Here is a 108,719-nt window from a genome sequence, read left to right as displayed (position 1 = left end):
AATTGGGGCGCGCCGCCTGCCCAGGTGGGCTGATTTTTGTTTCTGAATCTACCTGTTTTCATGGATATTCCTGCCCTTGGCTGGTAAGCGGGATCATGCTGAGCGCGGCGCAAAATCTTCCCGAAGACCCAGCTTTGCTGAAGGCGATAATCGCCGACTTGCAGGCGGAAAACGCGAAGCTGGCGGCAACGGTCCGTGCACATGATCTGGTGGTTCAGGCCCTGCGTCTGCGCATTGCCAAACTGAAGAAACAGGCCTTCGGCAAATCCTCGGAAAAGATCGAACGCGAGATCGAGCAGCTGGAACTGGCCCTAGAGGACATTCTGGTCGCCGCGGCACAAACCGTCGCGTTACCGAGTGATGTCGAAGAGGATGAGGCCACTGCGCACGTAGACAGTGCACGGGCCATGGCCCGGCGCCCGCGCGTTGCGCCTGACACCCCGCGCGAGCGAAAAGAACTCGACCCGGGCAGCGCTTGTCCCGATTGCGGGGGCGAGTTACGCCTCGTCGGCGAGGACGTGAGCGAAATCATCGAAATGATTACCGCTAAGCTGAAGGTGATCGAGGTCGCGCGGCCGAAGAAGTCCTGCCGCTGCTGTGAGAAAATGGTGCAGGTGCCGGCTCCGAGCCGCCCGATCCCCGGCAGCATGGCCGGAAGCAGCCTGCTTGCCTACGTGCTCGTCTCAAAGTTCGACGATCACTTGCCGCTGTACCGGCAGAACGAAATCCTTGCCCGCATGGGCGCTGACATTCCCCGCAGCACGCTGGCTGACTGGTGCGGCAAGGCGATGCGAAGCCTGCAGCCCTTGATCGAGCGTATTGAGGCATCGGTCCTGGCCAGCACCGTCATCCACGCCGATGATACACCGATCCAGGTGCTGGATCACACAAGGCGGGCCAAGGGGCTCGGTAAGGGCGTGAAGCAAGGCAGGATCTGGGGTTATGTCTGCGATCAGCGCCCGTGGAACGGGCCGGCACCGCCGGGTGTGGTCTATCGCTTTGCCCCCAACTGGAAGGCGGAACACGTGCAAAACCACCTTTGCAATGCGAGCGGCATTCTCCAGGCCGACGCCTACAAGGGATATGCGAAGCTATATGAGCCCGGCGCAGACGGCGAACCGCGCTTCCGGGAAGCTGCCTGCTTCGCCCATTGGCGGCGTGACTTCCACGACATCTGGAAAGCGAACAAATCCCCAATAGCGCGAGAAGCCCTCGATCGCATCGGCCAGTTGTACGACATCGAACGCGAAATCGCCGGGAAACCTGCCGATGTTCGGCGTGCCGTCCGCCAGGAGCATAGCAAACCCAAACTCGAGGCGTTGCGCGCCTGGGCCGAGCAGCAACTCACCCGAATCCCCGTCAAGGGCGACCTAGCCAACGCCATTCGGTATGGCTTGGGGCGCTGGCAAGCCTTCTCATTGTTCACCGAGGATGGGCGTGTCGCCATTGATAACAATGCCGCTGAGCGAGCCGTGAGACCTATTGGTCTGGGAAGACGCAACTGGCTCTTCGCCGGCTCCGAAGCAGGCGCTGAAACCCTGGCACGGGCCATGACGCTTATTGAAAGTGCCAAGATGAACGGTCTGGACCCGCAGGCTTATCTCGCCGACGTGCTCGGCCGTATCCACGATCATAAGATCAACCGGATCGACGAATTGCTGCCTTGGAAATGGGTGCCCTTGGTACCGTTGGCAGAGGTAGCCTGATGGCCACGATCACCCATGTGCACACACTGGCCTATGCTGCCGAAATGCTCGGCGAGGATGTGGAGCTGTTGCAAGCCATCATCTGGAGCGGCGACAATCTGACATACGGCAGCATCATCAGCGTTTACACTGGCCCCGATGAGACCATTACGGCGCTCACCGACGATGGCGTCGACGAATTGTCAGATATGCTTCGAGAAGCACGCCGCACCACCCAGACCTGGCACGGCTTCCTCGATGACTTCGTTGACGATCACGAACTCGCCACTCGCTTCAAGGCCCAACCACCGCGGTAACAATCGGACGGTTACAATGAAACGGCGCAAGCCGTACAAGCTGGACACCTCGAAAAACTCGTGGCGCCTGACGGCCTGAAGTGATTCACTGCCTTTACGCGATAGCGGAGGCGATGATGGCAGGGCAGCCGGGTTTCTTCGATCTTTCGGACCGACATGAGGCGTTGAGCGCGGCGGGCGATCCGCTGGAGCGTCTGGCGGCAGTCGTGGACTTCGAGGTTTTCCGGGGACCGCTGGTAGCGGCGCTGCGCCGTAGTCCTCGCGGCAAGGGTGGCCGTCCGCCGTTTGATGCGGTCCTCATGTTCAAGATCCTCGTGCTCCAGGCGCTCTACTCGCTTTCGGACGAAGCGACCGAGTTCCAGATCAAAGATCGCCTCTCTTTCCAGCGTTTTCTGGGGCTTGGCCTGGATGGCACGGTGCCCGATGCGACGACAGTGTGGCTGTTCCGGGAGCGTCTGGTGAAGGCCAAGGCGATCGACAGGCTATTTGCCTGCTTCGATGCCGCGCTGACCGACCGGGGCTACCTCGCCATGGGCGGGCAGATCATCGACGCCACCGTGGTGCCAGCCCCGAAGCAGCGGAACACCGAGGAGGAGAAGGCGGCCATCAAGGAGGGCCGGATCCCCGAGCGCTGGCAGGATAACCCTGCGAAGATCCGGCAGAAGGATCGCGATGCCCGCTGGAGCGTCAAGTACACCAAGGCCAAGGTCAAGGAAGGCGCGGACCCCAAGGCCTTCAAGCCGGTCGATCTGGCTATCCCGATGTTCGGCTACAAGAACCATATCGGCATCGACCGGGCGCATGGCCTGATCCGCACCTGGGATGCCAGCGCCGCCAATGCCCACGATGGCGCAAGGCTGCCGGCGCTGATCAGTCCGGACAATACGGCCTCGGGAGTATAGGCCGATACGGCCTACCGCTCCAAGAAGAACGAAGCCTTTCTCGCCAAGGCCATGTTCACCAGCCACATCCACCAGCGCAAGCCGCACCGCCGAGCGATGCCTGAGCGTGTTGCACGCGCCAATGCCAAGCGGTCCGCGGTCCGCTCCGCCGTCGAGCACGTCTTTGCCGGGCAAAAGCACCGCATGGGTCTGGTGGTGCGCACCATCGGTATTGCTCCTGCCCGCATCAAGATCGGCATGACCAACCTTGCCTATAACTTCCAGCGCCTGGCCTGGCTCGAGGGGCGAATTGCGCCCGCGTGACGCCAAAGATGGCCTGCACAACCGCCGCTCCAGCAAAAATCAGCAGATCACCCACCGAAACCAAGGCTCATACGCCAATCGTGAGCCTTCATGCCTCCATCATGCCGAAATCAGACGGTTCTTCGAGGTGTCCAACTTGCACTCCATTGAGACTCTTCTGTCTTGGCAAAGATGTTCAGGACAAGCGCGGAGGGAGGCGGAGCCTTAGAGCCTGTCGAACACTGAGCCCATTCGCGGTGAGAATAGCCGCTCGTACGTCTTGAGCAGGTGCATGTCGGTCATGCCTGCGACATAGTCGCAGATAACCCGGAGATCTCCGCCGGAACCTTCGAACTTTGCCAGTTCCTCGCGAGGCAGCAGGCGCTTCGGGTCCGCCTGCATGGCTTCGAATACGGCGATGACCATGCCCTGTCCCTTGAATTCCAGGTGCTGGACGACAGGCGAAGCGATCACTTCGCGCACGACGAAGTCCTGCAAGGCATCGAGCATCTCGCGCTGGGGCGAGGCCACGCGCACACTCCAACGCAGGAAAGGTTCGATAAACTGTGGGCGCTCCACGAACTGTACGGCGGTCAGGAAGTGATGGACCAGCCGGCCGATGAAGCGCTTGCGCGAAGCCGCGTTGTTGAAGAGTCCATCGACCATCTGCGCGAAGACGTCGTTTTCGCTCTCTCCGGGATACTTCGCCTTGAGCGCGTCGAGGAACGAGGGGCACTTGTCCTGAAGTGCGGTCGCGAAGGCATTACGGCTTACGAGGTCGAGGGCGATCGCGTCCTCGAGGTCATGGACGCCATAGGCAATGTCGTCGGCGGCATCCATGATCGAGCAGTCGAGCGCCTTGTGGAGCGGCTTGGCGTGCTTGCCCTCCTGCAGGGCATAGCCCTGGAAGGCCTCGCGGTCGGCCAATGAAAGCGGGTCCAGGATCCAGTCGACCACGTCCTGCTCACTGTCGTGATAACACTTGGGAGGCTTGCACGACCGTCCGTCGAGAACCTTGATCATCGACGGCCCCTCGCAAAGCGCAGGAACGATCGAGAGGTTCGCCAAGGTGCTGTAGGCGACAGGATACTTGAGAACGCCGAGCATCGTGCGGCGTGACAGGTTCGCGCCTGCACCGGCCGAGAAGCTTTCAAGCCGGGCGAGGATGCGCAGTGTCTGTCCGTTACCCTCGAACCCGCCGGCCACGCGCATGCAGTAATTGAGCGCGATTTCGCCGCCATGTCCAAAAGGTGGATGGCCAAAGTCATGCGTGCAGCCGATCGAGTGGATCGTTCCCCGATCCGGCAGAAGCGCGGTTGCCGCATGCTCCGGGAAACTCTTTTCCAACTGACGGGCGATGCCACCGGCGATCTGGGCGACCTCGAGCGAGTGTGTGAGGCGGGTTCGATAGAAGTCGCTGTCGCCCAGGTTCAGGATCTGGGTCTTTCCCTGGAGGCGGCGAAACGAGGCGGAGTGGATGACACGTGCATAGTCGATATCGCCATCGTCACGGGCATCTTCCTGCTGCGGACTCCAGCCTTCACGGCGAGCAAGCCAGCTCATGACGTCACCTGATTAGGGATGCGGTGGTGGTGGCGTCTCCATCGCTCAGGAACGGCCACCGTCCGTCCCAGGAAAGGAAGAAGCGCTTGCGGGAACGGGCTGCAGGTTCGCTTGCCCCTTCTTTCGAGATGACTGTGACTTTCACGGGTATGCCCTTGTTCCAGAAGATGCGGGGTGGCGCGATCGCATCTGACGAGAATGCCCAGCGGAGACTTGATGGCGGAGCTTGCCCTGCTTGTCATGTGGCTGCAGCCCACCCTGCACGGTGCGTACCTTTACGGAATGAATGCGTCAAAGTTCCAAAGACCTGCCCTGTTCGCCGATGATATAGCGAACGGGCGGCCCGCTTCCTGCGGAGAGTTGGCGCGAGATCGTTTCCACGATTTGCGGATCTCCGTCGATCGATGGCTTGATATGTCCGATCACCACTGGAAGCCCTGCCATCTTTCCGGGGCGACCGACCAGATCGGCGAGGCGCGAGAGTTCCTTATGCAGCCAGTTCGGTGTCAGGTGCCCGAAAAGTTCCTCGTCCTTGCGGGGATCGGGATAAGAGGTTTCGATGATGATCCCGCGCAAGCGCCCGGCGCGAATGAGCGGGGCAATGGCCTGCCAAAGGGCATTCAGTCGCGTGGAATGTTCAACCTCGTCCGGCCCGGTATCGCCCATGCAGACTATCGCGTCCTCTCCGGCATGGATCAGGAAGGCCGTCGATAGCGCCCCGCCGTGCGAGAGCGGAAAGGCGGTCACGGTCAGGCCGGAGTCTCCGACGGGCGCGGGGGCTGCTCCGGCGATAAGGTCTTCATAGTGATAGCGCCCGAGCCGTGGTGTCTGGCCGCGATCGCCCATGTTCGGCCAAGCGCTCCAGTTGAAATAGTCGGCCGCGAGCGCGGCGTTCACCTCCGGCAGGGCGAAGATCGGTTTCGGGATGTCGTCCGGTGAGGCCATCACCAGTCCGGCGACATGGTCGAGGTGGGGGTGCGTTATCAGGTAGGCGCCGATCCGGCGATGCAGTATCTCGCTGGCCTGGGACCCGGAAGGAAATCCGCCCTTCGCGATCGCCGCGCGGATGCCCGGAACCAGGGTTCCGGCATCGCAGGCCAGACCTTTTGCCTGCCCGCTTCGGGCAATGTACCAGGCCGAAGTCGATCCCTCGACCACGCCGCCCGCTACGCCCAGCGGCACCACGTCGAAAGCGGCGGGAGCGGCAACGGCCGGCAGCGGAGTGGCAAGGGCGAGACCGGCCAGCCCCATGGCGCCGAACTGTCGCAAAAATGTCAGCATCTCAGTAAACATGCGGCGGCGTTACGATTTCCTGTGGATCGATAAAAGCCGTTTATCGGAAATGTCACAAACCACGGCTAAGCGCCGCGCCTTCGGAACAGATGCCGGTGCAACGCCGACTTCAACCCGTATGTGCGGATGGAGCGGGATTTCACGCATCGGCTGCACGCAAGGGGTGCGATGATGAAGATGAAGACCTGTCTGCTGGCCGGCGTGCCGGCGCTGCTTGCCGGTGCCGCACCGGCTCTGGCCCAGAACACTCCGGCATATGCCGCACCGGAAGCCGGAGACGCTGCCGCCGACATCGTCGTCACCGCCCAGCGCCGCCCCGAGAACATCCGCGACGTACCGATCGCCGTTTCGGTGCTCAGCGGCGACAAGATCGCCGCCGTCTCCGAAGGCGGTGCCGACATTCTCTCGCTGGCCGGTCGCACCCCCAGCCTCTATGTCGAAAGCTCGAACGGCCGCTACGCCCCGCGTCTCTATATCCGCGGCCTCGGCAATGTCGATTTCGACTTCAACGCCTCGCAGCCGGTCTCGGTCGTGCTCGACGACGTGGTACTGGAAAACGTCTACCTCAAGGGCTTCCCGCTCTTCGACCTCGACAGCGTGGAAGTGCTCAAGGGCCCGCAGGGCACCCTGTTCGGCCGCAACACCCCCGCCGGTGTCGTCAAGATGGACACCCGCCGCCCCGGCGACCATGCCGAAGGCCAGGCGCAGTTCACCGTCGGTGAACTCGGCACTGTGCGCGGCGAAGTGGGCGTGACCATTCCCGCCACCGACACGCTTTCGTTCCGCTTCGCGGGTCTCGTCAACCACCGCGAGGACTGGGTGAACAACGCCTACGACGCATCGTTCACCAAGCCCGGTAAGGACCTTGGCGGGTTCGACGACGTGGCCGGTCGCATCCACGCGCTGTGGAAGCCGGACGACCGCCTTTCGGTCCTGCTGACCCTCCAGGCCCGCTCCTATCGCGGCACCGGCACGCTTAACCGCGCCAACGTGCTGACCACCGGATCGAACAAGCTCAACGATCGCTACGACCGCGACACAGTCTACTACGACGGCGGTCGCAACAACCCGCAGGCGCAGGACACGACCTCCGAAGCGCTGCATATCGACTACGATCTGGGCCGCGCGACGCTGACCGCCATCGTTTCGGCCTATCAGGGCAGCAGCTCGGGCCGCGGCGATATCGACGGCGGCGTGCTCGGCACCACCGCAGGCAGCGGCACGATTCCGTTCAACTCGGAAACCGGCACGCTCTCCAGCGACCTCGACCAGCAGACCTACGAAGTCCGTCTCGCCAGCAACGGCGATACCCGCTTCGGCTGGCAGGTCGGCGCGTTCTACTGGCGTGAGAAGTTCGAACTGATCTCGGCCTCGTGGAACGGCACCGGCGGCATCGACCCCACGGTGATTTCCGAACTGCGCCAGAAGAGCGACAGCTGGTCGGTCTTCGGTCAGGTTCACTACGACCTCACCGATCGCCTCCGCCTGACCGGCGGCGCCCGCTGGACCCGCGACCAGCGCGACCTCGATGCCGCCCGCACCAAGGGCGCACCGTTCGCGGATTCGCGCCATGTCGGTGACAAGCAGCCGAGCTGGGACGTCAGCGCGCTCTATAAAGTCAGCCCGCAGGTCAGCCTGTTCGGCCGCATCGCCCACGGCTATCGCGGTCCCTCGATCCAAGGCCGCATCGCCACCTCGAATATCCTGACGACGGCGGATTCGGAAACGATCACCTCCTATGAAGCGGGCATCAAGGCGGCGACGCCGGACAACCGCTTCCGCGTCGACCTGACCGGCTACATCTACGACCTGAAGGACCCCCAGTTCACCGCCATCGGCGGCCAGGGCAACTTCAACCAGCTGATCAACGCCAAGCGCGGCAAGGGTCGCGGCGTCGAGTTCGAGGCCACCGCCATCCCGCTGCGCGGTCTCCAGTTCAACGGCGGCATTTCCTACAACTTCACCAAGATCGACGATCCGGACCTGCTGGTCGCCTTCTGCGGCGCCGCCTGCACCGTGCGCGATCCGATCGTGAACGTGGGCACCACCCGCCGCGCCTCGATCGACGGAAACCCGTTCCCGCAGGCGCCCCGCTGGCTGTTCAACTTCAACGCCTCGTACACCTATGAGCTGGCGAGCGGCAGCAAGCTCTATGCCCAGACGGACTGGGTCGCGCAGAAGGACTTCAACCTGTTCCTCTACGACGCGACCGAATTCCACGTCGGCACCAACTTCGAAGGCGGCGCGCGCATTGGCTGGCGTTCGCCCTCCGACGCGGTGGACGTCTTCGTGTTCGGCCGCAACATCACCAACGAGTCGAACGTGATCGGTGCGATCGACTTCAACAACCTGACCGCTTTCGTGAACGATCCCCGCGTGCTCGGCGCTGGCGTCGCTTTCCGCTTCTGACCGAGACGGGCGGCTTTCCTGTGGGGAGCCGCCCGTTTTCATTACCTCGAGCGCGGCTCCTATCAGCCCGCAAGGACTTGGCGGAACAAGGGACCATCGATGCGCTCGATCACGTCCGAGCGAACGGACAGAAGCTCGATTGCATCAAAAAGCACACCCGCCCGGGAACACGATCATCGGACTCCCAGTAACCCTGCCGATATTTGTGTTGGTAGGCTCTTCGCTCTTACTTCCATTTCGTCGCAAGGCGCATCGGGATCAGATGCGTCGAGGTGGTTACGCATTACTTCGGAGGAGACGCCCGCAGGAGTGCGTTCATCATTGCATGGGACGATGCAACGATCGGCCTGGAGGCCGATGGTGGCGGGGCGCGCTTCGACCCCTCACAGGTCGCGATTTGGACGGAGAGCAGGAGAATTATCTTCCTGACTGCACCGGATGCAGGCGACATTCTTCTAATTCTGTTCAAGCGCTACTTTCGGGACGGCGATGAAACCCACTTTCGCTCACTGTGCCAAAAGGGCCGGTAGGGTCAGTGTCAGCTCATGCACTGGTCGCCAAGGCTGATACGAACTTTGCCAAGGTGACCACCCGATCAAAAGTTGGCGAAAGCGCGGCGGCGGACGGTCTGCAGACGGCCGACCGTTTCCAGCGCCCGGTGGCATATGGATGAGCGACCGGTTTTGCGGAGGTGCTTTGCCGCTTCAATGGCCGCTATGACGGCGACGGAAGCCCGTTAGGTGCTCAACCAACGGTCACGATCGAATATTCAAGCCGCACATCGTCGAGCAGTCGCTCGATTGCAGCGCGCTGCGCATCGGTGCCACTAAGCCTGAGATCCCAATTGCAATGGGCATGGGTCGCAGTGTCGCGCACGATGACCTTGCCAAGCGCCCGCCGCCATGTCTGCGTCGTGCCGCCTCTCTCCCTGATAAGTCGGGCGATAAGAAGGTGTTCGAGATCGGAGGCCGTCATTCGCTCCGCTTAACCGTTGTTGGCGGCTAAGCAAGCAGAGCTTCACTCACAAGATCAACGGCAGGTGCCGACGATCGTATTGATGCTGTTGGTGAGGATGCTCATCGCGGCATGGGCTACGGTTCTGCATCCGAGAGCCCGGTCGAGCAGGGAAGGGCCGCCGCGCCCATGGTCGGCGTTCACATCCAGGGCAAGTGCCAGAATGGCGGCGACGTGCGGATCGGCGGCTTCTCCGGACTGCGCTTTGCTAGAACCTCCTGGAGCATGGCTTTGTCCAGCGACAGGCTCGGCCACAAGCCGCTTCAGCTTCTGGTTCTCCTTCTCCAACTGCCGCATCTTGCGCAGCTCGGATGGCCCCAGGCCGCCATATAGCTGCTTCCAGTGGTAATACGTCGCCTCCGAAACGCCCATCTTCCGACACACCTCGGCGACCGGCGTGCCGACCTCCGCCTGGCGCAGTGCAAACGCGATCTGCTCGCCCGTGAACTTCGACTTCTTCATGCAAAATCTCCAGCTCCACTCAGCTTCGATTTTGCCAGATTCCTCTCATTCTCGCTGGAGGCATTTTCCGGGACAGGGTCAAACACCGCCAACTTGTTGCTCGCTTGAGCTGGCGTTGCACGTATGCATTACCCATGCTTCACGAAACGAATGTCTTCCGAGAGAAGCCAGCAGCCTTTACCTGCCTTGAAGATCAGCCGCCCATCAGGCCCGGAATGCGACTGGTGGCCCGATGGATCGGACTGACGACGCTGCGTGTCGCCGGGCGTGCGGGTCCAATCGATCGTCGAAATGGTGTCGAGATCATCATGGACCTCCACATCGACGGGCGTGGAACCGGCGCTCTTGTCGCCGGCCTCATCCGTTGAATACCATTGCACACCGTCGACCCGGATTGGAAACATGGTGTAATCCTTCGCGCTGATCTTGCGCGTGGACAGAACATGGTGACCTTCGCCCCGGAGGGTATAGGCAATCGTCGGACTGCTGTAGGCTTGTCGGATTTCCGGCGAACTGACGAAGATTTCGACGAAGGAATCGAAATTTTGTGTCGCACACGCCTTGCCGATGTCTTCTCGTGCAGACGAATATGCCTCGGAAGCCGCCGCGTCCTGCGCAGCGATAGGCAAGCCAAGTGCCACAATCCCTGCTAACGTAATCCGAGCGGCGCCTTTGACAAATAACCCCATCATCTCAATCCTTAGGATACTGGCTCCACCTCTGCAGCGGAGCGAACGGAAACGTATTGACCCGTGGCCTGAACTCAAATGAAAGCGCGATCATAACTGGAGGCCGACCTCGCCAGACATTTCCTTCTTCAATGGGCTCTGGGAAAGGGTAGCCACGCAGCGACGCATGCTTCGCTCATTCATGATGCCCTCCACGATCTCGCTTCATTGAACCACGCGATGCTTGCCAGCTCACTTTGCATTGCCGGGTGAGGTCGCACGTTCAGAGTTGCGCGGCAGGCGGCAGCTGCTTTGCCCACAGTCGCCGACAGCAAGTCGAGCGCGATGCCGGCTATCCTCGGTCTGGTCCAGGTTCTTGACGCGATCCCGAGCATAGACGCCTCCTGCATTCTCATCCACTTTATGATCGTCGTTCAATAAGGGGTGTCAAGCCTTCTGAGGAAATATTGACCAATGATCAATTTTTAAATTGAGCATAGGATATTTTCCATTACCCTTTCAGGACGAGGTTTTCCCTGCATCCGCAGGCGGAATGCAGTAAGAAAGGGAACACGATGCGAAGCAGGAGTACTGCGATAGGGACGGTGCTGGCCGGTCTGTTCGGTCTGGGCGCAGCGACCGGTGCGAGTGCGACGGCAAGCTGGGTCATTGCCGGCGGCGGGGACAAGCCCAACCGCGACCTCTGGGTCGTGGACGAGGCCTCGATCAGCGACAGTTCCGATCTCTTCGGCTTCCTCCAGACTTCGACGCAGGAGCAGCAGTCCGCCTACCTCAAGCAGATGCGCCGCAAGGGCAAGCTGAAGGAGGGCGAAGTTCGCGCCGGTCCCGATCCACAGTTCGACATCCGAGTCGACGAAGTGTTCGAAAGCGCCGCGAAGCCGAACCGGATCATGTCCAAGTACCGGGTCAACTGCGCGCGGGGCACCGTGGGAACAGAACACGGGCAGGTCCAGTGGCGCGACCGCAGGCCGGAAGACATGCCGGCCAAGGTCGCGCACGCCCCGGCCAGCTTCGGCGAGGCGCAGCTGGTCAAGTTCGTCTGCAATCGCGGCAAGGACGCGCGCGACCGCAATCCGGCAAAGACCTCGCCGCAGCTCGGCTTCCTATTCATCGGCGAGACCGGGATGTCGCCCACGGATTTCATCTGGCAGCACTTGTGGGATGACGGCAAGCGCCCGGCCTTCACCTACAAGCCCAGCGCGGCCGAACTGGACGCTATCGAGCAGCGTCTGGAAAACAATCTCGCCCGCGGTACGGCCTTGGCGGGGCAAGTGATCGACTCCCACCAGCGCAGCGCCAATCGCGTCGGCCGCAATACCCTGATGGAAACCTGGATCGGCAAGGCAGAGCGTGACTTCACCGGGTCGTGGGGAGCGCCCGACCGTTTCGTGGACGCCCATGGCGGCGGGCGGACGCTCTATTACCGCAAGGGCTACGTCAATCGCGGCACTAACGTCTACGGACAGGTCCTCAGCGAGGACTACCATTGGTGCGATGTGACCGTGGAGGTACAGAACGGCGTGATCCGCGACTATTCCACCAACGGCAACGAGTGCACCAAGCTGATCCGGTGATCGTCATTTGCTTTCGATAGGTGCCGAGGCGGCCCGGTCCATGGCGATGCGCAGGGTTTCTTCTACGCGCGGACTGTCCGACTGGGCCATATTTGAAGTGCATGAGAGGCTGCCGATTGCGGCGCGAGCTAAATCTCCCAGCATCGAGCTAGGCGTTTGGTCCCAGCATGTGATGGTGTAAATTTATCGCCATCGCAACGGAGGGAGCCATGGGCCAGGTTCTTCACGGGAGCGCCAAGACCACGCACGCTATTCGAAGCGCGCTACAACGATTGCAAGATTCGGTCGCGAGCCTCGCGCGGCAGTACGGGATCAACGGAAAGACCGTCCTGAAGTGGCGCCATCGGTAGTCGGTGGAAGACTTGCCGATGGGGCCGAAGGAGCAGTGCAGCACGGTGCTTTCCCCGATGGAGGAAGCTGCCATCGTCGCACTGTGCGTCCAGGCGCGTCTGCCATTGGATGACGTCTTCGTGGCGCTGAAGGACGTGATCTCGCAGTCGACCCGCTCATCGTTGCACCGTTGCCTGCAACGCCACGGCATCAGCCGACTGCCCAAAGCTGAGCGCAAAAAGCCAACGGAGTTCAAAGGCTAAGAGATCGGCTAATTCCACATCGACATCACCGAACTGCGGTACGAAGGTGGGAAGGGCTTACCGTTCGTCGCGGTCGATCACACGTCACAGCTGGTCTTCGCCTGCATCTGTCGCCGAGCAACCAAGTTGGCAGCAGCCGCCTTCCTCAAGGTGCTGATCAAGGCGGTGCCCTACCCGATCCACACCATCTTGACCGACAACGGGGTACAGTTCGTCGATGGATACCAAGGCGTCTCGCACACAGGGATCGGCCACATCTTCGGTCGCACCTGCCAGAACAACGGCTAAGTGCATTTTCGCCAGTTCATCCGAAGAAAACGATCGTCGGTTGTTCGCCTTTTGCATTTAAAACGATGCGGGCGTGCCCTGCATTGTCTGATCCCTTGGCAGGTGAACGTTGTGCGCCGGTCCGCAGCTAACCGAAAGTTTCAGACATCCGGTGCGGCGGCGTTGGCAGCGCGTCAAAAACTTGAGGCACTGCCGATGAGTTCATGCCGTCCGAAGCAAGTATGTGTGCTCGCCAGAAAGGACGAGGTCGCCGTTCTGGTTATGGACGGTCACGCTTGTTGTGACTTCACCGGTGTCGCCGTTCGGCGTCAACGAGATAATCTCAAGTGCGGGATAGAGGGTGTCACCCGAATGGACCTCCTTGAGGAATTTCACAGAGAGGCCTGTGAATGCGATGAAGATCGACCCGAAGTTGTGGGGCAGCAGCGTGGCGCCGGGTGCGGTAAAGGCCAGAACCTGCAGGCCGTGAACCACCGGGGCAGGGTGACCGAAACGCTGAGCATACTCCACGTCGTAATGAATGGGGTGATTGTCACAGGAGACGGTCTGGAATGCCGAAGCGTGCGCATCAGTGAGAGTTCGGCTTGGGGCTCGGAAGACCTCGCCAACCTTCAACTGATCAAAAGGGCGTTCCGGGACGATATGCCAATCGGCGGCATTGAAGTTGAAGGTCATTGAACCCGTCCTTACGCTGGGTGGATCATGTCGCGGGCATAATCGAGCCCGATTCCGTATCCGCCGCCGTGATCTACAACGATGGAGCGTGCGGCTTCGTAGGTGTCATGTCGCGTCCAGTCGCGCTGTAATTCGAGCAGAAACTGGAGCCAGGAGGTCATGACGGCTCCAGCTTGTTCCATTCGGCGAAGTGCAGCATCATGGCTTTCTCGGGTCAGGCCTCCGCATGCATCGACAACCACACGAACGTCATAGCCCTCTGCCAGCGCTGAAAGCACAGGGAAACTGATGCAGGCTTCTGTGAGAAGTCCGGCGAAAACCAGTGTCCGTCGCCCTTTGGTAACGATAGCGTTTTTTGCTGCTTCGTCTTCCCAGAGATTCATGTTGCGCCGCTCGATCGGTTCGACGCCGTCCAGAATGGCGCGCAAAGGAGGCATGAGAGGGCCACTGTAGACCTTCGACGCAGAGGTGCTGACGACAGTTGGAATATCAAATGCGCGCGCTGTACGAGCCAAGGCTATCGCAGCACTTCGCAGTCCTTGTCGATCAGAGGATCCGGCTGCAAATGCAAGGCCAGCCTGTTCGTCAACGAGAATGACGGTGCAATCCGCCGGGGTTAGAAGAGGAGTGCTGGTCATATGAACTCGCATTTGTTGATGGGGTAGCGTGGCATGCTTCATCGACTGCCGATTGTAGATTTCGGATCAGTCTTGGATGTTCGCAGCGGGAAAAGTTCACGAAACTGCTTCGCCTTCTCTCGATCCGAGTGAGGCATAAGCGGCTGTAATCTGGTGCATTGGCGCGGTTCCGCGCGCCGAGGAAAATAACGCAGGTCGAATGTCACGGCACTGTTTGGGAGATTGGGGAGCGGACGATTTCCGCCCGCTCCCGTTTCTCACGTTAGGCCCGTTCTTTCTCAGGCAGCGTCGACCAGGACGATCTCGCTGTCCTCGATCGCGGTGACCCGCAGCACGTCGAGATCGCTGATCGCCACGCCGTCACGGGCATTGGCCCGCACGTCCTCGATCTGCACCGCACCGATGGCGGGAACGAGGTAGGCCTTGCGATCCTTGCCCAGCGGGTATTCGGCGGTCTCGCCGGCCTTGAGCGAAGCACCGACCACACGGGCATTGGTGCGGATCGGCAGGGCGTCGTTGTCGTTCTCGTAGCCCGAGGCGAGCGTCACGAACTGGCCCGAACGGTCGCCCTTGGGGAAGGGCTTGGCGCCCCAGCTCGGCTGTTCGCCGCCCTTGGTCGGGATGATCCAGATCTGGAAGATCTTCGTCGTCACGTCCTCGAGGTTGTATTCCGAATGGGTGATGCCGGTGCCGGCGCTCATCACCTGGACGTCGCCCGCCTCGGTGCGGCCCTTGTTGCCCAGGTTGTCCTGGTGGGTGATCGCACCCTCGCGGACATAAGTGATGATTTCCATGTCGCGGTGGGGGTGCGGCGGGAAGCCGGTCTGCGGGGCGATCGTGTCGTCGTTCCAGACGCGCAGGTTGCCCCAGTGGACGCGGGCCGGATTGTGGTAGCCGGCAAACGAGAAGTGATGCTTGGCGTCGAGCCAGCCGTGGTTGGCACCGCCGAGGCTGTCATAAGGGCGAAGTTCGATCATTTTCCGGTCTCCTTGAGAGCCGGCCGCCTATACGATGATACGGTCGTGCTCTGTTGAGAACCCGTATAGACCCCCACCACCATTCAGCTAAGATGGATAAATCATGCCAAATTGTTCGAAGATTTTGAAAAGTCAGTAATCCCGATATTCCGACGTTCGACCGGCTCAGGATTTTTCTATCGATCGTCGATGCGGGCAGTATCGCTGGATCGGGGCGTGAATCTCGTTTGATGCCTATCGAATACGACAAGCGCCGCAGCCGCATCGAGATCATGTTGGGATGGTTGAAGGATCGGCAGATCGAACAAAACGGCAGAAAATCCAGTTAACCGTTGCCCGTCTCCGTTCCTACCGATCCGGCCAGATGTTGAAGCCTATGAAAATTCGCAGTGCGTGAGTGCTGCAACGTTGTTGCCGCAGCACTCACTCTGATCGTCAATGGGCGAGGCTCTGTTTCACCCAGTCGACAGCGCTGGTACGGGTCGGCGCCCAGTCCAGCTCACGCCGCGCCTTGCCTGCGCGGATGCGGCTGTTCGAGCCGAGCGCGAATACGGCGAGTTCGCGTCCCCATTTTGCCACGGCGTCTGCAGCCGGCCAGCTTTGCGCCTCTCCAAGGTCCAGCGCATCGGCAATGGCCTGCACCAGATCGCCGAATGCCGTCTCGCCGTTCTCGACATAGTAGAAGCTGCCGGCCGGGGCCTTTTCCAGCGCCAGCAGATAGAGTTCGGCCATGTCGGCGATATGCACGTTGGACCAGATGTTCAGGCCCCGACCGATATAGCGGGCGATGCCGCTTTCCCGCGCCTGGGCCACCAGCGGCGGGATTTGCACGCTCTGCGCGGGCGCGCCGAGCGTGTCGCCGTAGATCAGGCTGTTGCACAGCACGACCGTGCGCACACCGGGAGCCGCATCGAGGATCAGCTTGTTGAGTGCGACGCGGTGCTCCTTGTCGGGTTCGGGCTTGACCGGGGTATCCTCGGTGAAGATCGCGTCCGAGGGTTCGCCCATCGCCTCATCCCCGACAAGACTGCTGCCGCTGGTATGGATGAAGGGCTTGCCGGTACCCTCCAGACCCGCGAGCAGGGCCTTGACCGCGCCTGCATGATCGCTGTCTGCTGCGTTGATGACGGCATCGGCGGTGCGGGCCTCCGCCGTCAGCAAGGCATCGTCGTCCAGCGTGCCGATGACGGGTTCGATACCCTTGGCGCGCACGCCCGCCACTTTGGCTTCGCTGCGGACGAGACCGCGAACATGATGGCCCTGCTCGGCCAGCAGCGCGGCGACCGAGCCGCCGATGTAGCCGCTGGCGCCGGTAACGAAGATCTTCATGCCTGTACTTCCTGCTGCGAATAGGTGGGATAGTCGGTGTAGCCATGCGCTCCGCCGCCATAATGCAGCGCGCGGTCGGACGTCTCGATCGGCCAGCCATGGCGCAGGCGATCGACCAGATCGGGGTTGGCGATGAACGGCTCGCCAAAGGCGGCGATGTCGATCAGGCCCTCGTCGATCATCTTCCCGGCACGCTCGGCGGTCATGCCGCCCGCCAGGATCAGCGGACCGTCGAAGCGGGCGCGCAGCTTTGCGAGGAAGTCCGCGGGCGTTGCCGTGCTGCCGCGCGTCGACTGGTCCATGATGTGCAGGTAGGCGATGCCGCGCTGCGCAAACTGCTCGGCCAGATAGAGGTAGGTCTCCTCCAGTTCCGGATAGAGCGGCATGTCGTGCAACTGGCCGTAGGGAGACAGTCGCACCGCAGTACGCTCTGCACCGATCGCGGCAATCACCGCATCCAGCGTTTCGAGCAGGAAGCGGGTGCGACCTTCCAGCGTGTCGCCGCGATAGGCATCGGTGCGATCGTTGACATGAGGGTTCAGGAACTGCTCGATCAGGTAGCCGTTGGCGCCGTGCAGTTCGATGCCGTCGAACCCGGCCTCCACCGCATTGTGGGCAGCACGCACGAAGTCTTCGACGACGCCGCGAACTTCATCCGTGGTCAGGGCGCGCGGGGTGGATACATCGACGAGTGCGGCGGTACCGTCGTCGCGCAGGCCGAATGCCTGGGAGTCCGCAGCGATGCGTGCGGTCGGGCTGACCGGGGCTGCGCGGCCCGGCTGGGTCGAGACGTGGCTGACCCGGCCGACATGCCAGAGCTGCGTGAAGATCGTGCCGCCCTTGTCATGGACGGCCTGCGTCACCGGCTTCCAGCCTGCGACCTGATCGGCGTTCCACAGGCCCGGCACATCGAGATAGCCGATCGCGCTCGGCGAGATCGCGGTGCCTTCGCTGACGATCAGGCCCGCTCCGGCGCGCTGGCCGTAGTAAAGCGGTGCAAGTTCGGAAGGCACATTGCCAGGCCGTGCGCGCGAGCGGGTAAGCGGCGCCATGGCGATGCGATTGGCGAGCGTGCGCCCGCCCAAGACGAAGGTTTCGAACAACTTGGACATGACAGTCATCCTTTGCGGAAAAATCGGGTTCAGCGGTCCCATTCGGGGGCAAGACCGGCAGGGCTGACGAGGCGGCCGTCCGGGCGGGCAAGGGCGGTGATTGCGGCCATGTCGTCGGCTTCCAGAGAGAAGTCGAAGATCGCGAAGTTCTCGGCAACGCGCTCGACTTTGGCGGTCTTCGAAAGCGCGATGACGCCTTCGTGCTGCACCAGCCAGCGAAGCACGACCTGAGCCGGGGTCTTGCCGTATTTGGCGGCAACGGCCTGGATCACCGGATCGCCGATTACCTTGCCGTCGGCCATGCCGTAATATGCGGTCAGCGCCAGCCCTGCCTCGCGCGCGGCGGCGAGCAGCTTCGACTGGTCGAGATAGGGGTGCATCTCCACCTGGTTGGTGACGATGGGCGCCTTGGCGAGCCTGACGGATTCGCGCATCTGCGCGATGTTCTGGTTGCTGACGCCTATGTGCCGCGCCTTGCCCGTTGCCGTGACGGCATCGAGCATTTCGATCTGCCGCGCGATCGGAACCGTCTCGCCGGGCCAATGGATCAGCAGCAGGTCGACCTGATCGACCTTCAGCCTGTCGAGGCTTTCATCGACCGATGCGGCAAAGCGTTCGGGCGCATAGTTCTCGACCCAGACCTTGGTGGTCAGGAACAGGTCGTCACGCTTGGCGCCTGCGGTTTCCAGCGCGCGGCCGAGTGCGGCTTCGTTGCCGTAGATTTGCGCGGTGTCGAAGTGGCGAAAGCCGACCGCAAGAGCCTCGGGAACGATCCGCTCGACTTCCTCGTCCGACATGCGGAACACACCGAAACCTAGCGCCGGGATTGAGGCGCCGTGGGCATTGACCTTGAACATCGTCTATTCTCCTGAATGAAAGCGCCGCGATCAGGCTGCGGTGCGGATGGTAGGGTAGGCCTGGAGGCGGGGCAGGACATCGCCCGCAAGCTCGTCCAGAACCTCGTCGATGGGGCGCGAGGAGCGGCGCAGCTGAATGGCCAGGTGATCGATGCCCGCCGCCTGCAAGCGATGGAGGTGGTCGACAAGGCCCTCACGCCCCGACCGGCCGCCGAAGCGGAACGGCTGGAACGGCTCGTTGGGATCGTCAGCCAGATCGAGGTGGAAGGCAGTCGCGAAGAAACCTTCAGCGTTCTTCGCGTTTCGCCAGTCGCGGGACTGGACGGCCAGCCGGTCGAGGGCTCCGGGATAGACGAAGCGCCCGTCCATATGCGCGGCAATCCAAGCATCGCTCTGCTGGGCCTGACCGGCCACGACCATCGGGATATGGCGCTGCGCCGGGCGTGGAAGGAGATCGAGGCTGGGGTCTCGAAGGCCGTCCGCCACCGGCAGGCCGCCGGGCGTCCAGGCCGCGCGCATATAGGCGACCGCTTCGGCGAACCGCTGTCCGCGCGTCTCGAAGTCCAGGCCGAGCAGCGGATATTCGACCGGCCTGTCCCCCGAAGCGACGCCCAGGATCAGGCGTCCGCCGGACAGCGCATCGACGCTGGCGGCAGCCTTGGCGATCATCATCGGATGGCGGATCGGCAGTACGACCGCCGCGGTGCCCAGCGCGACGTTCTTCGTGATCCCGGCCAGAAAGCCCAGATGCGTGAAGACATCATGTACCGAACCGGCATCGCCCATGCGCAGGCTGTCGAATACCGGAACGTCACGCATCCAGATCGCTGCGAAGCCGAGGTCGTCGACCTTGCGGACCAGTTCGGCATGGCGCGACAGGTCGGGAACGCCGCGCGCGCGGCCATCGGCAATGCGCCGCGCCTCGCCCTCGGCGGACCAGTCGTTATCTAGCGGCAGTTCGATGCCGAGCGTGATCCGGCCGGGTACGCGCACTTTGTCGAGCGCGTTGGGGCCATGAGAAGTCTGGAAACCGTTCATCGTCAATCTCCTGACATCGCTGCCGATGTCGTCCTGGGTTCCAGATGGGCCATGCGGGGGCACTTGATAATCGCCTCGCTCTCCACATAATCTTGGAGCTGAATTCACAGATCGCCCCAGCTCGCGTGCAGATGGGCAGGCATCGCAAAGGAACCGTCATGGATAATCGCGCCGGCGAAATGCAGGTCTTCGTCAGGGTCGTGGAGGCCGGGAGCTTCTCGGAAGCCGCGCGCCAGCTGTTGATGACGCCCTCGACGGTCAGCAAGCTGATCGGGCGCATGGAAGACAGGTTGGGAACCCGGCTGGTCGAACGCTCCACCCGCCGCCTGTCGCTGACCGATGAAGGGCGGCTGTTCTACGACCGCAGTCTCGCGCTGCTCGCCGAACTCGACGACATCGAACGGGAGATCGGGAATGGCGGGGGCAGCGCCGGAGGAACGGTGCGGGTCAATGCTTCGGTCGCTTTCGGCACCCTGGGTATCGAGCCTCTGCTACCCAGTTTCTGGCGGGCCTATCCGCATATCGTGATCGACCTGTCGCTGTCCGATGAGATCGTGGACCTTTACCTCGACAGGACCGACGTGGCGTTTCGCGTCGGCGCGCTCAGCGACAGCAGTCTGCTCGCCCGCAAGATCGGCGTGGCCCGGCGCAAGATCGTGGCATCGCCGGACTATTTGGCACAGCATGGAACGCCGCTGACGGTCGATGACCTCGATCGCCACAATTGCCTCGGTTTCAACTTCCGCCGCGCCGCGCCGGTCTGGCCCCTGAAGGAGGGCGGGAAGATCGTCGATCGCATGGTGGGCGGCAATTTGCTCGCCAACAATGGCGAAACCGTGCGCCGCCTGGCACTGGGCGGCATGGGGCTTGCGCGCCTCGGCGATTATCACGTTCGCGACGATCTTGCCGCGGGACGCCTTACAGAAGTGCTGGCCGATGCGGGCCATGGCGACGAGGAGGCGGTTCATGCTCTCTATCTTGGCGGGCAGCGCATGCCGCACCGGATCAGGCTCTTCCTCGATTTCATGGTCCCGCAGCTTCAGGCCTTCATGAAGGCCTGAAGCTGCGGGCCTGTTTCAACTTTCCAGCAACCGTTTCAGACTGGCCAGCCCGTCCTTGTAGATGCCCTCGACATGGGCGACGGCTTCAGCCTCGCTGATCCCTGCGGGAACGAAGCTGGACGCCCAGGTTACCCGGCTGCGCTCCGGGGCAAGGGCCTCTACCTGCATGTGCGCTACATAGTCCGTCAGCGGGTCGGGCGCCTCAAGGTGGCAATAGCTGAAATGACGCCGCTTTTCGTCGAAGCTCAACATCCGCTCCACGATCACGGCGCCGCCTATGGCCGAAAGGCGGCGCACCCGTCCACCGTCCTCCAGGGTGCTCGCCTCGACCAATGTCAGCCACTGGGGCAGGTTGTCGTATCCGCCGACGACGGCCCATGCCTTCTCGGCGGAGACTTCTATGTCGATGCTGATCGATGCCTTGGTCATGTCTTTTCTCCTGGTCAGGCGGGCAGCGGGGCGTCGGGCGATACGAGACCGGCCTGACGCAATTCCTGCCAGAAATCGGCGGGGATCGCCTGTGCCGCCAACCTGATATTTTCCGCACTGCGGCCGGGACGGCTGGCGCCGGGGATCACGGCGGCAACGGCGGGATGGGCAAGGCTGAACTGCAGCGCGGCGGCGCGCAGATCCACGTCGTGGCGCGTTGCGAGGGCCTTCAGTCGGTCGACCCGCGCCTGGATTTCGGGCGTGGCGGCCTGATATTCGTAATGGGCTCCGCCTGCGAGAATACCCGAATTGTAAGGCCCGCCCACGACCATGCCGAGGCCGCGCTCGGCCGCCTGCGGCATGAGCCGGGCCAAGGCTTCCGCATGGTCGAGCAGGGTATAGCGGCCCGCGATCAGGAAGCCGTCGGGATCGCTGCGCTCCATGGCGATCTCGCACGGCTCGACCCGGTTGACGCCCAGGCCCCAGCCCATGATCAACCCTTCCTCGCGCATCCGCGTGAGTTCCACGGCTGCCCCGTCCAGCGCGACATCGAGCACGTCGCGCCAATTGTCACCATGGAAATCCCGCGCCGGATCGTGAATCCAGACATAGTCGAGACGGTCGGTGCCGAGGCGGTCGAGGCTCTGCTCGATGGCGCGGCGGGTGCCTTCGGCGGTGTAGTCGTAGACGATGCGGTAAGGCAGTCCATGCTCGAACAGTCCTCCCTTCTCGCCGAGGTCACGATCGCCGCTTTCGATTTCGTCGGTGACGATACGGCCGACCTTGGCGCTCAGGATGTAAGCGTCGCGCGGCCGCTTGGCCAGTGCCCTGCCCAGACGCAGCTCCGAGAGGCCCGCGCCGTAGAGCGCGGCGGTATCGAAGAAACGCACGCCGGCATCCCAGGCATCATCGACCGAAGCGATGGCCTCGTCTTCGGGAATATTCCGGAACATGTTGCCCAGCGGCGCGCCGCCGAAGCCCTGGCGGGTCGGAAGTTGAATACGCATGAATGCTCTCGCTTGAAGAAATGCTGTAACCGCGCCGGGATCAGCGGATCGCGACCGGATTGATGTTGACCTGTGTCGAACCCTTGTAGAGCGGCTGACCGAGGACGAAGAGGAACTCGAAAGCCTTGTCCTGCACCAGTGCGCGGCTATCGATGAGTTCGAGGTTGTAGATGCCGCGCTCTGCCAGCATGAACTGGTTGACGGGAAACTCCCGGCCGTCCTTGGCGGGATAGATTTCCGAAGCCCAGGTGTCGCCACCGAAGGCGACAATGCCCTGATCGGCCAGCCACTGTGCGGCCTCCATGCCGATGCCTGGCTCCACGCCCAGGAACTTAGCATTGTCCTTGCCGATCAGTTCCAGCCAGCCGGTGTTGAACAGGATCACGTCACCCTTGCGAATGGCGATGCCCTCGCGCTTCAGGGCGGCCTTGATGTCGGCGACGGTGAATTCCGTATTCGCTGGCACCACCGGGCCGCCGTGGATCGCCGTCATGTCCAGCACGATTCCGCGCGCGACGATGGGTGGGACCTTCTCGATCCCGAGTTTCGTCACGCCTTCGACGGTCACGAAGTCGCTAGCCTTGTTCCGGTTGTAGTAGACGTGGTCGATGCCGATATGGCCGATACCGTTCAACTGCGTTCCCACTCCGGTCCAGCCAACGACCAGTTCGTCGTTGAAAGTGAACTTGTTGGGGCCTGTGGTTTTGCCGCCCGCTTCGCCGGGCTGGACATTCGTGAGATGGAAGCTGCGATGGCGGAACTCGGGCAGCGTCTTGTCGATCGGCACGGCCAGCGGATAGGTCTTGCCGGTCCTGACGAGTTTCACGGCCTTGAGGACCGTTTCCGGGGTAATCAGGTTGGCAGCGCCTATCTCATCCTGCGCACCGTATGGCGAAGGCGGGACTTCCTGGGCCAGCGCGGGTCGTGCGGCGCTGAACAGGCCGATGGCGACCAAGAGTGCAGCCTTGTGACGGCGCATGGGATATCTCCTTGAAGATGGAGTGCCTGGCGGCACCGGATCGGCACAGGAGATAGAGGGCATGGCGCGGCCCGATAATCGACCGGATGCTCCCAGCTTCTGAGAAGAGGCTTCACAGATGGAGGACGTTGATCGAGCAGGACGAAGGCTTTTTGCCCTGGTGGGAGGGAGCTATCGAACCACACCTCACGATCCTGCCGGCACCAGCCCGCCGGTCGCCTACACGGGGCGACTGTCCGTTTCGACTGGCCTCTGCGTCACGGCTACGCGGAAAAAGGCTGACCGAATGAAGTAGATTTGCGTGGCGGCGGCAGCCGGATGACGGTTGCCAGTATTTGCCAGACTGCCATTCATGCATCGATACTGGGGCGGATCAATCTTTCGAACCCGCAAGAACATGGGCTTCATGTGGAGAACGTGGGATTGTCTCGCTGTCACCTCATTCTTTCGGATGAGTTCGCTGGGTGTGGAACTGTGCGACAATATGAAGATGCGCCCATTTGCTTCTGCCTTTTCTGCGGCGGTCATTCTTCCGCTTCTGGTTCCGATGCCTTCAATTGCGCAGGCGGTCGGTGCCCAGCGGGTGGTATTACGGCAGAAACCGCTCGGCGCCGCCCTTCAGGAAGTCGCCCGTCGCTTCCGCGTCGAGCTGCTGTTTTCCAACGACCTCGTCGCATCGCTGAAGGCCCCATCGATATCCGGATACTTCACCGTTCAGGAAGCGCTGAACGCGCTGTTGGCCGGGTCGGGATTGCGGCTGAGGGGATCTGCGGCAGCGGGGTTCGTCATCATTTCCGCTCCCGAACCGGATGAGCAGGCACCTCTCGCGCTTCCGGACATCCTCGTCCTCGGGAGCAGAACCCAGAACGCGGATATCGAGCGCCGGGCGAGCGACGTGCAGCCCTATCAGGTGCTCTCGCGGCAGGATGTTCGGTCCGCCCATCTGGCGACGGTCGAGGACTTGCTGAGCAAGCGCTCCTCGCAGAATAACATGGGGCTTTCCTACATGCGGCGCCCCTTATCCGCCGAGGGGGCGGTGCGGTCGAGTTTCGACTTGCGCGGTCTCGGGATGGCGCAAACGCTCGTCCTTGTCGACGGGCGGCCGATGCCGCGCGTGCCGGGCCGTGAGTTCGCCCTCGGCCAGGCCGATGTCAACGCGCTGTCGATCGAGGCAATCGAGAGAGCGGAAGTCATAACTTCGACGGCGGGCGGAATCTATGGGCCGGGCGCCATCGGCGGCGTGGTCAATCTCGTGCTGCGCCGCGATTATCGCGGCGCGGAAGTCACGGCCACGACCGGACTGACCGGGCGAGGAGACGGCGCCTATCGGCGCATCGACGTTCGTTTCGGCTTCACGCCCGACGACGGGGCAACGGACGTGATGTTCGCCTTTAGCCGCACGAGCGGGGACGGCCTGCAGAATGGCGACCGCGATTTCGCCGATCGCGCGCAGGCGCGGCGTTTTGCGAACAGCCAGTCCTATAGCTGGTTGCAACTGCCGGTATCGAATTCCGTCAACATCGCGAGCGAAGACGGGCGGGCGCTGACCTTGAAACCGGCTTACGGGGGCCAGCAGCTGGCCAGCAATGTGACCTATCTGGCGCCGGATGATACGCGCTTGCCGCCGGCTCTCGGTACGGCGCTGCTTGCGCATGCCGGAAGCCTCGACTTTACCCTTGCCGACGGGCGGGGCGGGAAAGCGAGAAGCCTGGTGGCGGGCCAGAGATCGAGCATGGTTCTGGTCAATGCGCGGCACAGGTTCGGCCCCGGTATCGAGGCTTACGTCGATCTGATCGATCTGCGAGATCGGGGCCTTGTCGATTCCTCGCAAGTCACGATCTATCAGCTGCTGAGCGCGGAGGATTCCCGCAATCCCTTCCAGCAGGATATCGGCCTGGTCCGTGCGGCGCCGGGCATCGGGCGAAGCGGCGGAACGATGATACATTCCTGGCGCATGGGCGGCGGTTTTATCTTCGATCTTCCCGGAGGGTGGAAATCCAATCTCGACTATAGCTTGGGCTCTGTGCGCGAGCGGACGCGCTTTCGTGGCACGACATATGGGACGAACCTGCTCTATGCGCTCTACGGCAGTCCGCTGCCCGGTTATCCGGCGCTCGATTTCCTGGCGAGCGATGCCGACTTCAACGCTGCCATTTCCGCTTATGCGGTGCCGTCCAGTCGGCGCTTCGATCTGATCAACCGCATGAAGGACGGCGCGGCCAGATTCGCCGGGCCGCTTGGCGATCTGGGTGCCGGCCCGGTGACCGCGACCGTGCTGCTGGAGCAGAGAAAGGAGCGTGTGGCGCAAGGCCGCGACGATGATGGGGTTACGCTGAACGGGATTCCCATCAGCTGGACGGTGCCTGGACATTCCGAGCGGGTCCGGTCGGCCTATGCGGAACTGCGGGCGCCGATCCTGGGGGACATGACCGATATCGCGCCGCGCCGGGGACTGGAGTTCCAGCTTGCCGTGCGCCGCGACGCTACGCAAGTCAGGTTGCAACCTGGATATCTCCGTAACGAGACGGGCGCCAGCGACGGTTTCGACAAGGCCCATCATGCCGCGCTCACTTATACCGCAGGCATGAAGGCCATGCTGGTCCCCGGTCTGATCGCGCGCGCCAGCATCGCGACGGGGGAGCAGACGCCTCCGGTCAGCGAACTCGCCAATGCGCAAGTTATCAGAGGGAATGGTCCGGACCCCCGGCGCGGCAATACGGCCATCGAGGCGCCTTACGAACTGGTCATGTTCGAGAACGGCAAGATCAGGCCGGAACGGGCACGCGCGCTCTCGGCCGGCCTGGTCTTTGCGCCCCGGTACTCGGAGGGACCCTCGCTGAGCCTGGATTACACCCATATCCGTCGCAGTCGCGAAGTGGACGGCCGCTCGATCGGCAGTGTGCTCTATTTCCTCACCAACGAGGCTTTCTATCCCGACCGGGTGACCCGCCTGCCCCTGACCGCCGAGGATGCCGCGCGAGGCTATACCGGCGGCGTGATCACGCGGATCGATACCTCGTTTCTCGATCTCGGGTGGACCGTCATCGATGCCGTCGACATGCAGGCGAGATGGCCGGTCCGCACCGCGGCATGCGGGGATTTCATCTTTCGCGGCAATCTTACCTGGCAGCCGCGTTTCGATCGGCGCCTGAGGGCCGAGGACCCGGTCGCGAGTTTCGTGGACTACATGGATGGTGCGCTGCAATGGCGCGGCAACGGCGGGGTCGACTGGGTAAAGGGGCCGCTGAGCGCATCCCTGAATGGTCAGTTCTATGGGCGCTATCATGTAACGAGTGCGATGGGAGAGCCTTCGACGGAGGCTTCCAACGTGGCTATCCAGGGCGGCGAATGGATCGGTGCCCAGGCGACTTTCGATCTGGCCGTGTCCTACCGGCTGGAAATGCGCCGTCGGGGCGAGGGAGCGCGGGCGATGGACTTGCGGCTCGGGGTTCTCGATATCTTCGACCACCGTCCCGCAACGGTCGTTTCCGCCGAGGGGGGCTACAGCCAATATGCCGATCCGCTCGGGCGACGCTTCGAGATTTCGGTCGCGGTTGGAATGTAGAGCACTCGATCCGGCTCAACCGCCCTTCGCCGTGCCGCGATCGGCGCATGAGGAGGAACAGGCGCATGCCGCGCTGTTCCTCCTGGCCATGTCAATGTTACCGGCAGAATCCTGCTCTGCGACGGTGGCGGCCTATGCTTCCGAGAGTTGCAGGCGATCCGCTGCCTCGGCCTCCAGCTTCTGTTCGGATTTCGCGATCACCGCCGTCGCAATGGCATTGCCGAGGACGTTGGTGGCGGTGCGGCCCATGTCCATGAAGTGATCGACCGCGAGAATGAAGGCGATGCCTTCCACGGGCAGGTCGAACTGCCCGAGCGTTGCCGCGACGACGACCAGCGAGGCGCGGGGCACGGCGGCAATGCCCTTGCTGGTCACCATCAGCACCAGCAGGATCGTGATCTGGGTGAGGATCGGCAGGTCGATGCCATAGGCCTGGGCGATGAACAGCGTCGCGAAAGTGGCGTACATCATCGAACCGTCGAGGTTGAAGCTGTAGCCCAGCGGCAGGATGAAGCTGTAGATGCGGCGCGGCACGCCGAAGCGATCGAGCTGCTCCAGCATCTTGGGATAGGCGGCCTCGGACGAAGCGGTGGAGAAGGCGAGCAGGACGGGTTCGCGCACCAGGCGCAGCAGGGTGAGAATCCGCCTGCCGAGGAACAGGGCACCGGCGCAGACCAGCAGCAGCCACAGCGTCCCGAGCGCGAGATAGAACGAGCCGACCAGTCGCCCGAAGGTCGCCAGCACGCCGATGCCCTCGGTCGTCACGGCCGCCGCCAGCGCGCCGAACACCGCCAGCGGCGCCATGCGCATGACATAGCCGGTCACCGTCAGCATCATCTTCACCATCGCCTCGATCAGCGTGACGATGGGCCTGGCCTCTTCCCCGAGCGCGGTGAGCGCCACGCCCACGAAGATCGAGAAGACGACGATCTGCAGGATCGAGTTCTCCGCCATGGCCCCGACCATCGAGGTCGGGAAGACGTGGAGCACGAAGTCGCGGAAGTTGAGCGCTTGCGCATCGACTGCCGAGGCGGCGCCGCTGCGGACGAGGTGCAGTCCCTCGCCGGGTGCCAGCAGGTTCACGAGGACAAGTCCCAGCGCCAGCGACAGCAGGCTGGCGGTGACGAACCAGGCCATCGCCCGCCCGCCGATCCGGCCCAGCGCTTTACTGTCGCCCATATGCGCCATGCCCGCCACCAGCGTGGAGAACACCAGCGGGGCGATGATCATCTTGATGAGATGGAGGAAGACGTCGGCGAGCAGGTGAAAGTAACCCGCCACTTCCCTGGCCGTCTCGGGCGTATCGCCGACGAGCCGGTTGGCGGCGAACCCTGCGCAGACGCCGGAAACCATCCCGGCGACGATGAAAGTCGTCAGGCGACGCGACATAGGAAATTCTCTTTTCGAAGGGAGTGCGTGAAGCCCAAAAAAAGCCCCCGGTTCCGCCGGATTTGCAGCGGCGGAACCGGGGTCAGGATGGGTCCGGTCAATTCTGTAAAAGGCGATCAGTCCTTGGACGAAGCGGCCTTGCGGTAATCGAGCGAGGGCGCCTTGTCGCCGAGCAGCGAGCGGTAGACGAAGTCCGGCCCGCGCCGTTCGTCGAGTTCCTTCTTCGCGGCGGCCAGCGTGTCCGGGCTCTGGAACAGCTGTGCGGCGGTCAGGGCCAGGGTCTTGGCGGCGACTTCCGCGCCCTTGGTGCCGACGCTGTTGCCGCTGGCGGCGACCGCCTGCCAGCTGTGCGGCGGCGTGCCGGGCGCCCAGGTCCCGGCAGACATGCCTGCCGTCGGCGTGGTGTAGCTGACATCGCCCACGTCGGTGGAGGCCGACATGATCTCGCCGCTGGAATAGGGCGCGACGCCGGTCTCGCGCTTGCGGCCGCCCTTGGGCAGGCTGGCGCCGATCTTGTCGAGGAAGGCCTGTTCCTGCGGTGTGTAGGTGGGCAGCGGCACCTGCTTGAGATTGTCGTACATGACATGGCCGAGCGTGTCGTTCGGCAGCAGGTCGAACGTGCCGCCGATCTGATTGTACTCGACCGTGGTGCCGGTGCCGAGCGCGGCGCCTTCGGCGGCCTTCTTCACGCGCTCCATGATCTCGGCCACTTGCTGCTGGTCGGGGTGGCGGACGTAGTAATAGACTTCGGCGGTCTCGGGCACGACGTTGGGCGCCTTGCCGCCGTCGGTGATGATGTAGTGGATGCGGGTTTCCTGCGGGACGTGCTCGCGCATCATGTTGACCATGTTGTCCATGGCCTCGACCGCATCGAGCGCCGAGCGGCCCCGCTCGGGCGCGGCGGCGGCGTGCGAGGCGATGCCGTGGAAGCGGAACTTGGCGCTGACATTGGCCAGTGCATGGCCCTGCATGGCGCTATAGCCGTCGCCCGCGTGCCAGTGCAGCATGGCGGAAACGTCTTTGGTCAGGCCCGAGCGGACGAGGAAGACTTTGCCCGAGCCGCCTTCTTCGGCAGGCGCGCCGTAGACGCGCAGCTCGCCCTTGATGCCGTGGGCGACCATCCAGTTCTTGGTGGCGATGGCGGCGGCGATCGAGGCGGCGCCGAACAGGTTGTGGCCGCAGGCGTGCCCGGCGACGCCGTCGATCACCCGGCGCTCCGGCTCGGCGGCCTGGGCAAGTCCGGGCAGGGCGTCGAATTCGGCGAGGATGCCGATGACGGGGCCGTCGCCGGTCTTGAAGCTGGCGACGAAGGCGGTGGGCATTCCGGCGACGTCTGGCGTCACCTGGAAGCCTGCGGCCTTGAGGTCCTTCTGGAGCAGGCCGGAGCTTTTGGTCTCTTGGAAGCCGACTTCGGCCCAGGACCATATCTGCAGCGCATTGCGCGACATGGCGGCCGCGCCGCGATCGACATTGGCGAGGATTGCGGTGCGGTCGGCCTCGGCAAGCGGGCCTGCGAGTGCGGGCGCGCTGGCCCCTGCGGCGAGAAGGAACAGGGCGGTACGAACGAAGGATTTCATCAGGCTATCCCCATGGAAGGTCGTATCGAAAGGGTGGCCCCGCGCGGGATCGTGTCCGCGCGGGGGCCGGTACTCGGAAATCAGCGCTTCCCGAAGGAGACGCGCAGCTGGGCACCGATCACGCGCGGCTCGTTGTAGACGAGCGTGGTCGAGGTGACGGACGGCGTGACCACACCGCCCGCAGCGGCATAAGTCACATCGAACAGGTTACGCACGAAGAAGCCGAGGTCGATGCCGCGGTTCTCGATATTGTTGAAGTCCAGCTTCAGGTTGACGGTGTCGTAGGCCTTCTGGATGCCGTTGGTGTCCAGCGGACGCTCGACGTACCATACCTTGGTGCTGTGGAACCAGTTGGCGTTGAACACCATTTCGGCAAAGTCGCCAAGATAGGTGGCATAGCGGGCGCCGCCGCCAAGGGTCCACTTGGGGGTGTAGGAGAACTTGTTGTTCACCGGGTTGTTGCCGAGCAGCGGGATGAAGGCGGCGGGGGCGTCGTACTCGTCGTACTTGGCATCGGTATAGGCGCCGAAGCCCGAGAGGGTGAAGCCGCTCGTCGGCGTGACCGAGAAGTCGAACTCGGTGCCCTTGATCGTCGCCTTGGCGGCGTTGATGATCAGGCTGCCGGGGTCGTTGGCCGAATTGCCGTCGCCGTCGAAGTCGGCGCCGGGGAAGATCGAGCGCTGGATGTTGCTGTACTTGCTGGTGTAGGCCGCCACATTGAACCGGCCCTTCACGCCGCCCAGTTCCCAGCTCGACTTGATGCCTGCTTCGTAGTCGGTGACCTTCTCCGGCTTGAAGGTCTCGAAACCGTCGAAGTACGAGGACATGCCGCTCTGGTTGAAGCCTGCCGAGCGGTAGCCGCGGCGGTTGGTCACGTAGAGGAACACGTCCTCGTTGACCTTGTAGTCGAAGCCAAGCGTCCAGGTCGGCGCCTTGGAGCTTTCCGATCCGGTCTTGCCGCCCGAAGTCGCGCAGCCGTCAGGCCCGATGTGGGCGGCGGTGTCGAGCGTCGCCACCGAGCAGCCCGAGGACTTGTCCCAGGTGTAGCGGAAGCCGCCGTTGAAGCGCAGGCCTTCCGCGAAGCCGCCGAAGGCATAGCCGATCTGGCCGAACAGTGCCTTGCTGGTCGAGGTGTTGTAGTTCTCGTTATAGGTGAAGGTCTTGCCGGGGATCACCGCCGAATAAGTGACGCTGCCGTTGACGCCGCTCGGGTCGCTCTTGAGATAGAAGGCGCCGACGATCCAGTCGAGCCGGTCGTTCAGCAGCGAGCCGAGGACCTGGAACTCGTTGGAGACCTGCTTGACGTTGGTGTTGGAAACGCCGTCGTAGAGCGCGAGGTAGGTGCCGTCCATGTCGCGGGCGGCGTCAACCTTGCTGCGGCGGTAGCCGAAGATGTTCTTGAAGGTGACCTTGCCCACTTCCAGTTCGGACGTGTTGGCAATGCCCCAGAACGTGCGGTTCGAGTAAGGATCGATGCTGGTGCTGACGTCGCGCACGCCTGCCGCCTGCTGTTCGGCGAGGGCAATGTCGATGTCGCAGCCGGCGACGCCGCAGTCGAAGTAGGGGCGGTTGGCCGCCGTGCGCGCGGTGCCGCCGCCGCTGACGGCGGGGTTCGGGTAGACGCCGTTCAGCACGGTGCCGGTGCCGTTCTCGCGCGCGCGGTACCAGTCGAACACGGTGGTGTTCTTCAGGCCGTCCACGGGTTCGAGCAGGAGCGAGGCGCGGAAGGCGTCGTTGTGACGGTCGTCGAGATCGCCGCCGTTGCCGTGGTTCTTGGTATAGCCGTCGCGGCGGGCGATCTGGCCCGCAACGCGCAGTGCCACATGGTCATCGACGATCGGCACGTTCACGGCGCCTTCGAACGTGGTCTCGTTGTAGGAGCCGAGCGTGACCTGGCCGTAACCGGTCAGATCGTAGTCGGGCGCGACGGGGTAGAGCAGCAGCGCGCCGCCGGTGGTGTTGCGGCCGAACAGGGTCCCCTGGGGGCCCTTCAGCACCTGGATCGAGCCGACGTCGAAGGTCGGCACGATCGAGCCTTCGTTGGGCAGCGGCACGTCGGCGAAGTAGGTCACGACCGAAGGCGCGGCGGCGCCCGCGGTGGCGCGGCGCTGGCCGCGAATGACGATCGAGGGAGTATCGCGCGAGGTCTGCGGCGCGACATTGAGGCCCGGCGTCGTATAAGTCAGGTCCTGGGTGCTGACGACGGCCTTTTCGCGCAGCATCTCGGCGTTGAAGGCGGTGACCGAGACGGGCACGGTCTGGGCGCTTTCCTCGCGGCGGCGCGCGGTGACGACGATGTCGCCGCCCGGCTGGTCGAGCGACTGGGTTTGACTCTGGGCCTGATTCTGACCTTGGTTTTGGGCCTCTTGCGCCTGGGCGGGCGCGGTGACGGCGAGGATGCTGGACGCGAGAAGCAGAGCCGAAAGGCTGCGACAGGTCATTTTTTATTTCCCCTTTTATCCGGCCTGTCCCTGATCGCAGGCCGATAGTCGCAAGACGCAGCGCATCGCCGATCATTCGCTTTCGATGAAAAAATATTCCGGGTGACGCGCCGGGCCGCCGGAGGCTAAGGAAGCCGGGCATTCTAAACGGAAGGCCGGACTCATTTTCTCGCTGCGCAGGACATCGCCGAACAGGCCGGAATCGGGCCGTCCCGAGGGGCCGGACCTGTCCGCGCACGTCCCCGCCCTGCGCCGCTACATCGCCAAGCGCGCACAGCCGGGCGACGTCGACGATCTGGTGCAGGACGTGCTGGTGCGCATGCATGTGCGCGGGCAGGCCGATCCCATCGCCAATGTCGAGGGCTATCTGTTCCAGGTCGCCGCCAGCGTGCTGACCGACCGTGCCCGGCGCGATACCGTGCGCCATCGCGGCGCGCATCATGAGCTGACCGAGGCTTTCCATCCGGTCGACGAACTGACCCCCGAGCGCGTGCTGCGCGGGCGCGAGGACGTGGACCGGCTGGCCAATGCCCTGGAAGACATGCCCGATCTGACGCGCGACGCCTTCGTGCTCCACCGCTTCGAGGAAATGTCCTACGATGCGATCGGCGAGCATCTGGGCATCTCCAACAGCGCGGTCGGGCGTCATATCATGAAGGCCGTCCGCTTTCTGGCCGCGAGGGATCTGCCATGAGCCGCCCCCTCGACCCGAGACCGTTCGATGCCCATGCGCTGGAGCGGATCGATTCGCCCGAAGCGACGGCGGCGGCCTATTTCAGCATCTTCCGCTCCCCGCGCGCGACCGCGAGGGACTACGAGGATTTCGAAAGCTGGCACGCACGCGACGAGGCCAACCGCATCGCCTGGGCCAGGGTGGAGCGGGCCTGGGAAGGTTCCGGCGCCATGCGCACCGAAGCGCGCATCCTCGAAATCCGTGAACGCGCTTTGGCCAACCGACGCAGGCGCAAGGCCTGGGTGCGCCCGGCCATCGCCGCCTCGATGGCGCTGGCGGTGCTGGGCGGCGTGCTTGGTTTCCAGCAGTACACGTCCGTTTCCCCGGCGACGCCTGCGGTGGCCGACAGCCGCGAGCTGTCCACCGGCGTCGGGCAGCAGGGCACGCTGCGCATGGCCGACGGTTCGGTCATCACCGCCAATACCGCGACCGTGCTGACCGTGGCCGAAAGCGACACCCGGCGCAGCACCGCCCTGCGCGATGGCGAAGCCTTCTTCGAAGTCGCCAAGAACCCGCGCAAGCCTTTCGTGGTGACGGCGGGCCGGATCACGGTGACGGCACTGGGCACCCAGTTCGCGGTGCGCGAAACCGATGGCCGCGTCGACGTGACTCTGGCCGAAGGGCGCGTACGGGTCGATATGCCCGCCGTGGACGGCAGGCCCGCGCAGTCGGCCACTTTGGCGCCGGGGCAGGAACTGGTCTGGAACGGGCGCGGCTATCGCACCGGCGTTGTCGAGGTCGAGCGGCGGCTGGCCTGGCGCAAGGGCGTGATCGATTTCGACCGGGTTCCGCTGGCCGAGGCGGTGGCGGAAATCAATCGCTACAGCCCGCAGGAGATCATCGTCTCCAGCCCGGCGCTCGCGCGCCATCCGATCAGCGGCACATTCCGCATCGGCGTGACGCGCGGCTTCCTGCAAAGCCTGGAAGCAGCAGGCATCGCCCGCGTGGAAAACGAAAGCGCGACAAGGGCCGAACTCGTCGCGCCCTAGGTTTTCCCATCATTCAAACGTGTAGCGCAGCCGCAGGCCGATCGTGCGCGGCGGGCCGGGGATTACCGTCGCCGCCGTGTAGGCCGGGTTGAGCGTTCCCCCGCCGCTCGCATAGAAGCGGTCGGTCAGGTTGCGGCCCCAGAGCTGCAATTCCAGCGGCAGTCCCGCCGGACGCATCCAGTTCAGCGAGGCACCGAGCAGACCGTAGGCGGGTTGCCTCGCAAAGTTTTCGGTGAGGCGCTCGCTGAAGCGCACGCTGCTGACATGGGCGTAGTCGGCCCGCAGTTCCAGCACACCGAGCCGCCCCGGCAAGTCGACTTCGTGCGACAACGTCACGGTGCCGCTGAAGGTGGGCGTATAAGTGAAGCGGTTGTGCAGCGGATCGCTGCCCAGCAGGTCCGTCAGCGCGGCTGGCGCGATGACCTTAGTATAGCGCGCATCGATCCACGAGGCGCTCACCGTCGCATGGGTCCGTGCGCCGAGGTCCAGCGAGAGATCGCCGTCCAGCCCCGCCACCCGCGCGCGGGCGCTGTTGACGTAGAGGGTGATGGGATCGGTCGTCAGGTCGCCGTCGCCGTCGTAGTCGACATCGGGAAACAGCGCCCGCTGCACGTCGGAATAGAGGCCCACATAAGCCGCGACGGCGTAGGAACCCGACAGTCCGCCCATGTCCCAGCGTCCTTTCGCACCGGCTTCGATGTCGGTCAGGGTTTCCGGCCGGAAGGTCTGGTAGGCCTTCAGGCTGCCGCCCAGCGCCGGGGTATTGTATCCGCCTGAGCGGAAGGCCCGGCGGGTGGTGAGGTAGATGTTGTGATCGCCCCATTTCCGCATCAGCGACAGGGTCCAGGTGAGGCGGCCGAAGCGGGAGCGGGCTTGGGTGCCGTCTGCGGCGATGCACTGTCCCTCGCTCTGCGGCATGGCATCGGCCGAGCGCAGCGAGCAGCCGGAGATCGTCTCGCGCGTGTAGCGCAGGCCGAAGTCGGCGACATAGCCGCTACCGAGCGTCGCCGTAACTTGGCCGAATAGCGCGCCGCTGCGGAAGGTCTGGTAACTGGCGATATGTGACGGCGGATTGTCCGGCCGCACGAGGCGCGACACCGTCTGGAGCACCGGCCCGTCGGGCGCGCTGTCGAGATAGAACAGGCCGACGATATAGCGCAGGCTGCCGCTGCGGCCCTGCACCTGAAACTCCTCCGTGATCTGCCGCAAGTGCGACACGGTGACGGAATCGTTGATCGGCAGCGGCGTGCCGTCGCCGTCGAGTTCGTAATGCACCTTTGTCGAGCGCAGCCCGGCGATGTTGCGCAGCAGCAGGTCCTCGTCGCCATATTCGGTGACGTTGCCCAGTCCCTTGAAGTTCCTGTCGAACGACAGGGCCGGGCTCGACTGCGAGGTGCGCCGTCCCAGTCCCTGCTGCGTCTCGAAATAGCTGTCGATGTCGCAGGCGCCCGCGCCGCAATCGAAATAGGGGGCGTTTGCGGCGTTTCGGACAGTGCCCTCGGGATAGATGCCCGCCAGGATCAGCGCGGCGCCTACTTCCTCGGCGCGCAGCATGTCGAAGCTCGTGGTCGACCGCAGCGGGCCGGGCGGATCGAAGCGCAGGATCGCGCGCAGGCTGTCGCTGTGCACGTCGTCGGCGCGGCCGCCCGCCAGCAGCCGGGTATAGCCGCCCCGGCGCATGCGCTGGCCGGAGATTCGCAGCGCAAACGGTCCGCTTGCGGGGAGTTCGACCGCGCCCTCCAGCCGGGAGAGGCCGTAGTTGCCGGTCTCCGCCTCCAGATAGGAGGCCGCGCCCGCGCCGGGCTGGACTGTGCGCAGCAGCACCGCGCCGCTCGTGGCGTTGCGGCCGAATAGCGTGCCTTGCGGGCCGCGCAGCACTTCGACCGAGGCCATGTCGAACAGCGGTGAAAGCGCCGCCTGGTTGGGCAGGGGAATCTCGTCCTGATAGATGACGAGTGGCAGGCGGTTCTCGTCGCTGATCGAGCGCCGCTGGCCGCGCATCACCAGCAGGGGGGTGGCGCTGCTGGTCTGCCCGGTGGCGATGAAGCCGGGGGTAAGGCGGGCCACGTCGGCGATCGTGCGTACCGCCGCCTTGTCGAGCGTGCTGCCGTCGACATGGCTGACCAGCAAGGGCACGTCTTCCTCGCGTTCGGGACGGCGGCGGGCGGAGACGAGGATTTCCAGCGGCTCGGGGCGGGGGGACGGCCTGGCCTGGGCCTTGACGGGGCGTCTGCCCGGAGCGGCGACGATGACATAGACGCCGGGCGAGGCGCGGCGGACGGCGAGGTCCAGCCCGCGGATCATCCTTGCCAGCGCGTCACTTGCGGAAAGGCGCCCGTGGACGGCTCTGGTACGCAGTCGCTCGCGGCCGGGGGCGTTGAGCAGGATCTCGACGCCGGCCTGCCGCCCCAGCACGCCGACCGCAGCGGAGAGGGGCAGGGCGGGAACATCGACTTGCGCGACTTGCGCATGAGCGCAGGTCGCCGCCGCGACCAGACCGGATACCACACCGAAGGAACTTGCAAGGGGGCGACGCAACCAGACTTTCCCGGCGAATGGAGCCTTCCCAAAGCAAGCGGCTCTTGGTGATGGCGGATGCCTATGGGCCTTGGCCGTAAAGTTCAAGCGCCTGCACGGACTTGCGGGGCGGGAGCCGCAGGCTGCTTTGCCACGTCAGGCGGCGATCTCCAGTTCGGCGCCGCTGGAAAAGCGGGTGCGGTACTCGCCGGGCGTCAGGCCGAGGATGCGATGGAACACGCGGCGAAACGCCGTGGCGTCCTCGTAGCCCACGGCCCAGGCGATCTGGTCCACCGAACGGCGGGTGAATTCCAGCAGCTCGCGCGCTTTGCCGACGCGCAGGTTCTGGACATATTCGACCGGCTTCATGCCGGTGGCCGCCTTGAAGCGGCGCAGGAAAGTCCGCTCCTCCAGCCCCGCCGGCCATCTCGGGCACGCTGAGCGGACGCTCGGCGCGGCCCTGGACCCAGTGCTGGACTTTGAGGATCGCCTCGTCGCCGTGGGTCAGGCGCGGGGCGAAGCTGCTGTAGTGGCGCTGCTCGCGCCCGGCGGGATCGACCAGCAGGAACTTGCCGGTCTCGATCATCACCGTCGGGCCCAGCAGGCGGTCGACGATCCGCATGCCGAGATCGGTCCAGGCCATCAGCCCTCCGGCGGTGATGATGTCGCCGTCCTCGATGACCATCTTGTCCGGCTCCATCCGCACGTCCGGAAAGCGGGTGCGGAAGGCCTCTGCGAAAAGCCAGTGGGTGGTGGCGGGGCGGCCGGAAAGCAGCCCGGTCGCCGCCAGCATGAAGGCGCCGCCGCACGTCGAGGCGAGAGTGGCGCCGTGGCCGTGCCGGTCGAGCAGCCAGCGGGCATAGGGCGCGGCCTCCTCGGCATCGGCCGGGCCGGACAGGCGGCCGGGCACGATCAGGAACTCGGGGCTGCCGTCCCCTCCGGGATGGGTGTCGAAGCTGCGCGTGAATTTATCCGCATCGTCCATCGCCCAGTGGCTGACCCGCAGCCCCGGTCCCTCGTGCTGGGCGGAGAAATGCGAGGCGATGGCGAAGAGGTCGGTGATCCCGTGGACCATCGCCGCCTGGCAGTTCGGGTAGAGGACGAGGCCGATCTCGGCCCGGATACGCGGCGGCACGGACATGCCCGAATTCCCTCTTTGTCGGTTTTGGCCTGTTTTATGTCGGAACCGCCGATCCTGCCGGTTCGCGGGGCAGTCTATCCCTCTTCTCACGGGGCGCAACGGCTCCATCGAGAAAGGAAAAGGGACATGACCAGGATCACCACCAGGGACGGAACCGGCATTTTCTACAAGGACTGGGGCGCGAAGGACGCCCAGCCGATCGTCTTCTCGCATGGCTGGCCGCTTTCGGCCGATGCCTGGGACGCGCAGATGGTCTTCTTCGCCAATGAAGGCTTCCGCACCGTGGCGCACGACCGCCGCAGCCATGGCCGCTCCGACCAGGTGTGGAACGCCAATACGATGGACCAGTACGCCGACGACCTTGCCGAACTGATCGAGGCGCTGGACCTGCACGACGCCATCCTGGTCGGCCATTCGACCGGCGGCGGCGAAGTGACCCGCTATATCGGCCGCCACGGCACTGCCCGCGTCGCCAAAGTGGCGCTGATCGGCGCGGTTCCGCCGCTGATGCTCAAGACCGAGGCCAATCCCGGCGGACTGCCGATCGATGCCTTCGACGCCATCCGCAAGGGCACTTTCGACAACCGCAGCCAGTTCTTCCGCGATCTGGCCATCCCGTTCTACGGCTATAACCGCGAAGGCGCGGCGATTTCGGAAGGCATTCGCGAGGAATTCTGGCGCCAGGGCATGATGGGCGGCCTCAAGGGCCAGCTCGACTCCATCCGCGCCTTTTCCGAAAGCGATTTCCACCGCGACCTCACCCGCTTCGACGTGCCCACGCTCGTCCTCCACGGCGACGACGACCAGATCGTGCCGATCGGCGCCTCGGCTCTCGAAACGGTGAAGATCGTGCCGAATGCGGTGCTCAAGGTGTATCAGGGAGCCGACCATGGCCTGACCCAGACGTATCAGGACCGCTTCAACGCCGATCTCCTCGACTTTATCCGCGCCTGAGACCTTCCACGAACCCTATCCACGAAAGGACATGACATGACCAAGGGCACATTCCTCATCACCGGCGCGTCGGACGGTATCGGCGCGGTCTATGCCGACCGCCTTGCCCGCCGCGGCCACGACCTGATCCTCGTCGCCCGCCGGGCGGACCGGCTGGAAGCATTGGCCGCAACCCTCACTGCCGAAACCGGCGTGAAGGTCGAGACGATAAGCGCCGATCTCGCGAAGGCCGAAGACCTCGCCCGCATCGAACGGCGGCTGCGCGAGGACGGCGCGATCACCGGCCTCGTCAACAATGCCGGGATCGCCGGGGAGACCACTTTCGTCGGTTCCGACCCCGCCTACCTCACCGGCATGATCGACCTCAACGTGCTGGCCGTGACCCGGCTTGCCGCCGCCATCGCCCCGCGCCTGGCCGAACGCGGCAGCGGCACGATCGTCAACATGACCTCGGTGACGGCGCTGATGCCCGATGGCTTCACGGCGGTCTATCCCGCGACCAAGGCCTATGTCCTTGCCTTTACCGAGGCGCTGAACGTCGAACTCGGGAGCAAGGGCGTGCAGGTGCAGGCGGTGCTGCCGGGCATCACCCGCACGCCGATCTGGACCGAAGAGCAACTGGCGAACCTGCCCGCCGAAATGGTCATGGACGTGGAAGACATGGTCGACGCGGCGCTGAAGGGGCTGGATCTCGGCGAGACGATCACCATTCCCGCCTTGCCCGATACCGCCGACCTCGACGCCTATCTGGACGCCCGCCGCGCGCTGCGCCCCAACTTGTCTCGCAACCGCCCCGCCGACCGCTACGCCGATCGCTACAGGGCGTGACGGCTGCTGAAGGAGACGCTGCCATGAGCAAGACCATCGTTCTCATCCACGGCGCCTGGCTCAATTCGCGGAGCTGGGAGCATGTGAAGGCCCGCTACGAAGCGCGCGGCCATACCGTCCTCGCGCCTGACTGGCCGCTCGACGAAGGCGATCCCGCTGCCCTGCGAGCCAGGCCGCATCCCGAACTCGGCACGCTGGGCCAGCGCCGGATCGTCGATCACTACGAAGCCTTGATCCGCGCCCTGCCGGAAAAGCCGATCCTGATCGGCCATTCGCTGGGCGGGGTCTTCGTGCAGCACCTGCTCGACCGGGGGCTGGGGCTTGCGGGCGTGGCGATCGACCCCGCGCCGACTCCCGGGGTGCCGATCCATCCCCATGCGCTGGTATCGGCACTGCCGGTGTTCCTCGATCCGTTCAGCCGCGGCAAGGCGAAGCACATGTCGCGCCGTTTCTTCGCCTGGCGCTTTGCCCAGACGCTTCCCGCCGACAAGGCCGAGGCCGCCTACGACCGCTACATCGTGCCGACGCCGGGCAGGGTCTACTGGGACGGCGTGGTCAAGCCGATGACGATCGACTGGAGCAACCCCAAGCGCCCGCCGCTCCTGCTCATCGGCGGCGGCAAGGACCTGATCGCCGATGCCGGAATGACCCGCGCGATCCATCGCAAGCAGAGCCGCGCGCCGACCCGGACCGACTATATCGAATTCCCGGACCGCTCGCACTGGACCCTGCTGGACGAAGGCTGGGAACAAGTCGCCGATGCCGCCATCGACTGGGCCGAACGCGCCTCAGCGTGACAGCAGGGCAGGGGCGTCCACCGTGAACTTGAAACCGAAGATCAGCGCGTCCTTGATGCCGTTCGGGCGGAAGGGCGCGCCGGTCTGGTCGGGGTGGAGGATGTACTGCACATTGGGAGAGAGGCGGATCGCCGGGCCGAGCTGGGCGCCATAGGCCAGTTCCATCATGTACTGGTGGCGGTGGATAGCGCCGTCGCCGCCCGCCGCAATCCGCGCGGCGCGCATGCGCTCCATGGCAAGGTCGCTGAAACGCTGGTCGCTGATCATGAAGCCGATGGTATCGGCATCGCGCCCGGCGAAAGTGCCGGTCTGCACCACGCCGAAGTCGAAGAAGCGGCTTTCCTCGACACGGCCTGAAAGGTTGGTCATCGCCACGCCGAACACGCTGAGGCCGCGTTCGGAATTGGGGTCGGGCCGGGTCAGCCGCTGGTCGAAGCGGAAGTAGATGCCCGAGCGGCCATTGTGGGTCTGTGCGGCGCGCCCGGTAAGGGTGGCGATGCCGCCCTGATCGTCGCGCAGCGGATCGGCATAGTCGCCCCGGTCGAACCAGCCACCGACGATGTAGTGGCCGGGCAGGCGCACGCCCTTGCCTTCCTTGGAGTAGCCCAGTTCCCATGGCACGATCACGCCGGTCGCGTTTTTCGTGCTGAAGTTGAAACCGTGGTCGTTGGCGCGCTTGCGGTCCGGATTGACCTCGTAGGCGCCGACATGGACGGTCACATGGGGCAGGACTTCTGCCTTGGCGCGGATCATCCAGCTCGACGCCGGGAAATAGGTAAAGTTGCTGTTCTTGAATACGAACGTCGGGTTGCCGCAGCCCGAATTGCCCTGGAAATTGCAGTAGATCGGCGAGTTCAGGAAATGGATATTCGCCTGGCTGCGCCCCGCCTCGATCATCAGGCGATCGTTCAGTAGCTTCTGCTCCCAGGTCAGGATCGCGAGGTGGGTGTTCTGGGTGCCCCAGATTTCCTGAACCGAGGTGTTGTTGCCCAGCGCCAGCGCCGAGAGGCTCTCGCCGTGACGGTTGGTGATCGCGGCATTGATGGTGCCGCCGCCGATGCCCGCGATACGGTCCATGTCGAGATCTGCGCCGACGTAGATCTGCCCGGCATAGGCGGCGTCGCGGCGCAGGCCGCCGGTTACGTTCGTCGCCGCCTCTCCGGTGTAGCTGAGCGCGATGGTAATGCCGTCATCGGCCAGCGGCTGCCACGGCTTGGGGGCTTCGGCCTGGACTGTCGTATCTTCGGAAACCGCCTCCTGCGCCATGGCGGCAGACAAGGAAAGGGCGGCGACACCTGCGCAGCAGGCGCCCTTGAGCAGTGCGAACCGCATCGAATGAAATCCTCTCTTGAACCCGGTCTTGCGCCGGGCCGGAACTATGTCAGGCGGCGGCAGCTTCCGCCGCGCTTGGGCGAGGCTTGAGCAGGCCGACGAGGACTCCGCTCACCAGCACGCCCGCCAGAATGGCCAGCCCGTAGACAGCCAGATGCGTGACTGCGCCGGGGATCGGCAGGACGAACACGCCGCCGTGTGGCACCTTGAGTTCTACGCCCGCTGCCATCGAAATGGCCCCGGTAATCGCCGAACCCGCCATCAGCGCCGGGATCACCCGGAACGGATCGCGCGCGGCGAAAGGGATCGCGCCCTCGGTGATGAAGGCGAGGCCCAGCACGGCGGCAGCACCTCCGGCCTCGCGCTCCTCGGTCGTGAAACGATTACGGAACAGGCGGGTGGCAAGTCCCACGGCGAGCGGCGGCACCATGCCCGCCGCCATCGTCGCGGCCATCGGCGTGTAGACCTGGCTGGAAATCAGCCCGACCGAGAAGGCATAGCCCGCCTTGTTGACCGGCCCGCCCATATCGAAGGCCGACATCGCGCCCAGAATAATACCCAGCAGGAGCGCACTCGATCCCTGCATCGAGCGCAGCCATTCGGTCAGGAACGCCAGCGCGGCGGCGACCGGCGTGCCGACCGCGTAGATCATCAGCAGCCCGGTCAGCAGCGTGCCCAGCAGCGGCAGGATCAGCACCGGCTTCAGGCCCGCAAGGTTCTTGGGCAGCTTGATAAGCCGGTTCAGCCATTCAACGCCGTAACCGGCGATGAAGCCCGCAACGATGCCGCCGAGGAAGCCCGCGCCGAGATTGGCGGCGAGCATGCCGCCGATCATGCCCGGCGCGATGCCGGGACGGTCGGCCACCGAATAGGCGATATAGCCTGCCAGCGCCGGTACGATCAGGGCGAAGCCGCCCTGCGCGCCGATGCGGAACAGGGCATTGGCAAGTGTGCCTTCAGCCGCAGCGCTGTTGGCATTGATGCCCCCCAGCGCAAAAGCCATGGCAATCATCAGGCCGCCGGCGACCACGAAGGGCAGCATGAAGGAAACGCCGGTCATCAGGTGCTTGTAGGGACCGGCACGCTCGGTAGCGGCACCGGCAGTCTCCGCCGAAGCTGCTCCGCCTTGCACTTTCGCCTCGGTCAGCGCGCGTTCGATCAGTGCCTTGCCGCCGGAGATGGCAGGCTTGGTGCTCGATGCGAAGACGCGCTTTCCGGCGAAGCGCCCACGGTCGACCTCGCGGTCGGCGGCGATGATGACAACGTCGGCTGCCGCGATCTCTTCCGCCGTCAGCGGCGAACCGGCGCCGACCGAACCCTGCGTTTCCACGCGGATCGGATAGCCCAGTTGCTTTGCGCCTTCCTGAAGGCCTTCGGCCGCCATGAAGGTATGCGCGATGCCGGTGGGGCACGAGGTGATCGCCACCACGCGCGGAGTATCGGTGGCGGCCTGCGGTTCCTGCACCAGCGCCGAAGCCGGATCGGCCAGCACCGCCTCCAGCGTCACCCGGCGGTGCGGGGCGAGCGGGAGCGCAGTTCCGGCCTCGTCATTGGCGGCGACCAGCAGCAGCGTGTCGCCTGCCTGCAATTCCTCGGGCAAAGGGTTGAGCACGCCCTGTCCGGTGCGTACCTCGATCTCGATATCGCGGCCCTTGGCGCGCGCCGCCTTGCGCAGCGCTTCCCCGGCGAGCACGCCCTGTACGGCGGAATCCGCTGCATCGATAACTGCGTAGAGCTTGGCCATTATTCCTCTCCGGCCTTAATTTTCTGCTGCTCCATTCCGCCGCGCGGCATGAACGGGGCGACACTGACTTCTTCGGCAAGCGCGTGGACGGTCGGCAGATCGGAAAGGTTCGGCCCGGCCATGCCCAGCTTGGCGACCGCGAAGGCGGTGGCGAGGCGCGCGGTACGCTCAAGGTCGGCTCCCTCGCCCAGCGCCGCGACGATCCCGGCGACCATCGCGTCCCCGGCGCCGACCGTGCTCGCCACTTGCCCGATGGCGAGGCGCGCGGTGGCCGCGCCCTCTGCGGACAGGAACAACGCACCTTCCTCGCCCATCGACACGACCACCAGCGAAACGCCGCGCGCGTGCAGTTCGGAAGCAGCTTCGGAAAGCGCCGCCAGATCGGGCAGAGGACGGCCCAGCAACTGCGCGAGTTCGTCGCGGTTGGGCTTTACCACATCGGGCAGCACATCGGCAGTCAGAGCGCACTTCAGCGGCAGACCGCTGGTGTCGAGCACCACCCGGCATCCTGCAGCGCGCAAGCGGGCTATCAGCGTCACGTAGCTGTCCGGCGGGCAGCCGGGCGGCAGGCTTCCGGCCAGCACCACCAGATCGCCCTCGCGCGCGGCTTCGCAGATCGTCGCCGCCACCATTTCGGCGCGGCCCGCATCGATGGCGATCCCGTCGAGATTGATATCGGTCGTGCCTGCCGCGTCTACCAGCTTGAGGTTGACCCGCGTGGCTCCGGCGATGCGGATGAAACGGTCCTCAATGGCCTTGGCGGCGAACAGCGCATCGAAAGCGGCGGCATTGTCGCTGCCGAGCAGGCCATAGGCGGAAACCGTCATGCCCCAGTCGGCGAGGCAACTGGCGACATTCACGCCCTTTCCGCCCGCGTTCTGGCGCACCGAGCGGGCGCGGTGGACTTCGCCGACGATCAGCCGGTCGACCGTGACGGTCTGGTCGATGGCCGGATTGAAGGTGACCGTAAGAGTGCGCATCAGCCTTCCCCCTCTTCGATTTCTGGCACGTCCAGAGCGCGGATTTCGCCCGCGCTTTCCATGTCGAGCGCCCTGGCGGCGAGCGTGCGCAAGTTTTCGAGGCTGGCGCCGCGAATGCGCGCCTTCACCGCGGGAATGTCGCGCGGGGTCATCGACAGTTCGCTGACGCCAAGCCCCACCAGCAGAGCCGCGCCGAACGGGTCCCCGGCAATACCGCCGCAGACGCCGACCCAGCGGCCATGCGCCTTCGCGCCCTCCACCGTCGCCGCGATCATGCGCAGGACGGCGGGATGCAGGCTGTCGGCGTCGCCCGCCAGTTCCGGGTTCTGCCGGTCGATGGCGAGGACATATTGGGTGAGATCGTTGGTGCCGATCGAGAAGAAATCGGCATGGGCCGCCAGTGAGCGCGCCTGAATGGCGGCGGCGGGGACCTCGATCATAATGCCGACCGGGATTGTCGGCGCATCGAGTTCCAGCCGGATTTCTTCGCAGCGGGCGCGCAGCGCGATCAGTTCGTGGACCGAAGTTATCATCGGGAACATGATCGCCAGATCGCCGCCAGCTTTCGCCGCACGGTAAAGCGCGCGAAGCTGCGGCTCCAGCAGGTCCGGGCGGCGCAGCAGCAGCCGCGCGCCGCGCACGCCGAGGAAGGGGTTCTCCTCGCGCGGCAGGTCGAGGTGCGGCACCTGCTTGTCGCCGCCGATATCGAGCGCGCGCACGACCAGCGGGCGACCGTCCAGTGCGTCGGCCATGGCGCGGTAGATTTCGGCCTGCTCGTCCTCGCCGGGGCTGTCGCCGCGTTCGAGGAACAGGAATTCGGTGCGCATCAGGCCGACGCCCTCGCCGCCCTGCGCCAGCGCGAAAGCGACCTGATCGGGGCGGTTGACGTTGGCGGCGATCTCCACGCGGTGGCCGTCGCGGGTTTCGGCGGGCTTGCTGCGCTCGGCCTCTTCGGCGGCGCGCTTTTCGGCAAGGTCGGCAATCCACGCACGGGCAGAGGCAAGGTCGGCCTCGGACGGATTTAGCCAGACGCGGCCGCTGTCGCCATCGACGATGGCGGTGGCTCCGGCGGCAAGGCCCAGCAGGTCCGCACCGCCCGCGACGACCGATGGCAGGCCGAGCGTGCGGGCCAGGATCGCGCTATGCGAAGTCGGCCCGCCAAGCGCCGTCGCAATGCCTGCGACGCGCGCGGTATCGAGTGTGGCGGTGTCCGAAGGCGAGAGGTCCGCCGCGACGAGTACGCAAGGCTCCTCGGGCAGATCGGTCAGCGAACCGGCGGCAAGTGCCGGATCGATCTCGGCCAGAACGCGGCGGCCGATGTCGTGGAGGTCGGCGGCGCGGGCGGCGAGCACCGGATTGCCCAGCGCCGAAAGCTGCCCGGCGATGCGGTCGACCGCCCGATGCCACGACCATGCGACCCCGTGCCCCTCGACCATGAGCTGGCAGGTCAGGGTGATGAGGTCGGTATCGTCCAGCAATTCGGCCTGCGCCTTGAAGATCGCCGCATCGCCCGCGCCCAGACGGCGGGTGGTATCGTCGATCAGCGCCTTCATCTGCGCGCGGGTGCGGGTGAGCGCATCGTTGAGCTGGGTGCCGCCGCTGGCCAGATCGGTCGGCCGGTCGGGCACGTCCAGTTCCTGCGCGGAAAGCACATGGACCTTGCCGATGGCGAGGCCCGGACTGGCGGCGACGCCTGCGATCATCTGCGCCTCGCCCACCGGTTTCCAGCCCCGGATCGGCGCAGCGGCCTTCTCGGCGGCGCGCGCGGCGTCTTCCTTTTCGCGCGCGGTCAGGCGGCGGACCACGGCGGAAAAGCTGTCCAGCGCCGCCCGCGCGCCTGCCCCTTCGGCGGAGAGAGTCACCCGATCGCCAGCACGCAGCCCCAGTTGGAGGAGGGAAACGAGGCTGCGAGGATCGGCGCTCTCCCCGCCGTGACGTACGCGCAGGCGCACGCCAGAGGCACGCGCCGCTTCGACCCAGGCCGAAGCGGGGCGGGCATGGAGGCCGGTTGGGTAGTCGACCGTCCATTCGGTGGTTTCAGCATAGTCGGCCGCCGGTTCTGACGGGGCGGAAGCCTCTCCGTCCTCCCACAGGGCGCGGGAAAAAGCAGCCGGATCGTCGGTGGCGACAAGCGCGGCAAGGCGCGGCTCGTCCTGAATCAGGCGGGTCAGACGGCGCAGGATGGCGATGTGGCTGTCCGAATTGGCGGCGATGCCGACCACCAGATGGGCGCGCTGGCCCGGGTTCCATTCCACTCCCTCGCGCAACTGGAGGATCGCCACGCCATCGCGGCGGACCAGCCCCTTGTCCTCGCCGAGGCCATGCGGGATCGCGACGCCCGCACCCAGGAAGGTGTTCGCCACGCCTTCCCGGCGAACCATGCTTTCCTCGTAGCCGGGCGCGACGCAACCGGCGGCGACCAGCAACTGGCCGACCTGGCGAATCGCATCGACCTTGTCTGCCGCGCTGGCATCGATTCGAACGAGATCCTCGACCCCCGAGGCGGGCGCATCTGCGAGCATTTCAGGCCTCTCCTGACCGTTTTGATAACGAGTCCGTGACATGCGTAGAAAACGTTTTCTCACGGCTCTTGTCAAGACAATGCTTGCGATCATGCGATGAGGTGATGCATAGTCTCCCGCAGGAGAGGGGCAAGACGCCCTAATTGGTGAGAACGATTTCTCGGATGGCGCATTGCGGATGGCAGTAGGAATCAAGGACGTGGCGCGGGTTGCCGAAGTTTCGCCCGCCACCGTTTCGCGGGTGCTTTCGGGCCGCAGCGTCGATCCCGCGATGCAGGAGCGGGTGCTCGCGGCGGTCAAGTCCACCGGCTATCGCCCCAACCTCGCCGCGCGGCGCCTGCGTTCGCAGCATACCAACACCATCGGCCTGATCGTCGCCGATATCCGCAACCCGTTCTTCACCGCCGTCTCGCGCGCCATCGAAAGCCTCGCCACCGCGCGCGGGCTGCGGGTGATCCTGTGCAATACCGACGAGGACCCGGCCAAGGAAGCCGCCTACCTCGAACTCATGCACGAGGAACGCGTGACCGGGGTGATCTTCGCGCCCTGCCGCCAATGGGTGGAAAAGGCCGAGCGGCTGGAGCCGGGCTTCCCCGTCGTCCTGATCGACCGCAGCCTGGCCTCTGCCGGGCTGGACAGTGTCCTGCTCGACAACGAGAGCATGGCTGCCGAACTGGTCGCGCACCTCCATGCGCAGGGCCACCGCCGCGTCACCGGGCTGTTTGGTGCGGCCAGCAGCACCGGCGCCGAGCGCCGTGCCGGTTTCGAACAGGCGGCGCGGAGGCTCGGCATGGATGCCTCTACTGTCGAGATGCCCCACGCTGCCGATGCGGCGGAGCGCGTGGTGACCGACCTGCTCTCCGCGCCGGTCCGCCCGGACGCGCTGGTGGCCAGCAACGGCGTCATGCTGCTGACCGTGCTGCGCGCGCTGCGCAACCTGAACCTCGAAGCGCCCGCCGACATCGCGCTGGCCGGATTCGACAACAACGACTGGATGGAATTCGTCGGCGGCGGCCTCAGCGTCATCGAGCAACCGGTCGAGGAAATCGGCCGCAATGCGATGACCATGCTGCTCGACCGGCTCGACCATCCCGACGCCCCGGCACGCAAGGTCGTGCTGGCCGGACGCCTCATCACGCGCGGATCGAGCGGCCCTCGCGCTTCCGCACCTCAGCCCATTGGAGCCTGACCAACCATGACCGATTTCAGCGCCAAACAATCGATCGGCCGCGACACGCGCCTCTGCATGTCGCTCTCCGCTCGTCCCGGTAACGCGGGATCGCGCCTGCACAACACGCTCTACGGGCTGCTGGGGCTGGACTATGTCTACAAGTCCTTCTCCACCACCGACCTGCCTGCCGCGATCGGCGGGCTGAGGGCATTGGATATTCGCGGCTGTGCGATCTCGATGCCGTTCAAGGAAGCGGTGATTCCGCTGCTCGACGGGCTTGAGGATTCGGCCCGCGCCATCGACAGCGTGAACACCATCGTCAACGAGGGCGGCGTGCTGACCGGCTACAACACCGACTACACCGCCGTGCGCGATCTCGTCGCCGGGCGGGGTATCGATCCGGCCACGCCCTTCTTGCTGCGCGGCAGCGGCGGCATGGCCAAGGCGGTGGTCGCAGCCCTGCGCGATCTCGGCTTCCGCGACGGCACGTTGATCGCCCGCAATGCCGAGGCAGGGCAGGCGCTGGCCGCACAATACGGCTTCCGCTGGTTGCCCGAGCTGCCCGAGGAGGGTGCGGCCATGCTGGTCAACGTCACCCCGCTCGGCATGGAAGGCGCGCAGGCGGACGAACTCGCCTTCACGCCCGCCCAGATCGCCGCCTGCGACGTGGCCTTCGACGTTGTGGCCCAGCCTGCCGAGACACCGTTCATCAAGGCCGCGCTGGACGCCGGAAAGACGGTCATCTCCGGCGCGGAAGTGATCGTGCTTCAGGCGATTGCGCAGTTCGTGCTCTATACCGGCGTCCGGCCGAGCGCCGAGGCGGTAATAGCGGCGGCCACCTTCGCCCATGGCCCCGGAATAGCGCCGCGGCTGAACGACCTCGTTTGAGAGGTCGTTCTTCCGGAACCCCTATTCCGGCACGACGGCCATGTCGTAGACGACGACTTTCGCCCAGAGCGGCTCGCAGGCCTTGACGAAGGCGTGGTGGATCGGGTGGTCCTGGTATGACTTCTGATCTTCCACGCTGTCGAAGAACATCAGTTCGGAAACGTCGTAGCTGGCATCGACGACATCGCGCGCCTCGGTGCTGGCCGGGATGCCGATCTCGAGGTTCCGGATCACGGGGATGCCGCGCAGGGTGCGCAGACCGGCGATCAGCCGGTCGCGATCCTCTTGCGAACCGGGCCGTTTGAGCCAGAAGAATACGTGGTGGACGAGCTTGGGGCGCGTGGTCGCCGCCTCGGCCCCCGTCGCCGCGGAAAGGGCGATGCCGGTACCTCCCAGGGCGATCATGGCCGCCAGTTCCCGTCTGCTTGTTTCCATGGTGCCGCTTTCCTTTTGCTGAGAGTGGGGGCGCTGCGGATCATGGCGCAGGCCGCTGCGCGATGGATTGGCGCGTCACGATCGCGTGATCGAAAATCTCGTCGCTCACCCCGGTTTCGGCCTTGCCGAGCGCGGCGATCAGGCACTGGGCGGCACGGAAGGCCATGTCCTCGACCGGCTGCCGCACGACCGTCAGCGGCGGCCAGATGCGCGAGGCCAGAATGGTGTCGTCGAAGCCGGTGACAGTCAGGTCGGCAGGCAATTGCAGACCCAGGCGGTTGGCCTCGGCGACGACACCGGCGGCGAGGTCATCGCTGCTGCAGATGATCGCGGTCGGCCTGTCGGGCAGGGACAGCAGCCTGCGCGCAGCGGCCTGTCCCGCATCGTAGTCGAACTCACCGTGCCGCACGATCAGGTCCGGCGCTTTGGCAACACCGGCTTCGTGCAGGGCCGCGAGAAAACCGTCGAGCCGCGCCGCGACGACGCTGTAGTGATCCGGACCGGCGACATAGGCGATGCGCCGATGCCCTCCCGCGATGACCTCGCCGGTCAGCGCCAGCATGGCGGCGCGGTTGTCGATCCGGACGGTGGTCATGTCGGGCATCGCCGTGCCGGTGGCGATTGCTGCGAGCGGAACGCCCAGTTCGGGCACGATGGCCGATCCGCTGAGCCGCTCGGCAAAGGGCGGGATCAGCAGCAGTGCATCGGCGCCGGAGCGCACGAGGTCCTGCGCCATGCGTTCGGCTTCCTCGCGGCTGACGCCCTCGCCGTCGCGCAGGATCAGTTGCAGGCCTTGGGCATTGGTGGCGCGCAGGGCGCCCACCAGCACGGCATCGAGGAAGGGCGTGCGCCGGTCGCTGTAGAGCAGACCCACGGTCGTTGCGCGCGACTTGGCGAGCCGCCGCGCGGCGAGATTGGGAACATAGCCCAGTTCCGCGATCGCCGCCCGGACCGTCGCTATCGTCGCCGCGCTGGCGCGCCCGGCGCCGTTGATGACGTTGGACACGGTCATGGCGGATACGCCTGCGCGCTGCGCCACCGCGCGGATCGTCACGCCGTTTTCGTTGCGCCTCGCCATCAGATTCGTGTTTCCATATCCTCCGATAGCGGGTTTCCAGCGCCTTCACAGCGTTGAAAACCCGCATTTGCCTGCGTCAGATCGTGCCTGCCTTCAGTCCCTTCACCGCATGATCCACCGCCCGCGCGGTCAGGGCCATGAAGGTCAGTGAGGGATTGACGCAGGAGATCGACGCCATCTGCGCCCCGTCGGTGACGAAGAGGTTGGAGGCGTCGTGGGCCTGGCTCCACTTGTTGAGCACCGAGGCGCGCGGATCGTCGCCCATGCGCGCACCGCCCATCTCGTGGATGGCATCGCCCGGCACGTGCTCCTTGACCTTGCTCTCGACGTTCTTGAGGCCCGCTGCGCGCAGCATCTTCTCGCCCTGTTCGCGGGCATCGGCCATCATGCGCAGTTCGTTGTCGCGGAAGGTGACGTCGAAGCGCATCAGCGGTAGGCCGAAGCGGTCCGCCTTGTTCGGGTTCAGCGAGACGCGGTTGTCCTCATAGGGCAGGCATTCGCCGAAAGCACCCATCTGGAACTTCCAGCCGCTGTAGCGGCGCATGCCTTCCTTCATCGCAGCGCCGAAGCCGACCGGCTTGGACGGTTCGCGATAGGCCCCGCCCTGATAGCCGTAGCCGCGCCGGAAGCCGAGATCCTCGTCCCCGCCGTTGTTGCGGAAGCGCGGCACGTAGATGGCGCCGGGGCGGCGGCCATATTCGATGAATTCCTCCATGCCGGGAATGTCGCCCTTCACGCCGACGCGGAAGATATGGTCCATTACGTAGCGGCCCAAGGTCCCACTAGTGTCGAAATGGCTGCGCTCGCTGCCTTCGGCGCGCGAATTCATGAGGATCTGCACCGAGCCGAGCGTCGAGGCATTCAGGAACACGACCTTGGAGCGCACCACTTCGGCCTGCCCGGTCTTGGCATCGATGAAGCGGACGCCGGTGACTTTTTTCGTGGCCGGATCGTATTCGAGATTGGTGACCACCGCATCGCTGCGCAGCGTCAGGCGCCCGGTCGCGCGGGCGGCGGGCAGGGTGACCGCCTGCGTCGAGAAATAGGCGCCGAACGAGCAGCCGTTGCCGCACTGGTTGCGCAGCTGGCACTTCGAGCGATTCTGCTCGGGCTTGTCCTCGGTCATGTTGGACAGGCGCGCGTTGATCATCTTGCGGCCGGGGAAGGCCGTTTCCAGCCGCTGCTTCATCCACTTTTCGGCGATGTTCATCGGCATCGGCGGCTGGAATTCGCTGTCCGGCAGATAGTCGAGATTCTCGCGCGAGCCGGATACGCCGATGTATTTCTCGACATAGCTGTACCAGGGCACGAGGTCGTCATAGCCGATCGGCCATTCGCCGCCGATGCCGTCGCGCTTGTTCGCCTCGAAATCGGCGGCGCTCCAGCGGAAGCTCCACCGGCCCCAGATCAGCGACTTGCCGCCGACCGCGGCCGGGCGGATCCAGTAGAACTTGCTGCCTTCGCCGTAGTCGTAGGGGTTCAGCCGGTCGTTGTTGTAGAAGGCCTGGTTGCTGGGTGCGACATAGCCGTGCTGGGCGATGAAGTAGTCGCTGTCGCGCAGCGTGTCGGGCATGATGTTGCGCGCGGGCACTTCATAGGCGGGCTTGCCGTCATAAGTATAGTCGTCGACGTGCTCGACCATGTGGCCGCGATCGAGCATCAGCACGCGCAGACCCTTTTCGGTCAATTCCTTGGCGGCCCAGCCTCCGCTGATGCCCGAGCCGATGACGATCGCATCGAACCTGTCCGTAGTAGCCATCGTGATCCTCTCCCGGTCGGTGATCAGAAGCGCAGGGTGCTGAGCGTCTGGAAGCTCTTGGTGATGTCCGGTAGATAGGGCGCAGGCGACTGGTCGTTCTCGACGTAGAAGTGCTGTGCCCCGGCCAGCCCGTTGAGCTTGAAGATGGCGGCGAAGTCGATCGTGCCGAGGCCTACCGAGGTCATGCTGCGATCAGGCCGCATGTCCTTGACGTGATAGGCATAGACGCGGCCCGCTAGGCTGCGGATCAGCGCCTGCGGATCCTGTCCCGCATAGATCGCCCAGTAGAGATCGAGTTCGATCTTCACCAGTGCCGGGTTGCAGGCCTTTACCAGACGGTCGAACAGGCTGACGCCATCCGGCTTCACGGTGAACTCGAAGTCGTGGTTGTGATAGGCGAAGCCGAGGCCGACCGCCTTCAATTGCTCCCCGAAACGGTTGATATTGACCAGCGCGGCGTCCCAGGCTTCCGCATTGCGGTACTTGTCGACCATATAGGGCAGGACGATCGTGTCCGCGCCCAGCGCCTTGGCCATGGCGACGCTGGCGTCGAACTTGTCCAGCAGGGCATCGTAGCCGACATGGATGGAAGGCGCCTTCAGGCCGAGCCGGTCCATGGTCTTGCGCAGCAGCGCATGGTCCATGGTGTCGTAGCCGCCGCCGCCGTATTCGACCTCGCGGTAGCCGATCTTCGCCACCTTTTCGAGCGTGGCGACCGGGTCGGCGGCGAAGAGTTCGCGCACCGTGTAGAGTTGCAGGCCGATGCTGCGAAGCTGCGCGGCGCGGGCGAGACCCGCAACGAGGGGCTGGGCGGCGAGCAGGGCGGCACCGCCGGTGCCCAGCATCATGGAACGACGATTCATGATCATGCCGAATAGACCTTGTTGACCTGAGAATAGGGGAAGGCGCCGTTGTATTCGCCGGGGACGGGCAGGTATTCGCGCTCCTGCGTCATCCCGATCTCGGAGGTGTAGTAGCCGACGATCACCATCTGCCGGAACGCCTTGAAGAACTCCTCGCCGTCAGGAATCTGGTCGTTCATCGCCAGGGTCAACAGAGCGTCCTGCTGCTCCGGCTTGGCCTGGACGGCGGGGATCTTGTAGTCCTGCCAGCTGCGGGCATCGATTTCCGCGAGGCCCGACAGGATCGGCAGGCGGTCTTCGGCCAGGGCCCAGTCGGCCAGCAGCTTCTCGACATAGGCGGGAACGCCCGCGGCGATGGCGCCGGGGGTGTCGGTGGTGGGGATGACCCGCTCGCAAAGCGCGGTCATCAGCGCCCGCTGGTCCGGCGTGAAGACTTGCAGGCGCGGCACGCCCTGATCGATCGCCGGAGGGGCGGCAAGACCCGCCGCGCGGGCGAGCGGGGCGAAAACCTGGGCGCCGAACAGGGCGAGCATGCCGCCAAGTGCGTTTCTGCGATCCATTATCGTTGTACCCCTTTCAGGTCCTGAGAGATGGCCTCTTCCGGGAGGGGCCGGACCCAGATGTTGCGGAAGGAAACCGGGGAATCGTGGTCCTGCAACTGGATCGGCGCCTTGTCTGCGTGCGCCGAATATTGCGCGATCTTGCGCCAGGCGGTCGTGCCCAGCATGGCCTGATGGTTCTGCACCAGCACGCCGTTCAGCAGCACCGTGACATAGGCGGGGCGGAGCAGGGCGCCGCTTGCATCGAAGCGCGGGCGCTCGAAAACGATGTCGTAGCTCTGCCATTCGCCCGGTGGGCGCGAGGGGTTCACCAGCGGCGGCTTCCAGGCATAGACCGCGCCCACGGTACCGTCGGCGTAAGTCGGATTGACGTAACCGTCGAGAATCTGGACTTCGTAGCGCTGCATGAACCAGATGCCGCTGTTGCCCCGGTCCTGCGAGCTTTTCTGCGGCGGGCTGGGCGAGCGGAATTCGAGGTGCAACTGCACGTCGCCGAATTCCTGCTTCGAGATCAGGTTGTTCTCGCCGCCGCTCTTCGCGCGGGAGGGAACGGTCATGACCCCGTTCTCGACCGTCCAGGGGCCGCGCTCGCCGCGCCAGGCGTCGAGCGAGGTGCCGGAAAACAGCACGACGGCATCGGACGGCGCGCCGCCGGGGGCGGCTGCGGGCGTGATGACCCTGGGCGCCGGTCGGTCCGGATCATGGACGTGCCATGGGCCGCCCGGCAGTATCGGCGTGTCCTTGAAACCCGGCTTGTCCTGCGCTTCGACCAATGAGCAGGCGCCGATTGTGACTGCCAGCAATACGCCGATCGGGATGATCTTCATCCTCTCGCTCCCCTTGCTTATGTTTTGTCGATGGCCCGATAGGCGGCGATGAGCCGCTCCTCGCCCTCGCGTCCGGCCAGCGAATTGCCGTGTTCCATGCCGATCACTCCGGCATAGTTACGCCCGCGCAGCCAGCGTACGATATTGGCGTAGTTGATTTCGCCGGTTCCCGGTTCCTTGCGGCCGGGGTTGTCGCCGAACTGGATATAGCCGATCTCCGCCCAGCAGGCGTCGAGCGTCGGGATCAGGTTCCCGGATTGGATCTGCTCGTGATAGAGGTCGGCCAGAATCTTCACGCCGGGACTGTTGGCCCCGCGCGCGACGGCATAGCCCTGCGCGATCGACTGCATGAACACGCCGGGGTGATTGGTCCGGGTGTTTAGCGGCTCCATCACAAGCGTCAGTCCATGCGGTGCGACGATGTCTCCTGCGCGGCGCATGCAGTCGATGATCCGCCCGGTCTGGATCGCTTCGGGCACCTTGCGGTCCATGAAGCCGGTCACGACCGTCATGTGCTTTACGTTCAGGCGCTTGGCGACCTCGATCGAGGTGCGGATATCGGCCAGGAAGGCGTCCCGGTCGCCGTCGTCATTGCCGCCGAGCACGGGCCGGAAATCGGACCACTTCGGCATGCTGGCGACGAAGACGCCCATCGTCATGCCCCGCTGCGACAGGGCGCGGGCCATGGCTTCCTGCTGTTCGACCGGCCGATTGCGCGCCTCGTTGTCCTCCCAGGCGCGGAAGCCCTGGTCTGCGGCGAAGGCGATCTGTTCGAGCAGCCCGCCCCGGCTGGCGAAGCTGCCTTCGTGCGGGGCGTAACCGAGCGAGAAATGCGCGGCATTGGAGCTGCTCTTCCCGGTCGCTGCCGAAAGGGCGGGCGCGGCGGCTGCGACGAGACCGCTGGCGATCACGGAGCGACGGGTCAGGCTCATGCCGCGCCCTCCGCGACGGGAGCGCTCGGGCGGGCGGCGCGCCTTTCGGCCAGCCAGACCGCGCCGAACACGACGAGCAGCGTCAACGGCACGAAGGTCAGCCGCGCGAAGGACTGCGAGGCGGCGGCGTCTTCCACGGCGCGCAGCGCGGCGCCGCTCAGCCGGGTGAAGGCTTCCGGACCGCCCGCGATCTCGACTTTCGCCTGATCGAACATCTCGCCGAGGCGCGGCAATACGAAGAAGCTCGCCAGCGCTCCCGCCGATCCGACCAGACCCAGCGCCCAGGAGTCGCCGCGCGGATAGCGTTCGGCGACGGAGGCCAGCATCGTCGGCCACATGGCGCAGACGCCGAGGCCCCAGACGGTCGATGCGAGGATCGCGGAAACCGGCGACTGCGCCTGCGACAGCAGGAACAGGCCGATCGCGGCCAGCAGGCTCGAAACCCAGAGCAGGCCCGGATTGGACAGGCGACCGGCGATCCGTCCGGCGAAGTGGCGGAACACGAACATCAGCGCGCTGACGTAGACCAGCAGCAGGATGCCGCGCATGCCGACCCGGTTGCTGAGCGCGACGTCGATCCACTGGCCGGGCGCCAGTTCCGAGGAGGCGGTCAGGAACATGGCGCCGAACCACACGAAGAAGCTGGGGCGGCGCACCACTTCCAGCATCATGTCCTTCATGGCCCGGTTTCCGGCAGCGGCGGGAGGCTCGGGGAAGCGGGTCGTCGCGGCGATCAGGATGACGAACACGGCGGGGAGGTACACCAGCGCCATGATCGCCTGCCAGGGCAGCAGCGGCGCCAGGAACACCCCGGCAAGACCGCCGACGATCAGCCCGCCCGGATACCAGGCGTGGAGCACGTTCAGGCGATGGGTGGTGTCCTCGGGATAGAGCCGCGCGGTAAGCGGGTTGATCGAGGCTTCGGCGAAGCCCCAGCCGATGCCGCTCAGCAACATGCCCAGCCAGACCAGATGATAGACGCCCATGCCCTTGGCGAAGAGACCCGCGCCGACGATCAGCGTCGTGCCGATCAGGAAGGCCACGCCGCAGCCGATCAGGACGCGGCGGACGCCGAGCCGGTCCAGCACTGCGCTCACCACGAAGACGGTGATCGAAAAGCCGAGGAACGCCGAACCCAGCGCCGCTCCGATCATTTCCCCCGCTGCGATCGGCGCGACGGGATCGATCCACTCCGCCTTGAGGCTGCTCGCCACCGCGGCGCGCAGCGATGCGCTCATCGATGCAGTAAAGAGCGCCAGCACGCTCAGCCAGAACAGTCTTCGCCGGTTTATGCCCGTCATGCCCGATCCTCTACCCTTTTGCCCCGCGTGTTATCTGTTGTCGGGGTGTTGCATTGCGTCAGGACAGCCCCAACCAGCGGCGGTTGTCGGCGGGATCGCCGCCTCCCGCGAAATCGTCGAACGCCCGTTCCGGGCGGCGGATCATGTGCGCCTCGATGAAGGGCGCGCCTTCACGGGCGCCGTCCTCGGGATGCTTCAGGCAGCATTCCCATTCCAGCACGGCCCAGCCCGCGTATCCGTACTGGGTCAGGCGCGAGAAGATGCCGGTGAAATCGACCTGACCGTCCCCCAACGAGCGGAACCGACCGGGGCGATCGACCCAGTCGGCATAGCCGCCGTAGACGCCCGCCCGCCCGGTGGGATTGAACTCCGCGTCCTTGACGTGGAACATCCTGATGCGGTCGTGATAGATGTCGATGAACTGGAGATAGTCCATTGCCTGCAACACGAAGTGGCTGGGGTCGTAGAGGATATTGGCGCGCCGGTGCCCGCCGACGGCATCGAGGAACCGTTCGAAAGTCAGCCCGTCGTGCAGGTCTTCGCCCGGATGGAGTTCATAGCAGAGGTCGACGCCCTCATCCTCGAAAGCATCGAGAATCGGCCGCCAGCGGCGCCCGAGTTCGGTGAAGGCTTCCTCCACCAGACCCGCCGGACGCTGCGGCCAGGGGTAGATGAAGGGCCAGGCGAGAGCGCCGGAAAAGGTCGCATGTGCAGCCAGCCCCAGACGGCGGCTGGCCCTGGCGGCGAGCTTCAGCTGATCGACCGCCCAGGCCTGCCGCTCGGCAGGCTTGCCGCGCAGTTCGGGCGGCGCGAAATTGTCGAAGGCGGCGTCGTAGGCGGGGTGAACCGCAACCAGCTGGCCCTGAAGATGCGTGGAGAGTTCGGTGATCTCGACGCCCGCCTCGCGGCAGCGCCCGGTCAGTTCGTCGCAATAGTCCTGGCTTTCCGCCGCCAGGGCCAGATCCATGCAGCGGGGGTCGTTGCTGGGCACCTGGATGCCCTTGTAACCGGCCTCCGCCATCCAGCGTGCGGCATTGTCCAGAGTGTCGAACGGAGCCGCGTCACCCATGAACTGCGCCAGGAAGACCGCCGGACCGCGCATGGCCCTGTTTTCCGTCACTTCAGGGTTTTTCGTCATTTCAGGCTCTTGAGATAGGCGATGATCGCCGCGCGCTTGGCCGGGTCCGGCGTGCCGATCGGCATGCGGGTGCCGGGCACCTTCTTCGCGGGCGCCGCCAGGAACGTGTCGAGGCTCTGGTCGTCCCAACGCAGCTTGGCGCCCTTGAGCGCCGGCGAATAGTTGAAACCGGGGGCCGAGGCCGATTGCCTGCCCGCGACGCCGTTCAGGTTGGGGCCGATGCCGTTCTTTCCGCCCTTGTCCACGCTGTGGCAGGCGCGGCAGGCGTTGAAGGCCGAAGGCGCTGCCTGCGCCATGGCAGTCTGTACCGTGAAGGGCACGGCAAACACAGCCGCCGCCGCAGCGATCGGTGTCATGAAGAGGCTTGCTGTCATGCGCATCCTCGACTCTCCGTCTTATTTCTTGTTGCGTTTTCTCGTTGCCTTACGTTTACCGGTAAATCATATCGGATCAAGGCCTGAATTGAGGCTCTTGTCGCAAGCGAAGAAAAGGAGAGGGTGATGCCACGGACTTTGCGTCTCGCCATGGTCGGAGGCGGCGAGGGCGCCTTCATCGGGGCGATCCACCGCGCGGCGGCCGCGCTGGACGGGGACTGGCGGCTGGTGGCCGGGGCCTTCAGCAGCGATGCGGAACGCAATCGCCGCTCGGGCGAGGTGCTGGGTATCGCGCCGGATCGCACTTACGCTTCGCTGGAAGCACTGCTTGCGGCCGAAGCTGCCCTGCCGGAAGGAGAGCGGGTGGACGCGGTGTCGATCGTCACCCCCAACCACCTCCATGCGCCCATGGCGATCGCTGCGCTGGACGCCGGTTTCCATGTCTTCTGCGAAAAGCCGATGGCGCTGAACATGGCAGAGGCTCAGGGAATCGCGCAGGCCGCGGCGCGTTCCGGCCGCCACTTCGCGCTGGCTTTCACCTATAGCGGTTATCCGCTGGTGGAAGAGGCCCGCGCCCGTGTGGCCCGAGGTGATTTCGGCAAAGTCCGGCTGGTCCAGGTCGAATATTCGCAGGGCTGGCTCAGCCAGCCGATCGACCGTGACGGCAACAAGCAGGCGGAATGGCGGACCGATCCCGCCCGCGCCGGGCTGGGCGGTTGCCTCGGCGATATCGGCACCCATGCCTTCCACCTTGCCGAACATGTCTCGGGGCTGCGGGTGCAGGAACTCTGCGCCGATCTGGCGACCCATGTGCCGGGCCGCAGGCTGGACGACGATGTCAGCGTGCTGCTCCGTCTCGATCATGGCGCGCGCGGGGTGCTCAAGGCCACCCAGGTCGCCGCCGGGGACGAGAACGGGCTGAAGCTGCGCATCCACGGTGAGCGCGGCGGGCTGGAATGGTCGCAGATGGAGCCGAACAGTCTGGTGCTGCGCTGGCTGGATCGCCCCACCGAGATCGTCCGCGCGGGCGGGCCGGGCCTCGCCGAGTCCACCTTGCGCCGCCTGCGCACCCCCGCAGGCCATCCGGAAGGCTATATCGAGGCTTTCGCCAACCTCTACCGCGCCTTTGCACAGCGCATCGCGGGTGAGGACGTGGCGGATGCGTTCCCCTCGGTCGGGGACGGGCTGCGCACGATGGCCTTCGTGGAGAGCGTCATCGCCGATGCGGCATCGGACCGGAAGTGGACGCCGCTTACCGGCGACTAGGGCATTTTTCAATCAGGTCGAATCACCCGATGACTCGGATAATGCGGCGCGAAGCAATGGCTTAACCTTTGATACCTAGGGTCTTCCCTGATTGCGGTCAGAGTAGGTCAGGCCATGGGAGTCGGTACCGGTCTTCAATCGGCAGGCGGAGAGGGCGCCGCGGCCAGGTTCGTGGCCTTGGCGGCCTTGCTTGCGGTCGCGGCGCACGGTCTCGTCCTGCTGGCGGGACCGGCGGTGGCCGTTCCATGGAGCTTCGTATTCCTGATCGGCAGCCCGATGCTGGCGGGCATCCTGTGTCTGCTCCGGGCGAGGCGGGACGGATGGGAGGGCTGGTTGCCGCTGGCCGCCGCCATGCTGCTTTGGGCCGCAGGCATGGCTGCCACCACGTTCGGCCTGATGGCGATGGACGTCGAGAGCGAGATGAGCCTGAGCATGCTGCTTTACGTGCTCTACGGCGTGCCGATCATATTCGCACTCGCCAGCCCGGCGGAGGAAGCGTGGTACGTCCGTGTGGTGGACGCGCTGCTGGCCGGGGCGCTGGGCTATGTGTTCTTCCGCTATGTCTCGATCATGTCGACCATGGAGGGGACAGGCGTGGCGGGCGCCGCGGCGCTGCGGCTGATGTTCGATGTCGAGAACGTCTATATCCTCGCTTTCGCGGGCTTGCGCCTTGCCGCTTCCACCGATGCCGGGCAGAGCCGTTTCCTGCGCGTGCTGACGGCTTACGCGGCCCTCTACATGCTGGTCGCGGCCTATATCAACCATGCCGAATGGGACAGCGACTTCGGCCATTGGCCCGACCTCCTGATCGACTTGCCTTTCCTGTTTCTGGCCCTGGCGGCGGCGGGAGCGCCCCGGTTTTCCGTGCCAGAGGTGTCCCGGCGATTTGCCCTGATCGTCAAGGCGGGCAGTCCGCTGATGATCCCGGTCACGCTGCTGACCGTCTCGGCGCTGCTGGTCGGCCATGACGTGACGCTGGTGCTGACCGGCGCCTTCGCCGCGACGGCGGGCTACGGGATCCGCAGCGTACTGGTGCAGCTACGCAGCTACGACGAGCAGGATCGCCTGACCCACCTGTCGCACAACGATGCCTTGACGGGGGTGGCGAACCGGCGGCTGTTCGACGACGTGCTCCGGCGCGAAGTCCTGCGGGCGCAGCGCGACCGGACGCCGCTGGCCCTGCTGATGATCGACATCGACCACTTCAAGTTGCTGAACGACCATCTCGGCCATCCGGTCGGCGATGTGCGGCTGCGCAGCGTCGCCTCGGCGCTCCAGGCCTGCGCGAGGAGCGGCAGCGATCTGGTGGCGCGCTACGGCGGCGAGGAGTTCGCCGTGATCCTGCCCCGGACCGAGGCGAGCCAGTCGCTGCAACTGGCCGAGCGCATGCGCGCGGCGGTGGAGGACATGCACCTTGCGTCCCCCGCGCCGAGCGGGCGGGTGACGGTGAGCATAGGGCTGGCCCATTTCGTGCCTGCAACCGCCGATGCCCAGACCCTGATCGATGGCGCCGACCGCGCGCTTTACGAGGCCAAGCGCGGCGGACGCAATCGCGTCGGCATCGAGCGGGAGCCTGCGTTCGAGCCGGCGTTTACGCCCTAGTCGCCGTTCAGCGCTTCTGCCAGAAACCGCCCGGCGGCTTCGACGCCGACCGCTTCGAGATGATGCCCGCAGCCGGGAATTTTCTTCAGTCCGACAGGAATTCCGGCGGCGGCAAGACGCGCCTGCGCCTCTTCGCTCAGCGCGACCGGCATGACCGGATCGGCGGTTCCGTGGACGAGCAGGACCGGCGTGCCCGGCTTCGGCGTCAGCGGCTCGGGCGATGCGAGGCGCCCGGCGAAAGCGACGACCGCTGCCACCGGCCAGCGCCCCGAGGCCAGCGCATCGAGCGCCATGATCGAGCCTTGCGAGAAACCGACGAGGGCCACTTTCTCCAGCCTGTCCGCAAAGCCGCGCTCGGCGAGGATTCCGGCGATCGTCCGGTCGAATTCGGCGCGTGCGGCTTCCACCCGTGCGGGACGGTCGGCTTCGGTGACGCCGGTCACGCTGAACCATTGCCGCCCGCCGCCGCCGTGATCGAAGGGGAAGGGGGCGTCCGGCGCGGCGAAGGCGGTATCGGGCAGCAATCCGGCCCAGGCCCGCGCAAGGACTTCGAGGTCGTCGCCCCGGCTGCCGACGCCGTGGAGCAGGATGACGAGCGAGGCGCTCATGCCGCGTTCTCCGGCAGGCCGGTCGCGAGGCCGGGAAGGTGGGGACCGATCGGAACGATCCCGGTCGGGTTCAGCGCCAGGATCGAATAGTAGCCGCGCTTGATATGGTCGATGCTGACCGTTTCGCGCACGCCGGGCACGTCCAGCACGCGCATCATGAAGCCGTGAAGCGCTGGATAGTCGGCGATGCGGCGCAAGTTGCACTTGAACAGCCCGTGATAAGCCGCGTCGAAGCGTACCAGCGTCACGAAAAGGCGGATGTCGGTCTCGGTCAGGCGTTCGCCGTGCAGATAGGCGCGGCCGTCGCCGAGGCGGGTTTCGAGGCTGTCCAACATCGCGAACAGTTCGGTGCAGGCCTCGTCGTAGGCCTCCTGGGTGGTCGCGAAGCCCGAGCGGTAGACGCCGTTGTTGACGCTGGGATAGATCGCCTCGTTCAGCGCATCGATGCGGTCCTGCAGCTCTGCCGGATAGAGATCGTGGGCATCGCTTGCCAACGCGCCGAAGCCGGTGTTGAGCATGCGCAGGATATCGGCGGATTCGTTATTGACGATCGTGCCCGTCTGCTTGTCCCACAGCACCGGCACGGTCGCACGGCCGGTGTAGTGTGGGTCTGCCCGCGTATAGATTTCGTGCATCCAGGTCGCGCCGTTGATCGTGTCGCGGTCGGCGCCGGGATAGTCGCCGAAGCGCCAGCCCTGATCGGTCAGCGCCGGTTCGACCACCGAGACGGAAATGACCTGCTCCAGCCCCTTCAGCTTGCGCGCGATCAGCGTGCGCGAGGCCCAGGGGCAGATGAGTGCGACGTAGAGGTGATAGCGCCCGGCTTGCGCCGCGAAGCCACCGGTGCCGGTCGGGCCGGGGCTTCCATCCGGCGTCACCCAGTTGCGGAACCCCGAGACCTGGCGGACGAAGCCGCCTTTTTCGTCCTTGGCCTGCACCGGCTGCCAGTTCTCAACCCATTTGCCGTCCACCAGCATGTCGTATCTCCATTGTCCGGGCGCTGCGCGGCGATGGTAGCACGCGCGAACGCGGACGTTGCCGCCCTGTCGGTCCGTTTATGCGGCTAGGCAGAGAAATTGATAATCCGCCCTCTCGGCGAATATCCTTCAACTCCGGGTGTTGAATGGCGGCTCTGTCAGCGCACGAGGGCCACGCCCAGGCGCAGGCGAGTGACGCGGCGGTTGTAGTCCAGCAGATTCTCGCCATAGCCGGCGAAGCTCTGTGCGAAGAGGTAGAAGTCCGGCCCGCCGCCTAGCAGGCGGCGCAGCGGATAGGACAGATCCGCCGAGATCGAACCCTTGCCGCTGCCGAAATTGAAGCGGCTGGAAGAGGACAGGCGCAGTCCGTCCGCCTCGCCGATCTCCACGAAAAGGCCGGTATTGCCGCGATAGCGGCGGATATCCGGGTTGTCCGAAAGATCTCCGGCATAGAACCACGCGCGCGGCGCGACGGTCAGGCGGAGGTCGCCGCCGAGCGAGAAGGCTGCCGCCGGGGCCAGGTAGACGGTGTTGAGGCTGCGGGAAGAAGTGCCGTCGCGTCCGTTCGATTCGTGCCGCAGGCCCACTTGCGCGCTGACCGTGGTCCGGTCCGACAGCGCCTTGGGCGGGGTGATGTAGAACACCTCGGGTTGGAAATCGATGTTGCGGAACGGCGAGGAATTCGCGCCCAGATCCCAGAACATGCGCTGGGTATAGGCGAAGTAGAGGCCGTCGCCCAGGGCAGGCCGGTCCGCCCGCGCGCGGCTGCCGAACAGCTGGTACTTGAAGCTGAGCTGGATGCGCGCCTCGTCGTTCGTGCCGGGCCCGTAGACAGCGTAGATCGGCTCGTAGGCGCTCATGTTCTCGATGAAGGCATTGCCCACCGTGCGGTCGCTGGGCGGCGGGGTGGCGGGAGCTTGCACTGGGGCGGGATCAGCGGCGGCGATCCTCGTTTCCGCCGCGTTCGGCGATGCCGAAGGTGCAGCGACGGCCAGAGTGACCGACTGGCCGCCCCAGCCCGGGACCGAGAGCAGCGCGCCGTCGGCGATGTCCGGCGCCGCCAGCCGGTAGCGGGCGCTCGAGAAGCTGCCGGGCGCGACAGGGAGCGCGGCGGGGGTGGCGGTGTCGCGGCGCAAGGTGACGGTGCGGCCCCGGCCAAAGGCGCCCGGTCGGGAAAGGGTGGCCTCGACGGTTTCGGGCAGATCGGCGGTGACGGTAGCGGTGCCGGTATTGAGCAGGCGCACGTCCACTTGCGCGCCGCCGTCCTCGGCGGGGGCGACATGGCCGATCAGCCGCTCGACGCTTTCCTGCGCCAAGGCGGAGCCGGGCATTGCCATGAGTGCGGCGCCGAGGGCGGTCAAGGATGCCGATGTGAAACGCTTCATCATGGATGCAGGTGCCGTCCGTTGCCGATTTGGCTCCACCTAGCATGATTTTCTCCATTGCTGGCAAGCCTCTCGCTGCTCCGCTGCGGTCAGTGCGTGCTGGCGGTGGCTGCACCGATCCCCGTTTCGGAACGGACGCGCTGTTCGAGATAGCCCGCGCGATCGACGGCCGCGCGGCCGCTGCGGTCGAGCCGGGACACGATCCAGATCGTGAAGAAGGCCAGCGGCATCGAGAACAGCGTCGGCGAGGTGAAGGGGAAGATCGCCTCGCCGTGTCCCAGCACCGAAACCCAGACCGCGGGGGACAGCACGGTCAGCACCAGCGCCAGTGTCAGCCCGATCGATCCGCCCCAGACGATTCCGCGCGTCGTGCAGCCCTTCCACAGCACCGAGAGCAGCAGCACCGGGAAATTGCCCGATGCGGCCAGCGCAAAGGCGAGGCTGACCATGAAGGCGACGTTCTGGTTCTCGAACAGGACGCCGAGCAGGATCGCGACGACCGCGAGCACCAGCACCGTGCGCCGCGATACCCGCAGTTCGTCCTCGGAACTCGCCTGTCCCTTGCGCAGGACCGAGGCGTAGAGGTCGTGGCTGACGGCGGAGGCGCCGGCCAGGGTCAGTCCGGCGACGACGGCCAGGATCGTCGCGAAGGCGACCGCGCAGACGAAGCCGAGGAACAGGTCTCCCCCGACGGCATCGGCCAGATGGAGCGCGGCCATGTTGCCGCCGCCGCGCAGGGCGCCGGTCGCCGGATCGAGGAAGGCCGGTTCGGTGGCGACCATCACGATCGCACCGAAGCCGATGATGAAGGTCAGGATGTAGAAATAGCCGATCCAGCCGGTGGCCCAGAGCACCGACTTGCGGGCGGCCCTGGCATCGGGAACGGTGAAGAAGCGCATCAGGATATGCGGCAGGCCCGCCGTGCCGAACATCAACGCCATGCCGAAGGAGATCGCCGAGACAGGGTCCTTGATGAAGTTGCCCGGCCCCATGATCGACTGCCCCTTGGCCGCCGCCGCCGTCGGATCGGCCCCGGCCTCGCCCGCCAGCGCCGTCTTCACTTCGACCGCGCGGGCGAAGAGGGCATCGGGCGAGAAGCCGAAACTCGCCAGTACGGCGAAGGCCATCAGCGTGGCGCAGCCGAGCAACAGCACCGCCTTGATGATCTGCACCCAGGTGGTGGCGATCATGCCGCCGAACAGTACATAGAGCGTCATCAGCACGCCGACGATCACAACGGCATAGGAATAGGGCAGCCCGAACAGCAGCTTGATGAGCTGCCCCGCGCCGACCATCTGGGCGATCAGATAGAACAGCACGACGGCCAGCGTGCTGGACGCGGCGAAGAGCCGCACCGGGGTCTGAGCGAAGCGGAACGAGGCGACGTCCGCGAACGTGTAGCGGCCGAGATTGCGCAGGCGCTCGGCCAGCAGGAACAGGATGATCGGCCAGCCGACCAGAAACCCGGTCGAATAGATCAGCCCGTCATAGCCGTCGGCGAAGATCTGCGCGGAAATGCCGAGGAACGAGGCCGCCGACATGTAGTCGCCCGCGATCGCCAGTCCGTTCTGGAAGCCGGTGATGCCGCCGCCCGCGGTGTAGAAGTCCGCGGTGGTGCGGGTCTTGCGCGCGGCCCAGCGGGTGATCCCGAGGGTGGCGAGGACGAAGACCCCGAACATCAGGATCGCGGGCCAGTTCGTGGCCTGCTGCTGCGTCTGTCCGGTCAGGGCATCGGCGAGGGCGGGGAAAGGAAGGCAGCAGGCCAGCGCGAGCGCAGCGGCACCGAGACCGCCCCTCACTGCGCGGCGTCCTTGCGGATGGCCTCTACCATCGGATCGAAATCGCGGTTCGCGCGCAGGACGTAGAGGCCGGTCAGCGCAATCCCGACGAGGATCACGCCGAGGCCGACCGGAATGCCCCAGGTCGTCGTCGCCTCGCCGATGGGGCGGGCCAGCAGGTCCTTGCGGAAGGCGATCACGAGGATGAAGCCGAAGAAGACGGCCAGCATAGCGCCGGTCAGAATCCAGCCGAAGCGGGCGCGGCGGCGGACCAGTTCGCGGTAGCGCGGGTCCGAGGCGATCTCGGCCAACGACATCGCGGTATCGTTTTCGCTCTCCACGTCCTCATGCCCTTTTCATTTCGGCTTTATAGGGGAGACTATGCCTCCAGCCTTCTGAAACGCAATGGTATTGTGGGAGCGCCGGCGCGCGGCGGTTCAGGAGCGGCCGGTGCAGCGGAACTCGGCCAGGGTCTTCACCAGTTGGCCGTCGCCGTCGACAAGGCCGATGCCGATCCCTTCGACTTCGCCGCGTGCCTCGGGCGGGGTGCGCTCCATGTCGGCCATGAAGGCGGCGAGGGCCGGGTCGCTCTCGTTGGCGAGCAGGGTCAGATGCGGCTCGAACTGCATGAAGACATTGGGCGAGCCGTAGCGCTGGAAGGCGGGGAGCTTGGCCGGATAGGCGCTCATCCATGCGGGCGGCGTGACGGTGCGGTCGCGCAGCGGCTCGGCGGCGAGCGTCACGAGGTCCGCCAGCCGTTGCAGCTCGGGGTTGCGCTCGACATGCAGGAACAGCCAGTTGGAAGCCGTGCGTTCGGTGCCTTTTACGGTCAGCGGCACTGCCTTGCAGCCTTTCGCGGCGGCGGCCACGGCGGCTTTCAGCTGGGGGGCGGCGTCCGCCGGATACTGGGTGAGGTAGAGCGTGACATGGGGCGCCTGCCCTTTCGCGTAGAACGTGGTCATGCCGCGCCCGGCCAGGTCGCGGCTGGCCTTCTCCACGGCATCGACGACGGGGCGGGACGGGATCGCGTAGATGTCGATGCTGAGCCGGTCCTCGGCCCGTGCCGGGAGCGCGGCGGCGCAAGTCGCGAGGAGGGCTGGAAGGACGTAACGCAGCATCAGAAGGATTCCTGCCGGAGAAGTGGATGGGTGAAGATCATGCGATCTTGTAGCGATCGTTGGCAGTCACCGGGAAGAACGCCGGGCTGCCATGGCCGGTATAGACCTCGGTGGCCAGCCAGGTAGCTTCGTCCTCGCGCTCGGCTTCGGCGATTTCCTTCGACCAGAACCGCATCGCCGCGTTCCAGCGATAGCCGCGCGCCTTGAGGCGGTCCTTGGCCTCGAACGGCGCGTCCACCGCGTTAACCCGGAAGCTGGGCCGCTCGGAGCGGGCGAGCAGGTCGGCCAGCACGGTGCGGCCGTCGGCAAGATCGTGGGCCAGCAGGTAGAGCAGGGCGAGGATGTCGTTTTCCGCGCGGTGGCCCTCGAAGAACCATCCGCATTGCGAGACGAGATAGCCCAGCGCTCGTCCGTCGAAGCCGAGTTCGAGCCAGTCCGGCTCGGCCATCGAGCAGGCCCAGGCCTTGCCGGAGAGGGCAGGCAGGCGCCGGTCGATGAAAGGCCGGTCGAAAGCGGCATTGTGCGCGACGATCAGGTCCGCCGAGCCGAGAATCTCGACGGCCATTTCCTCGTCGATCGCCTGGCCTTGCAGGATTGCGTCGGTCAGGCCGGTCAGCTGGGTAATGCGCGGATCGAGCGGACGCTCGGGGTCCTCGCGCCAGACGCGGGGCTGGCCGACCTGGACGATCCGCCCGGCTTCGTCGAAGCGGAAGCGCTGGACGGCGAGTTCGATGATCCGGTCGGAGGTGTTGTCCAGCCCGGTCGTCTCGACATCGACCGCCACGCCGACCCGGCACGGCACGCCGGGGCGCGGCGCATGGAACCGCGAGACGGTGCGGAGGCGGCGCAGCAGCCGGTAGTCCGCATCCTCTTCGAGCAGGGCGGCGGCGCGGGACAGGGCGTTGGGCGGCGCTTCATGGGGGGGCATGAACATCGCTGCCTCGATAGCGCCTGCGCGGCGAAGCCGAAACACGAAATCGCGCACCAAAACAAATGCGAAATCTAATGCTGAATCATACGCAAATACTACGCCATCGCAGAACAGCTCGTCTCGAATTTCAACGGCGGATTATCCTAATGGGTCTGCTGCATTCGACTCATGCCGCGCCTCCCGCGACGTGAGCTTGCAGGAGCAATACCCATGCAGGACATCCTCTGGATCGGCCTGACCCTCGCGTTGCTGGCGGCCAGCCTTGGCTACGCCGCGCTGTGCAACAAGGCATGAGGGGCAGCCGCAAATGACCATCGACCTCTGGCTGGCGGGCTTCACCGCACTCGGCCTTCTCGTCTACCTCGTTGCCGTGCTCGCGCGGCCCGAACGCTTCTAGGAGCGCGCCCTTATGACCGTACAGGGATGGCTGCTGATCGCGGCCTTCGTCGGCATCCTGCTGGCGCTTACCAAGCCGATGGGGCTGTGGCTCCACGCGCTCTACGAAGGGCGCCGCACCCCGCTTCATGCGGTGTTCGGGCCGGTCGAGCGCGGGTTCTACCGGCTCTCCGGGATCGATCCCGAAGAGGACCAGTCCTGGCGCCGCTACGCCGTGCACATGCTGATCTTCAACGCCGCGCTGATCCTGCTGACTTACGTGCTGCTGCGCGCGCAGGCGCTGCTGCCGCTGAACCCGCTGGGCTACGGCGCGGTGAGCGAGAACCTCGCCTTCAACACGGCGATCAGCTTCGGCGCCAATACCAACTGGCAGAGCTACGGCGGCGAATCGACGATGTCGAACCTGTCGCAGATGCTGGCGCTGACGATTCACAACTTCCTTTCGGCAGCGACCGGCATCGCGCTGGCCTTTGCGCTGTTTCGCGGCTTCGCGCGGCGGAGCGCGTCGGGCATCGGCAATTTCTGGGCCGACATGACGCGGGTGACGCTCTACCTGCTGCTGCCGCTCTCCATTGTGCTTACCTTGTTCTACATCGCCAGCGGCGTGCCGCAGACCCTGGCCGCTTCGGTGGATGTCTCGACGCTGGAAGGCGTGAAGCAGACGCTGGCGCTCGGTCCCGTCGCCTCGCAGGAGGCGATCAAGATGCTGGGCACCAACGGCGGCGGCTTCTTCAACGCCAACTCGGCACATCCTTTCGAGAACCCGACCGCGCTGACCGACCTCGTGCAGATGCTTTCGATCTTCGCGATCGGCGTCGGGCTGACCTATACGTTCGGCAAGGCCGTTGGCAACACGCGGCAGGGCTGGGCGATCCTGGCAGCGATGATGGCGCTGTTCCTCGCGGGAACCGCCGTGACTTACTGGCAGGAAGCTGCGGGCAATCCCGTGATCCATCACCTCGGCGTGGCCGGGGGCAACATGGAGGGCAAGGAAGTCCGCTTCGGCATTGCCGCATCGTCGCTGTTTTCGGTCGTCACCACGGCGGCGAGCTGCGGCGCGGTCAATGCCATGCATGACAGCTTCACGGCGCTCGGCGGCCTGATCCCGCTGTTCAACATGCAGCTTGGCGAAGTCGTGATCGGCGGCGTCGGTGCGGGTATCTACGGGTTCCTGCTCTTCGCCATCCTCGCCGTCTTCGTGGCGGGGCTGATGGTCGGACGCACACCCGAATATGTCGGCAAGAAGATCGAGAGCCGCGAAGTGAAACTCGCGGTGCTGGCGATTGCGGTGCTGCCGCTGACGATCCTGGGCATGAGCGCGGTTGCCTCGGTGCTGCCTGCGGGTCTGGCAGGACCGCTCAACAAGGGGCCGCACGGCTTCTCCGAAATCCTCTACGCCTTCACCAGCGCCGTCGCCAACAACGGCTCCGCCTTTGCGGGACTGTCCGCCAATACGCCGTTCTACAACGGCATGCTGGGCGTGGCCATGTGGATCGGCCGCTTCTTCATCATCATCCCGATGCTGGCCGTGGCAGGCAGCCTCGCCGCCAAGAAGTACACGCCCGAGACCGCAGGCAGCTTCCCCACGACGGGGCCGCTCTGGACCGGCCTGCTGATCGGCATCGTGCTGATCGTCGGCGGCCTGACTTTCCTGCCCAGCCTCGCGCTCGGTCCCATCGCCGATCATCTCGCGATGATCCGTGGCCAGCTTTTCTAAGGATCACCCAATGGCCCGGTCCTCAAAGACTTCTCTTTTCACGGCAGACCTGCTCGTTCCGGCGATCGGGGATGCCTTCCGCAAACTCGATCCCCGCGAACTGATCCGCAACCCGGTGATGTTCACCACGGCCGTCGTCGCGGTGCTGCTGACCGTGCTGCTGATCGTCGGCCACGACGGTCTCGCCGCGATCTTCAAGCTCCAGCTCGTGGTGTGGCTCTGGCTGACGGTGCTGTTCGGCACTTTCGCCGAGGCCTTGGCCGAAGGGCGCGGCAAGGCGCAGGCGGCCTCGCTGCGCGCCACCAAGGCGGAACTCACCGCCAAGCGTCTCAAGTCTGACGGCGCACGCTTCGACAGCGTGCCCGCCAGCCAGCTCAAGAAGGGCGACGTGGTGCTGGTGCAGACCGGCGACCTGATCCCTTCGGATGGCGAAGTGATCTCCGGCGTCGCCTCGGTCAACGAAGCCGCGATCACCGGCGAATCCGCGCCCGTCATCCGCGAGGCGGGCGGTGACCGCTCTGCCGTCACCGCAGGCACCCGCGTCATCTCCGATGAGATCCGCGTGCGCGTCACCGTCAATCCGGGGCAGGGCTTCCTCGACCGCATGATCGCGCTGGTCGAAGGCGCCGAGCGTCAGAAGACCCCCAACGAGATCGCGCTGACCCTGCTGCTGGTCGGCCTGACGATCATCTTCCTGATCGCGGTGGCGACCATTCCGGGCTTTGCCAGCTATGCGGGCGGTTCGGTGCCGGTCTCGATCCTCGCCGCGCTGCTGATCACGCTGATCCCGACCACCATCGCGGCGCTGCTCTCGGCCATTGGCATTGCCGGGATGGACCGTCTGGTGCGCTTCAACGTGCTGGCAAAGTCTGGCCGCGCGGTGGAAGCAGCGGGCGACGTCGACGTGCTGCTGCTCGACAAGACCGGCACGATCACCATCGGTGATCGTCAGGCGACCGAGTTCCGGCCTGTGGGTGGCGTCAACATCAGCGAACTGGCCGAAGCCGCGCTGATGGCCAGCCTCGCCGATGAGACGCCCGAAGGCCGCTCGATCGTCGTCCTCGCCCGCGACAAGTTCGGGCTGACCACGGCGGTGCTGCCCGAAGGAGCGGAGGTCATTCCCTTCACTGCGCAGACCCGCATCTCCGGCGTGAACACCGGTGGCCGGGTGATCCAGAAGGGCGCGGTGCAGGCGATCCTCCGCGCCAATCCGGAGGCAGGGACGACCGCTGCCGCCACCGAACTGCGCCGCGTGACCGACGAGATCGGCCGCGCGGGCGGCACGCCGCTGGCGGTTGCCGTCGATGGCCGCCTGCTGGGTGCGATCTTCCTCAAGGACATCGTCAAGGCCGGTATCCGCGAGCGCTTCGGAGAGCTTCGGCAGATGGGCATCCGCACGGTGATGATCACCGGCGACAACCCGCTGACCGCTGCCTCCATCGCGGCAGAATCGGGCGTCGACGATTTCCTCGCCGAAGCCACGCCCGAGGACAAGCTGGCGCTGATCCGCAAGGAACAGCAGGGCGGCAAGCTCGTCGCCATGTGCGGAGACGGCACCAACGATGCCCCGGCGCTGGCCCAGGCGGACGTCGGCGTCGCCATGAACACCGGCACGCAGGCCGCGCGCGAGGCCGGCAACATGGTCGATCTCGACAGCGATCCGACCAAGCTGATCGAGGTCGTCGGCCTCGGCAAGCAGCTCCTGATGACGCGCGGGGCGCTGACCACGTTCTCGGTCGCCAACGACGTTGCCAAGTACTTCGCGATCATCCCGGCCATGTTCATCGTGCTCTATCCGGGGCTGGGCGTGCTCAACGTGATGGGCCTTGCGACCCCGCAGAGCGCGATTCTCTCGGCGATCATCTTCAACGCGCTGATCATTCCCTGCCTGGTGCCGCTGGCGCTCAGGGGCGTGACCTACAAGCCGATGGGGGCAGGCCCGCTGCTGGCGCGCAACCTTGCCGTCTACGGCCTTGGCGGCCTGATCGCACCGTTCATCGGCATCAAACTCATCGACCTGGCCGTGAACGGGCTGGGGCTGGCGTAAGGCCCCTGAGCCTGCACCTACCCTCTTCGTCATCCTGAACTTGTTTCAGGATCCATCGCGCCGATCGACCGGCGGTGTGAACGGCGGAATGGACCCTGAAACAAGTTCAGGGTGACGGTTGGGGGGAGCGGTACGAGACAGGGCAAGGATTTTGGCCTCGGCCAAGGAGATACATAATGACCAACGATTTCACTTCATCGCTGCGCCCCGCGATCGTCATGACCGGGCTGTTCGCCGCGCTGCTCGGCCTCGGCTATCCGTTGGCGATGACCGGCGTGGGCCAGCTTCTGTTCCCCAGACAGGCGAACGGCAGTCTCGTGACCGAGAACGGCAAGGTCGTCGGCTCGACCGTGGTCGGTCAGGCCTTCACCTCGGAGCGCTATTTCCAGACGCGCCCATCGGCGGCGGGCAAAGGCTATGACGGACTGGCCTCGTCCGGCTCGAACCTCGGGCCGACCTCGCAGGTCCTGCACGACCGCGTGAAGGAGCAGGTCGCCGCGATGCAGGCGGCCGAACCCGGCAAGCCGATTCCTGCCGATCTCGTGACCACTTCGGGTTCGGGCCTCGACCCCGACATCACGCCCGAAGCCGCCGTATATCAGGCCGACCGCGTGGCACGGGTGCGCGGTCTCGATCCCGCCGCGGTCCGCCGCCTCGTGGACGAGAGCGTCGAACAGCCGCTGCTCGGCTTCATCGGCGAACCGCATGTAAACGTGTTCGAACTCAATCGACGACTGGACGGTATCGGCGCTAAGCAGGGCAAGTGACTGATAACGACAGACCCTCTCCGGAAGCCCTCTTGCGCGCCGCCGCGCAGGAGGGCCGTGGCCGTCTGAAGGTATTCCTCGGCGCCGCGCCCGGCGTCGGCAAGACCTGGGAAATGCTCACTGAGGGCCACCAGCGGCGCGATGCCGGGGTGGACGTGGTGGTGGGCGTCGTCGAGACGCATGGCCGCCGCGAAACCGAGGCGCTGGTGCAAGGACACGAAGTGATCCCCCGCCGCGAGGTCGAGCACAAGGGCCACAGCCTCGGCGAGATGGACATCGACGCCATCCTCGCGCGGGCGCCCGCGCTGGTGCTGGTGGACGAACTGGCCCACACCAATGCACCCGGTAGCCGCCATCCCAAGCGTTATCAGGATGTCGAGGAACTGCTCGATGCCGGGATCGACGTCTATTCCACGATCAATATCCAGCACGTCGAGAGCCTGAACGATGTCGTCGCCTCGTTCACCCGGGTGCGGGTGCGCGAGACGGTGCCCGATTCCATTCTCGAACAGGCGGAGATCGAAGTCGTCGACATTCCGCCCGACGAACTGATCGAGCGGCTGAAGGACGGCAAGGTCTATATCCCGCACGAGGCGACGCGGGCGCTCGGCCATTTCTTTTCCAAGACCAACCTCACCGCCCTGCGCGAACTGGCCCTGCGCCGCGCGGCGCAGGCGGTCGATGCGCAGATGCTGGAGCATGTCCGCGCCAATGCGCTGGCGGGCAGTTTTGCGGTCGGGGAACGCATCGTCGTCGCCGTCAGCGAACTGCCGCATGCCGCCGGGCTGGTCCGTGCGGGCAAGCGCATGGCGGACGCGCTGCGGGCGCCGTGGACCGCCGTGCATATCGAAACCCAGCGCCACCGCCAGTTCAGCGACGAAGAGCGCCGCCAGCTTGCGGACACGCTGGCGCTCGCCACCCGGCTGGGCGCCTCGACCGCCAGCATTCCGGCGACCGACGTGGTGGACGGCCTGCGCCAGTTTGCGCGTGAGGCGCGGGCGACGCAGATCGTCATCGGCAAGTCGAGCCGCACCTGGTGGTTCGAGATGCGTCACGGTTCGGTAGTGGACCGGCTGGTGCGCTCGGTGGGCGATGTCGCGGTCCATGTCCTGCCCTCGGGCGAGGAAGCCGTGCCCGGTAGCAAGGCGCGGCACCGGCGGCGCGGGCGTTGGGGAAATCCCGCCGACTACCTCTGGTCGCTGCTAATGGTGGCGGCGATGGCGGTGATCGGGCGGCTGCTGCTGGAAGCGCTCGATCTCGGCAATATCGCGCTGCTGTTCCTGGTCCCGGTGATGTTCGCGGCGGCGACGTTCGGCCTGCGCGCAGGCCTGTTCGCAGGCCTTGCCTCCAGCCTTGCCTACAACTTCTTCTTCCTGCCGCCCACCGGCACGCTGACCGTCAGCAATCCCGAGAACGTGATCTCGATCCTCGTGCTGCTGGGCGTCGCGGTCGTCACCAGCCAGTTCGCCGCACGGGTCCGCGCCCAGGCCGATCTGGCGGGATCGAGCGCGCGCCAGAACGCCGCGCTCGCCAGCTTCTCGCGCCAGCTTACCGCCGCCGTCACCCGCGAGGAACTGATGCAGGCGATCTGTGCCGAAGTCTCCCGCCTGCTCGATGTGCGCGCGGTGCTGCTGCTGCCTTCCGCCGACGGCCCGGTGCTTGCCGCCGCGCTGCCGCCGGAAGACCGGCTGGAGCAGATCGAGCGCGCCGCCGCGCAGTGGGCGATGGAGAACGACCAGCCCGCCGGGCGCGGTTCGGCCACGCTCACCGCCTCCGACTGGCTGTTCAATCCCCTACGGACGACACGCGGCGTCCTCGGCGTGCTCGGTATCGCCCGCACCGATGCCGCCGATCCCTTGCGCTCCGACCAGCTGCCGCTGCTGATGAGCCTGCTCGACCAGGCCTCGATCGCCTTCGACCGCCTGACGCTGGAGGAGGAGAACCTCAAGGCGCAGGCGGTGGGAGAGCGCGACCGTCTGCGCTCGGCGCTGCTGTCCTCGGTCAGCCATGACTTGCGCACCCCGCTCACCACGATCCTGACGGCGGCGAAGGAGATGCGCCAGCACCCCTCCGGCGAACTGGCCGAGGCCATCGAGACCGAGGCGCTGCGTCTCAACCGCTTCGTCGCCAACCTGCTCGACATGGCCCGCGTCGAGGCCGGTGCGCTGCCGATGAAACCGGAGCCGACCGACCTGTTCGACGCGGTGGCCGGGGCCGCTCACGATACCCGCGCCGCCCTACACGGGCATGCGGTGCAGCTCGACATTCCGCCCGACGTGCCGCTGGTGCGCGTCGATCCGGTCCTGCTGCACCATTGCCTCATCAACCTGCTCGACAATGCGGGGCGCTATGCCGATCCCGGCACGCCGATCCTGATCCGCTGCCGCCGGGCGCCGGACATGTTGCAGCTTTCGGTGATCGACGAAGGGCCGGGCATTCCCCTCGGCCAGGAAAAGCGCGTGTTCGAGACGTTCACCCGCCTCGAAGGATCGGACCGGGTGCGCCACGGCACCGGCCTCGGCCTCGCCATCGTCAAGGGCTTTGCGGAGGCCATGGGGCTTTCGGTCGAGGCGTCCAACAACGAGGAGCCGCTGGGCGCCTGCTTCACCATCCGCATTCCCAATGCGCTGATCCTCAAGAGTTTCGAAGATAGGGACGTTCCATGACCATCCGCCACAAGGTCCTCATCGTCGATGACGAACCGCAGATCCGCCGCCTCATCCTCGCCGCGCTGGGCCGCGCCGACTACCATGTCATCGAGGCAGTGAATGGGCGCGAGGCGCTTGACCGGCTGCGGCAGGAGCGGCCCGATATCGTGCTGCTCGACCTCGGCCTGCCGGACCGCGATGGGCTGGAACTCGTGCCGATCATCAAGCAGCAGAGCGACACCACGCTCATCATCGTCTCCGCCCGCGAGGCGACCGAGGAAAAGGTGGCCGCGCTCGATCTCGGCGCCGACGATTACCTGACCAAGCCGTTCGACACCGATGAATTGCTGGCCCGCGTCCGTGTGGCCCTGCGCAACCGCATGACGCGCGGCGGCGGGGTTCCGGCGGTTACGGCCGGGGACCTCTCCATCGACCTGATGAACCGCCGGATCACCAAGGCGGGCAAGGAAGTGCACCTCACGCCCAAGGAATATGCGGTGCTGGCGCAGCTCGCGAAGTTCCCGGGGCGCGTCATCACCCACGACCAGATCATGGTGAACGTCTGGCCGAACGAATCCGAGCGCCATGTCGAATACTTGCGCGTGCTGGTGCGGTCGCTGCGGCAAAAGCTGGAAACCGATCCGCAGCGCCCGCAGATCATCAGTAACGAGGTGGGCATCGGCTACCGCCTGCGCCTGCCCGAAGATGCGACCTGATAGCGGTCTCGCAGTATTGTGAAATCTCTATGCCGCGGGCAGTTTGCCGCTCTCGAATTGCTATGCGCACGCCTATAGATGGTGTGCCTCCCGAAGGAGGTGCACGATGGCCGCATGGCATGAAACTCTCGCAGCCCGGCTCTTGCTGCGGCTCGGCGGCGGCGCTCTGCTGAGCGGGGGCTGGTTCGTCGGTTCGCTGCTGTACCGAAGCGTTCATGTGCATCCGCCGAGGGCGGCGACGCCCGCCGAGCTTGGCCTTTGTGCGCTGCTGCTCTTGTTGCTGGTGACGGGCAATGCGCTGGTCTTTGTCGGCGCAGGACTTTGGAAGCAGGTGTCGGTGCCGGGACGCTGGAGCGCCGGGCTGATCGAGCCGCGCCTGTTCGAGCTGTTCCGACAGGATGAGCCTCTGCAAGCCGGGGAAAGCATGGTCGTGGCTGCGGACACCCCTCCTACCAGACGCGCCGGACTGCGTTCGACCAGCTGACGGGGGCCGCAATGGGCGTGCGGGCAACCGAGGGCCACTACAAATTCGTCATCCCCGCGAAGGCGGGGATCCCGCTTCTCTTGAGGTGCGGCGCAAGTGTCGCAAAAGGCAGCGGGGCCCCCGCCTTCGCGGGGGCGACGGGGTATGCTTCTCGGGATAAAGTTCTGGGAAGTAATGAAAACACTATGCGGACGTACTTGTCCCGCTCTCGATATAAAATGCGAACCTGCTCTACCTGGGCGTCCTCGAATCGCTCCGCCGCTCCGGCGGAGAACGCAAGAGGACATCATGAAATCCATCGTATCTCTCGCCGCTCTCTTCGTCGGCTTTGCTCCGCTGGCGGCTCAGGCCCAGGACGAAGCGGCCCCCAGCGCCGTGACCGTTTCCGGCTCCGCCACGCTAACCTCGGACTACCGTTTCCGCGGCGTCTCGCAGTCGGACGAGGCGATGGCGGTGCAGGGCGGCCTCACCATCGCCCATGAGAGCGGCCTCTACGTCGGAACCTGGGCGTCGAACCTTTCGGGCTGGGGCACCTTCGGCGGCGCCAACATGGAGCTGGACCTGATCGGCGGCTATAAGGCGAAGCTGAGCGACCATGCCGCGCTCGATGTCGGCCTGACCTGGTACATGTATCCGGGCGGGGCGGACGATACCGATTTCGCCGAGCCTTACGTCAAGCTCTCCGGCACCGCCGGCCCGGCCACACTGACGGCGGGCGCGGCCTATGCGCCGAAGCAATATGCGCTCGCCAATGTCTCCAATGCCCCGAACAGCCGGGGGCAGAAGCAGGACAACCTCTACCTCTGGGGGGACGGCGCCCTTGCCATTGCCGGGACGCCGCTGACGGCCAAGGCGCATATCGGCCATTCCGATGGCAATCCCGGCCTCGGTCCCAACGGCACCAGCGTCGCGCCCACCGGCAGCTATTGGGACTGGTCGCTCGGGCTGGACGCCGCCTGGCGCAACCTGACTTTCAACCTATCCTACGTCGATACCGATATCGGCGATGCCGCGCGGCTCCAGCCGAACTTCAGCAAGGGGCAGGACGGCACCGGCTCGATTGCCGATGCTGCGGTCGTCGCCTCGGTTACGGCGGCATTCTGAAGGAATGAAAAGCCCGGCATCGGGGGATGCCGGGCTTTTTCGATGGAGCGATCAGTCCCGCGGCCGACGGCGCCTCAGGCGCCGTTCGTGCAGCAGCGCGGGCAACATCCGATGCGGGCTGTTCTCGACGCGCAGGGCCAGCGCGACTTTACGGCCCCGTATCAGCAGGACAAGGCCCAGCAGCGTCGCCACGAGGCACAGCATGGTGACGATGCCATGCGGCCCGGTGGCCTGGCCCGGCGTCAGCAGCGCCAGACAAGGCCCGCCGACGAAGAGCACCGCGCCGAGGACGCGCCAGCGAAAGTCCCGGCGCGTCATGCGTAGAGCCTCGCACGCAGGACAAGATCACCGGCGCGCGCCGCTGCCTCGAGAAGCGCTTTCGGAGCGTCTGCCGTTGCTTCGTAAAGCACGATATCAGCTGGAAACTCCGCCTCCGCCTCCAGCCTTGCCAGCGGCTGCGCCACCTCGAAGGCGAAGCCGATGGCGGAATCCGCGTGAAGGCACGCATGGCGGCGTGCGCGTTCGATGCGCTCGGGATCGATATCCGCGCCGAGGACCTCGATCGAGAGAAAGCCGAGGGACCTTGCCCGTCTTGCCGCTGCGATGAGCAGGGAACCGTCGCCGCACGGGACGTGGACGATGCGCAGGGCGCGTCGGCCGCGTTCGCGCAGCTCTTCGAGCCGGGCCGAAAGCGCGGGCCAGCGGGGATCATCGCACGGCGCGGGAGCGAGTTTCAGGGGCCGTAGCGCCGCCGTGACCGACACGGCGGGCCAGGGCGAGGCACCCTTCAGCGAAAGCGCGTAAGGCATGGTTGATGCTCCCGTCAGGCGGCGCGTTCGAGCACCGGCTCGAACGGGATAGCGGGCACGAGCCATTCCGTCGCCAAGGCGATCACCGCGCCCGGAAAGCCATGGACTTCGCTGCGCGCGAAACGCCAGGCGGCGTCGCGGGAAATGAACCGGCCTTCCAGAAGGCCGTGGTTTTCCTGGACCAGCCAGTGCCCGGCCCGGTCCTGGCCGACATAGAGCACGGACCCGTTTTGGTCCGGCTCCGTAGTGCCGAAGGATTCGATCACGATACGCTCCTCAAAGCTACGTAGACAATCGGCCTCGGAACGACCGGGCCGATGCCTCGAAAATTAAAAGGAGGCGCGTGTGAATTCCAGACGAGGTCAGGCGGCGGCCCGTTGAGATTTCATAATGCGGGCGGTCTTGAAGGAAGGCCTTACTTTTCTTCGGTGCGGCGTTCGAGGAACAGGATCGAGAGGTCCTTTTCCGGTCGCCAGTTGGTTTTCGTCATTTCGAAGCGGGTCGGGGCGATCTTGCGGACGCCGTCGCCGCAGAAGCTGACGAAGTCCTGCGGGCGTTCCTTGTCGACGACGAGGCGGAACTTGCCGATCGGCTTTTTCCAGTTGCCGCCGGTGACGAGGATGTAGTCCAGCCAGCCTTCCGAATAATGGATGTCTCGGGCGGCGGCGCGGTTCATGGCCGAGAGCAGGGCGCTATCGACGCAGTAGCTGCGCACGGTCTCGGGCGCCGGCTCCCGGCCGAGCAGGGTTACGACCGTGCGGCCGACCGAAGGTTGGTAGCGGTGCTCGACCACGACCGGAACACCCGCCGGGAATCTCTGGAGCCAGTGATAGGTCGTCTCCAGCTTCCAAGCCGGATAGCCGTCCTCGTCGATCAGCCCGAGACGCTGGGCTTCGGCGTTGTCGGCCGGGGTCAGGCGCTCCAGCGCTTCCTGCGCGGGGCCGAGGTGCGGGGCCAGCGGAATCCCGTGCGTGCGCAGCCAGGCGGCGTGGTTCACGGTGCCGACCATGGCCTTCTGCTCCATGTCCATGGCGACCGGCCTGCCGTCCACGCGGGTCGTGAAGCCGAGGAAATTGTCGGGAGAATCGATGGGAATCGAGACATCCATCTCGAACATTTCCCGCCCGCCGACCGGCGGCAGCGGGAAGGCGACGCGGCTGACCATATCCTTGCCGCTGGTGTTGAGGAAGGTGTAGCGCACCTTGACCGCCGAGCGGGAGATTTCGAGATCCTCGGTCTGCATCTCGATGGCATCGCTGCGGGTCAGGACGAGTCCGCCTGCGGCCAGTTGCGCCGAGGAATCGTTGGCGAGGGCCATGCCCGAGAGACACGAGGAAAGCGCCGCGAGGGCCAGGGTCAGATATCTCCGCATGGCATTGTGGTAGCGCGGAGAGCGGCCGGGTTTCAATCGCTTCCGGCGGCTTACCCTTGGCGCGGCGCCGAAGGAGAGTTAACGCTTCCTTCGCCAAACCTGCCTAGACGCCTTGCCTGCGTCCGGCGCGGGCGTGCAAGTTGCGGGGCCTGTCGTTGATCCGTTCGTTCAGCCGGTATCTGGTTTTCGCCACGCTGTTCCTGCTCGGCTGCGCGCTGGTCTGGACCTGCCTTCAGCGCGGGCCGTGGTACGACGAATTCTACACCCAGTTCGTGACCCGTCCCGGCGTGCCCTGGTCGGCAGCGTTGCGCGAAAGCTGGCTCGCGGACAACCATCCGCCGCTCTATTACGTGTTGGCGCGCATGACCGCGTGGCTCGGCTCGATCGCGCATCATCGCCTGCTCAATGTGGCGCTCGGCGGTGCGGCGCTGGCGGGCGGCGCGATTATCGTGCGCGAGGTGCCGCGCCTCGCGCCTGCCGCGGCGGTGCTGGTGCTGGAACTGGCTGCCAATCCCTGGTCGTTGATCGCCGGAAGCGAGCTGCGGTCCTACTATCTCTCGCTCTGCGCGGTAACCGTGCTGGCACTCGGGCTTTGCGCGATCCGGCTGACCGGAGAGGCGGGTTCGACGCGGCGCCAGGCGGTGTTCTGGATCGCTGCGCTCACGGCCTTCAATACGCATATCATCACTTCGCTCGCCTGCGCGGCACTGGTTCTGCCGTTCCTCATGGCTGCCGCCGTGCGCCGCGACTGGCGGGAGGTGCACGCGATCGGCGTACCGGTCGTCGTCGCCGGGTTGGTCTTCTCGGCGATCACCGCGTTCCAGCTTCCGATCTGGCTGAGCAATACCAGTGTGTTCTGGATCGAGCCGGGGTTCGATTCCGCCCGCTGGTCGGTGGAATGGGCGCTGCTGCGCACGCTGGAGGCCAACCTGCCGGTGCTGGCGGGGGCCTTGGCGGGAGCGGTGCTGCTGGGCCGTGACGTGCTGCTAGACAGGAAGTCGAGCGGCGAGGCCGGAGCGCTGGCGCTGCTGGTGGTCGGTGTCGTGCTGGCGGCGGGCGGTCTCATTGTGCTGCATATGCTGAGGCCGATCCTGATCGAGAAGTATCTGATGGCGCTGGTCGCGGCGGTTTCGGTGGGTGTCGGGCTGGCCGGGGGGCGGCTGCTCGAGAGCCTGTTGCCGCGCTGGCGGTTGCTCGCGCTGCTGGCCGGGTTTGCGGCGACGCTGCTGGCGCTTGTCCAGAACGTGCCGCTGGCAGTGAACCGGGTGAGCTGGTTCACCACGGGCCGGGCGATCGCGCAGGAAGTCGCGCGCTGTCAGGGGACGGTGGTCCATACCGACCCGTTCTGGAATGCCGAAGTCATGGCCATGCTGCCGCGCGACAATGCCCGGGTCGTGCCTTTCGCCTATCGATACGTGGCGCGCTCTTTCGGTTTTTCCGTTGCTCCGGCGGGATCGCGGGAGATGGGGCAAGGCTGTCCGACGGTGTTCTGGGGCGAGCATGACAGCAAGCAACAGTTCGATGCCGGGGCGGTCTCGGCCCATCTGCGCGCCTCCGGCTTTCCGGTCGGGAACATGGACTTCCGGCGCATCGGCGACGGTTGGATCGCCGTGGTCCCGCCGCAGCTGGAGCGCTGAACCATGAGCGGGTCGCGCACGCCGAAGCTCCGGAGCATCCAGGCCCTGCGCGGGATCGCGGCGCTGGCGGTTGTTGCCTATCATGCCGCGCGGCACCTCGGGCAGGCGGTGGACGCATCGGCGATCACTCGGCTGACCCAGCCCGGCCATGCGGGGGTGGACCTGTTCTTCGTGCTGTCCGGTTTCATCATCCTCCACGTCCACCGGCAGGACATCGGCCATCCGCAGGCGCTCGGGCGCTATGCCTGGCAGCGGTTTGCGCGGCTCATGCCGATCTACTGGGTGGCGCTGGCGGCGACGATCGCGCTGATGCTGCCGCATCACGGCGACGAAGTGACGCTCTCCCGCGTCGCGCTTTCGGCCAGCCTGCTGCCGGAGACGCAGGACCCGCTGCTCGGCGTCGCCTGGACCTTGCAGCACGAGATGCTGTTCTACGCCGCCTTTGCGCTGCTGATAGTGAGCCGGAGGCTCGGGCTGGCCTGTCTGTTGCTCTGGCTGCTCTGGGGCCTTGCGCAAGGGCTAGGACTGCTGCCGGGCTACGGCCTGCCGCGCTTCGCCAGCCTGTTCAACCTCCAGTTCCTGTTCGGCATGGGTGCGGCGCTGGCGGTCGCTCGGGGGTGGATCGGGCGCGGAGGCCTGCTCGCGCTGGTCGCCGCCGGACTGCTGGTGCTGGTTGGGACGATGGAGGCCTTGGGCCGGATCGACGGTTACGGCAATTTCGCTCGGCTGGCCTATGGCGTGCCTTGCGCGCTGCTGATCGCGGGGCTTGCGGTCTGGGAGGGCCAAGCGCTTCGCCGTGTTCCCGCTCTGCCGGTCGCCTTGGGCGAGGCGTCCTACAGCCTCTATCTCTTCCACCTGCTGGGCATCGGCGTGGCCTGGCAGGTCTGGCTGCGTAGCGGGATCGATAGCGCCGCCCATCTCGCGTCCTGCTACACCTTCCTGCTGGCAGGCGCGCTCGCTTGCGGCCTTTTCGTGCACCACCTGATCGAGGTGCCCCTGCTGCGGCGTCTGCGATCGAAGTCGCTGGGTCAGGACGATCAGAACGCCACGTCGATCCGCACGGTGTCGGTATAGGTCCCGCCGGGCGGGGTGACTTGTCCGGGCAGGATCGCCGCACGGTAGGTGTAGCCCTGCGTGGTCACGGAATCGTAGATATTGGGATTGGTTTCCGCCGTGCCGCTGCCCCGCCTTGCGGTGCCGACCGCACCCCAGCGCTCGGTGGAGGAGGTCGTCTTGTAGATTTCGTAGTTGAGATAGCTGGAGGTCGAGCCGGAGGTATAGCGCATCCGCCGCACGGTGCCGCTGGCATTGGCGCCGTCATCGAGGCCTACCGTATAGGAGGTTCCCGCGCTGCACCGGATCTGGATCGTGCGGGTAATGGCACTGAAGCTGCTGGCCAGCGGCGCCGAACCGAACCCGGCGGCGGGCGCATTGATGATGCAGTCGTTCTGGACGGTGAGCGTCACCGTCACCTGGACGGGGACGCCGGTGCCCCAGTTGGTCGGCGCGCCTACCAGGGGGCGCACGAGGCTGGGGCTGTTGTCGTAGCTGAGGCAAAGGGCAACGCCCACGTTGCAGACCGAATAGTACCAGCGGAAGTTGAGCGTACCGGTATAGGTCCCAGCGCGCAGTGCCGTCGTCGCTGTCGTGCGGATGTAGATCGGCACCGCGCTGTTCGTGCCCGAGAACAGCGTCAGCAGCGCGGTCGAGGACAGGTTCTGGAAGGTATTGACCGGAATGGCGGTGCCGTTCTGGGTGAACGAGGCGATGAACGGGATCGTCAGACTGTTCGGGCCGGTCATCAGGAAAGTCGAGGATTCCAGAGTCACGCCGACATAGTGCGTGGCCAGCAGCGCCAGCGTGGTATCGCACTGCAATCCTGCGGAGCCGCTGCCGGTCTGCGACGTGGTCCCGACCGTGTAGGAACTGACACCCGTGCCGAGATTGATGGTCGAGGCCGAGACCGTGCAGGCCTCGGCGCGGCCCGTAGCCACGGAAAACGCCAGCAGCACGGCGAGCAGGGTGAAGAGGCGGCTCATGGGCGGCATGTCACGGTGCCGATGTCGAGGATATCCTCGGCGGGGAGGCTTGCGGTAAACCGGGCGCGGCAGGTTCCGCCTTCGGGGAAGGTCGCAACCAGTGCGTTTTCGGCGGCCACGCCTTCGAGGAAGATCATCCCGTCCCATCCTGCGTAAGTCCGCGTCTTCTCGTTGAGCAGCAGGACCGAACCGGCCGGAACCGGCTTGCCCGCCGTATCTACGAGTACGCCGCGCGCGACGGTCGTGCGATCGAGCGGGAAGCGCACCACGTAGCCGCTGCCTGCCGCCACTGCCACGCGGCGGCTGACGACGTCGGCCTGCACGCTGGGGGGCAGCGACAGGGTGTCGATGTCGTAATGGGCCGGATACCAGGCGCTGGCCGAGGGGATGAGCAGGCGGCCATCGCGGTTGGTCTCGCCGATGAGCTGGTTCTCGTAGCGCACCGGCACGCCCGCCTCGCCGTTGGTGGTGACGAGCGCGAAGGCGTCGGTCACGCGGTTTGCCGCGAAAAGGGCGCCGTCCATGAAGACCAGCGATCCGCTCGCCCCCAGCCATCCGGTATAGTCGCCCTGGCCATAGGCCCCGGCGCGAAGCTGGATCGGCTGGGTGCGCCAGGCGAGGTCGCCGCGCAAGTAGGGTTGGTCGCCGGGTTCGCCGTAGACGCTGGCGTTCCAGCCGAAGCCGCCCTCGGTGGGGATCGGCCGCGAGTAGTCCGCCGTCAGCCCGGTCCGCCCGTCCTGATCGCGCGCCACCCCGGCGCTGGCATAGCCGGTGCCGAGCGGCACGGTGAGCGTCAGCGCGCCGGACCAGCTCTTGCTGGAGAAGTCGCGCGAAACGCCCGCATAGAGGCGGCTTTCGCGCCAGAGCGGCACCGTCCACGAGAGGTTGGCGAGCTTGCCGCTATCGGCACCTTGCCGTGCAAGGTCGAAATAGCCGAGGCCGAGCGTCCCGCCGCCGCCCAGCGAGAAACTGGCGGTGGCGGAAGTCTGGCGTTCCCAGCCGCGGCGGTAGGGCTGGTCGAGCAGGGCGAGGTCCACGTAATCGGCGTCATGCCGGATGTGCCGCACCCCCAAGGAGAACCGCCGCGCCTGATATTCGTAGCCGACCGTCAGTTCGCCCCCGGAAGTCTGCCCGAGATTGCGGCTGTAGGAGGCATTGACCACGCCCAGTTCGCCCACCCGGAATACCGCCCCGGCGCCGAGCAGGCTCATGTCCTCGGCCGCTTCGCCGCGCAGTTCCAGGGTGAGCGCGCTGGTCAATCCGTGCCGGGCGAAGGCGCTGACGGCGAGGCCCTGGTAGTCGAAATTGCGGATGCCGTAGTTCCGGCGGAACGAACCCGCGGCCAGCGCATATTCGGTCAGCCCCGGACGCAGCAGGGCGCTGCTGACGTAGAAGGGCATCGAAGTGGCGATGCTGCGCCCGAGCATGTCGGTGACGATCAGGTTGGCCTGTCCATAGCCGTTGATCGGCGGCAGGGTGCCGAGCGAGAAGGGGCCGGGATTGACCTGACTCCCCGCGATCCTCTGGCCGTTGACGACGAGATCGACGGTGGAAGGCAGCGCGGCGCTCCCCGCGAATTCGGGCAGCGGATACGTCACGATATCCGGCCGCACCGAGAAATCGCGGGAGATTTGCGCGCCCCCCAGCCGGATCGCGGGTGCCCAGGGCAGGGTGCGTGTGATGATGTCGCCCGCTTCGACGGTCGTCATGCTGCGCTCGTCCGACCAGCGCCAGGTGGTGTCGTAGCGGATGTAGGGGGCGTGGCGACGGTCGTCGGAGGTATTGCCCGGCGAGGTGCTGACGACGCCGGTGGTCGAGACCATGCCGAAGTGCCCGAACACCCGCGCCTCGTGCCAGAGCGAGGCTTGCAGCGGAAGGCCGCCGCCGCCGGTCAGGAAAGCGTCGTAGTTGAGCAGGGCGCCGGTGTCCCGCTTCGCCCGTTCGTAGGGGCGGCCGTGCGGGCCGATCTGCTGGGTCGGGAGATAGTCTGGCAGGACGGTGAGATGCAGTTGCTGGCGCGCGGAATCGTAGTCGGCGCTTACCCCGTCCAGCGTATCGAGGAAGACCTTCTCATCGGTCGTGTGCAGCACCATTCCGGCGCGGCGCAAGTCCGCCGTGCGGAGCTGGAAGCGGTCGTCGCGCTTGAGTACGGAGGCTAGCACGCCGCTGGCCATGCCGTTGACGTAGATTTCGAGTTGCAGCGTCTGGTCGGCGTCGAAATCGGCCCGGTCGACGGGAGGCGGAAGGTCGGAGAAGAAGTCGGCGCGCGGGGCGGCATCGGGTGCGTCCGGTGCGTCGGGCGCGGCGAGGCAGTCTGTCGCCAGCAGCAGCGCGATGACGCCGGAGGCGATCCCGGTCGGGACTCGCTTCTGGCGTCTCCGCGATGGCTCGGCTCCGGGCATCTGCGGATCATTCCGGCAGGTGCTCGATACGGGCCATCGCCCTGCCGTTGAGCGTCGCCGTCAGGTCTCCCTGTGCTTCCGTGCCATCGGGGAGCGGCCAGCGCATCGTCGCGCCGGGCAGGACGTAGCCGAACAGGCCCTCGCCCAGACCGGAGCGCTTGCCCGTTCCCGAAAACGCGACGTCGCTGAGCCGTGCGTGCCCCGCGCCGCTGTTGCGGATCTCGATATAGCGCCCCTGGCCGTCGGTCCCGGTCCTCCAGCCGAGCTGCGGCGGCGGGGAGACGGCCTTCTTTCCCCCATCCGCATTTTTGGCGAGCGAGAACAGCGGCAGCGAATAGCGCATGCGGAAGGTCACAGCCGCGCCTTGGCTGCCCGTCGCGGTGGTGGGGTCTGTGGTAGGAATCTGGTCGACGATGACGCGGTAGGGCTTTTCCGGAACGCCGGGCGGAGGCACCAGCCGGGTCAGGCGGATCAGCTGGCGCTGGCCCGGCTCGATGCTGAGGATCGGCGGCGTGCCGAGTATATCCTTCTGCTCGCCATAGAGGTCCTCGCCGTTCTGCTGGGTCCAGGCGAAGATGCGGATCTGGAGCGTGATCGGCGCCTTGCCGGGGTTCTCCAGCCAGAGCGCCGCTGCCGGGGCGTCGCCCTCGATCACCGGGCTGATCGGCCAGATCAGCAGCGATCCGGGCGACTGCGCGGCGACCGGGGCGGGCGTCAAACCTAGCACAAAGAAAAAGATCGCCGCGCCGAGGAAACGGAAGAAAGCGGGCATCGGCGGGCTCCTGGAGGCATGGCGGGTTACCATGTGAGAGTGACGGTCAGCGTGTCGGTATAAGTGCCCGGGGGCAGTGTGCCGGGCAGGGTCAGCCTGCCGTAGATCGGCAGGCGCACGTCCTCGCTGTTGGTCGTGGTGATCGTGGTGGTGAAGGCTGTGCCGATGGCAATGGGCAGGGTGCAGGCGGCATCGCGGCACAGCGAATAGGGAATGCGCGAGGTGGTGGCCGCGCGCTGGAGATTGCGCTGACCGGCGCTGGCATGGGTTCCGCCGTCAACGCTCATCGACAGGGTGACGCCTTGCGTGCAGCGCAGGCGCATGGACTGACCCGTCGTGGAGGTCGCGGTGCGCAGCTGGGTGGAGAAAGTGGAGGCGGTGCCGAAATCGAGTGTGCCGATCTGTCCCGCATTGCCGCTGGCGCCCAATCCGTCGACCAGGCAACCGGGCGTGACCGTTGCCGTGACGTCGAACTGGGCGGTTGTGGCGGCATCGACACCCAACGGGAACAGCGCCGCGACGACAGCGCCGAAGACGGTCAGGCGGGCGAGGGGCAATGGCGAACCAGACCTCCTCGCCCGGAAAGGGCGGACAGCGGCCATGACGGGCGGCGAAATTCGCCTAGAGGACGAGAACGACCGTAACGATATCCGTGTAAGTGCCCGGCGAAAGCCCCGCCGCTCCAAAGGCGCGGCCGTAGACATTCACCGTCTGCGCCGCCCCGGTGCTGGACAGGGGGATCGTGCCGCCGATCGGGATCACGGTGGTGCGCCCGGCGTCGCTGTAGAGATTGTAGGTGACGAACTGCCCGGCGGTCGTGGTGTTCAACATGGCGCGGACGCCCGTTCCCGTGCCCGAGCCGTCATGCTGGCCTGCGCGGAACGAGAGCGAGGGGGTGACGCCGTTGCTGCACTGGATCGTGAAGCCGGTCGCGCCGCTCAGTACCTGGGCGTCTACCTGGGTGAAGAGGGTATTCTGCGTCCCGAAGTTCAGCGTGCCGAACGTGACGTTGGCCGAGCCGTTGTCATAGTTCTGGCCGTTGATGATGCACCCTGCCTGAAGTGTCAGGGTGGCATTGATGGTTCCGGTTATGTCGGCCTGGGCCGGTGCGGCGATCATCAGGGCGGCCGACAGGCCCGTTGCGGCGAGAATAGTCCTCAACACCTCTGCACCTCTTTTGCTACCGGCCCGCAGTCGCGGGAAATTCGCTTGGGTTCTGCAATCCTAATCTGAGTGTCGCTTACGGAGTTCCTTTCGTCTTCGCGGAATTGTCTCCGGAATGAACCCTTTAGCGTGGACCCGGCAGCGCGGTTATTCGCGAATTTACGGATTTTTCCGTGATATCAAATGGATGATGATGGTTTGATATATCTTCAAATAGCGCCGTATTATACTGCCAAAGCGGATAAGCTTCTTTCGATGCTGCCGTGCGGTCTCGAATTTCCAATGTGAAAATCACAGGTTAGCGGAAATTTGGCGCTTTCGGGGGCTTGCCGGTCGCGGAGTCGCGCCTGCGGATGCCATTTTTGGACTTTCCGGCAACAATGTTGCAAAACATTAAAAATCGCCGGTTTTCCGAGGGTTTCGCCCGCGAGGCATCTATAACGATTGCAACCGCATTCGGCACGGGAGGATCAGCCCCGGCGCCGGGCGATGCGGTGCCTTTCTCTCGCCTCCCCCAATCGAGAACCGCCATGACACGACTTCGTGCCTTCCTTGATAGACAGAATCTTTCGACCAAAGTGACTCTCATGGCCGTCGGTGCACTGGTCATGCTTTCGGCCGTGCTCTTCATCGGCACCCGCCTGCTGCTCGTCCAGGACGCCCGCGCGCAGGGTGAGGAGCGGCTTGATACCAACATGCGCGTGGCGTGGTCCGTGCTCCAGCAGAGCGGCCTCGACTATGCGGTGCGGGGCGACAGGCTCTACGTCGGTGAAACGCCGCTCAACGACAACAATGCCGCGGTGGACCGCATGAAGGAACTGGTCGGCGGCACCGCCACGATCTTCATGGGCGACATGCGCGTGGCCACCAATGTCCTCAAGGAGGACGGCAGCCGCGCGATCGGCACACGGCTCGCGGACGGGCCGGTCAAGGATACCGTGCTCGGCAAGGGCCAGCCCTATCGCGGCGAGGCCGATATCCTGGGTACTCGTTATTTCACCGCCTACGACCCGATCAAGGACCGGAGCGGACAGGTGATCGGAGTACTCTTCGTGGGCGTTTCCGCCGAGGAATTCTATCGCAATGTCGACAATCTGGGCTGGCACATCCTGCTGCTCGCCGTCGTCGTCGCGGTGATCGCGGCCGCGCTCTGCATGCGCGGCGCCCGCAAGCTCTTTGCACCGCTGGAGACCGCGAGCGCGACGATGATGCGGCTGGCCGAAGGCAACAACCACACCGAGATCGCCGATACCGAGAGACCGGACGAGATCGGCGGTATTGCCCGCGCGCTGCTGGTGTTCCGCGATGCTGCCGTCGCCAAGGAAGCAGCCGACCTGGAGCAGCGTCAGGTGGTCGAACGTCTGGCCGGCAGCCTCGCGCAGCTTTCCGCCGGAGACCTCACGGCCGAGATCGTCCATGCCTTCCCCGGCACTTATGAGAGCCTGAGGACGAACTACAATTCGGCCCTGACCGAACTGCGCGGCCTGATCGGTTCGGCGGGCGAGAGCACGACGGCGATCCGTGGCAGCTCGTTCGAGATCGCCCAGGCCTCGGAAGACCTGGCGCGCCGCACCGAAGCGAGCGCGGCCAGCCTGGAGCAGAGTTCGGCGGCGCTGCTGGAAATCGACAATGGCCTCAAGGCCGGTGCGGCGGCGGCGGCGGAAACCGTCACTCGCGCCGACGAAGCGATCGCCACGGTCGGCGGTGGGCGTGTGGTGGCCGCCGAAGCGGTCGATGCCATGCGCCGGGTCTCGGAGAGTGCGACCAATATCGACGGCGTGATCGAGGGACTCGACAAGATCGCGTTCCAGACCCGCGTGCTCGCCATGAACGCCGCCGTCGAGGCGGGCCGGGCGGGCGAAGCCGGGCGCGGCTTCGCGGTCGTGGCCGATCTCGTCTCGGCGCTGGCCAAGCGCTCGGAAGACGAAGCCCGCAGTGCCCGCGAGCAGCTTACCGTCACCCAGTCGGAAATCGTCGCCGCGCTCGGCGCGGTCGAGCGCGTGGACGGTGCTTTCGAGGGAATCGCCGGGGACGTGGCGCAAGTCCATGTCCTGCTGGGCGGAATGGCTCGCAACAATCGCGCCTCGGCCACTTCGGTCAGCGAGATCACGGCGGCGATCGGGGCGATGAATATCGCGACGCAGCAGAATGCCGCGATGGTGGAGCAGGCTTCCGCCGCTGCGCGCGGATTGACCGAGGAAGTGGACCGGCTGGCCGCGCAGGCCTCGCTGTTCAAGGTCGCCTGAGAAAATCAGTGACGGGCCGGGTGCTGCGGTACCCGGCCCCTTTCCCGTTCAGGATGCCGCGAGGATCGCCATTTCGGGGCGGGAGCGGCCGATCGTGCAGAGCTTGAGAGCGCCTTCCCAGAGTTCCGCGCTGCGCTTGGCGGCTTCGCGCTGGGCGATGGCGACGGCTCCGGCAATATCCGGTGCCTTGAATTCCAGTCTCCTGGCGAGACCGTGTTCGTCCTCGAAGAACCTCAGGGTGTAGACTTTCATGTCATTCCTCCAGAGGTGCGCGCCGTGTCCGGCCTTCGCACTTGCGGTATAATGGCTAACCCAATTCTCTCCGCTTCGGAGTGATTTGCGTCAAATCGTTGCTGCGAAACGCCGTGTGGATGGCGATTGGGAGTCGTGAGGTGGGTCATCAGGCTGCGACCGAGAGACTCGCTGCGGCGCCGCGAAGGTCGGCGACGTAGCGGGCGAACTCCGCTTCGGCGTCCGCTTCGGGCGACAGGCGCAGCAGGTAACTGGGATGGACCGTTACCCAGCACGGCGTGCCGTCGGGCAGGGGGACGGCTCGGCCCCGTTCCTGCCCGATGGCCACGGTGCGGCCGGTCAGCGAGCGGGCTGCCGTGGTGCCCATGGCAATGACGAGGCGTGGGCGGACGATGGCGCGTTCCTGATCGACCCACCAGCGGCAGGCCTCGATCTCCCCGACATTCGGGCGGGCGTGGAGGCGGCGTTTTCCTTGCGGCTCGAACTTGAAGTGTTTCACCGCATTGGTCACGTAAGTCCGAGCGCGGTCGATCCCGGCTTCGGTCATGGCGCGGTCGAACAGGGCACCGGCGGGGCCGACAAAAGGCCTTCCGGCCAGGTCCTCCTGGTCGCCGGGCTGTTCGCCGACGATCATGATTTCGGCATCGTGAGGACCTTCGCCGAAGACGGTCCGGGTGGCGGGCTGCCACAGCGGGCAGCGTCGGCAACCTGCCGCTTCCTCGGCCAGCAGTTCGAGGGACTCGGGATTTCTTCCGCGAACAGGTGTGCTGCGCGCCTGCTCGATCATCCCGAGTTCGCGCTTGCGGGCGCCGGCGATAAGCTGTGGGACCAGCGCGGTTTCCGGCATGTTCCTCCAATACTTGCGCGGCATTTCCTTGAGCATGGCGCGGGGCATCAGGCGTGCCGGGTTGAAGATCGCGCTGTAATAGGCCTTCCATATGCCCTCGACCGGATCGTCACCGGGGGCATCGGCGCGAGTGGCGGGCGGGCCTTCGTTCAGCACTGCGCCGTCCCAGTGCAGCGATCCGCGCGGGGTGAGGATCGACCAGCGCATATTGGTGAAGCGGTCGACGAAGAACCGGGCATTGGCGCGAAGGATGTGATGTTCCGGTTCGAACCACGCGACGAAGCGCGAACCGTCCCCATCGGCAAGTTCGCGGAAGCGGACGAAGGCGTGCATCTTGTGACTGTCGCGCCGGACGTTGCGGGCGAGCCCTTCCAGTCGGCGGACAAGCGGGTCGGCGCGATCCTCCAGTCCTTGGGGTCTAACCAGCAGGCTGATAAGCATGGTGTAGAGCAGGGAAAACCGCTCGGGATCGTTATGGAGCGCGGCATCGCGCGCCAGTTCGAGGAATTGCTTCGATACCCGCAGCGGCGTTTCGGTGGGTAGGGCAACGGCCATGTCGTTGCCGTCATCGACAAACAGGTCGGTCGCGCGGTCGCCAACTTGCCAGATGACATGTTCCGGCGCCACGCCCTCGATTGCCAGAGCGCGGGCGGCGGAGCGCCAGCCGTCGAAATCGTCCTCGGTTTCGAGGCGGACCGCGCGCATGGTCAGGCCGCGAAGAGTTCCAGTTGGCGCGCGGGCGGCGTCAACAGTGGGCGCAAGTCGGCGCGGTCGAGCAGGGTGGTGGGCCGCCAGTCGGCAGTGACGATGAAGGGCCGCAGCTTCTTCACCGAGACGGTCATGCGCGCCACATCGTCCAGCCGCAGCGTGCGCCAACGGCGGGCGGCGACGATGGCGTCCACCGCCTTGATGCCGAGGCCGGGAATGCGCAGCAGCATCTCGCGTGGGGCACGGTTGACATCGACCGGGAAACGGTCGCGGAACCGCAGCGCCCAGGCGAGCTTGGGATCGATGTCGAGCGGCAGCATCCCGGTCGCCGGATCGGCGGCGGCGCTCACTTCCTGCGGCGAGTAGTGGTAGAAGCGCATGAGCCAGTCGGACTGGTAAAGCCGGTGTTCGCGCATCAGCGGCGGGCGGCGCAAGGGCAACACGGTGCTGGCGTCGGGGATCGGGCTGAATGCCGAATAATAGACGCGCTTGAGATCAAACCGGTCATAGAGCGTGGCTGCGCGCGAGACGATATCGCGGTCGGTGGCGGCATCGGCGCCGACGATCATCTGCGTCGATTGCCCGGCGGGCGCGAACACGGGCGCGGAGCGGAAGCGCTTTCTGGCATCGGCGCCGTCCTCGATGGCCGCGCGCATCGTGCCCATCGCGCCCTCGATCCGCGCCTGCGACTTTTCGGGCGCGAGGCGCTGGAGGCCGCTCACGGTCGGCAGTTCGACATTGATCGAGACACGGTCGGCATGGCGGCCCGCCGCTTCGACCAGCACCGGATCGGCATCGGGGATCGTCTTCAGGTGGATATAGCCGCGAAAGTCGTGATCCTCGCGCAGCGAGCGGGCCACTTCGACGATCTGCTCCATCGTATAGTCGGGCGTGCGGATGATACCGGAGGAGAGGAACAGCCCCTCGATATAATTGCGGCGGTAGAAGTCGAGCGTCAGGTCCACGACTTCCTTCGCGGTGAAGCGCGCGCGCCGCACGTTCGAGGACTTGCGGTTGATGCAGTAGTGGCAATCGAAGATGCAGCTGTTGGTCAGCAGCACCTTGAGCAGGCTGATGCAGCGTCCGTCCGGCGCATAGGCATGGCAGATACCGCCACTGCCGAGCGTCGAGCCGATACCTTTGCCGTCCTTGGAATCGCGCTTCTTCACCCCGGACGAGGAGCACGAGGCATCGTACTTGGCGGCATCCGCCAGAATCGACAGCTTTTCGGCCACTTCGAGCGCGGGCATTCGCGAAAACCTTGTTCTTCCGAGTCAGCGTTGAACCGTCAGACTGACCGAAGGTGCGCGCCGATGCAATCAAAATGTTCTGCAAATGTTCTTTTCGTTGGTGGTCGCGGTGACAGGCCGTGCCTGCTACATCGCGGGCCATGAAACTTCCGGATTCGAATCCGCTTCCCGCTCTGGACTCTGCTTTCCCCTCCGAAGAACCCGACTTCGTGGTGGTCGATGTCGAGACTGCCTGCGCGCGTGTAAGCAGCATCTGCCAGATCGGCATCGTCGGTTTCCGGCAGGGGTGCGAGGTCTTCGCTTATGAGACGCTCGTCGATCCCTGCGACGAATTTTCCACTTTCAACATCCGCATTCACGGCATCTCGCCCGAACATGTCGCGGGCAAGCCGACCTTCGGCGAAATTCACGGCGCGATTGCCGGGCACCTGACCGGGCGCATCACCGTGGCGCATTCGGGCTTCGACAAGGGCGCGCTTGCGGCGGCCTGCCGGATCGGCGGACTGGCGCCGATCGAGACGTCCTGGCTTGACAGCGTCCGCGTCGCCAAGCGGGCCTGGCCGCAGCTTTCCAGTCACCGGCTCAACGTGCTTTCGCGGCACCTTGGCTTGCGGCACCGGCACCACGACGCGCTTAGCGATGCGCGCGCGGCGGGCATGGTGATCGTGCGTGCCATGGAGGAGACCGGGATCGATCTCTCGGGCTGGATGGCGAAGCCCGACAAGTCCCGCAAGGCGCCTACCGCTGCCGCAGGAGGGCCGCTCAAGGGCGAGCGCGTGGCCATTCTCGGCGAGGCCCGCGACGGCATTCTTGCGCAGTTTCTGGCGGGCGAGGGGGCGCGCGTGGTCTCTGGCGTCGGCACCACCACGACGCTGCTGGTCGTCAGCGCACGGCATAGTCTCGGGCGCTGGGTGACGGCCGAGGCGCAGTATCGCAAGGCCGAGGAACTGCGCCAGGCGGGCGGACGGATCGAGATCCTTACCGAGTCGGAATTGCGGGCGCGGCTGTTGAGCGCGGCGGTTCCAGGCTGAGGCGCAGGGCGTCCATCTCCGCGAAGAACAGGCTGCGGGCCTCTGCGGAGAAAGGGTTGCTCTCGATCGCATGGCTGACGCCGGGAGCATCGTGGCGCACCATCTCCACCGCCTGTCGCAGCAGGTCGAAGCTGCGTGTGGTCACGCGCTCGGGCAAGGGATCCATGCGCAGCAGGGCCTTGGCGATGAGGTGGGTGAGGCCCTGGGTGAAGGCCGCTTCCCGGTCATGCTCTTCGGGCGAAGTCAGCACGATCGACAGCACGAAGCGCTTGCGCAGGAAGGCGGCGATGCGCCCGGCCGAGCGTCCGCGCAGCGGGCAGATCACCATCTTCAGGCCTTTCGTGCCCGCGCGGATGCTCTGCGGGCCGAACATCGGGTGGGTCGCGACGAGGTCGACATGGGGTGGCAGTTCGCGCAGCAGGATTTCGGCGGGCCGCACCTTGATCGAGCAGACGTCCATGACGATCGTGCCGGGCCGCAGCAGCGGCGCGATCTCGCGGCAGACCTCGGTCAGCGCAGTCATCGGCACCGCGATCACCACCAGATCGCAGCGGCAGACCGCGCGGAGATCGGCCATCGCCGTGCCCTCCACCGGCGACTCGGCAATGTCCGGATCGGCGGCGAGGATGCGGAACCAGGGCCGCAGATAGCGCGCGGTCAGCTGCCCGAAAGCACCAAATCCGATGATGCCCAACGAGGGGGCTTGCTGCGACTGACGACGTTCCGGGAAATCCACGAGTAGGAGCCTTCGATGAGGGCTGCCGTAACCATGGTCTTGCTGGGAAGAGGTCAACCGCTGGTCACGCAGCGGTTGAGAACGACAAGAGGTCCACCGCCGATCAGCGGTAGTAATAGCTTCCTGCAAGGGCGAGCATGCTTGTCATGCCTTCCCGGCTAGGCGGCGGGGGCGGGGCTGTCAACCGCTCTGGCCGAAGGTGACGATGACCCGCAGGCCCGGCCTCGCGTCTTCCAGCTTGAGATTTGCCCCCAACCGCTCCGCCGAGGATTGCACGATCGCGAGGCCGAGGCCGCTTCCGGGTGGGCCGTTTTCTCCTTGCAGACGGGCGAAGCGGGCCATGGCCTGCGCGCGCTGACCGGCGGGAATGCCGGGGCCGTCGTCGCTGACGATCAGGTGGGTGCCTGCCGCGTCCTTGCGAAGGGCGACGGTGACTTTGCCGCCGGGCCGGTTGTAGCGGATCGCATTGTCGACGAGGTTGGAGAGCATCTCGTAGACCAGCGAGCGATGGCCCAATACCGGGAATTCGGCAGTTTCTTCGCTGTCGAGCAGGAGTTCGACATCGGCCTCGATCGCCTGGCGAATGCGGCGGGAGATCGCCCGGCGGCTCACTTCCACCAGATCGACTTGTTCCAGCGGCGGCAGCGTGCCTGCCTCGTCGGCGCGGGCCAAGGTGAGCAATTGGGTGAGCAGGCGTTCGAGGCGGTCGGTGGCCTCGTCGATCTCCTGAAGCGCCTCGTCGGAGCCGCGCCGGGCCAGCGCGACCTGCACTTTCAGCACCGAGAGCGGGGTGCGCATCTGGTGCGAGGCATCGGCGGTGAAGCGGCGCATGGCGCTGGTCGCATCGTCGAGCCGGGCGAGCAGGCGGTCGAACGAGCGCGACAGCGGTTGCAGCTCGGCGGGCAGCGGGCCGGTGCGCAGCGGCGAGAGGTCCGGCGCGGCGCGGGTGTCGCGCGCCTCGATGGCGGCGCGCAGTTCGGCGAGGGGGCGCAGGCTCCAGCCCAGCGCCGGGCGGATCAGCGCCAGCGCGAAACCGACCAGCACCACTTCGCCCAGCAGCAGCGCGGTCATCAGCCGCTGGCGCTGGGCATTGCGGTTGTCGAGCGTCTCGGCCACCTGCACCACCACCGGCGCCTGCACGCGCGGCAGATCGCGGCGCACTTCGCCGATGCGGATGCGCTGGCCGCGATATTCGGCATAGCGAAAGCGCGGTTCCTCGGCGGAAAGGCTTGCGACGTCGGGCGCGGGCAGGTCGGCGTAGCCGGTCAGCAACGCACTGCCCACGGCGATGCGGTAATAGACGTTGTCGCGCTCGGAATTCTCCAGCATGCCGAAGGCGGCGGGCGGCAGGTCCAGCGTGACTTCGCCGCGTTCCACTTGCACGGTCTCGGCAATCGCGCCGAGCGCGCCGCCCAGCACGCGGTCGTTGGTGCGGCGCACGACATCGGAGATCAGCGCCCAGCCGATCACGCCCAGCGCCAGCGCCGCGATCACCAGCGGCCCGAGCATCGCGATGCCAAGCCGGCGGCGTAGCGAAAGCGCCCGCTTCGAGGTGATTTTCGGCGCCGTCACGAACGGTCGAGCATGTAGCCGACCCCGCGCACGGTGCGGATCGCCGGGCCGTCCGGTCCCAGCTTGCTGCGCAGGCGGGTGACGTTGACCTCCAGCGCATTGGAGCCGACCGGATCGTCGAAGCCGAAGACTTCGGCCTGCAAGGTCTCGCGCGAGACGATCTGCCCGGCGCGCGCGGCCAGCGCTTCCAGCACGGCCCATTCGCGGCGGCGCAGTTCGATCACGCGCTCGCCCACTTCGACGCGCCCGGTAGAGCGGTTGATGGTCATCGCCCCGATCCGCATTTCCGGCGCGGCATCGCCGCCTCGCCGCCGCCCGAGGGCGCGGACGCGGGCTTCCAGCTCCTCGACATCGAAGGGCTTGCGCAAGTAGTCGTCGGCGCCGAGGTCCAGCCCGCGCACCCGGTCGTCCAGCCCGTCGCGGGCGGTGAGCATCAGCACCTGCACCTGATCGCCGCGCGCGCGCAGCCGGGCGAGCACCTCGAATCCGTCGATATCGGGCAGGCCGACATCGAGAATCACCAGCGAGTAAGGCTCCGTCGCCGCCACCGAGAGCGCGTCCTCCCCGCTGGCGACATGGTCGATCGCATGGCCTGCGGCGCGCAGCAAAGAAATTACCCCGCGCGCGAGAGGGGCGTCATCCTCGACGATCAGGATGCGCATGAGGACACTTTTCCGTGAAAGGTGGATGACAGCTTCGGATCGTAGGGCATGGGCAACAGCTTATCCGACATCAGATGCGGAAAGCGAGAGGATACGGGAATGCGCAGCTTCATCACGGTTCTGGCACTTGCAGCGACAGTCGCGTTTCCCGCGATGACCGCGCCTGCCGAAGCCCAGCGCCGGACCGACCAGCAAGTCCAGCGCCCGGCAGGCTACCCGCGTTCCTACGACAGTCTCATCGCCGATGCCCGCGCCGAAGGCACCGTGCGCATCTATGCCAATGCCGACAAGGCGGAGATGGTGCCGGTGGTCTCGGCCTTCCGGCGGCTCTATCCCGGCATCCAGGTGCTCTACGCCGATCTCGGTTCGGCCGAACTCTATCGTCGCTACACGCAGGAAGTCCGCTCGAAGACGTACTCGGCGGACATCGTCTGGTCCTCGGCGATGGACCAGCAGGTCAAGCTCATCAACGACGGCTACGCGCAGCAATATGCCAGCCCGGAAAAGCCCGCGCTGCCGGAAACGGCGGTGTGGAAGAACATGGGCTTCGGCGTTACCGCCGAGCCGATCGGGATCGTCTACAACAAGAAGCTGGTTCCGGCGGCGCAAGTGCCGCAGAGCCACCAGCAGCTTGAGCAATTGCTGCGCCATCGCCGCGCCGCTTTCACGGGCAAGGTCGCGACGTTTGATCCGTCGCGCTCCAATGTCGGCTATCTCTACCTCTCGCAGGATTTCCAGATCACCCGCGACACCCGCAGCCTCGTAGAGGCGATGGCGGCGACGCGCCCGGTGCTCATGACCCATACCGAGGAGATGCTTCAGGGCGTCGCCTCGGGCAAGCTGGCGATGGCCTACAACGTGATCGGTTCCTACGCGCTCGAACGGGCGCGGCGCGATCCCAGCATCGGCGTCGTCTTCCCGCGCGACTATACCATCGTCACCTCGCGCATCGCCTTCATCTCGCGCGAGGCGCGCCATCCGGCCGCCGCGCGGCTGTTCCTCGATTTCCTTCTCTCCCGCGCCGGGCAGGCCCAGCTTGCCCGCCACAGCCTCTGGCCGGTGCGCACCGACGTGCCCGCTTCCCACCGCCTTCCTGCCGGACAGGCGCGCGCCGTGCGCGTCGGCCCGCAGCTTCTCGTCAATCTCGATCGCCTGACCCGTGAGCGCTTCCTGCGCGACTGGAACGCGGTCCTCGCCTCCGGACACAAGACTCCATGAAGATGTTTGCATCGGGCACTGCGCTCGTCGCCCTGATCGCGGCGACTCCGGCGCTCGCCCAGGAACCGAGCAAGGATGACCTCGCCGAACTCGTGCGCGCGCAGGCCGCCGAGATCGCCTCGCTGCGCCAGCGGGTGGAGAAACTGGAAGCGGGGCAGTCTGCGCCGGTGGTGGCTGCGGTGCCGCAAGCCCCCGCCGCTGCACCGGAACCTGCTCCGCAAGTCGTGGTGACGCAGCCTTACGCGCCGCAGCTCGTTCCTCCCGGACCCGCCGAGCGCGATATCGAGCGTGTGCGCGCTGCTGCCGTCGCCGCTTCGGGCGTGAGCACTGAATGGGGCGCGGGCCTGCCGGTGTTCCACTCGGCAGACGGCATGTTCAGCTTCAAGCCGCGCGGGCGCATCATCACCGATGTCAGCACCACCACCGGCTCGAAGTACAGCGGCCGCAACCTGACGACCACCGGCATGCGCGCGCTGCGCATGGGTCTCGAAGGCACGGTGGGCACGCACTTCTTCTATCAGTTCGAGACCGATTTCTCGGAAAACGAAGTCGACGTCGTCACCGCCTTCATGGGCTGGCGCAACCGCATCGCGCCGGGCATGGACTATGACGTGCGCGTCGGCCACTTGTTCAACGACCGCAGCTTCGAAGGCTCGACCGGCTCGGATTCGACGCCGTTCACCGAGCGCTCGGTGGTCGCCACCGCGATCATCCCGCAGCGTGCCTTCTACGGCCTCGGGATCATGCCGCGCCTGTTCTGGAAGACCGGCCACGCCTCGCTAACCGTCACCGGCGACCGCATCGACGGCGATCAGACGACCTCGGACAACCGCACCGTGCTCGCCCGCGCGCACTGGAACCCGGTGAAGTCCGACCGTCAGGTGCTGCACCTCGGCATCTGGGGCTTCGACGAGATGCTCCACCCCGGCAAGAACACCCTCACCCGCAACACCGTGATCGGCGGCCGCTTCAACGGCGCGCTTCGCCTTTCGACCGGCACGCTGACTGGCGGCACCGGCACCACCGGCTACGGCGTGGAACTGGGCGGCTATTCCGGCCCGCTCTGGATCATGGGCGAGGCGGGCGAGCGCCACGCGCGGCTCGACAATGGCCGTCCCGATTTCGTCACCCGTGCCTGGAGCGTCTCGGGCGGCTGGTTCCTCACCGGGGACCTGCCCCCCTACAACCCGCGCCTCGGCAGCTTCGGCCAGCCCAAGGTGCTGCGCCCGGTGTTCGAAGGCGGCCCCGGCGCGATCGAGCTGACCGCGCGCTACGAGAACCTTGAGTTCGACGACATCGTCACCCCCGCACAGGGCTGGGCGGCGACTTTGGGCGTGAACTGGTATCTCAACAGCTTCACCCGCTTCCAGGTCAACGCGATCCACTGGAACACGCAGAATACCGCCGGTGCTTACACCGGGAAAGACGATGGACAGACTTTGACCGCCCGCGTCGGCGTCACGTTCTGATCCGTCCCATCCATCCATGACAGACATTCGGGGACAATCATGAGTCTCGCCCTTATCGGCTTCCTGATGGTGGCCACTTTCATGACGCTCATCATGACCAAGCGGATGACCCCGCTGGTCGCGCTGGTCGTCGTGCCCACGCTGTTCGCGCTGCTCGCCGGTTTCCATGCCGGGCTTGGCGACATGATGATCGAGGGCCTGACCAAGCTGGCGCCCACCGGCGTCATGCTGCTCTTCGCGATCCTGTTCTTCAGTACGATGACCGACACCGGCCTGTTCGATCCGCTGGTGGGCCGCCTGATCCGGCTGGTGCACGGTGATCCGATGCTGATCCTGATCGGCTCGGTGGTGCTCTGCGCGCTTGTCAGCCTCGATGGCGACGGCTCGACCACTTACATCATCACGATGGCCGCCATGCTGCCGCTCTACAAGCGCTACGACATGAACCGGCTCTACCTTGTCTGCCTGCTGATGGTGACGAGCGGGGTGATGAACCTCACCCCCTGGGGCGGACCCACCGCGCGCGCCGCCAGTGCGCTCAAGCTCGATCCCTCGACGCTGTTCGTGCCGCTGATTCCGGGCATGATCGCGGGCCTTGCCTTCCTCGTCCTGCTGGCGATCCACTTCGGCCGCAAGGAACGCCGCCGTATCGGCCGCGTCGAGGCCGCCACCCCGAAGGAACTGGCCGACTTTGCCGTCTCGCAGTGGCCCGAGGCGCGTCGTCCGAAAATGATCTGGTTCAACGCCGCGCTGGTCGTCGCGCTGCTGGTCTTGCTGGTCTGGGGCGTGCTGCCGCTGCCGATCCTGATGATGCTGGCCTTCGCGATCTCGATGATCGCCAACTACCCCCATGTGAAGGAGCAGAAGGAGCGCATCGCCGCCCATGCGGGCAACGTGCTGGCGGTCGTCTCGCTGATCTTCGCGGCGGGCATCTTCACCGGCATCCTTTCGGGCACCGGCATGGTCGAGGCGATGAGCCGCGAGGTGGTGAACTTCATCCCGCCGTTCCTCGGCCCCTACATGGCGCCGATCACCGCGCTCATCAGCCTGCCGGGCACGTTCTTCATCTCCAACGACGCGTTCTACTTCGGCATGCTGCCGATTCTCGCAGAAGCGGGCGCGCATTACGGCGTGGAGCCGATGGCCATCGCCCGCGCCTCGCTGATGGGGCAGCCGGTCCACCTGCTCAGTCCCTTGGTGCCCTCGACTTACCTGCTGGTCAGCCTTGCGGGCGTGGACCTTGCCGACCACCAGCGCTTCACGCTGGTCCCGGCGGCGCTGTGCTGTCTGGTGATGACAGGCGTGGGCATGCTGGTCCTCGCCTTCCCGTTCGTGGGGTGACGGGGAACCACGCACCTTGGCTGATACCCGCATGATCCTGCGCTTCCTTGCCGCGCTGGCCCTCGGCGCGGCGGGGGGCGTGCTGTTCTGGTCGATCGGCGCGCCGCTGCCTTGGGTGCTCGGCGCGATGACTGCCTGCGCGGCGGGGAGCATCGCCGGTCTGCCCATCGCCGCCTCCTCCGCCACGCGCCGCCCGATGTCGGCGGTGATCGGCGTCGTGCTCGGCAGCGCCTTCCATCCCGGCCTCCTGCAACAGGCGGCGGAGTGGATCGTGCCCATCGCACTCCTGCCGTTGTTCCTCGCCAGCGCGGCGTTTCTCTGCGTGGTCTACTTCCGCCGCGTCGCCCGCTTCGACCCGCCTACCGCCTACTTCGCAGGCATGCCCGGCGGCATTGCCGAGATGGTGCTGATGGGCGCCGAGCGCGGCGCGGACGAGCGCATGGTCGGCCTGATCCACGGCGCGCGCATCTTCCTCGTCGTCTTCATCCTGCCGTTCCTGATCCGCGCCTTCGAGGCGGACGTCCACGCCCCGCCACTTGCCGCGCCGCTGTTGACCGAAGCAACCGGCTGGCCGCTGCTGCTCTGGGGCCTGGGCTGTGTGATCGTCGGCAGCCTGATCGGCCGGGCCTTGCGCCTGCCCGCATGGCACCTGATGGGGCCGCTCTTTGTCAGCGCGCTCGTCCACCTGACCGGCCTTTCCGACTTCCACATTCCCGCTTGGGCCATCGCCGCCGCGCAAGTCGGCCTCGGCGCCACCATCGGCTGCCGCTTCGTCGGTCTTGATCTCAAGACGCTGGGCCGCACGCTGCTGCTGGCGGCGGGATCGACGGCGATCCTGCTACTCGTAACCTTCGTCTGGGCCTTTGCGATCGGTTGGGCTACGGGGCTCAACCCGGCGCTCGTCGCGCTGGCCTATTCGCCCGGAGGGGTGGCGGAAATGAGCATGGTCGCGCTGAGCCTCTCGCTGGAGGCGGGCTTCGTGATCGTCCACCATCTCGTGCGGGTGATGCTGGTCATCGTCGGCGCGCCGCTGTCCTTCCGCATCATGGGAGCCACCAATGACCGCGCCTGATGTTGGCCAACAGATACCCGGCGAACAGACCATCGCCATCCTCTATCAGGCGCTTGAACCGCCGATGATCGACGGCGCCCGCAAGGAAGCCAAGCCCGGCGGCTATTCGGACAGCGGCGCGGATATCGGCGTGGCCCTGCTGGCGGCGGGGTGCACCCTGGCGACGCCGGTGACCGATCCCGATCCGACGCGCGTCTTCGACTGGGTCTGGCCCGACACCGAGCAGGGCATCGCCGCCGCGCTGGCGGCAGGCGCGACCTTGCTCTGGGCCAATACCGTGGTCTTTGCAGGCCACCCGATCGAGGCGGCCAGCCGCAAGGCCTGGATCGTCGGCCCCGACCCGCAGGCGATGCAGGAGATCGACGACAAGGCCGCCACCAATGCCCGCCTGCTGGCGGCAGGCCTGCCGGTCGCGCGCTCGTGGCTGATCGACGGCGACGGCGATCTGGACGCGCAACTGGCACCTTTCGCGGAACGCCTCCCGCTGGTGGTCAAGCCCTTGCGCGGGCGCGGCAGTCAGGGCGTCGGCGTGGCCCGCACCGGCGAGCAACTCTCCGCGCAAGTCCGCGATCTGGCCGAAAGCCGCCGCTTCGGCGCGGCGATCATGCTGGAGCAGTTCCTGCCGGGTCAGGAGATCACCATCACCGTCATGCCCGCCGCCTGCCGAGACGGCGCTACCGCACCTTTCGCACTGCCGCCGGTGCGCCGCTTCGATCAGGTCGATGATGTTGCGCCTTATAACGGCGACGTTCCGGTCAGCCGCAACAGCGCGGCAATGACGCCGTGGGAGCGGGCCAGTCCGGCGATCATGGCCGTGACCGAGGCTTGCGAGCAGGCGGGCGCGCTTCTCGCCATCCGCTCGCCGATGCGCATTGACTGCCGCGCCGATGCCGAGGGCCGCTATTTCCTCTTCGACGTCAATGCGAAGCCCAATCTCACCGGCTCCGGCCGGCCGGGACGCGAGGACGAAGACAGCCTTTCCACCGTCGCTGCAGCCGCTATCGGCTGGAGCTATCCCGATTTCCTCGTGGCGACCGCTCGCGGCGCCTGGACCAACAGGAACCTTTCCGCATGACCGACTTGTGGCAGCACATCGTTGCCGATTTCTCCAACCTCGGCTCGCCCGCCGCTCTCGCCGCTTTCGGACAGGTGGTGCTGATCGACGTGATGCTGGCGGCTGACAATGCCATCGTCGTCGGCGCGCTGGCGGCCGGGCTTCCCGCCGCGATGCGCCGCAAGGTGATCCTGATCGGCGTGCTGGCCGCGCTCGTCCTGCGCATCGCCTTCGCGCTCGTCGTGACTCAGCTGATGCAGCTTGTCGGCCTCGTCTTCGCAGGCGGGTTGCTGCTGGTCTGGGTGGCGTGGAAGATGTGGCGCGAACTGCGCGAGGACGTGGGCGGCGAGGACGACCCCGTTGCCAAGGCCGCGCCGCGCTCCTTCGCCGCCGCTGCATGGGCGGTGGCCGTGGCGGACGTCAGCATGAGCCTCGACAACGTGCTGGCCGTGGCCGGTGCCGCGCGCGACCACCCCGGCATCCTTGCCATCGGCCTGATCCTGTCGGTCGCGCTGATGGGCCTTGCCGCGAACGTGCTGGCGCGCGTGATCGAGCGCTATCGCTGGATCGCCTATGTCGGCCTGATGGTCATCCTCTACGTGGCCGGAAAGATGATCTGGGAAGGCCTCGTCGACCCCTCGCGCGGCATTCTCGCGCTGTTCTGAGTTATGCCCTTTGCAAGGATCGCGGCACCAGCCATGCCGCGATCCTTGCAATTCAGTTGAGCGGTCCCGGCGGCGGAACCGCGTTCCCCGTCTGGCTGTTGGTGACGACCGCGCGTGCCTGCGAGACCCGGCTATGGGGGGGCACGCTATGGGTAAGCCAGACATTGCCGCCGATTTCCGAACCCTTGCCGATCGTCACCAGCCCCAGGATCGTGGCGGCGGCGTAGATCACCACGTCGTCCTCGACGATGGGGTGACGCGGCTGTGCCCGGATCAAGGCGCCCGAACTCTCCGTGGTGAAGTCCTTCGCGCCCAGCGTGACCCCCTGATAGAGGCGCACGTTGTCCCCCACGATCGCGGTTTCGCCCACCACGACGCCGGTGCCGTGGTCGATGAAGAAGCCGCGCCCGATCCTTGCGGCGGGATGGATGTCGATCCCGGTGCTGCCATGGGCGATTTCGGAGAGGATGCGCGCCACCAGCGGTGCACCCAGCCCGTGCAGGGCATGGGCCAGCCGGTGGTGGATGATCGCCAGCAGTCCGGGATAGCAGATCAGCACTTCGTCGAGGCTGCGCGCCGCCGGATCGCCCCGGAAGGCGGCTTCGATGTCGAGATCCAGCAGGCGCCGGATCGCGGGCAGGCCGCGGGAGAATTCGAGCACTATGGCGTTCGCCCTCTGCTCGGCCGCATCGCTCTGTCCGCCTGCCCCGTAATAGAGTTCCAGTCGCACTTGCGCCTGAAGGCGGCTGAGCGCGATCTGCAGCGACTGGGTGACAAAGGTTTCCTCATTGTGCAGCCGCACGAAGTCCGGCCCGAGCCTCAGCGGAAACAGCGCGCCGCAGAGTTCTTCGGCCACTTTCGCCAGCCGCACGCGCGACGGAAAGCCCTCCACGCCGTACTCGGCATGTTGCATGTTGGCCGTGCGCCAGCCGCGCCGGATTTCCGACAGCTCGTGGACTATGCCTTCGACGTTCCAGAAATCGTCGGTCGTGGCGGTTGCCGGCACCGCTTCTTCAAGATCGACGCCATCAATATCGCCAGTGGGGTTCGGCATCGTTTTCACCTCTTCGCTGAGGGACCACGAAGCTTGGCGTTGTCGCCCCAGCGTCGCGCGCTTTAGCCGTTGGTAACGCGGAGCAAGCTGCTTCCCGATCAAATGCCGCGGGTCGACCGGATTTGGCCGCGAGGCCGCAGGGCACGATCGACCGGATGCCCATGCCCTTTTTATTTGGCCAGATGCACAAGGCAGTCAAGCCAGCCGGTCCGGAACGGCGATAGAAAATCTGGCCGCGGCGAAACGGGAAATTGCCGTGAGCCGCGGCCCGGTCCATGGCCTGCTCGCTCAGGTCAGCAGATCGGCGGGGATCAGCGCGAGGTTTTGGATCGCGGCCAGCCCCCACTGCGCAGTGCCGTTGGTCGAAACGCCGGGAACTTCCACGATCCCTTGCGCCGTCGTCGTTTGCACGAGGTCCGAGGCGAGATCGCCGTCGTGGAATTCCGCCCAGGCCCGCTTCGCCAGTGCGCGGTCGCCCAGCGCGTGGGCTGCATAGGCGGTGAGGCGGGAATGGGCCTGCCGCAGGCTGTGTCCGCGTGGGCGTTCGCCGAAGCGGTGCTGCCACTCGGCGGCGGGGGCGTTGTACCAGGCGCAGTAGTCGATCCAGGCGGCACGGTAGCGCGGCGCTTCGACCAGCGGCAGGACTTCGGCCATGATCTCGACGATTCCGAACACGGCGTTCAGATGGCTGACGCTGATCTGGTCGCCGCCCGAAACGAAGCGGCCGCTGGCGAGGTCGAAGTTCGCGCCGCCCGCCCACCATTGGCGCGGCAGGGCGGCGATGCTGTCCATCCCCGCGACGATGCGGTCGCGCCAGCGGCGGTCTCCGGTCCGTTCCCATTCGGTGAACCAGGCGGCGACGAGACTGCCCCAGCTGGTGCCGAACGAAAGCTGGATCACGCCTTCGGGCAGGCCCTGCGGCTTGGTGACGGCCGCAATGCCGCCGGGGGGCAGCGATTCCGGGGCGCGATCGGCCACCTTGCGGCCGATATCGACTTTCTGGAGCGCGCGGTCGGAGTGGATCAGCGTGCGCATCAGGTCGCCCACCCGCTCGTCGGCGGTGAGGTAGTAGTAGATGCGGCGATAGGCGGCGTTGGAGACGCGCGGCTGCTTCGAACTGTCGCTCCAGTGCTGGACGCCGTGGCGGGTGCCGAGACCGGCCCAGGGGCCGGCATGGTAGACATCGACCTCGCCGGTATGGCGCGTCATCGCCTCGGCCATGCGGAACAGGTCGGCGCGGCCGGTGCGCAAGTAGCTGTACCAGAGCCAGAGATCGGTCGAGAGTTCGCTGTTGTCCCAGGCATAGCCGCCGATGTCGTAGCGCCACTGGTGCCGGTCGGCATCGTAAGTGTGCATGACATCGCCGTGGTTCCAGAAGCCGTACCAGTGCCGCCGCTCGATCTCGTCACGGTAATGGCCGAGCAGCAGGTCGTTCTGGCGCTCCACCGCCTGTGCCGCCGCGCCGGTGGCGGCGGGCAGCGCCCAGTCCCCGAACACCCCGGCGGCGCGGATCTGCGAGGGTGCCGCCTGAAGGCGCGGCGGGCGGGCGACGTGGGCGGCGTAGCTTTCCAGCGTCGCGGCGTCGGGCGTCGCGGGCAGTGCCCAGAGCCAGAGTTCGTTGGTCCGTGCGATGCCCTTGGCGGAATCCCAGCTCGGCTCGTAGTCCTCGTAAGTCACGTCGAGGCCGCGGTTCTGCGCGCGGTAATCGCTCATGCCCAGAACGTCGCGATAGGTGCGCATGTCCATCGCCGGGGCGTCGGGCGCCCAGAGCCAGGCCGTTAGCCGGGCTTCGTCGCCGGAGGCTCCGGCAATGTCAAGCTGGACCGGATGCCGCTTCCAGAAATCCGCCATGCCGAACGCCGCGCCGCCCTGCGGCGAGCCGACATAGGCGAGGCCTCGGGCGCGATGGCCTTCGAGCGACTGGATCGGCGCGCGGCCCTTGCGGGTGCGCTTGGTCAGCACGAAGCCCTCGGACGAGCCCTGGAACAGCCGGAAGTCGCCCCAGGCGGGGATACTGTCCAGCAGCGGCGCGAACTTTTCGGGCAGGGTCGCCAGATCGGGCACGGCCCGGCCGTCGATCTGGGCCTGCCGGAACGCCTCGCCGGGATCGCGGCGCAGGCCGGTCAGCGGGCGCACCGCTTCGGCGAAAAGACCCTCTCCGGTGGCGAGGCGGACATGGCGATCATGCAAGGCGCCGCGCATCGGGACTTGTGCGGTGACACCGAGGCCGGAAAGGAAATCGTGGTCGGCATCGCCGTCCCAGATCACGCTGTGGACGATCCGCACCGCCTCGCTGCCGCTGGTGAAATAGAGCCGCAGGCTGAAGGGCAGCCATGCGCGCGCCTCTCCCGAATGAACGCCGTCGATTTTCAGCACGGCGCGGACCGGGCCATTCTGTTCGACGGTCACGCCGTCGATGCGGCTGGTGAAGTGGTGCTGCGAGAGGGTATCGGCTTCCTCGCCCGAGGCGGCATCCTGCGCGCGGGCGACCAGCGCGACATCGCGCAGCAGCACGCGGCCATCGCGTTCGGCGGAAGCGATCGCAGCGCTGCCGGAGCGCGGTATGCGCCAGCGTGTCGGGCCGACGTTGACGAGAACGGCATCGGTCTGTTCTTCGACCGAGACCTTCTCGGCCGGGCTGGCGGCGCGCCCTGGGGCGATCCTGACGCGTTCCGGCGCATGGCGTCCGGCGGGGAGGGTATGGCCGCTCCACTTGATCGAACCATCGGGCCAGTAGGCCAGCGGCCAGCTCTGCACCGGCCGCACCGCCCCGCCATCGGTCGCAGCGGCGAGGCGATCGGCATGGCGAAGGGTGCCGCGCGGCCAGGGCAGGCCGAACGTCTGGCCGGCGTCCCAGTCGGGCGCGGTGCCGTCGAGCCAGTGCAGTTCGGCTTGCGCCCCGGAAGAGGCGGCGGCCAGGACAGGGGCGGGAAGGGAGAGCGCGGCACCGCCAAGGAGACCGGCGCGCAGTAGTGCACGACGTGAGCAGGGCATGGACATTCCTGAAATCAAGCGAGACGGGAAACGGTGAAACGGCGCAGCCGCAGATGGCTGGCGGTGGTACGCAGCGCGAAGTGGCCGCCGGTCAGGGGCTTTGGATCGTCGAAGGCGAACAGCGGCCTGCCGTCGCGGAAGAACCCGATCCGGGGGCCGTCTGCGGTCAGGCGGATGCGCTGCCAGCGGTTGGCGGTGAGCATGTCTTCCGGTGCGCGCCGGTCGTTTTCCGGCAGCAGCGGCCGCACGCCGGGCTTGCCGACATAGCGGCGAAAGCGGGTGGTGGAATTGCCGTTGCCGCCAAGGCCGACGTAGTAGGTTTCGAGGGTATCGTAGTCCTCGAATTTGCCCGAGCGCGGGTGGGCCAGGGCATCACCTGTGGGCGCGGCGGGGTCCTCAGCCATCCAGAAGCAGTTGAGGTCGCTCACCCGGTCATGCGCGCCGCCTGCGGAGACGGCCTGGGCTTCGTAGTCGATGGCGATCCGGCCTTCGAGGCGGGGCAGGAACCACAAGGTCAGGCCGGCAGGGGCTTCGATATCGAGCACGCCGTCCGCCACGGAAACCTGTGCCGGGGTTTCCGCCTCGATCCGCCACTGGTTCAGGCCGTCGCGAAAATTGTCCGAGAACAGTCTCCGCTCGCCGCCACGCGCGAAAGCCGGAGCCGGCAGGAGACATGCTCCTGCCAGCCCCGTTACTATCGTGCGCCGGGAAAGTCCCGGAAGCGTCACAGCTTGGCCCGCACGCCGAAGTAGATGCGGCGGCCGTAGGTCTCGATCACGTTGCGGCGATAGACGCTGTTGG

Annotated in this window: 94 protein-coding genes and 3 pseudogenes (2 of these 97 running past the window's edge); 36 read left to right on the top strand and 61 right to left on the bottom strand. The window is 65.9% G+C overall.

The features are described from left to right. From tnpB to ACZ1II_RS01230, 4 genes and pseudogenes are all read left to right on the top strand, one after another. Positions 1–33, top strand: the final stretch of a protein-coding gene (gene tnpB, locus ACZ1II_RS01245) for an IS66 family insertion sequence element accessory protein TnpB (RefSeq protein ID WP_254911658.1). It extends 315 nt beyond the left edge of the window; only the last 33 of its 348 coding nucleotides appear in the window; the start codon falls outside the window, past its left edge; the stop codon is at positions 31–33. Positions 34–95: 62 nt separating this feature from the next. Further along, positions 96–1,706: an IS66 family transposase gene (gene tnpC / locus ACZ1II_RS01240; protein WP_465143792.1), complete on the top strand. Its 1,611-nt coding sequence runs from the start codon at positions 96–98 to the stop codon at positions 1,704–1,706. Next, the gene (locus ACZ1II_RS01235; RefSeq protein WP_465143793.1) at positions 1,706–2,002 is read left to right on the top strand and encodes a hypothetical protein; all 297 of its coding nucleotides are present in this window, start codon (positions 1,706–1,708) and stop codon (positions 2,000–2,002) included. The genes tnpC and ACZ1II_RS01235 overlap by 1 nt, the downstream gene beginning before the upstream one ends. 116 nt (positions 2,003–2,118) lie before the next feature. Then, positions 2,119–3,207: pseudogene (locus tag ACZ1II_RS01230) on the top strand (IS5 family transposase). Positions 3,208–3,411: 204 nt separating this feature from the next. On the opposite strand, the gene ACZ1II_RS01225 reads toward ACZ1II_RS01230, so the two are convergent. Beyond that, a complete protein-coding gene (locus tag ACZ1II_RS01225) occupies positions 3,412–4,749 on the bottom strand; it encodes an anti-phage deoxyguanosine triphosphatase (RefSeq protein WP_465144017.1) in 1,338 nt (445 codons plus the stop codon). Positions 4,750–5,040: 291 nt separating this feature from the next. Next, on the bottom strand, positions 5,041–6,030 hold the full coding sequence (locus ACZ1II_RS01220; protein WP_465144016.1) for an MBL fold metallo-hydrolase: 990 nt from the start codon (positions 6,028–6,030) through the stop codon (positions 5,041–5,043). Positions 6,031–6,213: 183 nt separating this feature from the next. On the opposite strand from ACZ1II_RS01220, the gene ACZ1II_RS01215 reads away from it, so the two are divergent. Beyond that, on the top strand, positions 6,214–8,451 hold the full coding sequence (locus ACZ1II_RS01215) for a TonB-dependent receptor (RefSeq protein WP_465144015.1): 2,238 nt from the start codon (positions 6,214–6,216) through the stop codon (positions 8,449–8,451). Positions 8,452–9,195: 744 nt separating this feature from the next. Here ACZ1II_RS01215 and ACZ1II_RS01210 read toward each other — a convergent pair. The 4 genes and pseudogenes from ACZ1II_RS01210 to ACZ1II_RS01195 all read right to left on the bottom strand — a co-directional run bounded on the left by ACZ1II_RS01210 (position 9,196) and on the right by ACZ1II_RS01195 (position 10,616). Then, positions 9,196–9,426, bottom strand: coding sequence for a hypothetical protein (locus ACZ1II_RS01210; protein ID WP_465144014.1), 231 nt, complete (start codon positions 9,424–9,426; stop codon positions 9,196–9,198). Between the two features lie 54 nt (positions 9,427–9,480). Continuing rightward, the gene (locus ACZ1II_RS01205) at positions 9,481–9,609 is read right to left on the bottom strand and encodes a hypothetical protein (protein WP_465144013.1); all 129 of its coding nucleotides are present in this window, start codon (positions 9,607–9,609) and stop codon (positions 9,481–9,483) included. 53 nt (positions 9,610–9,662) lie between these two features. Beyond that, positions 9,663–9,927, bottom strand: a pseudogene (locus ACZ1II_RS01200) (transposase); the annotation flags it as partial. Between the two features lie 128 nt (positions 9,928–10,055). Then, the gene (locus ACZ1II_RS01195; protein ID WP_465144012.1) at positions 10,056–10,616 is read right to left on the bottom strand and encodes a hypothetical protein; all 561 of its coding nucleotides are present in this window, start codon (positions 10,614–10,616) and stop codon (positions 10,056–10,058) included. A gap of 554 nt (positions 10,617–11,170) precedes the next feature. On the opposite strand from ACZ1II_RS01195, the gene ACZ1II_RS01190 reads away from it, so the two are divergent. Together ACZ1II_RS01190 and ACZ1II_RS01185 are read left to right on the top strand one after the other, a co-directional pair. Beyond that, positions 11,171–12,190: a hypothetical protein gene (locus ACZ1II_RS01190; protein WP_465144011.1), complete on the top strand. Its 1,020-nt coding sequence runs from the start codon at positions 11,171–11,173 to the stop codon at positions 12,188–12,190. Positions 12,191–12,399: 209 nt separating this feature from the next. Then, positions 12,400–13,068, top strand: a pseudogene (locus ACZ1II_RS01185) (transposase family protein); the annotation flags it as partial. 204 nt (positions 13,069–13,272) lie between these two features. On the opposite strand, the gene ACZ1II_RS01180 reads toward ACZ1II_RS01185, so the two are convergent. From ACZ1II_RS01180 to ACZ1II_RS01150, 7 genes are all read right to left on the bottom strand, one after another. Then, positions 13,273–13,746 carry a MaoC family dehydratase gene (locus ACZ1II_RS01180; protein ID WP_465144010.1) on the bottom strand — a complete coding sequence of 158 codons (474 nt, stop codon included), beginning with the start codon at positions 13,744–13,746 and terminating at the stop codon, positions 13,273–13,275. Positions 13,747–13,757: 11 nt separating this feature from the next. Next, the gene (locus ACZ1II_RS01175) at positions 13,758–14,426 is read right to left on the bottom strand and encodes a hydrolase (protein WP_465144009.1); all 669 of its coding nucleotides are present in this window, start codon (positions 14,424–14,426) and stop codon (positions 13,758–13,760) included. Between the two features lie 236 nt (positions 14,427–14,662). After that, positions 14,663–15,361 (bottom strand): pirin family protein, encoded by a 699-nt coding sequence (locus tag ACZ1II_RS01170; protein ID WP_465144008.1) that lies wholly within the window; start codon positions 15,359–15,361, stop codon positions 14,663–14,665. Between the two features lie 435 nt (positions 15,362–15,796). Then, positions 15,797–16,690: an NAD-dependent epimerase/dehydratase family protein gene (locus ACZ1II_RS01165; RefSeq protein ID WP_465144007.1), complete on the bottom strand. Its 894-nt coding sequence runs from the start codon at positions 16,688–16,690 to the stop codon at positions 15,797–15,799. Continuing rightward, positions 16,687–17,802: an alkene reductase gene (locus tag ACZ1II_RS01160; protein WP_465144006.1), complete on the bottom strand. Its 1,116-nt coding sequence runs from the start codon at positions 17,800–17,802 to the stop codon at positions 16,687–16,689. The genes ACZ1II_RS01165 and ACZ1II_RS01160 overlap by 4 nt, the downstream gene beginning before the upstream one ends. A gap of 29 nt (positions 17,803–17,831) precedes the next feature. After that, positions 17,832–18,659: an aldo/keto reductase gene (locus ACZ1II_RS01155; protein ID WP_465144005.1), complete on the bottom strand. Its 828-nt coding sequence runs from the start codon at positions 18,657–18,659 to the stop codon at positions 17,832–17,834. 30 nt (positions 18,660–18,689) lie between these two features. Beyond that, positions 18,690–19,697, bottom strand: coding sequence for a TIGR03571 family LLM class oxidoreductase (locus tag ACZ1II_RS01150; RefSeq protein WP_465144004.1), 1,008 nt, complete (start codon positions 19,695–19,697; stop codon positions 18,690–18,692). Between the two features lie 158 nt (positions 19,698–19,855). Here ACZ1II_RS01150 and ACZ1II_RS01145 point away from each other — a divergent pair, with 158 nt between their 5' ends. Next, positions 19,856–20,758 carry a LysR family transcriptional regulator gene (locus ACZ1II_RS01145; protein WP_465144003.1) on the top strand — a complete coding sequence of 301 codons (903 nt, stop codon included), beginning with the start codon at positions 19,856–19,858 and terminating at the stop codon, positions 20,756–20,758. A gap of 15 nt (positions 20,759–20,773) precedes the next feature. Here the strand turns inward: ACZ1II_RS01145 and ACZ1II_RS01140 are convergent, their stop codons facing one another. The 3 genes from ACZ1II_RS01140 to ACZ1II_RS01130 are packed head-to-tail and all read right to left on the bottom strand — an operon-like array spanning position 20,774 to position 23,173. Continuing rightward, positions 20,774–21,187, bottom strand: a complete 414-nt coding sequence (locus ACZ1II_RS01140; RefSeq protein ID WP_465144002.1) for an SRPBCC family protein — start codon at positions 21,185–21,187, stop codon at positions 20,774–20,776. A gap of 14 nt (positions 21,188–21,201) precedes the next feature. Beyond that, complete coding sequence (locus ACZ1II_RS01135; protein WP_465144001.1) at positions 21,202–22,194, bottom strand: aldo/keto reductase; 993 nt, start codon at positions 22,192–22,194, stop codon at positions 21,202–21,204. Positions 22,195–22,234: 40 nt separating this feature from the next. Next, on the bottom strand, positions 22,235–23,173 hold the full coding sequence (locus ACZ1II_RS01130; RefSeq protein WP_465144000.1) for a cyclase family protein: 939 nt from the start codon (positions 23,171–23,173) through the stop codon (positions 22,235–22,237). Between the two features lie 547 nt (positions 23,174–23,720). On the opposite strand from ACZ1II_RS01130, the gene ACZ1II_RS01125 reads away from it, so the two are divergent. Then, positions 23,721–26,738: a TonB-dependent receptor gene (locus ACZ1II_RS01125; RefSeq protein WP_465143999.1), complete on the top strand. Its 3,018-nt coding sequence runs from the start codon at positions 23,721–23,723 to the stop codon at positions 26,736–26,738. Positions 26,739–26,870: 132 nt separating this feature from the next. Here the strand turns inward: ACZ1II_RS01125 and ACZ1II_RS01120 are convergent, their stop codons facing one another. The 3 genes from ACZ1II_RS01120 to ACZ1II_RS01110 form a co-directional block, all read right to left on the bottom strand. Next, entirely contained in the window at positions 26,871–28,127 is a 1,257-nt protein-coding gene (locus tag ACZ1II_RS01120) for a dicarboxylate/amino acid:cation symporter (RefSeq protein WP_465143998.1), read from the bottom strand. 116 nt (positions 28,128–28,243) lie between these two features. After that, positions 28,244–29,704 (bottom strand): amidohydrolase, encoded by a 1,461-nt coding sequence (locus ACZ1II_RS01115; RefSeq protein WP_465143997.1) that lies wholly within the window; start codon positions 29,702–29,704, stop codon positions 28,244–28,246. A gap of 80 nt (positions 29,705–29,784) precedes the next feature. Next, positions 29,785–32,145: a TonB-dependent receptor gene (locus ACZ1II_RS01110; RefSeq protein ID WP_465143996.1), complete on the bottom strand. Its 2,361-nt coding sequence runs from the start codon at positions 32,143–32,145 to the stop codon at positions 29,785–29,787. 163 nt (positions 32,146–32,308) lie between these two features. On the opposite strand from ACZ1II_RS01110, the gene ACZ1II_RS01105 reads away from it, so the two are divergent. After that, on the top strand, positions 32,309–32,839 hold the full coding sequence (locus tag ACZ1II_RS01105) for an RNA polymerase sigma factor (protein ID WP_465144505.1): 531 nt from the start codon (positions 32,309–32,311) through the stop codon (positions 32,837–32,839). After that, a complete protein-coding gene (locus tag ACZ1II_RS01100) occupies positions 32,836–33,867 on the top strand; it encodes a FecR family protein (RefSeq protein ID WP_465143995.1) in 1,032 nt (343 codons plus the stop codon). Before ACZ1II_RS01105 ends, ACZ1II_RS01100 begins: the two co-directional genes overlap by 4 nt. A 9-nt stretch (positions 33,868–33,876) precedes the next feature. On the opposite strand, the gene ACZ1II_RS01095 is transcribed toward ACZ1II_RS01100, so the two are convergent. Continuing rightward, positions 33,877–36,375: a TonB-dependent receptor gene (locus ACZ1II_RS01095; protein WP_465143994.1), complete on the bottom strand. Its 2,499-nt coding sequence runs from the start codon at positions 36,373–36,375 to the stop codon at positions 33,877–33,879. A 91-nt stretch (positions 36,376–36,466) separates the two neighbouring features. Further along, positions 36,467–37,525, bottom strand: a complete 1,059-nt coding sequence (locus tag ACZ1II_RS01090) for a GlxA family transcriptional regulator (RefSeq protein ID WP_465143993.1) — start codon at positions 37,523–37,525, stop codon at positions 36,467–36,469. A 126-nt stretch (positions 37,526–37,651) separates the two neighbouring features. Between ACZ1II_RS01090 and ACZ1II_RS01085 the strand changes: the two genes are divergently transcribed. Genes ACZ1II_RS01085 through ACZ1II_RS01075 form a run of 3 tightly spaced genes read left to right on the top strand, consistent with a single transcriptional unit; the run spans position 37,652 to position 40,104 of the window. Continuing rightward, positions 37,652–38,479, top strand: a complete 828-nt coding sequence (locus ACZ1II_RS01085; protein WP_465143992.1) for an alpha/beta fold hydrolase — start codon at positions 37,652–37,654, stop codon at positions 38,477–38,479. A gap of 36 nt (positions 38,480–38,515) precedes the next feature. Then, positions 38,516–39,307 carry an SDR family NAD(P)-dependent oxidoreductase gene (locus tag ACZ1II_RS01080; RefSeq protein WP_465143991.1) on the top strand — a complete coding sequence of 264 codons (792 nt, stop codon included), beginning with the start codon at positions 38,516–38,518 and terminating at the stop codon, positions 39,305–39,307. Between the two features lie 23 nt (positions 39,308–39,330). Next, entirely contained in the window at positions 39,331–40,104 is a 774-nt protein-coding gene (locus ACZ1II_RS01075) for an alpha/beta hydrolase (RefSeq protein ID WP_465143990.1), read from the top strand. Here the strand turns inward: ACZ1II_RS01075 and ACZ1II_RS01070 are convergent. From ACZ1II_RS01070 to ptsP, 4 genes are read right to left on the bottom strand one after another with little or no spacing between them, the layout of a single operon-like run. Next, entirely contained in the window at positions 40,096–41,436 is a 1,341-nt protein-coding gene (locus tag ACZ1II_RS01070; protein ID WP_465143989.1) for a carbohydrate porin, read from the bottom strand. The genes ACZ1II_RS01075 and ACZ1II_RS01070 overlap by 9 nt on opposite strands. A gap of 49 nt (positions 41,437–41,485) precedes the next feature. Then, positions 41,486–43,180, bottom strand: a complete 1,695-nt coding sequence (locus ACZ1II_RS01065) for a fructose-specific PTS transporter subunit EIIC (protein ID WP_465143988.1) — start codon at positions 43,178–43,180, stop codon at positions 41,486–41,488. Beyond that, positions 43,180–44,160 carry a 1-phosphofructokinase gene (gene pfkB, locus ACZ1II_RS01060; RefSeq protein ID WP_465143987.1) on the bottom strand — a complete coding sequence of 327 codons (981 nt, stop codon included), beginning with the start codon at positions 44,158–44,160 and terminating at the stop codon, positions 43,180–43,182. The genes ACZ1II_RS01065 and pfkB overlap by 1 nt, the downstream gene beginning before the upstream one ends. Next, complete coding sequence (gene ptsP, locus ACZ1II_RS01055; protein ID WP_465143986.1) at positions 44,160–46,682, bottom strand: phosphoenolpyruvate--protein phosphotransferase; 2,523 nt, start codon at positions 46,680–46,682, stop codon at positions 44,160–44,162. Before ptsP ends, pfkB begins: the two co-directional genes overlap by 1 nt. A gap of 178 nt (positions 46,683–46,860) precedes the next feature. Here ptsP and ACZ1II_RS01050 point away from each other — a divergent pair, with 178 nt between their 5' ends. Beyond that, complete coding sequence (locus ACZ1II_RS01050; RefSeq protein ID WP_465143985.1) at positions 46,861–47,871, top strand: LacI family DNA-binding transcriptional regulator; 1,011 nt, start codon at positions 46,861–46,863, stop codon at positions 47,869–47,871. Positions 47,872–47,877: 6 nt separating this feature from the next. Next, positions 47,878–48,741, top strand: coding sequence for a shikimate 5-dehydrogenase (locus ACZ1II_RS01045; RefSeq protein ID WP_465143984.1), 864 nt, complete (start codon positions 47,878–47,880; stop codon positions 48,739–48,741). Positions 48,742–48,762: 21 nt separating this feature from the next. On the opposite strand, the gene ACZ1II_RS01040 is transcribed toward ACZ1II_RS01045, so the two are convergent. The 10 genes from ACZ1II_RS01040 to ACZ1II_RS00995 all read right to left on the bottom strand — a co-directional run bounded on the left by ACZ1II_RS01040 (position 48,763) and on the right by ACZ1II_RS00995 (position 58,014). Beyond that, complete coding sequence (locus ACZ1II_RS01040; protein WP_465143983.1) at positions 48,763–49,176, bottom strand: Dabb family protein; 414 nt, start codon at positions 49,174–49,176, stop codon at positions 48,763–48,765. 40 nt (positions 49,177–49,216) lie between these two features. Beyond that, positions 49,217–50,254 (bottom strand): LacI family DNA-binding transcriptional regulator, encoded by a 1,038-nt coding sequence (locus ACZ1II_RS01035; protein ID WP_465143982.1) that lies wholly within the window; start codon positions 50,252–50,254, stop codon positions 49,217–49,219. Positions 50,255–50,330: 76 nt separating this feature from the next. Continuing rightward, positions 50,331–52,013, bottom strand: a complete 1,683-nt coding sequence (locus tag ACZ1II_RS01030; RefSeq protein ID WP_465143981.1) for a GMC oxidoreductase — start codon at positions 52,011–52,013, stop codon at positions 50,331–50,333. Positions 52,014–52,036: 23 nt separating this feature from the next. Continuing rightward, positions 52,037–52,882, bottom strand: coding sequence for a sugar phosphate isomerase/epimerase family protein (locus ACZ1II_RS01025; RefSeq protein WP_465143980.1), 846 nt, complete (start codon positions 52,880–52,882; stop codon positions 52,037–52,039). Then, positions 52,879–53,439, bottom strand: a complete 561-nt coding sequence (locus ACZ1II_RS01020) for a gluconate 2-dehydrogenase subunit 3 family protein (protein WP_465144504.1) — start codon at positions 53,437–53,439, stop codon at positions 52,879–52,881. Before ACZ1II_RS01020 ends, ACZ1II_RS01025 begins: the two co-directional genes overlap by 4 nt. After that, positions 53,436–54,263 carry a 3-keto-disaccharide hydrolase gene (locus tag ACZ1II_RS01015; RefSeq protein WP_465143979.1) on the bottom strand — a complete coding sequence of 276 codons (828 nt, stop codon included), beginning with the start codon at positions 54,261–54,263 and terminating at the stop codon, positions 53,436–53,438. The genes ACZ1II_RS01020 and ACZ1II_RS01015 overlap by 4 nt, the downstream gene beginning before the upstream one ends. 17 nt (positions 54,264–54,280) lie before the next feature. After that, positions 54,281–55,195 (bottom strand): hydroxypyruvate isomerase family protein, encoded by a 915-nt coding sequence (locus ACZ1II_RS01010; protein ID WP_465143978.1) that lies wholly within the window; start codon positions 55,193–55,195, stop codon positions 54,281–54,283. Then, on the bottom strand, positions 55,192–56,496 hold the full coding sequence (locus ACZ1II_RS01005) for an MFS transporter (RefSeq protein WP_465143977.1): 1,305 nt from the start codon (positions 56,494–56,496) through the stop codon (positions 55,192–55,194). Before ACZ1II_RS01005 ends, ACZ1II_RS01010 begins: the two co-directional genes overlap by 4 nt. Positions 56,497–56,554: 58 nt before the next feature. After that, positions 56,555–57,598, bottom strand: a complete 1,044-nt coding sequence (locus tag ACZ1II_RS01000; protein WP_465144503.1) for a sugar phosphate isomerase/epimerase family protein — start codon at positions 57,596–57,598, stop codon at positions 56,555–56,557. A gap of 32 nt (positions 57,599–57,630) precedes the next feature. Then, positions 57,631–58,014 carry a c-type cytochrome gene (locus ACZ1II_RS00995; protein ID WP_465143976.1) on the bottom strand — a complete coding sequence of 128 codons (384 nt, stop codon included), beginning with the start codon at positions 58,012–58,014 and terminating at the stop codon, positions 57,631–57,633. A gap of 120 nt (positions 58,015–58,134) precedes the next feature. Here ACZ1II_RS00995 and ACZ1II_RS00990 point away from each other — a divergent pair, with 120 nt between their 5' ends. Both ACZ1II_RS00990 and ACZ1II_RS00985 read left to right on the top strand, forming a co-directional pair. After that, a complete protein-coding gene (locus tag ACZ1II_RS00990) occupies positions 58,135–59,274 on the top strand; it encodes a Gfo/Idh/MocA family protein (RefSeq protein WP_465143975.1) in 1,140 nt (379 codons plus the stop codon). Positions 59,275–59,388: 114 nt separating this feature from the next. Continuing rightward, positions 59,389–60,876 (top strand): GGDEF domain-containing protein, encoded by a 1,488-nt coding sequence (locus ACZ1II_RS00985; RefSeq protein ID WP_465143974.1) that lies wholly within the window; start codon positions 59,389–59,391, stop codon positions 60,874–60,876. Here the strand turns inward: ACZ1II_RS00985 and ACZ1II_RS00980 are convergent. The 7 genes from ACZ1II_RS00980 to ACZ1II_RS00950 all read right to left on the bottom strand — a co-directional run bounded on the left by ACZ1II_RS00980 (position 60,873) and on the right by ACZ1II_RS00950 (position 67,676). Next, complete coding sequence (locus ACZ1II_RS00980) at positions 60,873–61,484, bottom strand: alpha/beta hydrolase (protein WP_465143973.1); 612 nt, start codon at positions 61,482–61,484, stop codon at positions 60,873–60,875. The genes ACZ1II_RS00985 and ACZ1II_RS00980 overlap by 4 nt on opposite strands. Next, on the bottom strand, positions 61,481–62,461 hold the full coding sequence (locus tag ACZ1II_RS00975) for a glutathione S-transferase family protein (protein ID WP_465143972.1): 981 nt from the start codon (positions 62,459–62,461) through the stop codon (positions 61,481–61,483). Before ACZ1II_RS00975 ends, ACZ1II_RS00980 begins: the two co-directional genes overlap by 4 nt. Before the next feature lie 158 nt (positions 62,462–62,619). Further along, complete coding sequence (locus ACZ1II_RS00970; RefSeq protein ID WP_465143971.1) at positions 62,620–63,822, bottom strand: phospholipase A; 1,203 nt, start codon at positions 63,820–63,822, stop codon at positions 62,620–62,622. A 113-nt stretch (positions 63,823–63,935) separates the two neighbouring features. Beyond that, complete coding sequence (locus ACZ1II_RS00965) at positions 63,936–65,645, bottom strand: cation acetate symporter (RefSeq protein ID WP_465143970.1); 1,710 nt, start codon at positions 65,643–65,645, stop codon at positions 63,936–63,938. Further along, positions 65,642–65,965 (bottom strand): DUF485 domain-containing protein, encoded by a 324-nt coding sequence (locus tag ACZ1II_RS00960; RefSeq protein ID WP_465143969.1) that lies wholly within the window; start codon positions 65,963–65,965, stop codon positions 65,642–65,644. Before ACZ1II_RS00960 ends, ACZ1II_RS00965 begins: the two co-directional genes overlap by 4 nt. A 96-nt stretch (positions 65,966–66,061) precedes the next feature. Continuing rightward, positions 66,062–66,742 (bottom strand): 2'-5' RNA ligase family protein, encoded by a 681-nt coding sequence (locus ACZ1II_RS00955; protein WP_465143968.1) that lies wholly within the window; start codon positions 66,740–66,742, stop codon positions 66,062–66,064. A 37-nt stretch (positions 66,743–66,779) separates the two neighbouring features. Beyond that, positions 66,780–67,676, bottom strand: coding sequence for a 3'-5' exonuclease (locus tag ACZ1II_RS00950; RefSeq protein ID WP_465143967.1), 897 nt, complete (start codon positions 67,674–67,676; stop codon positions 66,780–66,782). 304 nt (positions 67,677–67,980) lie between these two features. Between ACZ1II_RS00950 and ACZ1II_RS00945 the strand changes: the two genes are divergently transcribed. The 8 genes from ACZ1II_RS00945 (at position 67,981) to ACZ1II_RS00910 (ending at position 77,552) form a co-directional block, all read left to right on the top strand. Then, complete coding sequence (locus ACZ1II_RS00945; protein WP_008829858.1) at positions 67,981–68,070, top strand: potassium-transporting ATPase subunit F; 90 nt, start codon at positions 67,981–67,983, stop codon at positions 68,068–68,070. A gap of 12 nt (positions 68,071–68,082) precedes the next feature. After that, positions 68,083–69,786 carry a potassium-transporting ATPase subunit KdpA gene (gene kdpA / locus ACZ1II_RS00940; RefSeq protein WP_465143966.1) on the top strand — a complete coding sequence of 568 codons (1,704 nt, stop codon included), beginning with the start codon at positions 68,083–68,085 and terminating at the stop codon, positions 69,784–69,786. Positions 69,787–69,796: 10 nt separating this feature from the next. After that, a complete protein-coding gene (gene kdpB / locus ACZ1II_RS00935; protein WP_465143965.1) occupies positions 69,797–71,833 on the top strand; it encodes a potassium-transporting ATPase subunit KdpB in 2,037 nt (678 codons plus the stop codon). A gap of 176 nt (positions 71,834–72,009) precedes the next feature. Further along, entirely contained in the window at positions 72,010–72,600 is a 591-nt protein-coding gene (kdpC, locus tag ACZ1II_RS00930) for a potassium-transporting ATPase subunit KdpC (RefSeq protein ID WP_465143964.1), read from the top strand. Next, positions 72,597–75,266, top strand: coding sequence for a DUF4118 domain-containing protein (locus ACZ1II_RS00925; protein ID WP_465143963.1), 2,670 nt, complete (start codon positions 72,597–72,599; stop codon positions 75,264–75,266). The genes kdpC and ACZ1II_RS00925 overlap by 4 nt, the downstream gene beginning before the upstream one ends. Further along, complete coding sequence (locus tag ACZ1II_RS00920) at positions 75,263–75,964, top strand: response regulator (RefSeq protein ID WP_465143962.1); 702 nt, start codon at positions 75,263–75,265, stop codon at positions 75,962–75,964. The genes ACZ1II_RS00925 and ACZ1II_RS00920 overlap by 4 nt, the downstream gene beginning before the upstream one ends. A gap of 106 nt (positions 75,965–76,070) precedes the next feature. Further along, positions 76,071–76,448 carry a hypothetical protein gene (locus ACZ1II_RS00915; RefSeq protein WP_465143961.1) on the top strand — a complete coding sequence of 126 codons (378 nt, stop codon included), beginning with the start codon at positions 76,071–76,073 and terminating at the stop codon, positions 76,446–76,448. Positions 76,449–76,736: 288 nt separating this feature from the next. Next, positions 76,737–77,552, top strand: a complete 816-nt coding sequence (locus ACZ1II_RS00910; RefSeq protein ID WP_465143960.1) for a TorF family putative porin — start codon at positions 76,737–76,739, stop codon at positions 77,550–77,552. A 51-nt stretch (positions 77,553–77,603) separates the two neighbouring features. Here ACZ1II_RS00910 and ACZ1II_RS00905 read toward each other — a convergent pair whose 3' ends face one another. The 4 genes from ACZ1II_RS00905 to ACZ1II_RS00890 all read right to left on the bottom strand — a co-directional run bounded on the left by ACZ1II_RS00905 (position 77,604) and on the right by ACZ1II_RS00890 (position 79,733). Further along, complete coding sequence (locus tag ACZ1II_RS00905; protein ID WP_465143959.1) at positions 77,604–77,870, bottom strand: hypothetical protein; 267 nt, start codon at positions 77,868–77,870, stop codon at positions 77,604–77,606. Continuing rightward, on the bottom strand, positions 77,867–78,361 hold the full coding sequence (locus ACZ1II_RS00900) for a methyltransferase domain-containing protein (protein WP_465143958.1): 495 nt from the start codon (positions 78,359–78,361) through the stop codon (positions 77,867–77,869). Before ACZ1II_RS00900 ends, ACZ1II_RS00905 begins: the two co-directional genes overlap by 4 nt. 14 nt (positions 78,362–78,375) lie before the next feature. Beyond that, positions 78,376–78,627 (bottom strand): hypothetical protein, encoded by a 252-nt coding sequence (locus ACZ1II_RS00895; protein ID WP_465143957.1) that lies wholly within the window; start codon positions 78,625–78,627, stop codon positions 78,376–78,378. Positions 78,628–78,776: 149 nt separating this feature from the next. Then, on the bottom strand, positions 78,777–79,733 hold the full coding sequence (locus ACZ1II_RS00890) for a DUF4424 domain-containing protein (protein WP_465143956.1): 957 nt from the start codon (positions 79,731–79,733) through the stop codon (positions 78,777–78,779). Between the two features lie 155 nt (positions 79,734–79,888). Here ACZ1II_RS00890 and ACZ1II_RS00885 point away from each other — a divergent pair, with 155 nt between their 5' ends. Next, entirely contained in the window at positions 79,889–81,370 is a 1,482-nt protein-coding gene (locus ACZ1II_RS00885) for a hypothetical protein (protein ID WP_465143955.1), read from the top strand. Between the two features lie 3 nt (positions 81,371–81,373). Further along, positions 81,374–82,444 (top strand): acyltransferase family protein, encoded by a 1,071-nt coding sequence (locus ACZ1II_RS00880; protein ID WP_465143954.1) that lies wholly within the window; start codon positions 81,374–81,376, stop codon positions 82,442–82,444. On the opposite strand, the gene ACZ1II_RS00875 is transcribed toward ACZ1II_RS00880, so the two are convergent. From ACZ1II_RS00875 to ACZ1II_RS00855, 5 genes are all read right to left on the bottom strand, one after another. Next, entirely contained in the window at positions 82,408–83,409 is a 1,002-nt protein-coding gene (locus ACZ1II_RS00875) for a Csu type fimbrial protein (protein ID WP_465143953.1), read from the bottom strand. The two genes, ACZ1II_RS00880 and ACZ1II_RS00875, sit on opposite strands and share 37 nt — an antisense overlap. Then, positions 83,406–85,811, bottom strand: a complete 2,406-nt coding sequence (locus tag ACZ1II_RS00870) for a fimbria/pilus outer membrane usher protein (RefSeq protein ID WP_465143952.1) — start codon at positions 85,809–85,811, stop codon at positions 83,406–83,408. The genes ACZ1II_RS00875 and ACZ1II_RS00870 overlap by 4 nt, the downstream gene beginning before the upstream one ends. A gap of 7 nt (positions 85,812–85,818) precedes the next feature. Continuing rightward, positions 85,819–86,583: a fimbrial biogenesis chaperone gene (locus ACZ1II_RS00865; RefSeq protein ID WP_465143951.1), complete on the bottom strand. Its 765-nt coding sequence runs from the start codon at positions 86,581–86,583 to the stop codon at positions 85,819–85,821. A 26-nt stretch (positions 86,584–86,609) separates the two neighbouring features. Then, a complete protein-coding gene (locus ACZ1II_RS00860) occupies positions 86,610–87,140 on the bottom strand; it encodes a Csu type fimbrial protein (RefSeq protein WP_465143950.1) in 531 nt (176 codons plus the stop codon). 64 nt (positions 87,141–87,204) lie between these two features. Further along, a complete protein-coding gene (locus tag ACZ1II_RS00855) occupies positions 87,205–87,744 on the bottom strand; it encodes a Csu type fimbrial protein (RefSeq protein WP_465143949.1) in 540 nt (179 codons plus the stop codon). Positions 87,745–88,334: 590 nt separating this feature from the next. On the opposite strand from ACZ1II_RS00855, the gene ACZ1II_RS00850 reads away from it, so the two are divergent. Then, positions 88,335–89,993 carry a methyl-accepting chemotaxis protein gene (locus ACZ1II_RS00850; RefSeq protein ID WP_465143948.1) on the top strand — a complete coding sequence of 553 codons (1,659 nt, stop codon included), beginning with the start codon at positions 88,335–88,337 and terminating at the stop codon, positions 89,991–89,993. 48 nt (positions 89,994–90,041) lie between these two features. Here ACZ1II_RS00850 and ACZ1II_RS00845 read toward each other — a convergent pair whose 3' ends face one another. The 3 genes from ACZ1II_RS00845 to ACZ1II_RS00835 all read right to left on the bottom strand — a co-directional run bounded on the left by ACZ1II_RS00845 (position 90,042) and on the right by ACZ1II_RS00835 (position 93,050). Next, positions 90,042–90,245, bottom strand: coding sequence for a hypothetical protein (locus ACZ1II_RS00845; protein WP_465143947.1), 204 nt, complete (start codon positions 90,243–90,245; stop codon positions 90,042–90,044). A 148-nt stretch (positions 90,246–90,393) separates the two neighbouring features. Continuing rightward, a complete protein-coding gene (locus tag ACZ1II_RS00840) occupies positions 90,394–91,797 on the bottom strand; it encodes a UdgX family uracil-DNA binding protein (RefSeq protein WP_465143946.1) in 1,404 nt (467 codons plus the stop codon). 2 nt (positions 91,798–91,799) lie between these two features. Beyond that, positions 91,800–93,050: a putative DNA modification/repair radical SAM protein gene (locus ACZ1II_RS00835; protein WP_465143945.1), complete on the bottom strand. Its 1,251-nt coding sequence runs from the start codon at positions 93,048–93,050 to the stop codon at positions 91,800–91,802. A 140-nt stretch (positions 93,051–93,190) separates the two neighbouring features. Here ACZ1II_RS00835 and ACZ1II_RS00830 point away from each other — a divergent pair, with 140 nt between their 5' ends. Then, entirely contained in the window at positions 93,191–94,081 is an 891-nt protein-coding gene (locus tag ACZ1II_RS00830) for an exonuclease domain-containing protein (protein ID WP_465143944.1), read from the top strand. Here ACZ1II_RS00830 and ACZ1II_RS00825 read toward each other — a convergent pair. From ACZ1II_RS00825 to ACZ1II_RS00815, 3 genes are all read right to left on the bottom strand, one after another. Beyond that, on the bottom strand, positions 94,029–94,817 hold the full coding sequence (locus ACZ1II_RS00825) for a prephenate dehydrogenase/arogenate dehydrogenase family protein (RefSeq protein ID WP_465143943.1): 789 nt from the start codon (positions 94,815–94,817) through the stop codon (positions 94,029–94,031). The genes ACZ1II_RS00830 and ACZ1II_RS00825 overlap by 53 nt on opposite strands. A 180-nt stretch (positions 94,818–94,997) precedes the next feature. Beyond that, positions 94,998–96,326, bottom strand: coding sequence for a sensor histidine kinase (locus ACZ1II_RS00820; protein ID WP_465144502.1), 1,329 nt, complete (start codon positions 96,324–96,326; stop codon positions 94,998–95,000). 59 nt (positions 96,327–96,385) lie between these two features. Continuing rightward, complete coding sequence (locus ACZ1II_RS00815; RefSeq protein ID WP_465143942.1) at positions 96,386–97,051, bottom strand: response regulator; 666 nt, start codon at positions 97,049–97,051, stop codon at positions 96,386–96,388. Between the two features lie 99 nt (positions 97,052–97,150). Between ACZ1II_RS00815 and ACZ1II_RS00810 the strand changes: the two genes are divergently transcribed. From ACZ1II_RS00810 to ACZ1II_RS00785, 6 genes are read left to right on the top strand one after another with little or no spacing between them, the layout of a single operon-like run. Continuing rightward, positions 97,151–98,269: an ABC transporter substrate-binding protein gene (locus ACZ1II_RS00810; protein ID WP_465143941.1), complete on the top strand. Its 1,119-nt coding sequence runs from the start codon at positions 97,151–97,153 to the stop codon at positions 98,267–98,269. Next, on the top strand, positions 98,266–99,738 hold the full coding sequence (locus ACZ1II_RS00805) for an OprO/OprP family phosphate-selective porin (RefSeq protein WP_465143940.1): 1,473 nt from the start codon (positions 98,266–98,268) through the stop codon (positions 99,736–99,738). Before ACZ1II_RS00810 ends, ACZ1II_RS00805 begins: the two co-directional genes overlap by 4 nt. Positions 99,739–99,777: 39 nt before the next feature. Continuing rightward, positions 99,778–101,079, top strand: coding sequence for a CitMHS family transporter (locus ACZ1II_RS00800; protein WP_465143939.1), 1,302 nt, complete (start codon positions 99,778–99,780; stop codon positions 101,077–101,079). 31 nt (positions 101,080–101,110) lie between these two features. Further along, a complete protein-coding gene (locus ACZ1II_RS00795; RefSeq protein ID WP_465144501.1) occupies positions 101,111–102,151 on the top strand; it encodes an AbrB family transcriptional regulator in 1,041 nt (346 codons plus the stop codon). After that, the gene (locus tag ACZ1II_RS00790; RefSeq protein ID WP_465143938.1) at positions 102,138–103,226 is read left to right on the top strand and encodes a D-alanine--D-alanine ligase family protein; all 1,089 of its coding nucleotides are present in this window, start codon (positions 102,138–102,140) and stop codon (positions 103,224–103,226) included. The genes ACZ1II_RS00795 and ACZ1II_RS00790 overlap by 14 nt, the downstream gene beginning before the upstream one ends. Next, on the top strand, positions 103,223–103,870 hold the full coding sequence (locus tag ACZ1II_RS00785) for a YjbE family putative metal transport protein (protein WP_465143937.1): 648 nt from the start codon (positions 103,223–103,225) through the stop codon (positions 103,868–103,870). Before ACZ1II_RS00790 ends, ACZ1II_RS00785 begins: the two co-directional genes overlap by 4 nt. Before the next feature lie 52 nt (positions 103,871–103,922). Here ACZ1II_RS00785 and epsC read toward each other — a convergent pair whose 3' ends face one another. From epsC to ACZ1II_RS00765, 4 genes are all read right to left on the bottom strand, one after another. After that, positions 103,923–104,924 (bottom strand): serine O-acetyltransferase EpsC, encoded by a 1,002-nt coding sequence (gene epsC / locus ACZ1II_RS00780; protein WP_465143936.1) that lies wholly within the window; start codon positions 104,922–104,924, stop codon positions 103,923–103,925. 288 nt (positions 104,925–105,212) lie between these two features. After that, on the bottom strand, positions 105,213–107,918 hold the full coding sequence (locus ACZ1II_RS00775) for an exo-rhamnogalacturonan lyase family protein (protein WP_465143935.1): 2,706 nt from the start codon (positions 107,916–107,918) through the stop codon (positions 105,213–105,215). Between the two features lie 14 nt (positions 107,919–107,932). Beyond that, entirely contained in the window at positions 107,933–108,646 is a 714-nt protein-coding gene (locus ACZ1II_RS00770) for a DUF6250 domain-containing protein (protein WP_465143934.1), read from the bottom strand. Beyond that, positions 108,643–108,719, bottom strand: partial view of a TonB-dependent receptor gene (locus tag ACZ1II_RS00765; protein WP_465143933.1) — the end only. The gene runs 2,716 nt beyond the window's last position; 77 of the gene's 2,793 nt are visible here — the last part of the coding sequence; its start codon lies off the right edge, out of view; it ends in the stop codon at positions 108,643–108,645. The genes ACZ1II_RS00770 and ACZ1II_RS00765 overlap by 4 nt, the downstream gene beginning before the upstream one ends.

This window comes from Novosphingobium sp. BL-S-20, assembly GCF_055521635.1.
Note: the sequence above shows the minus strand (reverse complement) of the source record. Positions and strands in the feature narration are given on the sequence as shown.

What these genes read in the sequence shown, in the direction of transcription:
- tnpC (WP_465143792.1), top strand. Translation starts at nt 96, where the DNA reads ATGCTGAGCGCGGCGCAAAATCTTCCCGAAGACCCAGCTTTGCTGAAG.
- ACZ1II_RS01235 (WP_465143793.1), top strand. Translation starts at nt 1,706, where the DNA reads ATGGCCACGATCACCCATGTGCACACACTGGCCTATGCTGCCGAAATG.
- ACZ1II_RS01225 (WP_465144017.1), bottom strand. Translation starts at nt 4,749, where the DNA reads ATGAGCTGGCTTGCTCGCCGTGAAGGCTGGAGTCCGCAGCAGGAAGAT.
- ACZ1II_RS01220 (WP_465144016.1), bottom strand. Translation starts at nt 6,030, where the DNA reads ATGCTGACATTTTTGCGACAGTTCGGCGCCATGGGGCTGGCCGGTCTC.
- ACZ1II_RS01215 (WP_465144015.1), top strand. Translation starts at nt 6,214, where the DNA reads ATGAAGATGAAGACCTGTCTGCTGGCCGGCGTGCCGGCGCTGCTTGCC.
- ACZ1II_RS01210 (WP_465144014.1), bottom strand. Translation starts at nt 9,426, where the DNA reads ATGACGGCCTCCGATCTCGAACACCTTCTTATCGCCCGACTTATCAGG.
- ACZ1II_RS01195 (WP_465144012.1), bottom strand. Translation starts at nt 10,616, where the DNA reads ATGGGGTTATTTGTCAAAGGCGCCGCTCGGATTACGTTAGCAGGGATT.
- ACZ1II_RS01190 (WP_465144011.1), top strand. Translation starts at nt 11,171, where the DNA reads ATGCGAAGCAGGAGTACTGCGATAGGGACGGTGCTGGCCGGTCTGTTC.
- ACZ1II_RS01180 (WP_465144010.1), bottom strand. Translation starts at nt 13,746, where the DNA reads ATGACCTTCAACTTCAATGCCGCCGATTGGCATATCGTCCCGGAACGC.
- ACZ1II_RS01175 (WP_465144009.1), bottom strand. Translation starts at nt 14,426, where the DNA reads ATGAAGCATGCCACGCTACCCCATCAACAAATGCGAGTTCATATGACC.
- ACZ1II_RS01170 (WP_465144008.1), bottom strand. Translation starts at nt 15,361, where the DNA reads ATGATCGAACTTCGCCCTTATGACAGCCTCGGCGGTGCCAACCACGGC.
- ACZ1II_RS01165 (WP_465144007.1), bottom strand. Translation starts at nt 16,690, where the DNA reads ATGAAGATCTTCGTTACCGGCGCCAGCGGCTACATCGGCGGCTCGGTC.
- ACZ1II_RS01160 (WP_465144006.1), bottom strand. Translation starts at nt 17,802, where the DNA reads ATGTCCAAGTTGTTCGAAACCTTCGTCTTGGGCGGGCGCACGCTCGCC.
- ACZ1II_RS01155 (WP_465144005.1), bottom strand. Translation starts at nt 18,659, where the DNA reads ATGTTCAAGGTCAATGCCCACGGCGCCTCAATCCCGGCGCTAGGTTTC.
- ACZ1II_RS01150 (WP_465144004.1), bottom strand. Translation starts at nt 19,697, where the DNA reads ATGAACGGTTTCCAGACTTCTCATGGCCCCAACGCGCTCGACAAAGTG.
- ACZ1II_RS01145 (WP_465144003.1), top strand. Translation starts at nt 19,856, where the DNA reads ATGGATAATCGCGCCGGCGAAATGCAGGTCTTCGTCAGGGTCGTGGAG.
- ACZ1II_RS01140 (WP_465144002.1), bottom strand. Translation starts at nt 21,187, where the DNA reads ATGACCAAGGCATCGATCAGCATCGACATAGAAGTCTCCGCCGAGAAG.
- ACZ1II_RS01135 (WP_465144001.1), bottom strand. Translation starts at nt 22,194, where the DNA reads ATGCGTATTCAACTTCCGACCCGCCAGGGCTTCGGCGGCGCGCCGCTG.
- ACZ1II_RS01130 (WP_465144000.1), bottom strand. Translation starts at nt 23,173, where the DNA reads ATGCGCCGTCACAAGGCTGCACTCTTGGTCGCCATCGGCCTGTTCAGC.
- ACZ1II_RS01125 (WP_465143999.1), top strand. Translation starts at nt 23,721, where the DNA reads ATGCCTTCAATTGCGCAGGCGGTCGGTGCCCAGCGGGTGGTATTACGG.
- ACZ1II_RS01120 (WP_465143998.1), bottom strand. Translation starts at nt 28,127, where the DNA reads ATGTCGCGTCGCCTGACGACTTTCATCGTCGCCGGGATGGTTTCCGGC.
- ACZ1II_RS01115 (WP_465143997.1), bottom strand. Translation starts at nt 29,704, where the DNA reads ATGAAATCCTTCGTTCGTACCGCCCTGTTCCTTCTCGCCGCAGGGGCC.
- ACZ1II_RS01110 (WP_465143996.1), bottom strand. Translation starts at nt 32,145, where the DNA reads ATGACCTGTCGCAGCCTTTCGGCTCTGCTTCTCGCGTCCAGCATCCTC.
- ACZ1II_RS01100 (WP_465143995.1), top strand. Translation starts at nt 32,836, where the DNA reads ATGAGCCGCCCCCTCGACCCGAGACCGTTCGATGCCCATGCGCTGGAG.
- ACZ1II_RS01090 (WP_465143993.1), bottom strand. Translation starts at nt 37,525, where the DNA reads ATGTCCGTGCCGCCGCGTATCCGGGCCGAGATCGGCCTCGTCCTCTAC.
- ACZ1II_RS01085 (WP_465143992.1), top strand. Translation starts at nt 37,652, where the DNA reads ATGACCAGGATCACCACCAGGGACGGAACCGGCATTTTCTACAAGGAC.
- ACZ1II_RS01080 (WP_465143991.1), top strand. Translation starts at nt 38,516, where the DNA reads ATGACCAAGGGCACATTCCTCATCACCGGCGCGTCGGACGGTATCGGC.
- ACZ1II_RS01075 (WP_465143990.1), top strand. Translation starts at nt 39,331, where the DNA reads ATGAGCAAGACCATCGTTCTCATCCACGGCGCCTGGCTCAATTCGCGG.
- ACZ1II_RS01070 (WP_465143989.1), bottom strand. Translation starts at nt 41,436, where the DNA reads ATGCGGTTCGCACTGCTCAAGGGCGCCTGCTGCGCAGGTGTCGCCGCC.
- ACZ1II_RS01065 (WP_465143988.1), bottom strand. Translation starts at nt 43,180, where the DNA reads ATGGCCAAGCTCTACGCAGTTATCGATGCAGCGGATTCCGCCGTACAG.
- pfkB (WP_465143987.1), bottom strand. Translation starts at nt 44,160, where the DNA reads ATGCGCACTCTTACGGTCACCTTCAATCCGGCCATCGACCAGACCGTC.
- ptsP (WP_465143986.1), bottom strand. Translation starts at nt 46,682, where the DNA reads ATGCTCGCAGATGCGCCCGCCTCGGGGGTCGAGGATCTCGTTCGAATC.
- ACZ1II_RS01050 (WP_465143985.1), top strand. Translation starts at nt 46,861, where the DNA reads ATGGCAGTAGGAATCAAGGACGTGGCGCGGGTTGCCGAAGTTTCGCCC.
- ACZ1II_RS01045 (WP_465143984.1), top strand. Translation starts at nt 47,878, where the DNA reads ATGACCGATTTCAGCGCCAAACAATCGATCGGCCGCGACACGCGCCTC.
- ACZ1II_RS01040 (WP_465143983.1), bottom strand. Translation starts at nt 49,176, where the DNA reads ATGGAAACAAGCAGACGGGAACTGGCGGCCATGATCGCCCTGGGAGGT.
- ACZ1II_RS01035 (WP_465143982.1), bottom strand. Translation starts at nt 50,254, where the DNA reads ATGGCGAGGCGCAACGAAAACGGCGTGACGATCCGCGCGGTGGCGCAG.
- ACZ1II_RS01030 (WP_465143981.1), bottom strand. Translation starts at nt 52,013, where the DNA reads ATGGCTACTACGGACAGGTTCGATGCGATCGTCATCGGCTCGGGCATC.
- ACZ1II_RS01025 (WP_465143980.1), bottom strand. Translation starts at nt 52,882, where the DNA reads ATGATCATGAATCGTCGTTCCATGATGCTGGGCACCGGCGGTGCCGCC.
- ACZ1II_RS01015 (WP_465143979.1), bottom strand. Translation starts at nt 54,263, where the DNA reads ATGAAGATCATCCCGATCGGCGTATTGCTGGCAGTCACAATCGGCGCC.
- ACZ1II_RS01010 (WP_465143978.1), bottom strand. Translation starts at nt 55,195, where the DNA reads ATGAGCCTGACCCGTCGCTCCGTGATCGCCAGCGGTCTCGTCGCAGCC.
- ACZ1II_RS01005 (WP_465143977.1), bottom strand. Translation starts at nt 56,496, where the DNA reads ATGACGGGCATAAACCGGCGAAGACTGTTCTGGCTGAGCGTGCTGGCG.
- ACZ1II_RS01000 (WP_465144503.1), bottom strand. Translation starts at nt 57,598, where the DNA reads ATGCGCGGTCCGGCGGTCTTCCTGGCGCAGTTCATGGGTGACGCGGCT.
- ACZ1II_RS00995 (WP_465143976.1), bottom strand. Translation starts at nt 58,014, where the DNA reads ATGCGCATGACAGCAAGCCTCTTCATGACACCGATCGCTGCGGCGGCG.
- ACZ1II_RS00990 (WP_465143975.1), top strand. Translation starts at nt 58,135, where the DNA reads ATGCCACGGACTTTGCGTCTCGCCATGGTCGGAGGCGGCGAGGGCGCC.
- ACZ1II_RS00985 (WP_465143974.1), top strand. Translation starts at nt 59,389, where the DNA reads ATGGGAGTCGGTACCGGTCTTCAATCGGCAGGCGGAGAGGGCGCCGCG.
- ACZ1II_RS00980 (WP_465143973.1), bottom strand. Translation starts at nt 61,484, where the DNA reads ATGAGCGCCTCGCTCGTCATCCTGCTCCACGGCGTCGGCAGCCGGGGC.
- ACZ1II_RS00975 (WP_465143972.1), bottom strand. Translation starts at nt 62,461, where the DNA reads ATGCTGGTGGACGGCAAATGGGTTGAGAACTGGCAGCCGGTGCAGGCC.
- ACZ1II_RS00955 (WP_465143968.1), bottom strand. Translation starts at nt 66,742, where the DNA reads ATGCTGCGTTACGTCCTTCCAGCCCTCCTCGCGACTTGCGCCGCCGCG.
- ACZ1II_RS00950 (WP_465143967.1), bottom strand. Translation starts at nt 67,676, where the DNA reads ATGTTCATGCCCCCCCATGAAGCGCCGCCCAACGCCCTGTCCCGCGCC.
- ACZ1II_RS00945 (WP_008829858.1), top strand. Translation starts at nt 67,981, where the DNA reads ATGACCATCGACCTCTGGCTGGCGGGCTTCACCGCACTCGGCCTTCTC.
- kdpA (WP_465143966.1), top strand. Translation starts at nt 68,083, where the DNA reads ATGACCGTACAGGGATGGCTGCTGATCGCGGCCTTCGTCGGCATCCTG.
- kdpB (WP_465143965.1), top strand. Translation starts at nt 69,797, where the DNA reads ATGGCCCGGTCCTCAAAGACTTCTCTTTTCACGGCAGACCTGCTCGTT.
- kdpC (WP_465143964.1), top strand. Translation starts at nt 72,010, where the DNA reads ATGACCAACGATTTCACTTCATCGCTGCGCCCCGCGATCGTCATGACC.
- ACZ1II_RS00920 (WP_465143962.1), top strand. Translation starts at nt 75,263, where the DNA reads ATGACCATCCGCCACAAGGTCCTCATCGTCGATGACGAACCGCAGATC.
- ACZ1II_RS00915 (WP_465143961.1), top strand. Translation starts at nt 76,071, where the DNA reads ATGGCCGCATGGCATGAAACTCTCGCAGCCCGGCTCTTGCTGCGGCTC.
- ACZ1II_RS00910 (WP_465143960.1), top strand. Translation starts at nt 76,737, where the DNA reads ATGAAATCCATCGTATCTCTCGCCGCTCTCTTCGTCGGCTTTGCTCCG.
- ACZ1II_RS00905 (WP_465143959.1), bottom strand. Translation starts at nt 77,870, where the DNA reads ATGACGCGCCGGGACTTTCGCTGGCGCGTCCTCGGCGCGGTGCTCTTC.
- ACZ1II_RS00900 (WP_465143958.1), bottom strand. Translation starts at nt 78,361, where the DNA reads ATGCCTTACGCGCTTTCGCTGAAGGGTGCCTCGCCCTGGCCCGCCGTG.
- ACZ1II_RS00890 (WP_465143956.1), bottom strand. Translation starts at nt 79,733, where the DNA reads ATGCGGAGATATCTGACCCTGGCCCTCGCGGCGCTTTCCTCGTGTCTC.
- ACZ1II_RS00880 (WP_465143954.1), top strand. Translation starts at nt 81,374, where the DNA reads ATGAGCGGGTCGCGCACGCCGAAGCTCCGGAGCATCCAGGCCCTGCGC.
- ACZ1II_RS00875 (WP_465143953.1), bottom strand. Translation starts at nt 83,409, where the DNA reads ATGAGCCGCCTCTTCACCCTGCTCGCCGTGCTGCTGGCGTTTTCCGTG.
- ACZ1II_RS00870 (WP_465143952.1), bottom strand. Translation starts at nt 85,811, where the DNA reads ATGCCCGGAGCCGAGCCATCGCGGAGACGCCAGAAGCGAGTCCCGACC.
- ACZ1II_RS00865 (WP_465143951.1), bottom strand. Translation starts at nt 86,583, where the DNA reads ATGCCCGCTTTCTTCCGTTTCCTCGGCGCGGCGATCTTTTTCTTTGTG.
- ACZ1II_RS00850 (WP_465143948.1), top strand. Translation starts at nt 88,335, where the DNA reads ATGGCCGTCGGTGCACTGGTCATGCTTTCGGCCGTGCTCTTCATCGGC.
- ACZ1II_RS00845 (WP_465143947.1), bottom strand. Translation starts at nt 90,245, where the DNA reads ATGAAAGTCTACACCCTGAGGTTCTTCGAGGACGAACACGGTCTCGCC.
- ACZ1II_RS00840 (WP_465143946.1), bottom strand. Translation starts at nt 91,797, where the DNA reads ATGCGCGCGGTCCGCCTCGAAACCGAGGACGATTTCGACGGCTGGCGC.
- ACZ1II_RS00835 (WP_465143945.1), bottom strand. Translation starts at nt 93,050, where the DNA reads ATGCCCGCGCTCGAAGTGGCCGAAAAGCTGTCGATTCTGGCGGATGCC.
- ACZ1II_RS00830 (WP_465143944.1), top strand. Translation starts at nt 93,191, where the DNA reads ATGAAACTTCCGGATTCGAATCCGCTTCCCGCTCTGGACTCTGCTTTC.
- ACZ1II_RS00820 (WP_465144502.1), bottom strand. Translation starts at nt 96,326, where the DNA reads ATGCTCGGGCCGCTGGTGATCGCGGCGCTGGCGCTGGGCGTGATCGGC.
- ACZ1II_RS00815 (WP_465143942.1), bottom strand. Translation starts at nt 97,051, where the DNA reads ATGCGCATCCTGATCGTCGAGGATGACGCCCCTCTCGCGCGCGGGGTA.
- ACZ1II_RS00810 (WP_465143941.1), top strand. Translation starts at nt 97,151, where the DNA reads ATGCGCAGCTTCATCACGGTTCTGGCACTTGCAGCGACAGTCGCGTTT.
- ACZ1II_RS00805 (WP_465143940.1), top strand. Translation starts at nt 98,266, where the DNA reads ATGAAGATGTTTGCATCGGGCACTGCGCTCGTCGCCCTGATCGCGGCG.
- ACZ1II_RS00800 (WP_465143939.1), top strand. Translation starts at nt 99,778, where the DNA reads ATGAGTCTCGCCCTTATCGGCTTCCTGATGGTGGCCACTTTCATGACG.
- ACZ1II_RS00795 (WP_465144501.1), top strand. Translation starts at nt 101,111, where the DNA reads ATGATCCTGCGCTTCCTTGCCGCGCTGGCCCTCGGCGCGGCGGGGGGC.
- ACZ1II_RS00790 (WP_465143938.1), top strand. Translation starts at nt 102,138, where the DNA reads ATGACCGCGCCTGATGTTGGCCAACAGATACCCGGCGAACAGACCATC.
- ACZ1II_RS00785 (WP_465143937.1), top strand. Translation starts at nt 103,223, where the DNA reads ATGACCGACTTGTGGCAGCACATCGTTGCCGATTTCTCCAACCTCGGC.
- epsC (WP_465143936.1), bottom strand. Translation starts at nt 104,924, where the DNA reads ATGCCGAACCCCACTGGCGATATTGATGGCGTCGATCTTGAAGAAGCG.
- ACZ1II_RS00775 (WP_465143935.1), bottom strand. Translation starts at nt 107,918, where the DNA reads ATGCCCTGCTCACGTCGTGCACTACTGCGCGCCGGTCTCCTTGGCGGT.